Source organism: Halosegnis longus, assembly GCF_009663395.1.
In the GTDB taxonomy this organism is placed as follows: domain Archaea; phylum Halobacteriota; class Halobacteria; order Halobacteriales; family Haloarculaceae; genus Halosegnis; species Halosegnis longus.
Map to the genome: position 1 here is coordinate 823,462 of NZ_QKNW01000001.1, position 111,870 is coordinate 935,331.

A 111,870-nucleotide genomic window follows, 5' to 3' on the forward strand; every position below is an offset into this window, starting at 1 on the left:
AAAATCGAAGCCAGCAGAGCAAAAACAGCAATCCTAGACAGCGAACTCGAACAGGTCGTCGCCGACGTGGTGGAGCGACTCGACCACTTTCCCGCTGTCGCCGACCATCTCGGAGCCGTCGACCTGCGCGCGGCCGATAGCGAGCACCTTCCCGTGGCTCTCCTCGGCAATCGCGACCAAATCGCCCGCTTCGATATCGGAGTCGGCCTCGACGATGCCGGGACGCATCACGTCAGCGCCGTCCGAGACGAACGAGATTGCGCCGGCGTCGACGGTGACGACGCGATTCTCGGGCGCGAACTCCTGTGCGCCGTTGACCGTCAGCGACGGCTCCCCATCGAAGAAGACGACGTACGGTTCGCCGTCGACGAGGACGACACGCTGGTCGGAGTCGTCGAACGTCACGTCCTCGAAGCTGTCGCCGTCGATTTCGACGCCGAACGTCGCCCGAACCGTCTCGACGATGTCGTCGATTTCGTCGCCGCGCAGATGGTGGCGCGATTTGACCTCCATATCTCGGAGTACGCCGGTGGGCGAATAAATCCGTCCATGCCCGGTACGCACTTGCCGGCGGGCGCGGTAGCCGGCCCATGGAGACGGTCGCTGTCGTCACGGCGTTTCTGCGAAATCGCGGCGAGGTGCTGCTCCTCGAACGCTCCGACCGAGTCGGGTCGTACACCGGGCAGTGGGGAGCCGTCGCCGGCCACGCCGAGGGCGACCCCGACCGACTCGTCCGCGTCGAAATCGCCGAGGAGACCGGATTAGACGACGCCGTCGAGTTGGTCCGGCGGGGGGAGCCGTTCACCGTCACCGACGCCGACCGCGAAACCGAGTGGCGCGTCCACCCGTACCTGTTCGACTGCGAGCGCCGGGACGTGACACCGAACGAGGAGACGAGCCGGTGGGAGTGGGTGCCGCCGACGGCCATCCGCGAGCGCGAGACGGTGCCGGACCTCTGGCGCTCCTACGACCGGGTGCGCCCGAGCGTCGCGACCGTCGCCGACGACGAGACGCACGGCGCGGCGTATCTCTCCGTACGCGCACTCGACGTGTTGCGCGACGAGGCCGCCCTCGCGAACACGGGCGAAGCGGTCGCGACCGTCGCCCGAGACCTGCTCGATGCCCGGGCGTCGATGCACGCTGTCTCGAACCGCATCAATCGGGTGATGATAGACGCCGAGACACCGGAATCGGTGAAACGTGAGGCAATCTCGGCCATCGAGCGCGCAGCGACCGCCGACGAGCGCGCCGCGCGGAAGGCGGCAGCCCGGCTCACCGCACCCGTGGCGACGCTCTCGCGGTCGGGAACCGTCGCACAGGCGCTCACGGAGGCCGACCCCGACCGACTCGTCGTCTTCGAATCCCGCCCCGGCGGCGAGGGGGTCGATGTCGCAGAGCGGTTCGCGACCGGGACGGACGTGACGCTCGCACCCGATGCGGCGATGGCCGACGTACTCGACCGTGTCGGCGTCGAGTCCGTCATCGTCGGCGCAGACACCGTACTGCCGGACGGTCGGGTCGTGAACAAGGTCGGTACGCGCCCGCTCGCGGCCGTCGCGAACCGTGCCGGCGTTCCGGTCGTCGTCGCCACCGCGACGGCGAAGATTGCACCCGAGGGGGCGACGACCGTCGGCCGCGAACCGCGCGACGACTGTTACGACGGCGACGTCCCGCTGTCAGTCGAGTGTCCCACGTTCGAACCGACGCCCGCAGACCACATCGACCACCTCGTGACCGAGGACGGACGGCTCGGCGAGGAGCACGTCCGAGACAGAGCACGCGAACACGCGACCGCCGCGGCGTGGTGCGACCGGTAGTCAGGGCGTCCGGAAGACCCGAATCGTGTCTCGCGAGGTCGGCTCGCGGAGCAGTTGGGCACAGTCGCGCTCGCCGAACACCTGCTTCCAGTTGCGGTGATACAGCGGGAATTCGCCGTCGACAAAGCTGGTCTCCGACTCGCCGCGACCCCGCGTCGGACTGTTCCCCTCGTTCTCGGCGGTGATGATGAGGTCACCGCTGACACGCACCACCTCGTCGAACACCCACGTGTCCTCGGGGTGGATGTGTTGGAGCGTCTCGACGGAGTACACCACGTCGAAGGCGTCCGTCTCGTAGTCGGGGAGGATATCCTCGATTGCCCCGGCGTGGAAGGTGCCGAGGTCCGCGAGCGCGGGGTACTCCTCGTCCATCACGTCGAAGGAGTCCTCGTTGATGTCGATACCGGTCAGGTGCTCGTAGCCGTGCTCGCGGAGGGTTTCGAGGTGGCGGCCGGAGCCACAGCCGAGTTCGAGAATGCGCGCGTCGGCGTCGGCGTAGTGCTCGAAGACGTCGAGCAGCGTCTCGCTCACCTGATTCGGTCCGAGGTCGGCGTAGTACTGCGGGGAGTAGCGGCCCGACCGACCGGCCCAGTCGTCGCGTACCTCATCAGGGTCCATACAACCGATACACGCTTAGCTCGTAAATGTCGTGCGACCCGCGCTCACGGCGACTCCTCCTCGCAGTCGAACGCCCGGTCGAACTGCGTCGTCGCTGTCTCGTAGGTCTCGCTTGCCGCTGATTCGTCGCCCGCGAGCGCCGACTCGCCCGCTGTCCGGAGTGTCTCCGCCGACTCGACGAATCCCCGAGCGCGACACGCCACAGTGTCGAGCCACGAGGAAAACAGCGACACGTCGCGGTCGAGCGCCGTCGGAACGGCCGTGGCGGCGGTGTCGAACTTCTCGCGGGCGATGCGCGCCAGCCGGACACTCCGCTCGTACTCGTCGGCCTCGAAGGCAGTCTGTGCCTGCACGAGCGCGCCGAACCCGTCGAGGTGGTGTATCAGCCCGCGAGCGCCGGGTTCCCACCGGTACACCAGCGTCGACACGTACGTCTGTTCGGCCTGTTCGTCCATGATTGAGAACCCGTCGACATCGGCTTCGATGCCGTCGTTCGCGAACTGCTGGAGGAGTTGGCTCGCCGCCACGCGCTCCTGTGACATGCTCGCCAAATCCTCCTGTGCCCCCGTGTAGAACTCGTAGGCGTCCATAACCTGAGCCGACATGTGCGCGTCGATGCCGCGATACAGCCGCGAGAACCCCTCCGCGATTGCCGTGTACTCCTGATACTTCGTGTTCGTGTACTCGCCGACCGAGAGGAGGAGTTCGACGTGCGCCTGCTGGCGCTCTGTGCCCTCGCCGCGCACCGGAACGAGCGTATCCCGCACGACCGTGAGCGGGTCGTACACGTCCGCTCGCTTGTGACCCGCGTATCCGCGGAACCCGGTGTCTTTGTCCATCGCGAGGTCGCCGTCGTCGACGACCCGTAACGACTGGACCGCCTCGAACGCCGTCGCCGCCTCCGGCCGGGCCGTCTCCAGTGCGGCCGTCACCTCCGGATTCGCGGGCGTCGGCGTTGCCGTTGGTTCGGGCGTCGGAGTGGCCGTCGGCGTCGCGGTCTCCGTTCGCGTCTCGGTCGATTCGTCGCTGCTGTTACAGCCGGCGAGTGCGCCGGCGAGGGCTGTACCACACGCTGTGAGGATGGTTCGTCGGTTCATCGTTGGGGGGTTACTGCGTCGGTGTCTGTCGGTCAACGTCGTACTTCGAAAGCTCCGCCGTCCAGTATATTCGCGGCTCGTCGGTGACGTACACGCCGATTCCCTCCTCCGTGTTGTGCTCCTTGAGAAGCGCTCTACGGTGAGAGGGAGAGTCAAGCCACCAATCAACTGCCATCTGAGCCAACGTTTCCAGCGAGTAGTCGAATTCTGGGGAGATCAGTGAGTACAGATTCTCGTAGACGACGGTCGAGTTGTACCCGTACTTCTGGAGCCGGCTGACGTGTAACTCACCGTTCTGATTCTCGTGACCGAAGAAGTCGTGGTTCGCCATATCCCGTGAGTGGAGTCTAGCAATGTCAGCCAACTCCGAATCGTACGAGAGTGGTTCACGGGAGTGTGCGATTCGTGCCCGGTTCGTCGCCTCGTGAGTGAGCTGCTCTAGCTTCTGAGTGTCGGAAACGATTGGGTGATGAGTGGCGTCATACTCCGGAATCGTCTGCACGTCGCCTGAGTTACCCCAAGTCGTGTGTTCATCCATTTCGGTGCTACCAAACCGGTTTGAACAGCCAGCGAAGGCGCTTGCAGTCAAACCGCTGCATACCTGGAGTAACCGTCGCCGATTCATGCAGATGTACCGGCTGTGCATTGTTTACTCATAAATCTTTCAGAATAAATTGGATTGGAATAAACAGAGTAGTAGCGGTTGTTATCCTTCACTCACGGTGTCATCGGTGGTCGCTCCATGGTAGGTGGCCAGTGGACTATTCTGAAGTACGTCATTACGCCGGTTCTGTACAGACTGGCTCGGTTGCGTGTCGTTCGTACCGCTGTCTTGTTGAGTTGACTCGTCGGACTGCGCTGTCGTTTCCGAGACCAAGCTATCGGTATCACTAATTTGGTCGTTCTGGACGGCTGAGACTCTGCCACCTGCTGCCTCGATAACACGATTGTCTGCTTGGTCGGTGGTAACTGCCTCAGTGATGCCGTCAGCAGCATCCACTGTGGGGTTGGTATCATCGGCTGGTGTGGCAGTGCCCTCTCCCACACCGGATGGTTCGCTTGTGTTTGGATTTTCCCCGTAGCGAGCAGCCATCGCCGTACCGTTTATTTCCTCGTCGCTACCGACTCTGACGAACACCGTCACTTGGTCGTGATTGCCGGGGCTAAGTCCATCCTCAATTCGAGGGTTTCGCAGTGTCTTGTGCTTATTCAGTGCGATATTGCTCCCTTCTTTGAGACTTGGATTACGTGCGGCTTTTGCTTCGGCGACGAGCTGTTTTGCTGTCGCTCCGCTCACTTGTGTCTCCAGTACGTAGCTGTCGGACCCTGTAGCTATATCGGCTACCCTATCGCCCATTGCTAGGACTCCAGAGACAGCGTAGTTGAGTTGTGCATTTTCCAAGCTTGGAGTATCATCTCGTACACTGATTTTGTCGTCGTCTGCGCCGGCAGTAGCAGTTATTTCACCTGAACCAGAGAGGATGAGGACTTCGTTCCCTTCCCCATCACCGACCTCATCTGTAGTCTGTTTGCTATCCGTACACGACATCGTAGTAATCCGAACAGACCGATACGTCTCCGCGCCGTGGTTATCAGTCGCGGTATAAGTCGCGGAGCTGACACCTGGCGAGTCGAGGCGTATCGGCATCTGTCTGTCCCACTCTCCGGTCGCGGTATCGCCCTCCTCGGTGACGATGGTCGGATTCAGCCGCACCGTCTCGCCGACGCAGCCGGTGACGGCGGGCGGGAGTTCGATTTGCGGGTCGCGGTTGGCGTCGCTAATCTCGACCACCTTCGTCGCGGTCGCCGTCTGACCGGCGGTGTCGGTGACGGTGAGCGAGATACGCCGGGTCTCGCCGGGTGCGTCGGCGAACGTGTGGGTCGCCGTGGATTGGTCGTAGCTGTACGCGCCGTGCCACGAGTAGTCGGCGATACCCTCGTCGTCGACCGCGTTGGCCTCGAACGTCGCCTTGCTGCCGGGTGCGACCGTGTTCGGCCCGGAGATGGAGACGGCGGGTGGCCGGTCGGTGTCCGTCGCACTGCCAGACCACGTATCGCCAGCGGAGGGGTGTGTCGACTGCGGTGGCTGTGTCTGCTGTGTCGCCGGAGTACCGGCGGTCGTCGTGGGGTCGGGGGTCGTCACGGGCTCGGGAGCCGTCGGCGCGTCGGTACCCGGCGACGATTCGTCGGTCGGACCCGCGCTGTCGAGCGAGACCGCGGGGAGGTCCCTCGCGCGGACCTGCTTGTCGAGGACGACCGACTCGGTGTCGGTGTCGACGACCCGGACGCGGACGATGTCGCCCTCTTGGATGTGATTTTCCGCGAGGTGGACGGTGAGCGCCTCGCCGTTTTGCCACACTGCGGGCGAGCCGCGCGTCGTCGTGCCGCTGAGTCCCTCGACGATGCTGCTTGCACGCACCGGCGAGTCGTCGCCGTCGTCGAACTCTAAGAACGGCAGTCGGTCGAGGACGTGAGCAGGTGGGCCGTCGTCGGTTGTCTCGTCGGCCTCGGCCGTCTCCGTCTCACGCTCCCCGGACGCCTCGGAATCGGCGTCGTCGGACGCCTCGTCGTCGTCAGGGTCGGCCGCGGCGATGCTCGCTTGGTCTGGCGGCCCGCGGGCCGGCGCGCTGGTGAGCCCGCGCTCGACGGCGTCGACGCTGTCGTCGAATGTGGCCGTCGTCTCCGTCTCGGTGACGACCGTCGTCTTCGGCACCATCCGGTAGTGGCTGATGAGCCGTTCGGTCGTCGTCCCGGTGCGAATCCGCTGCTCGACGACGCCGTACGTCGGTCGCTGGACAGTCACGGTCGTCTCGCCGACCGCCTCGTCGCTGGCGAGCGACCACTCCTCGCCCGGCTGTCGCGGGGCGAGTTTCGTCTGCGTCTGCTCAACTGACTCGACTCGGACCGGCGCGTCGCTGACCCGCTGCCACTCGTCGCCGGGAGCCTCGGCGGCGAGCGTCGTCTCGGTGCGCGTGCGGTCGACGCGAGAGACGACGGCCGCGCTCTTGCGCGTCCATCCGGGCGCGGGCGGGTCGGTCGCGACCTCGCTGTCGGTGCGTTCGACCGTCGTGTAATCGAAGGCGCGAGATGACGCTTTTTGCCAGCCGTCGCCGGTCGGCTCGCTCGTCGACAGCGTCTGTTCGGTCGTGCGGTCGACGCGTTCGTAGCGGTAGAACGCCTCGGTGTCGTAGTCGGCCCGCCACTGCCACTCGTAGGTTGGCTGGCGGACGGTCTCGTACACCGGGACGCGCTCGTACTCGTAGACGGGTTCACGGACCGTCTCGCAGGTGCGCCCGCGGGCGAACCCCCACGGCGACGGCGAACACTCCTCGCGGGTCTCGTAGCCGACGTGGACGCGTTCACGCTCCATGTCGACGAGTCGCCGCTCCGTCTCGGTTCCCGTCCGGACCCGTTCTCGCGTCTGGCCTTTGTACACCGAGTCGGTGTGGAGGACGCCGCTGGCACGCGACCACGCCGGTCCGGGCGACTCCCAGTCGACAGTCGTGTCGCGGTCGGTCGTGGTTCGCTCCCACCGGTAGCGCGGCACCCGTTCGGTCCACGTGTGGTGCCAGCGGTACTGGGGCACCTGTTCGGTCACCGTGCGATTCCAGCGGTGTATCGCTCGGTCGGTCGCGACCGTGCGGTTCCACCGGTAGGTCGGGAGCGTCTGTTCGACGGGTTCGGTGCCGGTCTGGACGCGCTTCCGGACGGTGTCGTAGACGGGTCTGGTGACCGTCTCGTACACCGGTTCGGGTTCGAGCCCGTTGGTGACCGTTCGGGTCGTCGTCTCGGTCGTGGTTTCGCTTCGCTTGATGGCCGCTCCGGCGTCTGTGACGGTGAATCCGCGCTTGTCGGAGTTGGGGAACGTGACCCGGACCGTCGTGGCGTCGAGATCGAGGTCAGACCCGATGACGGGGACGACCCGGAGTTGGTTCTGGGAGACGACATCGACGCTGGCGCGCTCGATGTTCGTCTCCGCGTCGGTCTGTTCGTCCATTCGTGTCGAGAGACCCGCGTAGACGACGCCGCTCATCACCACCATCAGCGCGACGGCGACGATCATCCCGGTCGTGGACGCGGAGGCCTGCTCGTCTGTTGTGAACATTGGGGGGTTGGGGAGTGGTCGGTCGGTAGTCAGTGCGTGCGTCGGGACGGGCATCGCGTCACGGCCCTCGTCGGGGGATTATCGCGAGGGCGGGGACGCTCACGGTAGGTCGACATCGCTCACCTCCTCGTCGGCGATGGCGTCGAGCAACGTCTCGACGGCCTGGTCGCGGTCGAGTCGAGGGTCGTCCTCGTCGAGGACGGACTCGAGAACGGCACGCTGGCGCGTCGTCTCCTCGGCGAGTGCGGCGACGAGCCGTTCGAGTCTGGCGAGTCGCTGTTCGCGGGTGCGCTCCAGTCGGTCGACGCGGCTGCGGAGCGCGCGAAACGCCGGGTCGGAGTCGTGAGTATCGTGTGGTGACATGGGGTGGCTGTCTCGTGTTCGTATTTAAGTCTCAGTCGTGGGTGTTCTGGACGCGAATCTCGAAGACGACGACCCGCGGGTCGTCGTCCCCGCCGCTGGCGTCGGGGAGCGTGACCCGGACGCGTTCGGTCTGCTCGCTCGCCTCGTCAGTCGGACGGGTGATTTCTGGAGCGGTGTACTCGAACGTGACCGTCCCGTCGCCGGCCGAGAGCCGGTCGCGGCTGGTCGCGCCGCCGGCGAGTCGGCCGTCGGTCTCGACGCTGGCCGTCACCGGCACGTCCGGCTGTGGGTTCGCGTAGCCGTCGGCGACTCGCGCGGTGAGGGTCGTGGTCGTTTCCTCGGCGACGACGGGCGTCCGGTCGTCGGTCGCGAGATACGCCGGTTCCGGCTCGCTGTCGTCTGGGAAGCCGGGCTGGTGGCCGGTTCGCCAGCCGACCTTCGCCATGTCGAGCCGGTAGCTGACGCCCGTCTCCAGCGAGACGGTGAGCGTGCCGTCGGTCTTCTCGATGCCGGTGACGTAGCGTCCGTCGCCGTCGTAGGCAGGCGCGGCGGGCGTCGTCTCCTCGTCGAGTTCGGCGGCGAGGAGCTCCCGCCACCGTCGCTCGGAGAGCGTCGTCTCGAATCGCACCCGAATCGGGGTCGCGTCCGTCGACTGCTCGACCCGAATCGCGCGGTCGGCCGCCGAGAGCCGCTCGGTGCGGAGCGTGAGCGGCTTCGTCTGACCGGTCGCGATGTCGCCGGTCGTCCAGACGAGATTCAGGTTCCGGCCGTCGACGACCTCGCCGCCCGCGATTGGTTCGGCGTGGTCGCCGTACTCCTCTGTGAGGACGCCCTGCGCGAGCCGCGTCGTCGGCGCGTCGTACTGGTGGTAGCCGGGCGTGTATTCGAGCGCGGTCGTCTCCCCCGCGATGGGGTCGCCGGCGAAGTGGTCGGCTGCGCTGGGGTTGGTGGCCGTCGCGCCCGTGACGGTGAGCCGGCCGGCGTCCTCCGTGTCGAGGGTCCCGTACGGTCCGGGCGGCTGGGCGAGAATCAGGTAGGTCGGGTAGCTGTCGCCCATCCGGAGGACGCTGGCCTGGCCGCCCGCGCCGTCGGCGACGACGCCCCGGTCGGCCTGTATCTCCTGCATGTCGGCGAGGACGGTGCTGGAGTGGCGCAGTTCCGTCTCGGACTGAACTTGGGGAGCCAGCGACACCTGCGCGACCAACAGGAGACTGAACAGGCTCCCGATGGCGAGTATCAGCCCGATTTGGGTCGCCTGTGCGCGCGTCGCGTCGGCGAGAGAGGGGCTCGGTGGTGTGCTGTCAGTGCTGCTGTCGTGTGGTGGTGTGTCGGTCATGGTCAGACGAAACAGAAGACGACGGTCGCGAGCAGTAGCTGTGGCAGTGCGAGTTTCAGCCCCGAGAGCGCGCTGTCGTAGGCGATTTGGCCCGAGACGAGCCCCGTTGCCAGCGCCTGCAAGAGTGCGCCGTGGAACAGGACGACCCGGAAGGCGTCGATGTCGATGTTCGTGCCGAAGGTGGTCGCCCCGAGTTCGCTGGCCTGCGAGGCGGCCTCGACCATCGGCGGGAGGTAAAACTCGATGACGCCGACCGCGACGACGAGATACAGCAGAAACCCCATCACGCCGATGACGAGTTGGTTGCGCGTCTCGTCGCGCCGGCGCGTCTCCAGCCGGTAGGCGTTGCGCACGTCGTCGGCGACGACCGTGAGGACGGTCCGCACGCGCCCGCTGGCGGCGTTCGCCTCCGCGAGCAGGTGGACGACGCGGGTGAGCCGCTCGTTGCGCACGCGGTTCGACATCCGCCGGAGCGCGTCGCCGAGGACGACGTTGTAGTTCAGCGCGTGGTCGACGCGCCGGAACTCGCCGGCCAGATACCCCTCCGAGGTTTCGCCGACCAGCCCGATGTTTTGCGCGAGCGTCATCCCCGTCTTGGAGGTGCTGGCGAGCTTTCGTACCACGTCCGGGAGCTCGCGGTTGACGCGCTGGCGGTGGCGATACTGCTGTTCGTGGAAGTACGCGAGCGGCACGAGCACACCGAACAGCGGGACGACGACGGACAGGAGCGTCGTCGCAATCGGGGCGGCGAGGAAGCCGGCCGGCGTCGGCACCGAGACTCCCGCGAGCGCGAGCACGCCGACGTACAGGAGCGCGACGGGAGCCGAGATGGCGAGCGAGACGACCGGTCGCCGGCGCACGAGGTCGATTGGCGCACGGAGCGTCCGAACCGTAGACTGTCGACGCAGTGCGGCCCGCAGTCCCTCGATACCGCTCGCTTCGGCCGTCGAGAGGGCGTCGGTGTGGCCGCTGGTCCGACTCGGCGCGCGGTCGGTCGTCTCCCCGTCAAGCCGGGCCGCGAGTTCGGCGACGGAGACGCGGTCGTCGTCCACCGGAAGGGTGGGGGAGGTGCCGAGGTCGTCCGGAGACACCGTGTCGATGAGGACGATGAACCCGACCGCGACGGTCGGGACGAGCACGTAGACGACCAACTGGAGCCGCGCCATCCCCGACCCCGAGATGGCGACCATGATGGTGAGCGTGATGAGCAGAAAGAGCGGGAAGGCGACGCCCGCAATCATGTACAGCTGCGCGTACATGCCGACGGTGTCGACCATACGGTCGTTGGCCCGGAGCCGGCGCTCCTGATACTCCTCGGCCTTGCTCCGGAGGAACGGCGTCACGTCACCCCCCGTGTCGATGATACCGATCATGTCGTCGAGCAGTTCCGCGAGTTCGGTCGACGGGGTCGATTCGCGGGCGCTCCGGAGCGCCGCCCGCAGGTCGGACCCGAAGAAATCCATGTCGTTCGTGACCGCCTGGAAGGCGACGGCCACCTCGCCGTAGGTGTCCTCCGTCTCCGCGAGCCGGCGCACGATGGCCGGAAACGGGAGGTCGCCCTGCGAGAGCGCAAACATGTAGGTGACCGCCTGCGGGAGCAGATAGTCGATGGCGCGCTCGCGCTGATACGCTGCGAATTTGGGCGCGTAGTAGAGCGTGACGCCGACCGGCACCGCAAACAGCAGGGCGACCGACAGTGTGACGAACCCCATCGCGATGGGCACCGCCAGCAGGTCGACGACGGGCGCGAGCGGACCGAGCGGGACCGCGAGGCCCAGCGTCGAGAACACGCCGAGCTGTCGAAACAAGAGTGCAAACAGCAGGCCGACGACCGTACCGACGGCGAGGGTGAGCAGCGTCCAGAGTGTCGTACGAGCGAGATACCGGTCGTACGTCTCCTCGTAGCGCGCCTGATTCACGACCCGACGGTACGGCTCGAACCGGTCGCGGCGGTCGCGAAACCACCCGGCGAACCGCCGGTAGGCGAAGCGGTCGAGCCGGCTTCTGTCGGCATCGGAAGCGACCCGTTCGCGGATCTCGACGACGGCGTCGGCGACCCGGTTCAGGAGTTCGGTCCGTCGCTCCGTCTCGGCGTCCACCTCGAAGGCGGCGTCGTCGGCGCTACTCGCCACCGTCGTCACCCGCCTCGATGTGGTGGAGCGTCTCGGCGTCGAGCGCGCCGGCGCGCACCTGCTCGATGACGCGGTCGGGCGAGCGCTCGAAGGCGCGCACCGCCGCGGAGACGGCCTCGTAGCCGCTGATGTCCTCGGCGACGAGGTACGCGAGCAGTTCGCGCCGGCGGTCGGTCCGGTCGTCGATCGCCGGCTGTTCCTGCCGGAGAGTCGCCATGTGTGCCGACCGGTTCACCTGCTCGATGGTGTCGTCCGGCTCGCTCCACTCGAAGACGGTGCGGGTCTTGAGCCGCCCGCCCTCGATGTCGAGTACTTCGGCGATTTCGGTGTTTCGCCGCTCGCTCTCGGAGCCGACCTGCGCCTGAAAGCAGAGAAAGCCCAGCTCCGAGATGAGTTCCTTCTCGACGCCCATCCGCGGGCCTTGCAACCGATTCAGGACGGCCTCGACGCGGTCGGCGTGGAACGTCGAGTAGGTCGTGTGGCCCGTCGACATCGCCTCGAACATGTCGCGGGCCTCCTCGCCTCTGACCTCGCCGACGAGGATATACTCCGGCCGTTGGCGGAGCGCTCCCCGCAGGAGGTCGAACATGTCGATGCCCGTCTCGTCGGCGTCGCCGGTCATCGGCTCGCGGGTGAGCGAGGCGACCCAGTTCTCCTGTGGAATCTGGAGTTCGCGGGTGTCCTCGATGGAGACGACCTTCGACTTCGGGGGCAGAAACATCGAGAGTGCGTTGAGCGCGGTCGTCTTGCCGGAGGCGGTTCCGCCGGCGACGATGCCCGAGAGGCCGGCGTCGATACAGGTCCACAGGTACGCGAGCTGGTCGACGGTGAACGTGCCGAGTTGCACCAAGTCGACCGGCGTGAACGGCACCTCGCGGAACTTCCGGATGGTGAAGTTCTCGCCCCGGGGCGCGACCTCATCGAGCGTGAGCTGGATGCGCGAGCCGTCGGGGAGGGCCGTCCCCTGCATCGGCTTCGCCGTCGAGATATCCTTTCCCGAGCGCTGGGCGAGCGTCTTGATGAACGAGCGGAGTTCGCCCGCCTCGTACTCGATGTTCGTCGCGAGGTCCTCGTAGTCGCGGTGGTAGACGAAGACGGGACTCTCCGGCGCGTTACACGACACCTCCTCCAGCCGGGGGTCGGACATCAGCGGGTCCACCTTCCCGAAGTGGACGAGGTTCCGCCTGAGATAGTAGCAAATCTGCTGGAACGACGGCTCGGGCACGTCCAGTCCGGGGAGTTCGTCGATGACGCGGCGGGCCTGTCGTTCGAGCATCGCCTCGCGTTCGTGGTCGTCTTCGCCGGGGGCGACGCGGTGGACGAGATGCTCCCGGAGTTCGCGTTCGAGTTCGCGGTAGACGTAGTGTTCGTGCTCGTCGAGGTCCGGCTCGACGACGTGGTAGCTGTACTCGTCGGTTCGCGTATCGCGAAGGACGACGGCGAAGGCAAAGGGACGGACGAGCCAGTAGCGCTCGGTGATTTCGACGGCGCTGTCGGTCTCCGCCCCGAGTTCCGTGCGCATCGGCACGAGGAGATTCCGGGTCCGTTCGTCGGGTATCGGCTCGCCACTGCGGTCGCCGTCGGCGGAATCGAGCGGCAGGTCGGGCCTGCCGGGGGGTGTCGGCCTGCTCGATTCGCTCGGTTCGCTCATGATGATAGCCGGTTCCACCCCACACATTAATATCTGTTGTTAGTAGCTGGAATTAAGTTACAGGCTCCACGTTTTTATCCGAATCCGGTGTAGGCCCGGTATGGCTCGCGACGCGTTCCGGACCGGCGTACACAGCCTCGACAGAGCACTCGGCGGCGGCGTCCCGCCGGGGTCGGTCGCGGTCGCGCTCGGCGACGCGGCGAGTGCGGTCGAACTGCTCGGCTACCGGGCGGCCGTGGCGACCGAACGCGACACCCGCTATCTGACGACGATGCGGACGCCCGCGACGGTGCGGGAAGCCATCGGCGACGCCGCCGGCGCCGGCCGGACGCTGGGTGACCTCGCCCCGGCCCACTCCGGGACGGTCGATATCCGACAGGTCGGCGTCACCGGACAGTTGGCCGGCGGCGTACAGCCCTCGCTGGGCGAGCACGACGCCGTCGTCGTCGATTCGTTTCGCGACGTGCTCGCGACCGACGGCTGGCGCGACGCGTTCGCCGAGATTCGCGACCACGTCCACGAGCGCGACGGGCTGGCGCTGCTCGTGCTCGATGTCGACCCCGACGAGACGTTCGCCCGCCCGGTCCGGCAGGTGTGTCGGGCGGCCGACGCCGTCTTCGAGTACCGCGCCGACCGCGCGACGGAGGACACCCTGACGGCGCGGAAGGTGCGCGGACTCGCGGCCGCGGAGCCGGTCTTGCCCGTCACCGTCTCGCTCGAGGTCGGTCGCACCCTCCGCCACGACCCCGACCGCGGCCACCAGTAGGGTGTCACCGTCGCCGCGGTGCCGGCGTGTGTGCAGTGTGGACGATGCGGGCGACGAGCAGTCCGCCGAACAGCCCCGCGACCGCGAACAGACTCCCGGTCGTGAGGAGCGCGACCACCAGCGTCGCCAGCCACGCGTCGGGAGCCGTGACGCCGGCGGCGACGAGTCGCGTCGCGACGTAGCCGGTCGTCGCGCCGAAGCCGACGACGAGCGTCGTCCCGGCGAGTGAGGGACGCACGTCAGACCACGCCCGGCGGGTGACCGTCGGTCACCGCGCGCCACACCGCGAGCGCGACGACCAGCGTCAGCGCCGTCGTTCCGAGGACGAGCAGTCCGACGAGGGTGGCGAGCACCGATCGCCCGCCGGCGACGTACTCGTACAACAGCACGACCGAGCGATACAACACCACGGCGGGGGGAGCCGTGAACGCGCCGACGCCTGCGACGCCACCGGCGAGACGCCACAGGCGAGTGAGTAGGGGGAACATCTGATATCGTACCGGGGTGGGAACGCGACTCCGGTGTCGGCGATTCGACCCGGCGAATAAATATCTGTCTTTTCGGCCTGGAATTTTCCCGCGGCGAGAGGGAGGAGAGCAGCGGAGACGACCCAGTGGACGGACTTTTGCCCGCGCACGTCTCAGAGGCTGGTGGTGGCGGTGACGACAGTTACCCCCTCCGAGCCCCGTGTGACGAGGCCTTTCCTCCGAGCCACCATCTCCCGGAAGATCTACACCACTCGCCCGTGACCGACGGGTGTGAGCCGCTGGCGCAACGCCGTCCGGGCCGAACTCCTCCGCTACCGGACGAGCACCGACCGGACGCGCGTGACCCGCCAGACGCTGCTTCGCCAGTCACTCGACACGCTCAGCGAGCGGTTTCCCGACGCAACCACGCCGGAACAGACGCTGAGCCGCACGCTACAGGAGCTTCGCGACCGCGAGGAAATCGCCTTCGCTGACGACGGTGTCTACGAGATTCAGGAGCTTGCGCCGCCGTTCGACGCCGGGGAGACCTACACCCGCGCTCGTATCCACGACCACTACGGCGGGAAGCGGCAGGCCGGAATCGCACCGTCGGCGTCGTACCCGTTCGTCTTCCTGTTTTACGGCGCGGGTGACGGCTACGGCTACGAGGATGGCTTCGACGGCGACACGTTCGTCTACACCGGGGAGGGCCGCACCGGCGACATGGAACTGACGCACGGAAACAGAGCGATTCGTGACCACGCGAGCGACGGCCGTGACCTGTATCTGTTCGAGATGGCCGACGCCGGCGAGGTGAGCTTCGTCGGCGAGTACGCGTACGTCGACCACTTCAGACAGGAACTGCCGGACGCGACGGGCGACCGCCGGAGCGCGCTCCGATTCGAGTTGGAACCGGTCGCGACAGACCGCGACGCCGAGCCGACGCCGGACCTCGGCGACGAGCAGCTCGAACGGCTGTACGAGGAAGCGACCGGGAGCAACACGGGAGACAACGACGGGAACGGGCAGACAAAAGCGACCACCACGACGTACAGCCGGTCGGCGGCGGTCCGGTCGTTCATCCGGGCGTACGCCGACGGCGTCTGTGAAGGCTGTGGCGAGCCAGCACCGTTCCGTGCCGGTGACGGCGAGCCGTATCTCGAAGTCCACCACCTCCACCGACGCGCCGACGGCGGGGCCGATGACCCGAGTAACGTCGTCGCGCTGTGTCCGAACTGCCACCGGCGACGCCACTACGGGCGTGACGGCGACAGCTTCAACGAGGAGCTTATCGCGTACGCGGAGTCGCGACCGTTCTGATTACAGCACCTGCCGCGAGCAGGAGCCACAGAAGTTCTGCGTCTTCTGGTCTACCTCGCGCACGGTGGGAGAGAAGCTCATGACGCATTTCTTCTCGTCGCAGTGTTCGAGTCCGAGGGTGTGACCGATTTCGTGGACCACCTCTTTGCGGACGCGGTCGGTGAACACCTCTTCGGGGGATTTGGTCGCGCTGCCGCCGTCGGAGGCGGTCTGGAGGCGATTGGTGGAGATGACGCTGCCGTTGCCGGAGAGGTACGCCAGCCCGAAGACGTAGTTGCGACGGCGGTAGTAGAGGTCCTGTGTCGTGATGGCGATGTTCTTCGTGCCGGAGCCGACCCGCGCTGCGAGTTCGATGAACTCCTCGGCCCGGTACTGATTGCGGGCCTCGTCGAAGGCAGATTCGGGGAGGGGTTGGCGGTCGTGGAGCGTCACCTCGGCGTCGTAGACGGCGCGAAGCCCGGAGGAGGCCTCCCGCTTCACCACGGGGGGAACGTCCCCGACCGGCACGATGTCGACGTGCATACGAAACAGTTAGACCACATCGGAGGTAAGGTTTCCGCCATGTCCGACCCCCGACTCGCTGACGCGCTCGCAACCGACGCGAGCCGGGCGGTCGAGGTCGGTATCGGCAACCGCACCGACGTTGCCGCCGCAGTCGCCGCCGAGGCGGTGGCGGTGACCGCGACGGACGTGGTTGCACGGACCGTCCCCGACGGGGTGGCGTTCGTCCGCGACGACGTGACCGACCCCGACCCGTCGGTGTACGCCGACGCCGACATCGTCTACGCGCTGAACTGCCCGCCGGAGCTACAGCGCCCGCTCGTGACCGTCGCACGGGCGGCGGGCGCGCGGTGGGCGTTCACCACGCTGGGCGGCGACCCGGCGCTCGTCGACGCGCGGCCGAAAACGCTGCCGCATGAGACGCTATTTATCCCTCCCGACCCGAACGGTCGGATATGATAGATGCGGACGCGGTCGTGCTCGATATCGACGGTGTGCTCGTCGACGTGGCTGACTCCTACCGGCGCGCAATCGTCGAGTCCGTCGAGCGAGTGTACGGGGACACCATCGGCCGCGACGCCATCCAGCCGTTCAAAGACGCCGGCGGCTTCAACAACGACTGGGAGCTGACCTACGCGGTCGCGCTGTACGTGTTGGCGCGCGACGCCGGCTTCCCGCTCTCGGTGGAGACGTTCACCGAAAAAATCGCCGCCTCCGGCGGCGGGCTTGCCGGCGCGGAGACCGTCGTCGCCGACCACCTCGACCCCCACTCGCGAGAGGCGGTGTACGCCGACTGGGACCGCGACCGCCTCCGCGACGTGTTCCAGGAGCTGTATCTCGGGAGCGACCGCTATCGCGAGCTCGAAGGCGGCGACCCGACGCTCGACACGCCGGGGTACATCCACGACGAGCCGACCATCCTCACCGCCGAGACGCGCGCGGCCCTGACCGACGCGTACGACGTGGGCGTCGTTACCGGACGGCCGGCCGCGGAGGCCGACATCGCACTCGACCGCGTCGGCCTCGACCTCCCCGACGAACACCGGTTCACGATGGACGACCCCGCGCCGGGCAAGCCCGACCCGACCGCGCTCACCACGTTGGCGGAGCGGTTCGACGCCGAGACGATCGTCTTCGTCGGCGACACCCTCGACGATATCGAGACGGCCACGAGCGCCGACGCGACCGACGACCGCACCTACCACGGTATCGGCGTGTTGACCGGCGGGCTCACGGGCGAGTCGGGCCGCGAGAAGTACGAACGGGCCGGGGCGAGTGCCGTCATCGACTCCGTGAACGACCTCCCCGGGGCGCTTTCGGGCGAGGTCAGCCGGTCTCACAACGCTTAGGCGCGCGCCACCGTGAATGGGGGTATGCGAATCGCACTGCTCGGCGGCACCGGCGACATCGGGAAGGGACTCGCGCTCCGGTGGGGCCACGACACCGACCACGACATCATTCTCGGCTCGCGCGACCCCGAAAAGGCGCGTGCGGCCGCAGACGAGTATCAGGAGACGCTCGCGGACCACGGCGTCGAGACCAAGATCACGGGATTCGTCAACGAGATGGCGGCCGACCGCGCCGACGTGGCCGTGCTCGCCGTCCCGGCCTACCACCTCACCGACACGGTCGAGGCGGTCGCCGACAAGCTCGACGACACGGTGCTCGTCACGCCGGCCGTCGGGATGAAGCGCGACGACGACGGCTTCCACTACAATCCGCCGCCGGCCGGCTCCGTCTCCGCGCTCGCGGCCGACGCCGCCCCCGAGGGCGTCCCCGTCGTCGGCGCGTTCCACAACCTCGCCGCGGCCGGACTCACCGACCTCGACACCGAGTTCGACTGGGACACCCCGGTCTTCGGTGACGACGACAGCGCGAAGGCGACGGTGATGGAGCTTGCAGCCGAAATCGAGGGGCTGCGGCCGCTCGACGTGGGCGGGTTGGCGAACGCCTCGGAGGTCGAGGCGCTCACCCCGCTGCTCATCAACCTCGCGAGCGAGAACGAGGAGCTCCACGACCTCGGCGTGAAGTTCTGGTAGGATGGCCCGGCGACCGACCGCACGCGTCGGTGCGGGCCGGGTCGCCGCGCTGTTCGTCCCGCTTGCGGTCGTCGCGTGGCTCTCGGGACTCCCGTTCGTCTTCCCGAGTCTCGGCCCGTCGGCGTACGTGCTCGCGGTCAGTCCCGACGCCGACACTAGTCGGCCGGCACGCGTCTTCGGCGGCCATCTCATCGGACTCGCCGCCGGACTCGCCGCCTATCACCTGCTCGCGCCGGGACTCGTGCTCACGACACAGCCGGCCGCCGGGTCGCTCGCGAGCGGGCGACTCGCCGCGAGTGCCTTCCTCGCCGTCGTCGGCACGACCGCCGGGATGGTGGCGAGCGAGTATCGTCACGCGCCGGCGTGTGCGACGACGCTCATCGTGGCGCTCGGACTCCTGACGACGGCGCGTGAGGCGGTCGTCGTCGTGCTCGCCGTCGGTGTGCTGTTGGCGACCGACGCCGGGCTCAGGCGAATCGCTCGTCGGCGACGGCGCTGACCGGGACCCGTTCGTCGGCCAGTCCGATATCGACCGCGAACTCGGCGAGGTCGGCGTACATTCCGGTCGCCTGCGAGAAGTCGGCGGTGAACCGCTCGACCGTATCTCGCGCGATCGCATCGAGTAGCTCGGGGTCGTCCTCGCGCACCTCGGGATTTCGCTCGAAGAACGTCTCGATGGCGGTCTCCGGTTCGTCGCGGGTCGTCTCCACGCCGCGGCGGGTCGCCCGGAGGAATCCCTCGACGCGGTCGGGTGCGGTGTCGAGCGTTTCATCACTCGCTGTCAGGATGAGTCGGCTGAAGTCGGGAAGCCCGTAGTCGTCTAGCTCCCACAGCGCGGTGTCGAAGTCGCGGTGGCGGCTCTCCACCACCTCGAAGTTGTGGAAGGCGAGGAAGGCGATGTCGGCGTCGTCCTCGATGAGCGCGTCGGTGTGGTAGAAGCCGCGGTCCACCGGTTCGATATCGTCGGCAGAGTGGTCACCGCCGGCGTGTCGTATCATCGCCGCGACCATCCGCCGCCCCTCCGGTTCGGGTGCGCCGGGGTAGTTCAGTCGCACGCCGTCGGGGAGGTCGGCCGGCGTCTCCCACCCCCGATTCGTGGGGTACTGAATGCCGCCGGGCGTGTCGAGAAACTCCGCGATACCCTGCACCGGGACGCCGGCCGCGCGCTCGGGAATCAGGTGTATCGGCTCCGTGATGGCGAAGTCCAGTTCGCCGGCGGCCAACATCTCCAGCGTCTCGTAATGTTCCGGCGGCTCCCACACCTCCAGTTCGAGGCCTTCGTCGGCGTAGTAGCCGCGCTCGTCGGCCACGTAGAAGGGGATGTGGTCGGGGTTCAGAAACCACTCCAGTCCGAGCGTGACGCTGTCCATATGGACGCTACGGCGCAGCCCGATGTATAACTAACGAATACCACTGCGTGTTATCTGTCGTACGGGAGCTCGAACTCGTAGCCGACGGCCTCGACCGCGGCGTCGAGCACCTCCTCGACGCCCTCGTCGGTCTCGACGCTCATGTAGTGGTCGGCGTCCATCTCGCGGGACTCGTCGCTCTTGTTGCAGACGGTGAGGACGGGGATATCGCCGTCAGCGTCGGCAAACAGCTCCTCGATTTCATCGCGCAGTTCCAACTGCGAGGAGAGCGGATAGCCGCAGTTGCCGCTCGCGTCGGCGATGAAGAGGACGGCGTCGGCCAGGTGGACGAGCGCGCTGACGGCCTGTGACTCGATGGCGTTGCGCTCCTCGGCTGGCCGGTCGAGCACGCCCGGCGTATCGACGAGCTGGTAGCGGATGCGGTCGCGCTCGAAGTGGCCGACCCGGAGCTGGCGGGTCGTGAACGGGTACGTCGCCACCTCGTTCGACGCGCGGGTGACGCGGTTGACGAACGACGACTTCCCGACGTTGGGGTAGCCGGCGACGACGATTGTCGGCTCGTCCGGGCGGATGTCCGGGAGCGTACGGAGTTCCTCGCGCGCGTCGGCAATCGCGAGCAGGTCGTCCTCGACGGATTCGGTCACGTCGGCGTAGCGGGCGAAGGCCTGCTTGCGGAGCTTGCGGGCGGTGTCGGGGTCGGCGTTGCGGATGCGGCCGTGGTACTCTTGTTTGATGTTCTCGACCTGTCGAGAGGCCCACATTACCTCGTTGAGGTGTTGGCGGAGCGCGTCCACGTCGAGGTCCTCGCGCGCGACGATGGCGTCCGCGAGGTCACGGTAAAAGGGGTCCACGAGGTCGAAGTCCGGCCACGAGGTGACGACGTTGCCGAGATTGTCCGAGAGGATGTTGCCCGCGGTCTGGAGCATCGACTCCTGGGCTTCGATGCCGTGTTTGGCGTTGCCCGCGCGTGCGGCCCGGGAGAACGCCTTGTCGATGAGCTCCTCCGACCGTGGGGTGGTGGGGAGCGACTCGAAGATAGTCATTACCCACTCTTCCCTATCGACGCGTAAAACACGTTCGTTGGGGCCTCAGCCCGTGTGTGTCGCGTTCACAGCGCGAGCGTGGCGAGGTTTTTGTTCCGGGCGACCCAACGACGGGTATGGCAGAAATCGACGCCGGCGACCTGCTTCCGAACGAGCGCGTGATGGATGCGGTCGCGGACGGCGAAATCACGCAGTTGACCCGCGGGGCCGGGACCCGCTACGCCGACGAAGGAGACAGCTTCGTCGTGGACGGCGACAGCTTCACCGTCGTCGAAATCGAGGAGCGCAAGCTCGGCGACATGACCGACGGCGACGCCGAGCGCGAGGGATCGCCGTCGCTGTCGGCGTACAAGTCGCGGATGAAACGCGCCCATCCCGGCGGCTTCGAGTGGGACGACGACGCGGACGTGCTCACCTACCGGTTCGAGCGGGCGGAGTAGCTACCGCCGTTCCAGTTCCTCGAGCAGGTCGTCCAAATCGAGCTCCTGCATCGACAGCAGGACGAGCAGGTGGTAGACGAGGTCGGCAGATTCGGCCGCGAGCTCCTCGCCGTCGTCGTCCTTGGCGGCGAGAATCGTCTCCGTCGTCTCCTCGCCCAACTTTTCCAGGACGTAGTTCTTCCCCTTCTCGTGTGTGAACAGCCGGGTCGTGTAGGAGTCCTCTGGCAGTTCTGCTTTGCGCGATTCGATGAGGTCAAACAGCTCGCGGAGGGTGTCGTCGGTCATTCGGTGACCTCACGAATGTCCCGCAGGTCGGTGAACGCATCGGTCCCGCGCTTGCCGGCGTCGAAGACGGCGTCGGCGACGGTGATTGGTGCGCCGGTCCGGGCCGCGAGCGCGAGCGAGTCGGAGGGGCGCGCGTCGAGCGTCACCGAGCCGCGGGGGGTCGCCAACCGGAGTTCGGCGATGTAGGTTCCGTCTTCGAGTCCCGTTATCTCGACGGCGTCGACGCGACCGCCGAGTTCCTCGACGGCGTCCAGCAGGAGGTCGTGAGTGAACGGTCGGGGGGTGTCCTCGGCGTCGAGGCCCCGACGAATCGCCAGCGCCTCCTCGAAGCCGACGAAGATGGGGAGCACGTCGGTCGTCTCGGCGACGCCGACGAGGACGACCGGCACCTGCCCGGAGGGCGTGTCCGCGACGTGTACGCCGTCGATAGCTGCGTCCATACCCGAGAAAGGAGCGCTGGCGGGAAGTGGTTACCCCTCGGTGAAGAAGGCGACTTCGTGGATGCGGGCGTCATCGGTGAGTTCCGGGTGGAACGCCGTCGCGACAATCGGCCCGTCTCGGACGGCGACGATGCGGTCGTCCCACTCAGCGAGCACCGACACGTCGGAACCGACGGAGTCGATTGCCGGCGCGCGGATGAAGACGGCCGGAAACGGGGAGTCGAGCCCCGTCACGTCGAGCGGGGTCTGGAAGGAGTCGGCCTGCCGGCCGAAGGCGTTGCGGTTGACGGTCACGTCGAGCAGGCCGAGGGTGGCGACGCGGTCGTCCTTCGCGTCGGCCGCGAGGACGATAAGCCCGGCACACGTCGCGAGCACCGGTTTGTCGGCGGCGACGTGGTCGCGAATCTCGTCGTCGATACCTTCCTCGGCGAGGAGCGTGGAGATGGTCGTCGACTCGCCGCCCGGAATCAACAGGAGGTCACAGTCGGGGACGATACCGGCCTCCCGAATCGTCACCACCTCGACGGCGCGGTCGTGGCGGGCGGCGGCCTGCTCGATGGCGGCGGCGTGTTCCGACACGTCGCCTTGGACGGCGATAACGCCGGCTGTGAGGGTCATGTCGGTGGTAGGAACGACGGCGAGAAAAGCGCGCGGGTCGTTACGCGAGCGCGTTCAGGACGATGACGAGGACCCCGAAGAGGAGCCCGAACATGACGACCGTCTGGGGGGCAATCGTCGGCGTGTTGCGGTCTTCGCTGTCGAAGTACCGGACGAGTCCCGCAGACGACATCAGGCCGCCGGAGTTTTGGCCACTGCTCATACGCTATACTCCGAGCGCAGGAACCTAAGCGTTGTGTCACGGGCCGACGCCGCCCGCCGCGAAAGGCTTTACATCGCGGCTCGTCTACGCCTGATAGGCATGAGTGTCAATCTGAAGGACTTCTACGCGGACTGGTGTGGTCCGTGTAAGACCCAGGACCCGATTCTCGAAGAGATCTCCGAGGATTACCCGGAGGTCGGCTTCGAGAAGGTGAACGTCGACGAGGACCAGGAGACCGCAAACGAGTATCAGGTCCGTTCGCTCCCGACGCTCGTCATCGAGAACGACGACGGCATCGTCGAGCGGTTCGTCGGCGTCACCCAGCGCGACGACATCGAGAGCGCCCTGCAGAAGGCGGGCGCGTAACCCGGTCGCTTTTCTCTTCGCTGCGCGTACCGACGGTATGGACGGCGAACTCACGCCCACAGAGCTATCTGAACTGCGCGACAGCGAGGACCCGCGCATCATCGACATCCGGTCGCCCGTCGCCTTCGACCGGAGCCACATCCCCGGCAGCGAGAACATCCCGTTCCCGGAGCTGTCGGGCCGCATCGAGGAGCTAAACGGCACCGACCGCATCGTCACCGTCTGCCCGCACGGCAAGTCCTCGGTACAGGCCGCCCGGCTCATCGACTCCTACGAGGGAGCCACGGGCCGCGTGGAGTCGCTCGAATCCGGGCTGACCGGCTGGGAGCAGGAAGGCTACGAACTGGAGTCGTCCGGGCCGAGCGACGAGGGACCGAGCGCGGACCCGCCGTTTTAATCGGCGCCGTCGCTGGCCGAGTCGAGAAGACGAACGACGAAGAGAGTGTTAGGCGACGTTGAAGCCCTTGTCGCGGAGGAAGTCCTCCACACGGCCGGTGTGGTTCCCCTGGAGTTCGATCTGCCCGTCCTCGACGGTCCCTCCACAGGCGAACTTGGATTTGAGGTCCGACGAGAGCGAGTCGACGTCCACGTCCTTCGGGTCGAACCCTTCGATAATCGTTACCTCCTTCCCGTAGCGGCGCTCGTCAATGCGGATTGTGATCTCTTGGGACTCCTTGGCGACGTCCTCGCAGACGCAGAGTTCCTGGGGCAATCCACACGTCGAGCAGACTTCCGACATTACGCAAAGACCTACAGAGCGGCGCTATTAAACACTGTCGGGAGCGGGAATCAGGAGCCCACCACCACGTCTGCCAACTCGACCGCGTCGTCGGCGTCTGTCTCGCTCGCGGTCTCCGCGTACATCGCTCGCTCGTACACGCGTGCGAGCCGCTGGAACGGCTCGTCGCCGACGGCGGCGGCGTACTGACGGACGGTCTCGTCCGGGCGGCGCGTCCGCGTGCGGGCTTCGAGCGCGTACTCGGCGCGCGCGTAGGCGCGCTCGACATCTTCCAGCGGGGACTTGCGCGGCTGATACCGGAGCCACACGGCCCGGTAGGCGAGTTCGTCGACGCCGGCGAGCCGGAGCGCGGCGACCCCGCCGGCGAGCGCGACGGCCGCGAGTGCGGCCTGCTCGCGCGTGACCGACCCGGCCACGCCGCTCGGGGCCGGCGTCGGTGTGGTGGGCGCGGTCTCCGGGAGTCCCGGCGGTGCCGCGCCGCTGCGCTGTGGAATCGGCGTCGCCGTTCCGTCGCCAGACGACGCCGAGGGGTCGGGAGTCGGCGTCGGGGTCGGCGTCGGCGACCACTCACCCGGTCCCGTCTCGTTGGTGTCGACGTCGTCCTCGTCGGTGAGCCGCGCCTGCCGGAGTCGCTCCTGTTCGTTGAGCCGGCGGGGACCGGCCGGCGTCGGGTCGAACTGTTGCCAGCCGTAGCCGGGGAAGTACACCTCGACCCACGCGTGGGCGTCGAAGCCGCGCACGACCCACGACGACTCCCCGACTCGCTCGCCCGGCGTGTAGCCGACGGTGAACCGGGCGGGAATCCCCTGCGTCCGGAGCATCGCAATCATCGTCGTCGCGAAGTAGGTGCAGTAGCCGGCGTCCATCTCGAAGAGGAACTGGTCGGCGATGTCGCCGCTCGGCCGGTCCACGTCGAGCGAGTAGTCGCGGTTCGATTCGAGCCACGCCTCGACCCGGCTGGCGGCGTCGTAGGCGCTTGCGGCGTCGCCGACGATGTCGGCGGTGCGGTCGGCCACCCGCGAGGGGAAATCCCCCGGTAAGGCGAGATACCGCTGTTGGATGCCGTCCGGATACCGGTCGGGAGCGGCCCGGAGGTCGTCGGGCGTCGCCTGCGAGCGAGCCGAGGTGACGGTGTACGACTCGTCCTCGCGGAGCGAACGCGTGGGCGCGAGGCTGCCGTCCTGATACGCGTCGACGCTTGCGGGAACGTCGATATCGACGGGTTTCCACAGCGCCGGGAGCCGACCGATCTGGCCGGCGAGCGTGAACTCCTGTTGGACGCTCGTCGTCGGGCCGGGTGGCGTCGCGGGGCTGTCGTACGGCTCCGTCTCCCCGGTGCGAATCCAGCCGCGCCCGGAGTAGCGGTCGAAGGAGAGCGCACGCCAGTAGCCGACCTGCTCGCTTTCGACCTGAAACCGGACCGTCGGCGAGAGCGAAATCGACCCCTGAATCTGGAGGGATTCGCTGTCGGCGAGCAGATTCGCCTCCGTCGTGGTCGTGCCGCCGCCGAGCCCGCCGAGCCCGTCGCCGCCGACGCCGGCCCGCTCGCTCGGCACCACGTCGAGGACGGAGGCACCGACGACCGCGCCCCCCAGGCCGACGAGCACGGACCGCCGGCTCGCGTCGACGGCCGTCGGCGTCGTCTCGACGGTGCCGAAGCCGGCCGCGGCGGCCACGCCGACCACGCCGAGCAGCGTCGTCGTCGTGCCGGCGTCGCCGGTCAACACGAGCAGCCCGAGCGTGGCTCCGGCGACGGTCGCGCCGGCCACGTAGCGGCGACGCACCGCGAGATACCACGCGAACATCGTCGGTGCGGGCACCAGCGTCAGCGCCCAGATGTCCGCGTTGATGATGCGGAGAATCGACATCCCGGTGAGCAGCGACACCGTGTCGCCGACGAACGGTCCCAGGTTCTCGCCGAGCGCGGCGGTCGCGGGGAGGGAGGCGAGATACTGTTGGGTGCCGGCGGCGACGAGCGCGAGGAAGCAGGCGAGCGCCCACCGCGGCCGGACGAATCTGGCGAGCACCGTGCCGCCGGCGAGCGAGAGGGCCGCCAACGCCGGGACCGACCCGGAGCCGTCGGCCACGACGACGATACGGTCGAGCACGGCGAGATACGTCAGTATCGCGAGCAGGACCCCGCCGGTCGCGAGCACTCTGTCGGGGCGGTCGATCTGGAACAGCGCCCGCACCCGGCCGTCGGGGAGTCGCCCGCGGGGGCGTTCGCGACCGCTCATGCGTTTGCCCCCGTGAGTTCCGCAAAGCGGAACGACTCGTCGGCGATGGTGACGGTCGTCTCGTCCGTCGTCGCGTCGATGTGAACGTCTCCCTCGTCGGCCGGCTGCCCGGGACCGGCCCGGGCGAGCAGCGCCAGCATATCGGTGCGGGCCGTCGGTCCCCGGCGCTGTGGAGTCCGGCCGTTGGGCGCGACTAGCCCGACCGTGAGCCCGCGGTCGAGCAGGTGGACGGCGACGCTCGCCGCCGCGGTCGCCATCGCGTCCGCGCTGTCGGCGTCACTCGCCGCGACGACCGTAATCCCGCCCTCGTCGGGCGCGGCGTACTCCGTGACGACGAGCTCGCCCGGTTCCCGTTTGGCCGACGACGGCCAGTGGACGTTCCGGAGCGGGTCGCCGGGGACGTACTCGCGCAGGGAGGAGAACGCGTCGCGTTCTGGCGAGCCGGCCTCGTCCACCAGCCCGGCGAATCGCCGCGATGGAGCAAGCGGCTCGACGGCGGGATACACGAGCAGGTCCGTCGGGTCGCCGCGCTCGCCCGTCCGGGAGACGAGCCCGAACACGTCGGTCTCGGTCGTCGTCGCCGGGCCGAGACGGCCGACGCCCCGCTCCGTGAGTTCGACCCGGTAGCCGTCGGGGCGATCCTCGCGGTGCACGAGCCGCTCGCCGACGCTGTCGGTGACTGACACCGGCCCGGCGCTTTCGGTTCGCAGGGAGACATCCCGCGTCTCGCCGGGGAAGCCGGGCGTCGGCTGTGACCGCGTGACGGTGGGCGGCGCGCGCCGGCGGAGCGAGAGCCACCCGTAGCCGACGGCCACGAGCGCCGGCACCACGACCGCGTTCAGCGACCGCGGCCCCGCCGTCAGCCCGGCCCACAACGCGACGACGACGAGCGCGAGCGTCGCGTAGCCACGCCGCGTCGGTCTCATCGCTCGACGGGGACCGCCTCGAGTGCCGACGCCACCACGTCTTCGGGGTCGCCCTCGCCCCGCCCCACGCGAATCCGGTGGGTGAACACGGGTCGCGTCTCCTGTTGGATGTCGTCGGGGAGGACGTAGTCGCGGTCGTTCAAGACGGCGCGTCCCTGTGCGGCCTGCAACAGCGCGACCGACCCCCGGGGCGAGACGCCGAGCTGGGCGTTCTCGCGCGTGTAGCCCGCCAGCCGCGTGACGTAGTCGCGCACCGCCTCGCTCACCGTCACCTCGGCGGTGGCGGTTTGGGCGGCGACGAGGTCGCCGGTCGTCGCGACCGGCTCCAGCGTCTCAATCGGGTGTTCGCCGACGACGCGGCCCAGGATCTCCGTCTCGTCGGCGGGGTCGGGGTAGCCGAGCGAGAGCTTCATTGCGAACCGGTCGAGTTCGGCGGCCGGAAGCTCGTAGGTGCGGTCCCGCTCCACGCTGTTTTGGGTCGCGACGACGAAGAACGGCTCCGGCAGCTCCCGGGTCGTCCCGTCGGCCGTCACCTGTCGCTCCTCCATCGCTTCGAGCAGCGCGGCCTGCGTCTTCGGGGGCGCGCGATTGATCTCGTCGCCGAGGACGACGTTCGCGAACACCGGGCCGGGCCGGAACTCGAACGTCTGGTCGGCTTGGTCGAAGACGTTGACGCCGGTGATATCCGCCGGCAGCAGGTCCGGCGTGAACTGGACGCGCTTGAACTCACACTCGAAGGAGGTGGCGACCGCACGCGCGAGCATCGTCTTCCCGACGCCCGGTACGTCTTCCAGCAGGACGTGGCCGCGACCGAGCAGCGCGACGACGAGATGTTCGATGCTGTCCTCGTTTCCGACGATGACCTCTCCGATGTTGTCGATGACGCGGCGAGCCGTCTCGCCAGCCGTCGCGGTTGTGTGCTGGCTCATCGTGGCTCGACCATGCGGAGGGATGGCATTAGCCGAAGGGTGGAGCCGCTGTACCGTAAGTTTGGTCCTGGGATAAATATCAAAAGGCACGAGCCGGTTGACAGGTGGACAGCGATTCAGACGACGGGAAAACATAAGCCGGACACGGACGGCAAGAAGGTATGACCGAGCCGACGCTCTCTGATTTCGAAGACGATACTGCGATTTTCAAGGCAACGGGACCACCAGATCACTGGCTCACGACGCTCAACACCGGTATCTGGGGATTCGCGTCCGACAATGAGAGCAGTTGGGAACGAGTCTCTGCCGGGGATTTGATTCTGTTTCACTCGACCGGGTCCGATACGCACGACGGAAACTGGGACTCTGGAATCATCGGCTACGGTATCGCAGGGACAAAGCGAACCAAGGAGTATCCGCTGTGGCGCTCAGAAGTTGAGGCAGGCGAGAACGCATTCCCGTATATCGTGGAGCTGACAGCGACACACTGGCGGGGGAACATTGGTGGGGTCTCTGGAGCAGAAATTGGGGAGAAATCTCACGAACAGATACACAACGATATCGAATCGCTACTGCAGAATCGACTAACTTTGGGCGAAATCGAAGAAGAGACGGGGAGCAGATTCCCCGTGATGGGTTCGTTCAGTTCACCAAGCGACGGTCAACAGCATCTACGCCTGCTTCAATCGGAGCCGCTCACGACTGTTCGATACCGAAACCGGGATGTCGAACAGGCGGAATCGGCCGACGAACCGGAGACTGCGAGCCAATCATTCGACCACCTTCGAAAGCGGGAGGGAATCACTCTTGACGGAGACGCACTCTTTGATGATCTCTATTTCGACCCAGACGAACGACGACGGATACAGAGTGCGGTTGAGTCAGCAGTCCAGTCAGGGAAGCATGTCATCTTCACCGGTCCACCCGGAACTGGAAAGACAGAGTTGGCCGAGAACACGTGTAAGGCGTTGCTCCACAACGACCAGTACACCGACTACCAGATATCGACTGCGACGGCCGATTGGTCTACGTTCGATACCGTCGGCGGATATATGCCACGTGACGAAGCGGGAGGCTCGCTCGATTTCGTTCCGGGGCAGGTGTTGGAGCGACTTCCGAACGGCGACCACGCGCGAAACGAACTACTCGTCATCGATGAGATAAACCGAGCAGACATCGACAAGGCGTTCGGACAGTTGTTTACTGTGTTGTCCGGGCAGCCGGTGCAGTTGCCGTTCCAGCAAGCGGGGTCGGAGGTGGAGATTCTTCCGGCGGACCGAGTTGACTGGAGCAGTCAGCCCGCATCTCACGAGTATGTCGTTCCCGAGTCGTGGCGACTACTGGCGACGATGAACAGCTACGATAAGACCTCGTTGTACGAGATGAGCTACGCGTTTATGCGACGGTTTACTTTTATCCGTGTCGGCCCTCCGTCCGGGGACTTAGAACAAGCAATCAGCAAGTACGTCGAACTCTGGGGTATCGAGACCACGGAGCCGGATGAGGCCGCAGTCGCAACGGTGTGGCGAACGATGAACAGCCATGACCGGGCGATTGGACCAGCCGTTGTGAAGGATATGTTGGAGATGATGAGCGCGATGGAGCCAGCAACTATAGAGGAGAAGACAACACAGGCCGTCGCGAGCTATGTTCTTCCGCAGCTAGAGGGGATACCGCAGCGGAAAGAAATCGTTCAACAGCTATTCGAGACACGGGTCGATGAATCGGTGCTTCGACAGGTCGCGTCTGAAGTGCTTCAGGTTCCTCTCGAATGAATCGCCAAGAGCTTCTCGACAAACTGACGCAGGACGTACTCGGCTATGTGATGCACGGTCACCTCTCCGATGACGTACTGATCGAGCCACTCAAACCAGAGGGACTGGCTGACCGATTTGACGATTATCAAACGCTAATCGACCTTCATTTCGTTCTCCGTGATGACGTAGTGGCGTTCGTCCGTGAGCTACCTCAGCGACTTCGGCAGTTAGAGACTTCGACGGAGAGTAGGACGAGAACATCTCGCGGGACTGTTCGAGGGCGAGTAAACTGGTCACAGACAGCGCGTGTTCGGAGTACGCAGAGTCCGGGCGACCGTTCGCTGTTCGTCTGTGATACTCGGACCGAGACCTACGACACCGATGAGAACATCGTCCTCAAGCGATTGCTCGCAACGGTGTATCAGGCCGTAGAGAACGCACAAGAGTATCTCGACAGCGAGTATGAGTGGGTGAACGAAGCGTGGCGTGGCGAGGAGGAACTCCTCTTAGAGCTTCAGAAGATTATGGAACGAAACGTCCACGTCAGACGGATACGAGAGCCGGAGCAGTACGAACCGACAGACCGGATGCTAGTAAGCAGCGAGAACTCCCGACAGCCGGTGTACCGGGAGGCCGCAGGGCTCGTTCGAGAGTACCGGGCAATTCATCGAGGAGAGTCGACCGCAGTTCGAAATCTCCTCGAACAGACAGCAATCACGCCAGACGACGAGGAGACACTGCTCGAATTGTACGTGCTGTTTCGGTTCATCGCGACTATCGAAGACCTCCACGGAGGAGAGTTCACAGTCTCGACAATCGAGTCCGGTCGACAGGAAATTGCGCGACTCTCGGGGCCAAAGGAGATTGTGCTGTATCACGACACCTCGGGAGGAGACCGTGGCCTCTCGTTTCGCTCTGTACCCGAAGAGAAGTCCGACAAGGAGCTATCGCGGACGGAAGCAGTTCAGCGGGCGGCACAGCGTGTCGCTCGCGACTACTTCGGACAGCAGTTCCAGAACCACACCGGACGGCCGGACGTAATCGTTCTCGAGGTTATCGATGAAGACGCTGGAAGCTACGAGTATTTCATCACCGAAGTGAAAAACTCGACACGAGTCGACACGATTCGAGGCGGAATCAAAGAGACGCTGGAGTATCTCGCATTCCTCAGACAAGACGGCGAGTACGTGAATGGAAGCAAGTCAGGCGGCAGCTTCTTCGGTGACGGTTCGAACGGTCTGCTCGTCGTACAGGATATGCCGGAACGTGAGACACAGCCGTTCAGCGAGCAGGATGGTATCGGAATCCTACAGGTCGGAAAACTAGACGAGCAGTTGGAGTCCGTGCTTGCAGATGTCGTGTGATGTGGCCTGTGCTACTCCGACGACGCCGACACGCAGTCCTCGCTCGCGGGGTTTGGAGCCACTCGCGCCGGGACCATCAAGCGGCCGATGGACATTAATGAGTAGTTCTTTGCCATAGGGAACGGGAATATCGAGGACGTGCGCGACGGCATCGAACGCTACGAGCAGGCGACGGAACGCGCAGCGGAGTTGGACGAGAAAATCGAGCGCACCGACGACCTCATCGACGAACTGGTGTATGACCTCTACGGGCTGACCGACGAGGAAATCGAGATCGTCGAGCAGGCGGTCGGAGAGTAACCCACGGCATCCGCTCGCGGAGCGAGCGGTTCACCGCGCCGAAGGCGCGGCTGCGTTGCGGTTTTTGGAGCAGATTTTTGCAAGGAGTGGTGCCCACAGGCGCGGCGAAGCCGCGCCGAGGACACCCGACGCAGCAAAAAGGTGCGCTAGAAGAACTTGAACAGGTCGTCGCGTTTCGCCTCGTGGAGGTGGTGGCGAACGGCCTGATTCAGCGCGTCGATGTTCCCCGTCTTCGCGGTAATCGGGGCGATCGTCTCGCCCTCCCACTGTTTCCACGGCGGGAACAGGCCGAAGCGGTCACAGATCTCGTTGAGCCGCTCGTCGCGGTCGTCCACCTTGTCCATCTTGTTGACCGCGAGCACGACCGGAATCCCGAGTTCGCGACAGAAGCCGAACATCTCGACGGTGTGTGGAATCTCGTCGGGGCCGGAGTGGCGGTCGATGATGTCGACGGCGGCCTTCCCGTCGAGGACGATGACGCCACAGAGAATCTTGTCGGCGTTTTCTTCCAGATACTGGACGATGTGGGTCTTGATGTCGTCCTGTACGTCGTCGGGGACGCCGGCCATGAAGCCGAAGCCCGGGAGGTCCGAGATGACGAAGTCCTCGCTGGTCCAGTCGTAGTGGTTGGGCTGGCGGGTGACGCCCGGCTTCTGGCCGGTGTCGAACGTGTGGCCCGTGATTTCGCGCATCAGGGTGGATTTCCCGACGTTGGAGCGACCGATGAGGACGACCTCGGCGTCGCGGTCGGGGCGAGAGTCGAACATACCCGCCGTAGCGGGGCGACGGGGATAACGCTCGTGGAGTGGCACGGGGAGAGGCGGCTTTTTATCCACGCGCCGTGAGTCGTGAGCGTGCGACTCGTCCAGGTAACGATTCCGGCGGGCAAACGCGACGCGCTGTTGTCGGTCCTTGACGACGAGGGAATCGACTACGTCGTGACCGACGAGGCCAGCGGGCGCGAGTACGTCGGCGTCGTCTACTTCCCGATTCCGACGGCAGCAGTCGAGCCGGTGCTCGAATCGCTGCGCGAGGTCGGCATCGACGACCAAGCGTACACCGTCGTCCTGACGGCCGAGACCGTCGTCTCCCGGAAGTTCGACCAGCTGAAGGAGAAGTACGAGGAAGACAAGGGGAGCGACGACCGCATCGCGCGCGAGGAACTCCAAGCCCGGGCCGAAGACCTCGCATCCTCGCTGCCGACGTACGTCGTGATGACGGTCGTCTCGGCGGTCATCGCGACGGCCGGCCTGTTGCTCGATTCGCCCGCGACCGTCGTCGGGTCGATGGTCATCGCGCCGCTCATCGGGCCGGCGATGGCCGCCGCCGTCGGGAGCGTCGTCGACGACGACGAACTGTTCGCGCGCGGGGTCCGGATGCAGGCGCTCGGGGTGACACTCGCCGTCGTCGCCGCCGGCGCGTTCGCCGCGCTCGTGAATCTCTTAAACCTCGTGCCGGCCTCGCTCGACCCCGCGACCATCGGACAGGTTCGCGAGCGATTGAACCCGGATTTCCTCTCGCTGGCCGTCGCGCTCGGGTCGGGGATCGCCGGAGCCGTCTCCTTGACGACGGGCGTCTCCTCCGCGCTCGTGGGCGTGATGATTGCCGTCGCGCTGGTGCCGCCGGCCGCGACCGTCGGTATCGGCATCGCCTACGGCAGCCCCGTGATGGCTGTCTCCTCGGGCGTGTTGGTCGTCGTGAATCTGCTCTCCATCAATCTGGCCGCGCTCGGCGTGTTGTGGTACGCGGGCTACCGACCGGCCGGGCTGTTCCGCGAGGACGACGCCCGCGCCGCGACCATCCGCCGGGTCGCCGCGCTCGTCGGCGTCATCCTCCTCCTGTCGGCGTTCCTCGGCGGCGTCACCTACGACACCTACCAGACGTCCGCCGTCGAGTCGGATATCGAGGGCGAGGTCGCCGGACTGTTCGCCGCCGACGGCGCGTATCCGGAGCTGACGGCCTTCGAGACGGTCGTGAGCTTCGAGCCGCGCGACCCCGTCTTCCTTCTCCACGACGCCTCGTCAGTCGTCGTCACGGTCGGGGTCCCACCCGGCGCGGAGACGACGGGGTTGACGGCCGCCATCGAGCGGGAAGTGTCAGCCGTCGTCGGCTCGGACACCGAGATAGAGGTGCGCTACGTCTCCTACGAACGGGCGTAGCTCAAATCCGTCTTTGAGTTATCAGCGCGGTTATCTAATCCGGTAGCCTACTGCGAGTCGTGCGCCAACAGACGCTCACCGTCGTCGCCGTCGCGGTTGCCGTCCTCCTCGCCGGGGCCGGCCTCGCCGCGGCCGTCACGACCAACGACCAGCCCGCACAGCCTGCGACCCAACAGTCGAGCGACACGCCGACCGTCACCGTCACCGGCGTCGGTGACGCGGAGACCGCCGCCGACCGCGCCGTCGTCGCCGTCACCGTCGAAGCCACCGCCGACAGCGCGAGCGAGGTTCGCGAGGCGCTCGCGACAGACGCCGAGGGGATGCGCGATGCCCTCGCCGATGCGGGTATCGACGCCGACCAGCTCCGCACGGCCCGCTACGACATCTCGCGCAACTACGAGAGCCGCGAGAACCCCGACGCGCCCGCCTACCGCGGCCAGCACAGCTTCGAGATTCGCCTGACTGACACCGACGCCGTCGGCACCGCCATCGACGCCGCGGTCGACGGTGGCGCGAGCTACGTCGAGAACGTCCGCTTCACCCTCTCGGAGGAGGCGCGACAGGAGCTTCGCACGCAGGCGCTCGCCGAGGCGATGGAGACGGCCCGCGGTGAGGCCGAGACGCTCGCCGACAACGGCGACCTCGAACTCACCGGCACGGCCGAGGTCTCGACCACGACCGACTACCGCCGTCCCGTCGCCTACGCGGCTGACGCCGGCGGTGCCGGCACAGCCACCAGCATCGACGCCGGTCCCGTGAGCGTCTCCGTCACCGTGCAGGTCACCTACGACGCCCAGAACGTTTAGGCTGTTTTTTGATAGCTGCGTTTTCTGGCACTTCGGCTGATTTTGTGGTTTTCGGCGTTGGAATCGCTACCACGGTTCTGATTGCTTGGCTTCGGGACCAGCACCGCGCTGTTTGGTGTGGCTTCGACAGCACCGCAACCACTCTGGTTGCTTGGTCTCGGGGAAACCGCACCGCGACCGCACGCTCGCGTGTCGCTTCGCTCCCGCTCGCTGGTCCGTGGCCTCCGGCCACTTTCCCAACCTTTCCCCACACCGCACCCGCTCACTTCGTTCGCGGTGCGGTAGGCCACCGCCACGGTTGCCCAGTCAACCGATGCGGTGCGGTGGCGTGGGCCGGCGCGCCTCGTGCGCGCCCGTCGTCGCGAGGGATGAGTGACCGTAGGGAGCGAATCGGCTGGGGAGGCTCGTGGGCGGTGCAGTCGCGGTGGGTGGGACTGAAAGGGGCGGGCGTGTCGCGCTTGCGTGGTCGGCTCCGTGACCACTATCGGGAGCGAGCGAAGCGAGCGACCGATATGTCACGGGGAGACCGCGACACGCCCGGGGCTTTCAAGCCGGTCTTACCGACGGAGCTGTAGCCAGCAAGCGACACGCCCGGGGCTTTCAAGCCGGTCACAACAGAGCGATACCCAGACGACACGCCCGGGGCTTTCAAGCCGTCAGTAACAGGAACGCAGGCAGAGAAACAAAGTCAAAATCAAACGCCAGCGTAATCCTACAAGTCGTACAGGTCGGAGAACTTCGCGTCGGCGTACTCGATGAACGCGTCAGCCGAGAACTCCTCGCCGGTCGCGCGTTTCACGAGTTCGTTCGTGGTGTAGCGCGCCCCGTGCTGGTGGACCTCCTCGGTGAGCCACTCGTGGAGCGCGTCGAACTCCCCGTCCGCGAGCTGTGAATCCAACCCCTCGATGTCGGACTCGGCGGCGTCGAACAGCTGCGCCGCGAGCACGGAGCCGAGCGAGTAGGTCGGGAAGTAGCCGAAGGAGCCGTGTGCCCAGTGGATATCCTGCAGACACCCCTCGGCGTCGGTGTCGGGCGTGACGCCCAGATACTCCTCCATCTTCGCGTTCCACACCTCGGGCACGTCGGCCACGTCGAGCTCGCCCGACAGGAGGTCGCGCTCGATTTCGAACCGGAGGATGATGTGCATGTGGTAGGTGAGCTCGTCGGCCTCGACGCGAATCAGATTGTCCGGATACACCTGATTGGCCGCCTCGTAGAGTTCCTGTCCCGAGATGTCCGCCCCGAGGTCGTCGTTCACGAGGTCGACGTAGTTCGAGAGGAACGACGCCGAGCGACCGACGTGGTTCTCCCAGAGCCGAGACTGCGATTCGTGGACCGTCAGCCCGCGATTCTGTCCGAGCGGGGTGCCGTACTCCTCGCGGGGCAGGCCGAGGGTGTAGGTGGCGTGACCGAACTCGTGGATGACCGAACCGATGGAGCCGACGGGGTCCTCGTTGTCGAAACGGGTCGTCACGCGGGCGTCGAACTGCGTCCCCGACGAGAACGGGTGCGGGGCGGTGTCGAGTCGACCGTGGTCGTCGGGGTAGCCGAGGTACTCGAGCGTCGACTCCGCGAGCGAAAACTGGTCGTCGTCGGAGTAGGTGCCGTCGAAGGGGGTCGCGAGGTCGGCGTCGGCCTCGTTCAAGTCGTCGATGAGCGGACGGAGGGCGTCGCGAAGCTGTTCGAGCACGTCCTCCGCAACGGAGAGGTCGAGCCACGGCTCGTAGTCGGCGAACAACACCTCGTAGGTGTCGGCCTCGGGGTCGATGTGGTTTGCGTACTCGCGCTTGAGTTCGAGCAGCGTCTCGACCTGGGGCGCGAACGTCTCCCAGTCGTCCTCGGCTTTGGCCTCCTTCCAGATGGGGAGGGCGTTCGATGTCTCCTCGGAGATGCGCTCGACGAGGGATTTCGGGACCTTCGCGGCGCGGTCGAACTCGCGGCGAATCTCGCGGACGACGGCCGCCTGCTCGTCGGAGAGCGCGGCATCCTCGGCGGCGTTGAGGTCGGCTTCGAACTCGTCGCTCGTCAGGATGTCGTGGCGGGCACCCGAGAGCGCGGAGGTCTGCTTCGAGCGGGCAGGCGTGCCGCCTTCCGGCATCACGACCTCCTGGTCCCACGAGAGGACGCCCGCGGCGTCGCCGATGTAGGTGGCGCGTTTGTACCGTTCGAGGAGGGAGTCGTACGCGTCGGGGCTGTCGTCGGCTGACATACCTGACTCGTGGCGTGCGACGGTTAGAAAGCCGGCGGTTCACAGTCCCGCCCGAACGTGGGCACAAACCGGCGACAGGACGCTTTTCTTCCCCCCGGACCGAGTCAGGGTATGCACTTCGACCAGCGGGAACAGACCGCCCTCCGCGAGGCCGGTCTCGACACCGACGACCTGCGGGCCGCCGCCGAGCGGGTGGGCGAGCTCGTCGCCGAGACCGCAGCCGACCTCGAAGCGTTCGTCGCCGACCACGACACCCTCTACTCCGACATGGACCTCGCCCACTCGGGCGACGGACCGGCCGAACACGCCGTCGAGTATCTCGACACCTACACCCACGGCGGCGACCTCCACGGCTGGCTCCGGTTCGAGACGTGGGGAGCCACCGTCACCGACGGGCGCGTGCTGACCGACGAGACGGTCGAGTTGACGCTGGAGGGTCGCCACGGCCGGACCCGGTTCGCGACCACGCCCGACGCGCTATGAGCGTCCGGATTCGCGGCATCTACACCACCGCGCTCACACGCCTGTTCGACGACGTGGTGCAGGCGTCGCCGCCGATTCGGGACCGGTTCGACGAGTCGTTCCCCGTCGCCCCCGCCGACCTCGCGGTGTGGACGACCAACGACCGACAGGGAGTCACCCTCTCCGGGGACCCCGCCACCGTCGCCGACGCCCACGAGCGACTGGCCGGCATCTCGCGTGACACCCTCGCGTGGACCGACCCGCTCCCGAAGGACGGCGTCTTCGCCGGCGAAGTGACCGAGACCCTCGGCGGCGGAGCCGTGGTCGATGTCGGCGACGGCGAGGGGTATCTCCCCTACGGCGAGACGGACGACCACGTCGAGACGGGGGATACGGTGCGCGTGCAGGTCCGGCGACCGAAGCCGCCGTGGACCGACCGCCGCGCGCGACTGTCGACCCGTATCGAGGTGTCGGGCGAACTCGTCCGCCTCGTCCGCGGGGAGTCGCGGGAGTCGGCCGGCGCGGCGACGCTCGAAGACCTGCTCCCGCCCGATGTACCGGACGGCTGGCGACCGAAGTGGGGTCGCGACGAGGAGGAGGCCGCGATGGACGCACTCGGCGCTGCGCTCGATTCGGCGACCGACCGCGCCGAACGGTTCGACGACCTGCCGACGCGGGGCGAGCCAGACGCGCCAACCGCGCTGGCGACCCCGCTTTCGACGAGCCACGTCTGGTTCGGACGCGAGGGACGGTTCGAACTCGACGCGCTCCGGCGGGAGGTCACGCGAACGATGCCCGGCCACCACCGCGTGAAGGCGGGCGCGTCCGACGCCAGCGCGGCCGTCGACTTCGCGGAGGCGCTGGGCGCGTTCGACGCCGACGAGTTCCCCTTCGCCGTCGTCGCCAGACAGTTCGGCCCACAGGAGGGCGACCGACTCGGCATCGACCACGGGAAACCCTCCGGTGCGTGTTTCACCCTCGGAAAAGGAGAGGTGACGAGCGTCGAAGCCGACGGCTCGCTCACGCTCGAACGCGAGATGTCACCCGGCGGAACGTACGACGCGCTCGGCGTCGACCGGCAGGCCGGCGACGTGGCCGTCACGAAGTTCGAGGAGGGACGCTGGTGGTATCCGACCGTCTACCGTGGCGAGGACGGGACGCGACGGGGAACCTACGTCAACGTCTGTACCCCCGTCGAGCTGTTTCCGAACGCCGCGCGCTACGTCGATCTCCACGTCGACGTGGTGAAGGGACCCGACGGCGAAGTGCGGCGGGTTGACGACGACGAACTCGACGCGGCGGTCGCGGCCGGCCACGTCTCCGAGCCGCTGGCCGAGAAGGCCCGGTCGGTCGCGTCGAAGCTGGAACGCGCGCTCTGAATCAGTCTCGTACGGCGCTACGTGCGACCATCTCGTGTGTTCCCTGCGACCGTTCTAAGCCCGGTCGTCTATCTCGACGTGTTGGACGACGAGACGAGTGGGACGAGCGCTGCTTCTACCTCGTCGGCGTCGTAGGGTTTGCGCTGGCCGCCGTCGGCGCGAGCGGTCGTCGTGGACGTCTCGTCTGTCGGCAGTCTCGGAACCATCGGCTCGATTGTGTCTCGGCGCATCTACTCTGTAGAGGAGCCGGAGGGTAATAAGTATAATGAATGTTCATAATACATGCGAGGCGCTACCCAGTCCAGAGCTGACTCCGACTGCGCAGTCGCGTACACGAGTCGTGGGGTTGAGGGTCGCCCCCGTACACATATCTTCGGGGCGCGTGTCGCGTCCGTATGGACCTGCTTCCCGACCTCGACGGCCGCGTCGCGCTCGTCACCGGTGCCGCCCGCGGGCTGGGCCGCGAGTTCGCGCTCGCGCTGGCCGACTGCGGCGCGGACGTCGCCGTCCACTACAACACCAGCGGCGAGGCCGCCCGCGAGACCGCCGCCGAGGTTCGCGAGCTCGGCGTCGACGCGCAGGCGTTCTCCGCCGACGTGACCGACCCGACGCTCGTGGACGACCTCTTCGGCGCAATCGAGGAGGAACTCGACACCGTGAACGTGCTCGTCAACAACGTCGGCGACTTCGAACCCATCCACTGGGAGACCGTGGAGTGGTCGCGTTGGCGGGAGGTGACCGCGACCAACTACGAGGCGACCGTACTCTGTTCGCGGCGCGCGCTCGCACCCATGCGCGAGGCCGGCTGGGGGCGCATCATCAATATCGGCTACGCGTCCGCCGACAAGGGACTCGTCTCGCCGAAGAACTTCCCGTACTTCGTCGCCAAGACCGGCGTGTTGATGTTCACCCGGATGCTCGCGGCCGACACGCAGGCGGACAATATTACTGTTAATGCCGTCTCGCCGTACGTCATCGAGAGCTCCGACGAGTTCCCCGAGGAGGCTCCCCGCGGCCGGTGGGCCACCTACGACGACCTCATCGCCCCGACGCTGTTCTTCTGTTCTGACGCCGCCAGCTATCTCTCCGGTGAGAACATTGAGGTCGACGGCGGCTGGCTTCCCGAGACGGTCTAACTTCGAGGTATTACACGCGGGTAATACTCTTGTGAGTCGAGTTCGTACGCGCGGTATGTCCAAGGTGACGAGCAAGGGGCAGGTGACGATTCCCAAGCCCGTCCGCGACCGACTCGGTATCGAGGCCGGCGACGAGGTGGTTTTCGAGGAGACGGACGACGGCTACGTGCTCCGCAAGCGCGTCACCGAGAACCCCTTCGAGAAGTGGCGCGGCGCAGCCGACACCGACGCGACCGTGTCCGAACGGATGACAGAACTGCGTGGCGAGCGGTGAGGACGGCTATCGACACGAGTGCGCTGCTCGCACTTCTGTACCCCGACGATGCCCACAACGAACGGGCGAGTCGCCTGCTCGGCGAGGCCGTCGCGGAGGGGTCGGTCGTCGTCACCGGCACCGTCGAGACGGAGCTGGCGGCGGACCCGACGTTCGAGACGCGCGCAGACCTCAACGCGTTCCTCTCGGACACCGGAATACAGACGGTGACGCCCGCACCCGAGACGCGATTTCTCGCCGGCGAGCGGTTCCGCACGTACATCGACCGTCGCGGCCCCGAGTTACAGTGTCCGGCCTGCGGCCACGAGGCGACCTACGACTGCCCGGAGTGTGGCCGGGAGATTCGGTCGCGACAGCGACTCGCCGCCGACTTCACCATCGGCGCACACGCCGAACGCGAGGCCGACCGACTGCTCACCTTCGACGCCGGCGTCTACGAGACGTACTTCGAGGTCGAGATACAGACCGTCGCCGAGTGATTACTCGTCCTCAACGGACGCGAGCGCGACGCCGATGGAGACGCCGGTCCCCATCCCGATGGCGATACCGACGGCGATGTCATCGAGTGCGACCCCGAGTGCGGTGCCGAATCCCGCGCCGACGGCGACACCGAGGGCGAGCCGCTCGGGGTGGGGGAGTTCCTCGTCGGCGTCCGCGTCGCCCATCAGTTGTTCTGAATCGCGTCGATGACCATCGCGGCGGCGACGACCGGCTCCTTCGGCACGTCGCTCGTGTCGTCGAGGTCGATGGTGTAGGTGTCCCGCAGCGAGAACTTCCCGTGGATGCTGCCGACGTGGTCGCCGTCGGCGTCGGTGATTTCGTACTTGTGGGGGATGAGATAGCCGAAGGGGAGGAAGTTCCGCGCGAGCGTGATAGCGGCCCCGCGGGAGTCGATTTTCGCGAGCGCGCGCTCGGAGTCGGCGTCGCGAATCGTCCACGTGTCCTGAAACATCGAGTAGTCGTTGTCGAGGACGGCGAGGTCCTCGCCGGTCTGGCTGTCCGTGAGCATGTAGTCGCCGGCCACGTCGAGGATGCCGCCGGCCTTGACGGAGAACACGTCGTTCCCGTCGCCGTCGACGAACGGGAACTCCTCTTTCAGCTTGAACATCTTCTGTTTCCCGCGGAGGACGACGTTGCCGGCCGAGTCCGTCGCCTTGTACTTGTTGCGGATGAGACTCTGCACGACGGTGTACGAGGAGTCGGTCAGTTCGATGCCGCTGATGTCGTAGGAGGACATGGGCGTGTCATCTCACCGAGGGGGAAAAAGCGCTCGCCAGCCGCGTCTGACGCGTGACCGACAGGGTTTCCGTGCGCGCGTCCCTCGATTCGCGTAATGAGTAAAGACCACATCGAGGTCCGTGGGGCCGAAGAACACAACCTCAAGGACATCGATATCGAGATTCCCCGCGACTCCTTTACCGTCGTCACGGGCTTGTCGGGGTCGGGCAAGTCCTCGCTCGCCTTCGAGACGGTGTACGCCGAGGGCCAGCGCCGCTACATCGAATCGCTGTCCGCGTACGCGCGCAACTTCCTCGGCCAGATGGACAAACCGCAGGTCGAGAACGTCGAGGGACTCTCACCCGCGATCTCCATCGATCAAAAGAACGCCGCGAACAATCCGCGCTCGACGGTCGGGACCGTCACCGAACTCCACGACTATCTCCGCCTGCTGTACGCCCGCATCGGCAATCCGCACTGTCCAGAGTGCGGCCGGCCCGTCGGCGAGCAGTCGGCCCAGAACATGGTGTCGCGACTGCTCGAACTCCCCGAGGGGACGCGCGCGAAGATTGCCGCGCCCATCGTGCGCGACCAGAAAGGAGCCTTCGAGGACCGGTTCGACGACCTCGTGAGCGAGGGGTACGCCCGCGTCGAGGTCGACGGCGAGGCGTACGACCTGACGACCGAACGCCCCGAGTTGGACGAGAACTACAACCACACCGTCGATATCGTCGTCGACCGCGTGAAAATATCAGAGGAGGCGCGTTCGCGCATCACGGACTCCGTCGAAACGGCGCTCGATGAGGCCGACGGCGCGCTGAAAGCGATTCTCCCCGACGCGCCCGAGGACACCGACCTGGGCCGCGAGACGCGCTCGACGGGCGACTTGGCCGGCGAGGGCGACGACCGACTCGTCGTCACCTTCTCGGAGGACCTCGCCTGCACCCACTGCGGCATCGACCTGCCCGAACTGGAGACGCGGTCGTTCTCGTTCAACAGTCCCCACGGCGCGTGTCCAGAGTGTGAGGGCATCGGCGAATCCAAGAGCGTGGACGAGCGGCTCGTCGTGCAGGACCCGTCGAAGCCACTGAAGGACGTGTTCGAGCCGTGGTCGTACAATCGGAAGTACTACCAGCGACAGATCGACAACGTCGCGGACCACTTCGGCGTGAGCGTCGAGACGCCGTTCGAGGAACTGGACGAGGAGATACAAGAGCAGTTCCTCTACGGGACTGATGAGATTGTAGAGTTCTCGTGGCGCACGAAGAACGGCGTGCGCGAAAAGTCCGAGAAGTTCGAGGGCGTGATGGGGAACCTCTCGCGGCGACACGTCGAGACGGACTCCGACCGCGCGCGCGACCACATCGAGGAGTACATGGCGACGACGACCTGTCCGGCCTGTGACGGCACCCGACTCCGGCCGGAATCGCGGGCCGTGCTCGTCAACGGCACCGACATCACCGAAATCAACGAGCTCTCCATCGGCGACGCGCTCGAGTACTTCGAGGGGCTGGAAGCGGAGTTGACGGACCGCGACCGCAAAATCGCCGAGGAGATCTGCAAGGAGATTCGCGCCCGACTCGGCTTCATGGAGGAGGTCGGGCTCGAATACCTGACGCTCGACCGCGAGGCCGCCACCCTCTCGGGCGGGGAGAGCCAGCGCATCCGGCTGGCGACGCAGGTCGGCTCCGGCCTCGTCGGCGTGCTCTACGTGCTGGATGAACCCTCGATTGGGCTCCACCAGCGCGACAACGACAAACTGCTCGACACGCTCGAGGGGCTGCGCGACTTGGGGAACACGCTCATCGTGGTCGAACACGACGAGGAGACGATGTGGCGGGCGGACAACGTCATCGACATGGGTCCCGGGCCGGGGAAGCGAGGGGGCGAAATCGTCGCCCACGGCGACGTGTCGGATATCATGGCCGAGGACGACTCCGTCACCGGCGAGTACCTCTCCGGCGAGCGGGGGATTCCCGTGCCCGAGGAGCGTCGCGAGGCCGACGGCCACCTGACGATTCGGGGCGCGCGCCAGCACAACCTCGCCGACCTCAACGTGGAGCTTCCGCTCGGCTGTTTCACCGCGATTACGGGCGTCTCCGGCTCTGGCAAGTCGACGCTGCTGCACGAGATTCTGTACAAGGGGCTTCGCAAGCGGATGAACGACAGCGACGTGAACCCGGGCGAACACGACGACATCGAGGGAATCGACCAGATTCGGGGCGTCCGGCTCATCGACCAGTCGCCGATTGGCCGCACCCCGCGCTCGAACCCCGCGACCTACACCGGGGTCTTCGACCACATCCGCGAGCTGTTCGCCGAGACGAAGCTGGCGAAACAGCGCGGCTACGAGAAGGGCCGGTTCTCGTTCAACGTCAAGGGCGGCCGGTGTGAGGCCTGTGGCGGGCAGGGCACCGTGAAAATCGACATGAACTTCCTTTCCGATGTGCACGTCCCCTGCGAGGAGTGCGACGGCGCGCGCTACAACGACGAGACCCTCGACGTGACCTACAAGGGCGAGACCATCTCGGACGTGCTCGACATGGAGGTGGACGAAGCCTACGACTTCTTCGAGTCCCACAGCGGGCTTCGCCGGCGGCTCCAACTCCTGAAGGACGTTGGCCTCGGCTACATGCGACTGGGCCAGCCGTCGACGACGCTCTCGGGCGGGGAAGCCCAGCGCGTGAAGTTGGCCGAAGAACTCGGCAAACAGGACAAAGGCGAGACGCTGTATCTGCTGGACGAGCCGACGACGGGGCTCCATTCCGCCGACGAGCGCAAGCTCATCGAGGTGCTCCAGCGGCTGACCGACGACGGCAACACCGTCGCGGTCGTGGAACACGAGCTCGATCTGGTCAAGAACGCCGACCACATCATCGACCTCGGGCCGGAGGGTGGCGAACACGGCGGCGACCTCGTCGCCGAAGGGACGCCCGAGGCGGTCGCCGAGAACGACGACTCCCACACGGGACGGTATCTGCGCGATTTGCTCCCGACCGTCGACCTCGACGGCCCGCGTTCTGACAGTCGCCGCCACGAACTGAAGGAAGCAGAGACGCCGGCGGCGGAGTAGTCGACCCGACTGTGAACGCACGGGTCGGCAGAGTAGTCAGCCCGACCGCGGACGTGCGGGCTGGCAGAGTAGTCGACTCGACTGTGAACGCTCGAAGTCGCCGAATTTCGGCTCGTGAGCCGACCAACGGTCTTAATGGGCTATCGGGCGACAGTGAGTTGTGAACCGATACGCCGTAGCGGCAGTTTTCCTCGCAGTCGCGCTCGCCGGCTGTGGCGGCCTGATGGGCGATGCGTCCACGGGACCGATTGCCGACGGGTACAACGAGACGGGCGTCGAGAACGTCTCCGTCGCCATCCAGACCCACGCGGAGGCGGTCGCGTCGAGCCGGTACAGCTACGAGCAGACGGTCGAGACGAGCGGGACGACCGGGAGCTTCGAGATACACAGCGGGTCGTCGGGGACGCTAGCGACCCAGAGTTCATCCAACGGCGCGAGCCGGTCGGTGTGGCGTGACGCCGACAGCGCGGAGGTGCGCACCCAGCGCGGCGAGCAGGCGACCTACAGCGCGCTCGCGGGTAACGTCTCCGTCGCCCTCTCGAACTCGCGGACCGGGAGCACCCTCCGCGCGGCAGAGCAGTTCCCGCGCACGATTCTCCAGCAGGTCGCGTTCGACGCGGCCGGCGGGACGGAGTGGAACGGCGTCAGCGTGCGCGAGTACGAGGCGACCGGCTTCCGCGTCGCCGGCGTCAACGGCACCGTCGACGGCCGGATGCTCGTCGACGCCGAGGGCCGCGTCCGCCACATCGACATGGACCTGACCCAACAGACGCAGGGACAGGAGCTGGCGGTGGATATCGAGACGAGCCTGACCGAGGTCGGCTCCGCCACCGCGAGCGAACCGGACTGGACCGGCGATGCCCCCTCCGTTTCGGTCGTCAACGAGGGCGGTGTCCTCGAAGTGACCAACACCGGGAGCGCGAGCATCAACGCGACGTTCGCGGGACTGGAGGCGGGACTCGATAGCCCGCTCGCTCCCGACGAGACGATGTACGTCGCCCCGGGGAACAACACCGTCAGCGTGAGCCGCGAGCGACCCGACTCCGTCGAGTATAACTGGCCGCGCCCGGAGATTGCGCTCCGCTTCGGCACGGACCGCACGGTGACGATCGGCGCGTACTTCAGCCCGGAGTACGCCGACGAGCCGGTGACGCTGGGCGCGTAGCGTCGGCTGGATAACTTAAGTTGGATGCCGTCGTTTTCTCGCGTATGAGCACGGCTGTCGATGACGAGACGATTCTCGAGGTGTTGCGGTCGAACAGCGCGCCACAGATGACGACCACCGAGGTCGCGAACCACCTGCCGGTGACGCGCGGGACGACCCGGACCCGGCTCCAGCGACTCGTCGACGACGACCTCATCAACCGCGAGACGGAGGGGAACAACGTCGTCTGGTGGCTCCCCGAGCGCGGCGAGGAACGCGAGGCGTGGGAGCCAGACGCCGAAGAGGAGGCGTCCGAACCGGAGGAAACAGACGCCGAGGAGGAACCGGAAGTCGAGGAGGGAGAAGAAGCCGAAGAAGAGCCTGAGGAAGAAGAAGAAGCCGAAGAAGAAGAGTCCGAGGCCGAGGAAACAGAGGGCGAAGCGGCCGAGGATGCGGAGACCGAGGACGGCGAAAGCGAGGACGGCGACGAGACCGAAATCGCGGTGACGGCGACCGAGCAGTCGAAGTCCGAGAGCGAGGAGGGAACCGAAGTCGAGGTCGAGGCGGTCGAGTCGGAGCCGGACGTCGAGACGCCCGACGAGGCGACCGAGACGCGAACCGCCGCGGAGCGCGAGGAGGCGGCCGAACTCTCCGACGACGACGAGGGGCTGCGCGTGCTGGCCGGCGTGGCGGTCGGGCTCGTGGCCGTCATCCTGCTGCGCCGGCTGCTGGGCGACGACGAGGAGTAGGGCGCGACTGAAAGGCATTTACTCGCGCTCGCGAACAGGGCGTATGCACGATTTTATCGTCGTGGGTGCCGGCCCCGCCGGCTCGCGGTTCGCTCGGAGCGCGAGCGAGCGCGGCCACGACGTGCTCGTCTTCGAACAGGGAGCGATTGGCGAGCCGTTGGCCTGTTCGGGCCACGTGTCGCTGGACGTGTGGGAGTACGTCCCCGACGGCGCACGCGAGGAGCTGTTCCAAAACGAGATTCGAGGGGCGCGGTTCCACCTCGGCGGGCCGGAGTCGCGAGCGTATCCGTTCTACCGCGACGGCGCGATCTCGAACGCGGTCGACCGCGTCGGGCTCGACCGCGCGCTCGCGGGGGCAGCGAGCGATGCAGGCGCGGACGTACGCGACGGCCACACCGTCACGGCCGTCGACGAGGGTCGCGAGTCGGTGACTGTGACGGTACGCGGGCCGAATGGGACCGAGACCCACGAGACGCGGCTGGTCGTCGGCGCGGACGGGCCGCGCTCGCGCGTCCGCGAGCAGTGTTCGATTCCCGAGCCGGACGAGTTCCTCCACGGCGTGCTCGGCTTCGACCCCGAGCCGGACCACGAGGCGTTCGTCGACGTTCACCTGACCGTCCCCGGCTTCTTCGCGTGGCACATCCCGCGGGGCGAGGACGGCGTCGAGTACGGGCTGGCGGTGTCACCGGGCGATGACCTCAACGCCCGGTTCGACCGGCTCGTATCGGGGTACGACGCGACCATCGACCGCCGGTGTTCCGGGCTGATTCCCGTCGGACCCGCCTCCCGGACCATCGGTCGCCGGTCGCTGCTCGTCGGTGACGCCGCCGGCCAGACGAAACCGTTCACCGGCGGCGGCATCCTCTACGGGATGCGCAGCGCCGACCACGCCGCCCGCACCGTCGACCCGACCGACCCGACGACCCTCTCCGAGTACGAGTCGGCGTGGCGCGAGGAGCTGCGCGCCGAGATTCGACTCGGTCACGCCATTCGGGCCGGCTACTCGGTGCCAGCGCCGCTCCAGCGGCTCGGTCTCCGGGCTTTCTCCGGGGAAATCGGCGTCCACATGGACGAGCCGTCGAGTCTCTTCTCCCGCGAGCAGCTGCGTGCGATGTTGTGACGCGAGCACAGAAAGCCTATCACGGACTCCCGACTCGCCAAGCGTATGTCTGAGGAACTGGTCGCAGCGAGCGACGCGCCAGTCACCCCCGACCGCATCGCCGAGGACCTCCGCGCGCTGGGCGTCGAGACCGACGACACGCTGTTCGTCCACTCGTCGCTCTCCGCGCTCGGGTGGGTGCCCGGCCGGGCGCAGGGTGCAGTCGAGGGGGTTCGCCGTGCCGTGTCCGAGGGGACCATCGTCGTGCCGACCCACTCGACCGACCTCTCCGACCCGAGCGGGTGGGAGAATCCGCCCGTCCCGGAGTCGTGGTACGGGCCGATTCGGGATGCTACCCCCGCGTATCGGCCCGACGCGACGCCGACACGCGGGATGGGCGCGATTGCTGACTGTCTGCGGAGCTACGACGACGCCGTCCGGAGCGGGCACCCGCTCTACTCCGTCGCCGCGCTCGGCCCGGACGCCGACCGAATCGTCGCCGATCACCCGCTCGAAGACGGGATGGGCCCGGAGTCACCGCTCGCAACCGTGCGCGACCTCGGCGGAAAGGTGCTGATGGTCGGCTGCGACTGGGGGCGCAACACCTCGCTCCATCTCGCGGAACACCTCGCCGACATCGACGCCGGTCGCGTCGAGGCCGGCGCACCGATGCTCGTCGACGGGAGTCAGGAGTGGGTCACGTTCACCGAACCCGACTACGACGACAGCGACTTCGCTGCCTGCGGGGAGGCGTTCGTGGAGGCACGACCCGAGGACGCTGCGACGGGAACGGTCGGCAACGCCGACGCCGTGCTGTTCGACCAGCCGGCGCTGCTCGAGTTCGCGACCGAGTGGCTCGAAGCGAACCGTTAGAGTCCGACGCCGAGACCGAGCGTCTCCAGTCCGAGGAGGAGGCCGACGACGACGCTGGCGAGCCCGGCGACGAGCCGGAGGGGGCGCAGTCGCCCGACCGCGTGGCCGACACCCCACGAGGCGAGGCCCATCCCGACGACGGTCGCGACCGAGAAGCCGGCGAGGAAGCCAGCGCCCGCGAGAGAGCTCCCCGCCGCGGCGGCGAGCGCGACCACGACACCGCCGCTGCCGGCGAAGCCGTGGACGATACCGACGAGGAAGGAGGCCTCGTCCGTGTGGTCGTGGTCGAAGAGCCGCGAGCCGATTGGCGGCCGGTCGAGCAGGACGCGCACGCCCAGCAGGACGAGCAGGGCGGCGACGGCGAACTCGACGACGCGGTTCGCGAGTGCCGGCAGTTCGACCCCGAGCGCGAGAAACAGGCCGCCGAGCGCGAGGACCGGGAGACAGTGGCCGACACCCCACGCGAGGCCGGCGGTCACGGGGCGGTCGTCGTCCTCGACGAGGGTGGCGACGGCGGCGACGTGGTCGGCCTCGAACGTGTGGCGCACGCCGAACAGCCCACCGACGAGGAAGGGGAGTTCGAGCATACCCCGACCACTCTCCCGCCGCCGAAAGCGCTGTCTATTCGGGCGAAACACCGAACAGCCGGCCCCCCAAATTCCCGGTATGGACGCACTCGTGTTGTGTGGCGGCGAGGGGACGCGGCTCGACGCCGGCGAGAAGCCGCTGTACGAGGTGGCCGGCGAGCCGATGGTCGGGCGCGTGCTCGACGCGCTCGACGGTTCGGGCGTCGACACCGTCTATGCTGCCGTCACGCCACAGACACCCGACACCCGCACGTACGTTCGCGACCGCGCGACCGTCATCGACACCGCTGGCGAGGGGTACGTCGCCGACCTGACGCGCGCACTCGAAACGGTGGGGACGCCCGCCGTCACCGCCGTCGCCGACCTGCCCTTACTCACTGCTGAACACGTCGACAGCCTGTTGAATCGTGAGCGCTCGACGAGCGTCTGCGTGCCGACGCGACTCCAGCGCGCACTCGACGTGCGTCCCGACCGGACGCAGACGGTCGCGGGCGAGGAGCTGTCGCCCTCGGGGCTGAATCTGGTCGGCGACGGCGAGGATGAAATCGACCGCCGGTGGGACGCCCGGCTGGCCGTGAACGTGAACTACGCGAGCGACGCGACCGTCGCGGAGCGGCTCTGCTGATGGACCCCGACAGCGTCGATTCGGTCGACCGGGTCCCCCACGGCTCCAGCGACGACCCCGACGTGCTCGACTTCTCGGCCAACATCAACACCCGCGTGCCCGACGGGGCGCGCACGGCCTACGACGCCGCCTTCGCCGAGTCGCGCTCGTATCCGCCCGACGACTACTCCGAGTTCCGGGCCGCGGCCGCAGCGTACGTCGATTGTGACCCCGAGCAGGTCGTCCCGACGGCCGGCGGGTTGGCCGCGCTCCGGCTCGCGGTTGCGACCGCGATACGACCGGGCGAGTCGGCGCTCGTCCCGTATCCGAGCTTCGGGGAGTACGCCCGCGAAGTCGAGCTACAGGGCGGGGAGCCGTCGCTGGTCCCCCACGACGACCTGCTCGACAGCGACCCCGAACCCCACGCCCTCGCTGTCGTCTGTAACCCGAACAATCCGACCGGCGACAGCTACGACCCCGCCCGGCTCCGGGAGTTCGCTGCCCGCTGTCGAGAGAGCGACACCCTGCTCGTCGCCGACGAGGCGTTTCTCGGCTTCACCGACGAGCCGTCGCTCGCGGGCGAGCCGGGCGTGGTCGTCGCGCGCTCGCTGACGAAGCTGTTCGGCTTTCCCGGACTCAGGGCCGGCTTTGCCGTCGACGGACGGGAATCGGAGCGACTGGAAACTGCCCGGCGCGCGTGGTCGCTCGGCTGGCCCGCCGCCCGCGTCGGGACCGTCTCGATGCGCGAGACGGCGTTCATCCGGGCAACGCGCGAGCGCGTGGCCCGGGAACGCGCCTTCCTCGAACGCGCACTCGCCACGGAGTTCACCGTCGCGCCGAGTGACTCGCCGTTCCTGCTCGTGGCGGTCCCCGACCACGAACGGCTCGTCGAGCGGGCGCGAGAATCGGGCGTCGTCGTTCGCGACGCCACCACCTTCCGGGGGCTGGACTCACACATGCGCGTGGCGGTGCGCGAACGTGGCGAGAACGAACGACTGCTCGCCGCACTTGGGGTCGATGTACCGGAGTGACCGCCGGGCAGGCGTCTGTCGACTTCACGGTCCGGCGACGCGGTGGCTGTCGGCCGGCTTCGACGGCGGCTACGCCGAGGGAACGAGCGCGTACAACGTCACCGTCCCGGAGGGGTTCGACCGGACCGACCTCGCGACCTACGCCCGCGAGCGCCGCCGCGAAGCCGAGTTCGACGACGGCCCGACTCTGCTGACCGGGGTGGAACAGCAGCACGCGAGGGGGACGCGACTCGACTCCGTCACGGCGGTCGCGACGGCCGGCGTCTCGAACCCCGCGGGGTTACCGATGGACCCCGACGGCGAGCCGGCGGAGCCGAACGCCGGGGATACGCCACCGAATCCTGGGACCGTGAATGTCCTGCTGGCGACGACACGCCGACTCCCCGATGGTGCGCTCGCGAGTCTGCTCGCGCTCGTCGCCGAGACGAAGGCCGCCACGCTGCTCCACGAGACGGGGGTTCCGGGGACGACCTCCGACGCCGTCATCGTCGGGAGCGCGCGCGACGGCGACCCGGCGCAGTTCGCAGGAAGTGCGACCGCGGTGGGCCGGGCGGCCCGTGCTTGTGTGCGCGAGGCGGTGCGCGAGAGTCTCGCCTCGCGGTACGCCGACACGGCGCTCCCGAAGTCGGTCGCTGATGCGGAGTACGGCGTCGAGACGACGGTCCGGGCCGCGGTGTTCGATCCGAGCGATACGCCGAAGTAGACCGGTGTCGTTCTGCGAGTGTGCCCGTTACGTTCGATCTGTTCGGTACGCTCGTCGACGCGGCCCGACCGGCAGACCCCGCGGCGGCCGTCGGACGCGAACTCCGCGAGCGTGGCGTCGCGGTCCCCGACGACTGGGCCGACGCTTACGCCGAACCACACGTCGACGCGCCCGAGGGTGCCGAGGTGCCACTGCACGCCCACGTCGCCCGCGCGCTCGACTCGCGGGGCGTCTCGGCCCCGGACAACGCCGCCCGCCGCGCTGTCACCGCCGCCTTCGAACCCGACGTGACAGCCCGCGAGGGTGCGCGTGCGGCCGTCGAGCGCGCCCGCGAGCGCGGTCCCGTCGGCCTGCTCTCGAACTGTTCTGTCCCCGAACTCGCCCGCCGGAGTCTCCTGTCGGCCGACCTCCGCTGGGCGACCGAGGACCGCGACCCACTGTTCGACGTGGTCGCGACGAGTCTCTCCTGCGGCTGGCGAAAGCCCGACAGTCGCGCCTTCGAGGCGGTCGCACGCCAACTCGACTGTGACGTGAACGAGCTAACCCACGTCGGTGACAGCGACGCCGACGCCGGCATCGAGGCGGTCGGCGGCCGGTTCATCGACGTGCGCGAGACGCCGCTGGAGGCGCTGTTCCGATGAGCGTCGCCGCCGCGGGCGCGGTCGTGCTCGCCGCCTTCCTCGACCGACTGGTCGGCGAGCCACCGAACCGCGTCCACCCGGTCGCGCTCCTCGGGCGGGCGATTTCACCCCTCGACCGGGAGTGGAACAGCCCCTTCGAGATGGGCGTCTCCATCGCCGTCGTGCTCCCGGTGCTCGTCGGCGCGGGCGTCGGAGCAGTCGTCGCCGTGCTGGTCCCGGTGTCGGTACCGGCCGCGGCGGTGGTGGCCGGACTCGCGCTCTTCTCGGCGACGAGTCTCCGGATGCTGTTGGACGAAGCGCGCGCCGTCGAGCGCCTGCTCGGAGAGGACATCGACGCGGCGCGCGACCGGCTTCGGTCGCTGGCCGGGCGCGACAGCAGCGACCTCGACGCGAGTGAGATTCGCTCTGCTGCCATCGAGAGCATCGCCGAGAACCTCGCCGACGGGCTGGTCGCACCCGTACTCGCGTTCGGCCTTGGGGCGCTCGTCTCTCTGCCCGTGGCGGCCGGCGCGGCCGCGTTCGTCAAGACGGTCAACACGCTCGACTCGATGCTCGGCTACCCGGACAAGCGCCACGGGACGGCGAGCGCCCGCCTCGACGACATCGTGATGTGGCTCCCGGCGCGGCTGTCGGCGCTGGCACTCGCGGTCGCTGCCGTCGACCCCGAGACGCCGTGGCGCGCCCGCGGCTGGGTCGACCGCGTCTCCTCGCCCAACTCCGGCTGGCCGATGGGGACCGTCGCCTCGGCGCTCGCCGTTCGACTCGAAAAGCCGGGGGCCTACGTCCTCAACGACGTGGCCCGGCCGCCCGAATCGGGGGACGTGGACCGAGGGATTCGGCTCGTCGCGCGGGCCGGCTGGCTCACGTGGGGACTTGCCGCGCTCCTGCTCGCGTACGCGGGGTGGCTCTGATGGGCGCACTCGGTGGCGCAGTCGGCTTCCTCACCCGAATTCCGGTCAGCGCCGACGGGGACGACTGGGACGCCTTCGCTCGCGCGCCGTGGACCTTCCCGGTCGTCGGCTGGCTCGTCGGCGGGCTGGCGGCGCTCGCGCTCCTGTTTCCGCCGACACTCGTTCCGTTCGCGTATCTGGTCGCGCTCGTTCTCCTGACCGGCGTGAACCACGTCGACGGGCTGGCCGACCTCGGCGATGCGATGGTGGTCCACGGGGACAGCGAGCGGCGACGCGCCGTGTTGAAAGACAGCGAGGTCGGCGTCGGTGCAGTGCTCGCGCTCGGGGTCGCACTCGTCGGACTGGCCGTCGCCGGGCTGGGACTGGCTCGGCTCCCGCTCCGGGTCGGGGTCGCGCTCGTCGTCGCGAGCGAGGTCGGCGCGAAGCTGGCGATGGCGACACTCGTCTGCACCGGGCGGGCGAGCCACGAAGGGTTCGCGAGCGCGTTCACGGAGCAGTGTGAACCCGAGGATATGCTTGGACCGCTCGTCGTCGCGGTGCCGGCAGTCGGTCTCGCCGCGTTCGGCGGATTCGCAATGTCGGCCGCGCTCGTCGCGCCGCTCGCGGTCGCGTGGTGGCTCCGCCGGTGGGCGACGGAGAATCTCGGCGGCGTCAACGGTGACGTGTTCGGCGCGACGAACGAACTCGGGCGACTGGCCGGAGTGTATGCCGGTCTGCTGCTCGTTTAGAGAGTCTTCTCGTCGCGCACGGCGTCGGCGTCGATATCGCTCGCGGCGTCGATACCCGCAAGCCCCATCGTGAGGTCGAGCTGCGAGAGCGTGTTTCTGAGCACCTGCTCGACGCCGTCCTGGCCGGAGTGAGCGAGTCCGTAGACGAACGGGCGACCCAACATCACGGAGTCGGCCCCGAGCGCGAGGGCTTTGAACGCGTGTTCGCCGCGGCGAATCCCCGAGTCGAACAGCACCGTCGTCTCGTCGCCGACTTCCTCGACGATGTCCGGGAGCGCCTCGATGGCGGAGATGGAGCCGTCGATCTGTCTGCCGCCGTGGGTGGAGACCTGCACGCCGGCCGCGCCCGCCTCGACCGCCTTGCGGGCGTCGTCGGGGTGGAGGATTCCCTTGATGATGACCGGGAGGTCGGTGCGCTCGAAGACGAACTCCAGGTCGTCCCACGTGAGCGAGGCGTCGCCGAAGACGGAGAGGAAGCGGTCGACGGCGGCCTCCGGATTCTCCTCGGGCGGCTCGTCGAGCGATTCGCGGAAGGCCGGGTCCGAGAAGTAGTTGCCCATCCCCTCGCCGTCGAGGAACGGGTAGTACCCCTTCGAGAGGAGCCGTTCGCGCCAGCCGAGCGTCGGCGCGTCGACGGTGAGCACGATCGCCTCGTAGCCGGCTTCCTCGGCGCGGTCGAGGAACGACGCCGCCACGTCGCGGTCTGCAGACCAGTAGTACTGGAACCACTTCGGCGTGTCACCGAGGGCGTCTGCCACCTCCTCCATCGACCGGGTGGACAGCGACGAGAGCACGAAGGGCACGTCGAGGTCGGCGGCCGCGCGCGCGGTCGCGAGTTCGCCCTCCTCGTGGACGAGTCCCTGCACTCCGAGCGGAGTAATCATCAGCGGGTAGGCGTGTTCCTCGCCGAGAACGTCCACCGAGAGGTCGCGGTCGGCGACGCCACGCAGCATTCGGGGGACGATGCGCCAGCGCGAGAACTCCTTGTTGCGCTCGAACGTCTCCTCCGTGCCGGCCCCGCCGTGGATGTACGCCTGCGCCTGCCACGACATCCGTTCGGTGGCCTCCTCGCGGAGCGTCTCGAAGGAGACGGGAAAGTCGGGCGTCTCGCCGTCGAACATCCCGCGTCGGTACACCTCGCGAATCTGCTTCACGCCGAACTGCTCGCCGTGGGTGTCGTCGTCTGACATACAGGGGGTGGCGGGGCCGGCGGCATAACTCTACGGCTCGACCGAACGAAACGGGAAGGAGCGTGAGAGGCCGTGGACGACCTCCGTTCGCGGCTGAATCCGGCCGCCGTATAGCTGTTTCGTCGCGTCCGACGCCCGTTTGCCGCCCGTCTGCGCTGCGTCGGACGCTCAGTACTCGGTGCCGCGGCGCGCCCGGATTCCGGCGTCGAACGGGTGAGCCACCTTCCGGACGTTGGAGACGAGGTCGGCGGTCCCGTCGAGATACTCCGGCGACGAGTGCGAGCCGGTGAGGACGAGTTCGAGATTCGCCGGCTTCGACGCCACGAACTCGACGACGGCGTCCGACGAGACGAGGTCGCGGTCGACGGCGTACAGCAGTTCGTCCACGATGAGCATGTGGACCCCCTCGTCCGCGGCCCCGTCCGGGTCGAAGTGCGTCGTGAGGTCGGCGTCGTGACACCCATCGACGACCTCGCGGGCGCGCTCGAAGCCGGCGGCCGCCTCCTGTTCGTGGTCGCGGTCGTCGCTCCCGTCGTTGAGCGCGTGCCAGCCGTAGTGGCCGAGGTTCTCGTAGCTGTAGCCGGGGAGGGCGGCGATGGCGTTGTACTCGCCGCGGGTCGCTTCGACGCTGTCTGCACCACCCTTCATGAGCTGGAGCAGGTGGACGCGGTAGCCGTGACCGGCCGCGCGCATCCCCATCCCGATGGCGGCGGTCGTCTTCCCCTTCCCGTCGCCCCACCACGCCTGGGTGCAGCCGAACTCCTCGGGGGCGCTCGGCTCGATTGGCTCCGCGGTCGGTTTCTCTCCACCGCCCGGTGTCCGGTCGTACATACCGGCGAGAGGAGTGTCACCACGAAAGTCGTGTCGTCACTCGACGAACTCGACGCCGGTGAACTCGAAGCGCGCGCCGCCCGACTCGCTGTCCGTGAGCGACACCGCCCAGTCGTGCGCCTCGGCGATGGAGCGAACGATGGCGAGCCCGAAGCCGGTGCCGTCGCCGCCGGAGTGGCCGAACTCGAACACCTGGTCGCGCTCGTCGGCCGGCACGCCCGGTCCGTCGTCGGCGACGTAGAAGCCGGTCGGGAGGGGGCCGACGGTCACGGTCGGCCGGTCGCCGTGTTCGACGGCGTTGCGAAAGAGGTTCTCGAACAGCTGTGAGAGCCGCTCGGGGTCGGCGCGGATGGTCGGCGTCGCCTCGATAGCCAGCGTGGCGTCGCCGGGGACGCTTCCCCACGCCGCGTGTACGACCGAGTCGAGGTCGACGGCCTCGGGTTCGCCGACGCTCTGGCCGTGGCGAGCGAGCGACAACAGCCCGCTGACGAGCCGCTCCATCCGGTCGAGCGCGGCAATCGACTTCTCGAACTGCTCGGGTTCGCCGGTCTCGCGCGCGAGTTCGAGCCGACCGCGGGCGACGTTCAGCGGGTTCCGCAGGTCGTGGCTCACGACGGCGGCGAACTCGTCGAGCCGTTCGTTCTGGCGTTCGAGTTCGCGCTCGCGGCGCTTCTGTTCCGTGATGTCGGTGTAGACGGCGAAGCCGCGGGTCGACTCGGAGCCGATCTCGTACGGGACGACGTGGAGCAGGAAATCGCGCGGCCCCTCGCTGGTGAGCCGGCGCACCTCGCCGTGGAAGCTCTCGCCGGCCCGGATGTTGGCGTTGTACTGCTCGGCGTCGTGGCGGTTCGACTCGGGGATGATATGCTTGTCGAGCGACTCGTCGAGCACCAGCTCGCGGTCGTAGCCGAACACCGACTCGAAGGCCGGATTCACGTCGCGGGCGATCGGCTCGTCACCCTCGAACTCGACGTACACCGCCGGGTCGGGGACGTTCTCGAACAGCGCGGCGAACCGGTCGCGCTCGGCCGCGAGCACGTTCGCGAGCGTCCGGTCGGAGTCACCGAGCCCGTCCGGGTCGGTGATACCGATACTGAGCACGCCGTACGAGCCGAGCGGGACGTAGTAGCTCCCCTCGAGCGGGAGGTCGTCGGGGTCGTCGCCGTCGAAGTACACCGACTCACCGCTGCGGAACGCCCGCGCGACGGACCGGTCGGCGTCGACCGCGACGGGGCCACGCTCGCCCAGCCGGTCGACGACACTCTGTGGCGTGCTCGCCGGGACGAGGTGGTCCTCCTCGCGGAGCCGAACCATCGAAATCTCGTGACCGAGCACGTCGCCCGCCGCGTCGACGACCCGGTCTGCAATCGTCTCGGGGTCGCTTGCGGCAAACAGCTGTCTGGTCGTGTCGTGGAGCCCGTGGAGCCGCTGGTCGCGACGGTGGCGGTCGGTCACGTCGCGCAACACGCCGACCGTCCCGCGGAACTCACCCTCGGGAGCCGGCAGCAGCGCGACGTGGTTCTCGACGTATCGCTGCTCGCCGTGTTTCGTCTGGACGGACATCTCGTAGGTGACGGTGTCGGCACCGTCGAGCAGTTCCCGAATCTTCTCTTGTCCCCGGCGGACGTCCGTCTCGTCCATCAGCACCGAGACGTGTTCACCGACGAGTTCCTCCCGCTCGTAGCCGGAGAGTTCGACCGCGGCGTCGTTGATGGCGAGGAAGGTCCCGTCCTCGCCCATCACGTAGACGAAGTCGCCGAGCGTGTCGAACAGCTGTCGGTACTGCTGTTCGGGGGCCATCGCAACCGACCCGTCCAGCCGGTCGGGAAGCGACGCCGGCGGACACTCGTCGCTGAGAACGTAGTCGTCGGCACCGGCAGCAAACAGCTCACTCGCGAAGGAGGCGTCGCCCTCGTCGGCGTAGACGACGACCGACACGTTCTGTCGACACAACGAGAGCGTTTCCTCGGGTGAGATGGTCGACCCGACGACGAGCGCGGCCGCACCGGGCAGCCGCTCGCGAGCATCGGCCGGCGTGGCAACTGTCTCCACCGTGTAGCCGGCGGCCGACAGCGCGTCTCCAACTGCCCCGTCACACGTCTGACCGAGGCAGATCACCCGGGCTGTCACACCGTACTGTGGAACCCAGCCGTATTTAAAAGGTGCGTCAAGTCGGCTGAACGCCCGGGCATGGTCCGTAGCTCGTGGATGCTTCGCCGCCGCACCGTCGTGCAGGATGTCGGTATGGGCGTAGAGTTCTGTTGGGGACGCTGTCGATTTCTTCCTGTTCCAAACTCGAATCGCCGGCGTGCATCGCTTTGACAGCGAACGTAGTCGCAGAAAGAACACTCGACGCCACCGTCAGGATGACCCCGACGACAGGAAAGACCGCCCTCCAGCCCACTGTACGCTGTTACTTCTTCGAGAGTATAGAAGGGCCAGCGGTGTCAGAACGCGAAATATCAGTTTCAGCTACGGAAACCGCCCGACGGCGAAGGGGGCCGTTAGGTAGCCCGTTCGACTCTAAATTTTCCGGGGTCGATTGACCGCCGAAATCGCAAGACGGCGTTGGAACTGTCGGATGCTCTGATACGGCGTGAGAAGCAGTCCGCCCTCCCCGATTTGAACGGGGGACAAGTCGATCTACAGTCGACTGCTCTACCAGTCTGAGCTAAGGGCGGGCGTACCAGAATCCAGTCGGGTGTCGGACTTAACGGTTATCATCGGACACTGCACGACGGCTGACAGACACGAGTGAGACGGCTGTCAGACACGCGGGAAGATTGAAATACTGCGCCACACAAGCAGAGACGACTGATGAGTAAGATAACGTTCCGGGCGGACGACGATCTCGTCCGACAGCTCGACGAGTTCGACGCCTCGAAGAGCGAGGTGATGCGCGAGGCGCTGCGCGAGTACCTCGACGAGCCCGGAACGTCGGACACGGAAGCGAGCGCGGAGTCGGGAACGGTCGATGCGATGTTGGCAGACCGCATCGACACGCTCATCGAGGAGCGACTCGGTGGCGTCCGACGCTCCCCACAGGACGTAAACGTCAATATCACGCTCGAAGGGGCCGCAAACGCCGTCGAGACCGAGGCGTCGACGGACGGTGAGACGCGTAAGACAGCAGAGCCGTCGGACGCAAACGCGCCGGAATCGGAGCCGGAGACGTGCAAACAGTGTGGCGACGAACTGCCGCCGTCTGCCGTTTACTGCGCCAACTGCGGGGAGAAAGCCACCCACCGCGTCTTCTGTGAGTGTGGCGACGAGCTCCGCTCGGACTGGGCGTTCTGTCCGGCCTGTGGCCGTCGGACGACCGCAGCCGACGTGCTGAACGACTCGTAAGACACCGTAATCACGCGTTTCGTGGCCGTATACGACGCTTTGACACCGTTGTCTTACGACCCGTGCAAACGTTTATAACCCCACAGTCTGTGCATACGGTTGCGTAAGACGGTCGTCTTACAGAACGGACGGGGTCGGACGTACCCCGGCGCTATCGGGCGTTTCCGGGCTGTAAACGTGTTGCGGGTGTGCACCGCACGCCGTCTTACTCAGGGAATACAACAATGGAGCGTGTGACACTACGAATTCCGGAACAGCAGATCGCCGGCGTCGAACAGATGGTCGATACGGGAGAGTTCCCGAATCGCAGCGAAGCGATTCGCTCGGCCGTCCGTGAGATGCTGAATGAACAGGAAGACCACGAGGACGAGACGCGCCCGTGGGCGAAGGTCTGATGCAGGACCTCGTCAACTCCGCGCTGGAGAACGCAGAAGCGGAAAACCGCGACCTCTCGGAGGCCGGCGACGACGTCGACGGCTTCGGTGACCCGCGGATCGCCATCATCGGCTGTGGTGGTGCGGGCAACAACACCGTCAACCGACTGTACAACATCGGCGTCGACGGTGCCGACACCATCGCCGTCAACACGGACAAACAGCACCTACAGATGATCGAAGCCGACACCAAGATTCTGGTCGGCAAGTCCCTCACCGAGGGGCTCGGTGCTGGCGGTGAGCCGTCCGTCGGTGCCCGCGCCACGGAGATGGCACAGGGCACCATCAAGGAGGTCCTCGGCGACGCGGACCTCGTCTTCGTCACCGCCGGCATGGGTGGCGGGACCGGAACCGGTGCCGCGCCGGTCGTCTCGAAGATCGCCAAAGAGCAGGGCGCCATCGTCGTGGGCATGGTCTCGACGCCGTTCAACGTCGAGCGCGCCCGCACGGTGAAAGCCGAGGAGGGACTGGAGAAGCTCCGCAACGAAGCGGACTCGATCATCGTCCTCGACAACAACCGCCTGCTGGATTACGTGCCGAACCTTCCCATCGGGAAGGCGTTCTCGGTGATGGACCAGATCATCGCCGAGACGGTGAAGGGCATCTCGGAGACGATTACCCAGCCGTCGCTCATCAACCTCGACTACGCCGATATGACCTCTATCATGGGACAAGGCGGGGTCGCGGTCATGCTCGTCGGCGAGACGCAGGACAAGAACAAGACGCAGGAAGTGGTGAAAGACGCGATGAACCACCCGCTGCTGGACGTGGATTACCGCGGCGCGACGGGCGGGCTCGTCCACATCACCGGCGGTCCGGACCTCACGCTCAAAGAGGCCGAGGGCATCGCCCAGAACATCACCGAGCGACTCGAGGCCAACGCGAACGTCATCTGGGGCGCGCGCATCGAGGACGAGTACAAGGGGAAAGTGCGCGTCATGGCCATCATGACGGGCGTCCAGTCGGCCCAGATTCTCGGCCCGTCGACACAAAAGCAGGCCGACGCCTCGCGTGAAGCCATCGACGCCGACGTCGACGGCATCAACGAAGTCGACTCGGACTCCTCGCGGGCGGCGGAGTCGTCCAGCTCGGAGTTCGGCACCGGCCACACTGACGGCGGCGAATCGCCGACCGAGACGAACAACGGTCTCGACGTTATCCGATAGGTCAGATTTCGTATCTGATTTTTTGCTCTGCTGTGTTGTGGTTTGAGCTGTAGCTATACCACTATCTGTTCTGATATATCTTCGATAGCCGGTACGGTACACTGCGTATTACAGACGGCTGACGCGCGTATGACGCACGACAGCCACAGGACAGACGCTACCGCGCGGGAACCTCGCCGTCGACCGCCTCCACGAGGTAGCACTTGCGACACACGTCGCGGTCGGTCGGCGCGCCACAGCGGTCACACTCCCCGAGGTCGTCGACGCCGTCGCGCAGCGAGTCGGCCGCGGTCTCGGCGAGCTGTTCGTAGCCGGCCATGATGGAGTGGCGCGTCCCCGGATGGTTCGATTCGAGCTTGAGAAGCAGTTCCTGAATCTCGCCGCGGTACGCCTCGCTGGCGTGGGGGCACTCGGTGATGTGGGCGGGGAGGTTCTCGACGTGCGCGTAGAGCGCGACCTCCTTTTCGGGCACGTCACGCAGCGGCTTCGCCCGCGGGACGAACGTCTCCTGGGTCTCGCGGTCGTCGAAGCCGCCGAGCGAAGCGTCGAAGTGTTTCGCAATCTGGCGGGGGTTCCCTTCGAGGAAGTTCATCAGGGCGGTCTGGGCCTCGTCGTCGAGGTTGTGACCCGTCAGCAGTTTGTCCGCGCCGAGGTCGTCGGCGTACCGTTCGAGGATGTCCCGGCGGAATACGCCACAGTACGCGCAGGGGGCCATCCCCTCGGGGTCGTCCTCGGCTACGTCGTCCATCTGGACGCCGAACTCATCCTCGTAGGTAACGAGTTCGTGGCGAAGGTCGAGGTCGTCGGCGAGTTCGACGCAGGCGTCGACGCTCTCGTCGCGGTACCCCTCGATACCCTCGTGGATAGTGAGTCCGATAAGTTCGATACGCGGGTCCTGCTCGAAGGTGTCGTGGAGAATCTTCGTGAGGACGACGCTGTCTTTCCCCCCGGAGAGACCGATAACCCACGTGTCGGGGTCCTCGGGCGTGGCGTCGTCGGGGACGACCCCGTCCTCGCGGATGCGCTTTCGGACGCGCTTCTCGACCGACTGGGTGAAACACCCCTCACAGAGATGCAGACCAGAGTAGGCGAGATGCGTGACCGCGTCCGTCCCGCACTTGTCGCAGTCCATACGCAGGATTCGTCGCGAGCCGATTACGGCTTTCGCTCACCTGCCAACGCCTCCGGCCCGGAGTCGAGCGCCGCCCGCACCGTCTCGATGTGGTCGCCGCGACACCGCGAGGCGAACAGTTCGTGTCCCCCGTCGTAGGCGACCCGGTGGGATTCGGGGACGCGTTCCTCGATTGCGCCCGCGCTGACGACCGCGTCGGTCGGCGTGTAGAACACGCTCGCGCGCTCGGTGTCGAACGGCGGGAGCCGCTGTTGGGCGCGGTGTGCCTCTCGCAGGAACGTCGGCGCGGCCCGCTTCGGATTCTCCGCGTACCGCTCGTCGGTCGTCAGCTCCCCGAGCAGGTCCTGCTCGATGCCCGCCGGGAGAATGGGCGTCGCAATCGGCAGTCGCATCGCCAGCGAGACGATTGGATTGTCGAGGTCATCGTGAAAGCCCCACCACGGGCTACAGTGGACGGCGGTCTCGTAGTCGTCGAGGAACGCGCCGATGAGACCGCCCGTCGAGTGGGTGAGCAGTCGGTACTCGTCGAGTCCGTTCGTCACCGCCCGCACCGGGTCGAGATACTCCGCGTCGAAGTCACGTATCGTAATCGGAAGCTGGAAGCCGTGAATCGTGTACTCCTCGAACTGGTCGGTGAGCCACTCCACGCCGGGGTGTTCGAACCGGTTCCCCCACCCGAGCACGAGCACGAGGTCGTCGTCGCCGTCGCCGAAGGTCGCGGTGCGCATACCCCGAGTACGGCAGGTCGTCGCTTGTATCCTCGGGCGCAAGCGGTTTGTCCGACACCCTCCACCTCCGAGTATGACAGACGTGACCGCCGGCATCGACCGCGAGCGGGCCGTCGCGACCATCGAGCGCATGCTCGAGCGCGCGAGCGACCCGCTGCCCGTACCGCTGCGTGAAATCTGGGTCGCCGGCGACGTCGTCGTCGGACTCGACCCCGTCCCGCGCGTCGACATCTACCTCACCAAGGACCTGCTGTTCAAGGACAGCCCCGAGCGCGAAGCCGAGTTCGAAGACGAGTACGGCGTCGCGGGCGTCGGCAAGAGCGTCCGGGCCGAGTGGGCCGACGACCACCCGGACCTGCTTCGCGCCGACGAGTCGGGGTACGTCGACCCCGCGGCCTGTCTCGTCGCACATCTACTACCCGACACCGACGACCTCCCGATTCGCGTGACGGTCTCGAACACCGGCTTCGAGCGCGCCGTCCCGAAGCGCCTCGGGAAGTTCGACGACGGCGACGACACGCTCCCACTGGACCCGCGGGCCGCCCTGCTGTGGGCCGACGAAGGCGACGGCGGAACGGTCAGTTCGTCTGCACTCGAAAAGCTCCGCGACAACGAGTTCGTCTTCGCCACGCTGGAGCAGGCGCTCGCGATGGTGGACGAAGACGCCGATACGGAGGCCGCGGCCGACGCAATCGGGACGTTCGATACCGACGGGCGAACAATCGAAAGCGACGTGGTGTGAGTACCGGGAGCGCGTCGGTGCTATTCGGTCTCGCGCCGTTCGCTCCCGCTCTGGTTCTGTTCAGCCTCGCTACGCTCGGCTGAACTACTCTTCGAAGATGAACGTCCCGTCCGTCTGGATGCGCTCGCCGTCCACCTCGATGAACGAGTCCTCGCTCATGTCGACAATCATGTCGGTGTGGACGGCCGAGTCGTTGCGCTCGTTCTCTTCGCTGACGGTGTCCTCGTAGGCCATCCCGATGGCCATGTGGACGGTGTCGCCCATCTTCTCGTCGAACAGCATGTTGTACGTGAACTCGTCGATGTCGCGGTTCATCCCGATGCCGAGTTCGCCGAGCCGCTTGGCTCCCTCGTCGGTTTCGAGCAGCGAGGTGAGCATCTCCTCGTTCTTCTCGGCGTCGTGTTCGACTACCTCGCCGTCTTCGAAGACGAGTCGAGCACCGAGCACCTCGCGGCCGTGGACCATCACGGGCTTGTCGAACAGCACCTCGCCCTCGACGCTGTCGGCGATGGGCGCGGTGAACACCTCGCCGCCCGGCATGTTGTGTTTCCCGCAGTCGTTTTTCACGATGTTGCCCTCGATGGACATGCGCACGTCCGTCGTCTCGCCCGACTTGATGTGCACCTCGTCGGCGTCTTCGAGGATGTCGACCAGCTGCGACTGGTACTCCTCGACGGCGTCCCAGTCCTTGTTGACGGCGCTCCAGACGAACTCCTCGTAGGCTTCCGTCGACATTTCCGCCTTCTGTGCGCCCGACGGCGTCGGGAACTGCGTCCCGTTCCACCGCTTTTCGAGATACTCCTGCTGGATTGGCTTGTTCTCCGCCGACTGCTTCTGTCGAATCTCCGGGGGAACGTCGCTCTGTTCGGACATGTTCTGTTGGCCCCGGATGGAAATCATCGCGTCGGCGGCCTCGATTGGGGCCAGCGCCATCTCGTTGAGTTCGATGTCGTCCTCGTCGACGGCGCGCATGTAGGCGCGACTCGCGCGTGAGGACCCCATCGAGACGGAGGTGGTGGCACCGCGTTCGGCACACAGTTCGTTGACCGCGACGATGAGGTCCTCTGCGGCCGGTTGCCCGCGGATGAGAACGTTATCGCCCTGCTGGATATCGGTACTGTGGTCAACGAGCACCTCGGCGTGCTCGCGGATACGTGGGTCCATACCCTTCCTTGTGGGGGTAGACAGTTAGTTTTCCGCAGAAACCGGTTTCTGTTCGGATTCTTATACGTCGCCGACGGCGACGTGGAATGGAATCGTCTCCCGACGCTCGTACTCGCCGGCCTGCGTCTGTTCGAGTGCCGTGCGGCCCATCTCGCGCCACGCCGCGCGCAGGCGGTCGAGCGCGTCGGCGTCGCCGGCGAGGTCGCCCCGCTGGGTGTGAATCGCGTCGCCGCGCGCCTTCCGGCCCACGGCTTCGAGGTCGGCCTCAGAGTACGGCGGTTCGACCGTCTGTGTCTGGTCGCGACGGGCCGTCTCGACGTTCGCGAATCCGGCCTCCTCGAACAGGTCGACGAGTCGGTTTCCGAGGGTTACGTCGGTGTCGACGCCGGCGATGTAGCGGTCGCGCGCCTCCCCCGCCAGTCGCGACTCGCTCGCGACGGTGGACTCGACGGTGACGGCTTCGTTGTCGGGTTCGACGGCCGCGACCGACTCGCTCGCGACGCGGGCAAACTCACCGAGCGCGCGCTCGGGGTCGGGGAGGTTGATGAGCAGCGCCTGACAGACGACGATGTCGAAGCTGTCGTCCGGGAACGGGAGCTGGTAGGCGTCGGCGCGCACCCCCGGCACGGCTCGGGGGAGATGCGCCAGCAGGTCGGCGTCGCGGTCCGCGCCGACGATGCGGGCGTCCGTCTCTTCTCGGAGGGCCGCCGCGAGTTCGCCGGTCCCGCAGCCGACGTCGAGCACGGAGTCGCGGCTGGCGAGTCGGAGAGGCGCGAGGGCGGTCCGGTCGTCCCACATCCCCTCGCGCGTGCGGTCGAGATACTCGGCGGAAAAGCGGCGCACACCGCGCGTTCGACGCGGTTGGAAAAAACGGCGTCGGCTCTCGCTCTACGCGTCGAGTTCCGTCCCACACTCGGGACAGACGAGCACCATCCCGTCGTCGCCGAACTGCATCTGCATGTTGTCGCTGTCGCCCTCGGGACACGGCTGCGGGAGCCGCACGTCTCCGCTCTCGCGGGGGGCACCGAGCGCGATGACGGCCGCCTCGCCGTCGCCGGTGTTCTCGCTGGTCTGGTACTTGCCGGGGGCAAACCGGATGGCCTCCTCGGCCTCGAGCACGACCGACTCGTCGCCGTCGTAGCCGACGGTGAAGGTCACCTCGCCCTCGATGACGTAGAAAATCTCCTCTTGGTCCATGTGGGTGTGCAGCCCGCCGGACAGCCCCTCGCCGGGGTCGACTCGGTAGTGATTGATTGCGAGACCGCTCGCGTCGAGGGCGTCGGTCAGCCCGCGTCGGTCTGCCGCCCCCATCCCGCCCGATTCCACGTCTGCCACGGAGACTTTCTCCATACTCTCCGCTCGGGAGCCAGCCTCAAAAGGGTCGGCTCGCCGGCTTACCCCTGATACAACTCGCGGACTCGCTCGCGGTTCCCGTCGGTCACCGCTCGCTGGCCCGTCCGGTCACTCCGTGTGGAGTTCGCGAACTCGCTCGATGTTCCACGCGAAGGATTTCCCGTCTTCCGTCGGGGTTTCGAGCGCCATCGGCACGCCGAGGTCGGCGGCGGTGTTGATGAACGCGCGCATCCCCTCGACGCCGATTTCGCCCTCGCCGATGTGGGCGTGTTCGTCCTTGTTGGTGCCGCAGGCGTGTTTCGAGTCGTTGAGGTGGACGTAGGAGAGCCGGTCGAGTCCGACGACGTCGTCGAACTCGGCGAACGTCGCCTCGACGCCCTCGGCGGTCGAGAGGTCGTAGCCCGCGGCGAAGACGTGGGCCGTGTCGAGACAGAACTCGATATCCTCGCTCGTCTCGTCGGCGACGGTCGCGAGATGCTCGAACTGCCCGCCGAGTTTGGTGCCCGACCCCGCGTCGGACTCGATGAGCACCGTCACGTCTTCGGGCACGTCGAGGTCATCGAGCACGGAGCCGGCGTTCGCCAGCCCGCCCTCCACGCCCGCGCCGGTGTGTGCCCCGAGGTGGACGTTGACGTACGGGATGTCGAGGCGGTCGGCCACGTCGACCTCCTCCTGCATCGACGCCAGTGATTTCCGGCGGAGGTCGTCTTTCGGCGTGCAGAGATTGACGAGATACGAGGTGTGGATGACCCACGGGCGCACGTCGTTTTCCGCCGCGAGGTCGCGAAACTGCGCGGCGGCCTCGTCGTCGATGCTCGGCGACTGCCACACCTGCGGGGAGTGGGAGAAGATCTGCCCGCAGTTGCCACCGTAGTCGAGTTGCTGGTGGACGGCGTTCGCCGGCCCGTCGTACGGTCCCGCGCTCTTCGCGATTGAGGTGTGTGCCCCGATGCGGATGTCGGCTTCGCTCATGGTCGTGGTCGGGTGTCGGACACGAAAAGTGGTCTTGTTTGGTCGCTGTTTACCGTTATTTTGACACCGTTCTCGCTGTTTGGCACAGGGGAGGACACGGTGCTGTTTGCTCGGCTTTCGACAGCAACAGCACCACTCTCGTTGCTTGGCCCCCGAGGAAACCGCACTGGTAGATTTAGCTTCAACAACACCGCAACCACTCTCGTTGCTTGGCTTCGGGGAAGCAGCACCGCACCAACCTTTCCCCACACCGCACACGCGCCAGAGGCGCGGTGCGGTAGGCCACCGCCTTGGTTGCCCAATCAAGCGATGCGGTGCGTTGGCGTGAGCCGGCGCGCCTCGTGCGTGCCCGTCGTCGCGAGGGACGAGCGAACGCAGTGAGCGAGTCGGCTGGGGAGGCTCGTGGGCGGTGCGGTCGGTGGGACTGAAAGGGGCGGGCGTGTCGCGCGTGTTCGGTCGGCTCCGTGACCCCTCTCGACGCGAACGCAGTGAGCGGAGAGATGTCACGGGGAGACCGCGACACGCCCGGGGCTTTCCGGCTGGTCACAACAAGAAAACCAAATTCAACGATAGACACCTCAAAACATCAGAACCAATCTACGCCGTAGGGTCGTCACGAGACCGCGTCCACGCCTCCGACCCATACTTCTCGCGAGCACGTTGTTCGGCAAACCGGACCTCGTCGTCCGACCACGCGCCCGCCTCGGCACCGGCCCACTCGGCGAGCGCATCCTCCAGTGCGGTCACCACATCCGCGCGCGACAGCTCCGGGCGAAGCTCTTTGAGACTCGTCACACGGCCCTCGAACTCGGCGGGCGACACCGCTTCGCTGAAACACCCCAGATGGCGCTCGGGGTCGCTCGCGAAGGAAATCGAGCCGTGTTGGATGACGGCGTCCTTCCGGCGATACTGGGCGTTGCCCGACAGCTTCCGGCCGTCGCCGGCGACGATATCGTGGGCCGGGTGGAGCGCGCGGAGATAACAGGCCGGCTCGTGGACGGCGGGCTGCTCCTCGTCGGCAAAGTGGGCGTCGACGCCGAGCGCGTCGAAGGCATCGAAGAGGGGCTGACAGAACCGCTCGTACGTTTCCATCAGGTCGCCCGGAACCTCGTCTGCGGGAGCGATAATCGAGTAGGAGATGTCGCCGTAGGTGTCGTGGTAGATACCGCCGCCGCCGGTGTTGCGCCGAATCACGTCGATGCCCGCCCGCTCGCAGGCGGCCCAGTCGACGCTCTCGGGAGCCTGGCGATAGCCGAGCGAGAGAGTGCTCGGTTCCCACTGGTACAGCCGGACGGTTCGGGGACCACCGGACGCGGCGGTTCGAGCGGCGGCCTCGTCGTAGGCCATCGCCTCACCGCCCGGCAGCGTTTGCTCGCGGAGCAGTCGCCACGCGTCGCTCATTCGACGAAGGTCTGGTCGTGGAGGCGGTCGGTGACCTCATCGAGCAGCGTCTGCAGGTGGACCGTGTCCTCGCGGTTGTAGGAGATGAGCGTCTCCAGCGAGCCGTCCTGGCCGCGCTCGTGTTCGCGCCACAGTCGGACGGCGTCGCGCCCGGAGATGTCGGGCCGGTCGCGCTCGATACCCACCTCCGGTTCGATGGCTTTCAGCCCGCCGGACAGCCCCACCTTCTTCGCGGCGTACATCGCGTCGATGTGGGGCGTGTCGATGTCGAGGTCGAACGACTCTTCGAGGAACGGTACGTCGAATGAGGCTCCGTTGAACGTGACGAGCAGGGAGCCGTCCAACTGCTCGCGGAGGTTCCCGGCCGTGAGGTCGTCCCCGCGGACGAGGGTCGTGGTGTCGCCGTCCCGGTGGAACGAGACCGTCGTTACGTCGTCGCGTTCGGGGGAGAGCCCGGTCGTCTCGATATCGAAGAAGACGGTGTCATCACGGAAGTTCTCGTAACAGCGCCACAGCTCGCTCGACGGGAATCGCTCGCCGAAAAAGCGGCTGTCCTCGCGGTCGAGGCGGTCGCGGGCGGTGTCGATGAACGCCTCGATTCGCTCGCCGGTGGTCGGGCCGACGTGGCTGGGGTCGAAGCTGTCCCAGTCGGTAGCCCCCGCCTTCCAGAGCTTTCGTTCCGTGGTCTCCCCGACGCCGCTGACGGGGATGAAGCTGTTCTCGATGCGCATACCGGCAGTACCCGTCCACCGGCTAACGTGTTTCGCTCGCCGCGGGGGCCAGTCGCCAGCCGACGAGTCCACAGACGGCAACACCGGACGAATCTGCCGACGGCGGCACTCGCGTCGAGACGGCTCACGGCGGCAGCGTCGTCGGCCTCGCACACGGCTCCACGGTCTCGGTGCTCGCGTCCGTCGTCTGCGTGAACCGCCCGGTGTAGCCGAGGATCTCGCCGGCGAGCGGGTTCGACACCTCTGCACGCACACGAAAGCGGTCCTCGTCGGGGAGAAATCGGTCGCGCACCTCGACGCTTGCTGCCATCGGTCCGGCGAGCGGGAGATACCGGCCGCCGGCACGGAGCCACTGCTTGCCCCCCTCAACGACGAGTTCGCCCCCCTCGACGCGGGGGTGGAGTTCGCTCACGATGTGGCCATCGCGTCCGAGGAAGTCGAACAGGCGGTCGCGCGACTCGTCGTAGACGGTCAGGGAGTCGAACCGCCGACGCTTCGAGTCGAAGGTGAACGCGCGCTGGGTGATGAGCGCCTCCCGACCCGCCACCTCGACACCGGCCGTCGTCACGGTGAACGGAATCGCCGCGCCCTGTTCCGGAAACAGCAGATTCCAGCGGGGCATCACGTACAGTCCGGGGAGAACGAGCGTGCCACGAGTAATATCCATCTCGCCGCGGCCGACACAGACGCGGTCGTCGGTAGAATCGAGCGCGTAGCGGTCGCGCACGCGCTCGTGGAGCCGGTCGGTCTCGTCGCCGAGTTTCGCCGCGTACACACCCATGGTCGTCGATTTCGAGCGAGCGAGCAATGAGCATTGGGGGCTACGACACCGAGGAGCTCGACGCCCGTCCGATGAGATAGACGGCGGCGGCCCCGAACGCGAGGTCGAGAACGGTTAGGATGGCGAGTGCGGGAACGAGCGTGTTCCAGACGCCGGTGAACTGCGTCACCTCGATGACGGTCATGGTGTCGCGACCAAGCATCACTGCCCGCGCGGCGTCGATGCCGTAGGTGACGGGGTTGTACTTCGCGACGGTCTGAACCCATCCCGGCAGCGCGTCGAGGGGGAGAAACCCGGTCGACAAGAAGAGGAGGGGAAACTGCATCACGTTGGAGGCGATAATGGTCGACTCCTGGTCGCGGGTGACGAGCGCAATCACGTTCGACAGCCCCATGAACCACAGCGAGAAGACGACGCCGATACCGATGATGGCGAGGGCACTCGGAATGCCACCAGCGATGGAGGCCCCCAATAGCGTTCCGAGCACGAGGATGATACCGACCTGCACGGCGATACGCAGCAGTTCGGCGGTCGCCTTCCCGAGGAAGACACCGCCGCGGTGCATCGGGCTGGCGAGAATCTTCTCGAAGATACCCTCCTCGATATCCTCGACCAAGCCGATACCGGAGGTGACGGCCGCGGCAAGTGCCACCTGAATTGCGATGGCCGGGACGAGATACGTCTCGTAGGTGATACTGCCGCCACCACGGTTGATTGCGCCCGTCGCCACCCCGCCGAACACCTGCGTGAACAGGACGAGGAAGATGATCGGCTGGGCGAGCGAGACGACGAGCACGAACGGATTGCGCACCGCCTTCAGATTCCAGCGCTTGAAGTTCACCCACACGTCCCACAGGAAGCCGTTGCTCATTGAGCCGCCTCCGTGAGCCCGTCCTCGTCGTCGGTGACGGCGAGGAACACGTCATCAAGCGAGGGAGCGCGGACGTTGAAGCCGGTGACGGCCACGTCACCGTCGCGCAGTGCGACGAGCAGGTCCGGCCCGCGCTCGCGGGCGGTGCGGGCCGTGACAGCCACCCCGTCGTCGGTTCGCTCGACGGTGGCGTCGGCCGTGAAAAACTCCCGTGCGATATCGAGCGCGCGGTCGGTGTCGGTCTCGTCGGCGAGGTCGATATCGAGCCGTTCACCGCCGACGCGGGATTTCAGTTCATCTGGCGAGCCAGTCTCGACAATCTGTCCGTCGAGGATGAGCGAGAGCCGGTCACACAGGTAATCCGCTTCCTCCAGATACTGCGTCGTCAGGAAGACGGTCGTCCCGCGGTCGTTGATGCGCTGGAAATACTCCCACAGGCGGTTTCGCGCCTTCGGGTCCAGCCCGGTCGTCGGCTCGTCGAGAAAGACGAGCGGCGGCTCGTGAACGAGGGCGGTCGCGGCGTCGAGTCGTGTCTTCATCCCGCCGGAGAAGCCGTCAGCGGTCTTGTCAGCAACGTCGGCGAGGTCGACCAAATCGAGCAGGCTGTCGATTCGTTCCTCGCGTTCGCTGCCGGTGACACCGTACGCCTCGCAGGCGAACTTGATGTTCTCGCGGGCGGTGAGGTCGGTGTCGATTGCCGTCTCCTGTGCCATGTAGCCGACCGACTGACGGACGGACCGCCCCTCAGTCTGGGTGTCGTAGCCGTTGACGGTGACGCTGCCGGCCGTCGGTGTCAACAGCGTCACCAGCGTCTTGATTGTCGTCGTCTTACCCGCGCCGTTGGCTCCGAGAAAGCCGAAGAACTCCCCTTCGGGTATCTGGAGGTCAACGCCACGGACGGCCTCGGTTCCGTCGCCGTAGGTCACCTCGACGCCGCGCGCGTCGATGGCGAGTCCGCTGGTCGCTGTCATCAGACCCCTTTCGGCTGCCACCCGGAAAAACAGGCGAGTGAGCCGACCTGAATCGACTTCAGTTTTCGTAGTCGAGTTCGTACTCCATCGCCCACTGGTGGAAGTGACCGAAGGCGGGAAACAGCGCCTCGGCGCGGTCGGTCGGGCGATACTCCACGCGTGGCGGCATCTCGTCGTACGACTGCCGGTCGAGCAACCCGCGGTCGACCAGTTCACTCAGCCGCTGTGAGAGCGTGTTCGGCGAGATGTCGAGCCGAGATTCGATATCGGAGAATCGCAACGGACCGTCGGCGAAGGCGAACTCGCGCAACAGCGCCATCGTGTGGGCCTTCCCGAGTAAGTCGAGCAGCGACGAGACCCGCTGTTCGACCCGGTCGCGTTCGGCCGCCGACAGCGACGCCCGACGCTCCAGCGCGCGCTCGCGGTCCTGTGTGTCCATACCGCGAGGTGTCGACGGCCACCCCTGAAGCTTGTGGCCCGCAAGCCGGCGCGACAGCCCCATTACTCCTACACTTCGAAGTTAGGAGTATATGTTCTCTCGCCGCCAGGAGTGTATATGAACCTCGCAGTGTTCGGCGCGACGGGACGAACAGGAGAGCCGCTGGTGGCACAGGCACTCGACCGCGGTCACGAGGTGACGGCGTTCGCACGCGACCCGGCGGATATCACCCACGAGGACGACCGGCTGACCGTCGTGGCCGGTGACGCCTACGAGGGGACAAACGTCGGGGAAGCGGTCGCCGGGACCGACGCCGTGGTGAGCGTCCTCGGGCAGGGGACAGAGAGTCCGGACGACCTGCTCACCGCCGCTGGCGACCACATCCTCGAGGCGATGGCCGATGCCGGCGTCGAGCGGTTCGTCACGCTGGTCGGGGCCGGCGTCCGGGAGCCGGGCGAGTCGGTGAGTTTCGGCGGGCGGGTGATGGGCGGGCTGTTGAAGCTCGTTGCGACGGAGGTGTTGGCCGACGCCGAGCGCCACGTCGACCACGTGAAGGCCAGCGACACCGACTGGACCGTCGTCCGTGCGCCCCGACTCACCGACGGTGCGTACACCGGCAACATCGACCACGGAACCGACCTCGAACTCGGACTCCGGGACGCAGCCACCCGGGCGAACGTGGCCGCGTTCATGCTCGACTGCGCCGAGGGTGACGACTACCTGCACGAACTCCCGAAGGTGACCGACCGGTGACGGTGCTCGTGACGGGCGCGACCGGAACCGTTGGGTCGGCCGTCGTCACGGAGCTCGTCCCGACCGAGTTGCCGGTCCGGGCAGGCGTTCGAGACCCGACGGCGACCGGCCTCAGCGTCGAGACCGTCGCCTTCGACTACACGAAGCCGGAGACGTGGGGGGATGCACTCGACGGCGTCGAGGCCGTCTTCCTCATGTTTCCGCCGGGCGTCGCGCCGAGTCGCGTCACCGACTTCGCCGACGCGGCGGTCCGGACTGGCGTCGAGCGACTCGTCTTCCTCTCCGTGCTCGGCGCCGGCAAGCTCCCCGTACTCCCACACCGGCGAATCGAGCGCCACCTCGAACGACTCGACACCGAGACCGCCGCGCTCCGGGCGGCGTACTTCATGCAGAACCTCAGCGGTATCCACAGCCCCGAGATACGCGAGAAGAGCGAGCTGTTCGTCCCGGCGGGCGAGGGGCGACTCGGATTCGTCGACGCGCGCGACGTGGGGGCAGTCGCGGCTCGACTCCTCAGCGGTGAACGCTGACTCGACGGGCCGGCGGTGACGCTCACCGGACCGACGGCGCTCAGTTTCGCGGAGGCGGCGACGGTGTTCAGTGCGGAACTCGACCGCGAAATAACGTATCCGGATCCATCGCGTCGCGCCTTTGTCCGCCGAATGCGCGACCGCGGGCTATCCTCAGGATTCATCCTGTTCATGCTCGCGGAGTATCAGGCCACTCGGTTCGGGCTGACCGCACGGACAACGGACACAGTTGCGGCCCTGCTCGACCGTGAGCCACGAACGCTGGCGCAGTTCGTCGCGGAGTACCGCGAGCAGTTCCGCCCGTAGCTTGGAAGTTGAGACTACAGTGGGTTTAGCGAGGCTGTGATGCGTGAATTTGACCGATGCGATCGTAGAAACTACCTCAGATCACTCTCCAAGCGGCCATTCTTGTCACACTTCCGATCGTATGGGTGGATATTCGAGACTTCCAATAGTGTAGCCACTCAGACGGCGCGCTAACCCAGACAGAGTGCCTATCTACCCGATTCCAGTCTCCTTCTTCAGCAGCGTCAGCGTATTGTCGGCCGTCACGATCGGCGAATGTTCATATTCACCGGTCAACTCAACCTGCACCAACAAATCGACTGCTCGCCAAATCGAGTACAGCAGACACGCAAACGCGAAATAAAAGAATCGAAGGCCGAAATTCTTCGACGTCGTGGCGGCCATGAATCGCTTTATCGATCTGTAGCCACTCTCGATTTCCCACCTGTAGCCGTACTCGGTGAGGTGGCCACTGGCCCCATTCGTCATGAACACCGAATATTGCCGGTGATCCTCGTGCTCAGAGTCTTTTTTCCGGCGGTAGATCAGCGTCGTCTCGTGCCACTCGTTCTTCCCAAGATGGAGTTTGCGGTCGGTCTCGTACCGGTCTTGATCGCGCTGGAGCAATCGTTTTGCCTGGGCTTTCTCGCTAGTCTGCATCCGCTTCGGCACGACGTAGGAGAGCCCACGTCGGCTGACCATCTCCAGAACGTGTTGACTATCGAACTCCCGGTCCATCAGGACGTTATCGACGTGAACGAGCTCTTCAGCCGAATCCAGCAAGTCCTCGACGATCTCCTTTCGTGACTCACCTTTCCGTACCGGGCGGGCATCAAGGACGAGTGGGACAGCGTTGCCGACTAGCTGGACCGTTGCCCACTGGTAGGCGTACTCGTCGCTCTTCTCCTTCGTTCCGATTATCTCGTCCTCGCGGCCGGTGCGGTCACCGGTAAAGGGGTCGTCCTCGGTGATGTCGATCGCGACGATTCCGGCTCGAAAGAACTGCTCTGTCTCCGAAACTTCGTTTAGGAGCCGAGTGATGGCCTGCTGGTACATCGCTCGCACCTGTTCAATCGAGAAATCGCGAATCTGCTCACGATGGGCGTGACCCAACGGTGTCCGCTCTCGAGTTGACTCGTAGGTGAAGCTACGAGCGCCCTCGTTAGCAGCCAGCCGCTCGCGAAGCCCCAGATACGTCTGTAAGCCCCAGTAGGCGTTCTCGTGGATCTCGCAGCCGTCCCCACGATCCAGCGAAAATGCCGGGAAGACGACGCGGCTGACGTGGTCGGTAATCTTCTCTGCCTGCTCCAACGTAGTCTGATCGTCCGGGTCTGACTCACCAGACTCGCTCCCGGGGTATCGGAGCGTTCGTGCCGGTTCACGCGGAGTCTCGACACCCGCATTCTGGGCTTTGACGAGGATCGTTCGAGCCGCCGTCATGACTGTCTCCTTGAGGTCAGCGGTAAACCGCTCGTGCCAGCTTCGCCACAGTGTCGACTGGTCCGGGATCGTCCCGAAACCCAGTTGCTCGCAGAGGTCAGGACGATTCCCGAGATAGTCGACGAGTGCTGTTTCGTGCTCCCACCCGTGGAGTTCTTTCAGTACGAACACCCGGAAGAGAGTGGCCATTTGGTAGCCTGTCGGCCCCGCATATCGGTCGTGGGCGCTGAACCGGAAGTAGGCTACCGGGAGAACACAGACGAACTCCTCGATGGATTCGTGGCTCTCGTGATCGAACCACGTCTCTGAGACTGTCCGGATATCAGATTCCAGTCCAGCGAGAGACGTTCGATCGTACAGTGGTGTCGAATTGTACGCCGGCCACTCACTATATTGTCGTTGGGCGATCCGTCGAAACACAGTCCGACAGGACTGACTGGTGTAGGGCATCAGTCTATAGAAAGTAGAACGAACTCAAAACGCGTGTTACATTTAATTAAACGGGGGTGGGGGGTGGGGTGGGTGTGCCTCTGACGCTTCGCTGGATACCAGTTTGAGAGGTATCCGGTTCGATTATTATTGAGGAAGAATATAATTCTGAACCCAATAGATATACCTGATCAATATTGTCAACGTCTAAGTATTGGCCTTACTATCTATAATCCGGCTTTGAGGGGTGAACGGGGCTATGTATATTGTAACTCGTGGATTGTCTCTGCTAATAGGTGCCAATACTCTATCCAGTTTTAATCCGTGAATTGCCGCAGGGTTAAGCCATCCTCCTATACCGTTTATAAATGAGGGTTTGGAGCTTCATTGCAGAAATTAAAGCAGAGAAAGCAGCATAGCAAATGATATAATTAACACAATTGAAACATATAATAATAAACCGACAAACTCGATCAATCTCATATCCAAATGAGTACCATATTATGAAGCGACACAGCGCTCCATACGATCAAAACTGAAAGGTATGCTACATTGCTCCACAGATCGATATTATGTCTCGATTGTGCGACCCAGGGAAGCAGGAATTCACCAAGAAAGAATAATAACACTAGTGACACCGACGAGAGAAAGAATAGGCCGGGGATGATTCCGAGAGTCTCAATAATAAGTACGACAATCGGATTGGCTTCTCGCAGTCCGATGCTCAGCCCATAGTACGTGAGACTCGCATCTATAGCTCGTACGAAGACCAATCCGATGAGCAGCGGATATTTACTTTCTGCGAGTACTTCGATACTGCTGCTGGTAGCACAATTAGTGGATGCCACGGCTCCTCGCACCATATCAGAATTGCTCTACAGGTTGGGATCCGATACGCTGGTCTCTGACCAGCATATCGATCTGATAATCTGTTTCGAGACGCTGAAGTGTCGTATCAGCTTCCTCCTCCAACTCCCGTATTCTCTGGAGGAGATCGCCGTATCGATCGTCCTGTTCCAGCTCTGTTTTGTCAAGGTTCGCTTCTAACGTGGCTTTCCTCGCGGTGAGTGAGAGAAGCTCTGTGAGTGAATCTTCGTATGTTAGAATCAGCTCTGCAGCTTCCACAGCTCGAAGAAGCTTTGTCCGGTCGATTGGTTTGAGAAGATAGTCATCCACATCGATGGACGCTAGGTCTTCCGTTGGCTGAACAGCTGTTACCATAATCACCTGCTGGGCATCGCCGCCTTCACGAATTGATTGTAGCACTTCCGTGCCAGAGAGGCCCGGCATTCGACGATCTAAAACGACAATATCAATCGGTTCCTCAGCGAAGATTTCCAGTGCATCTTCCCCGGAATAGGCTACATGAACCTCGAACTGCTCCTGTAGCCAAATGCCGAACAAGTCAGCGAGATTCTCTTCGTCTTCGACGATCAGAACGGTACTGGAATGGGTCATCTATTATCACTCACGCATCTCGTTCGACGATGACACGCACCGTTGATGCGTACATGACCGTCACAAGTGCGTCCTGAAAGAGAAACTCCACAGAGGGCATATGACTGGTCTCCTCGACTGTACGAGTTTTGAACAAGCCATCTAATTTGTCTGCATCAACAAATTCGGACACCGGAGGTGATCTACTGAGTTCCGGCCAGTCTTCGACAGCTTCCATAAGTGTCTCAATGACCGCATCCGAAACACGGACAGGTCTGTCAAATTCACGCACTATTTGGGAATCTGTACTCCATCCCGTAGGTTCTGACTCTCGGTGCGGAGCGCTTTCGGCCATACAGGATATGTCTTATTCTATGATGAAACCTCTTCTACCCTCTAATATCGGGGTGCCAGATTTAATGCCTATATGGAAAGGCCGACTATTTGGAGCCAGTTTTCCGAATGTCGACAAGCAGGACAGCCCGAGTACTGTAGAACGTGATACTGAGGCAGGTCACGGCTCGGTTGAATCCTGATAGAGAGTTGTCAGCAGATTAGACTCCGCAGCTCGAAGATGCTGGTTGAACGTTGACTGTGCGATATCGAGAGTCTTGGCAATCGATGTCGAATCTGCATCCCGCGGCCAATTAAAATATCCTGCGTAGAGCGCCGTCTGTAAGACTTCTTCTTGCCGGGCGGTAAGAGCTCCATCAAGACGTGCTGAGAGAGAGGTATTAGTTTCTCCTCGCTCACTATCCAGTTTGGATAACAGGGTGAGATCGCTGTAGTCTTCCCGGAGTGAACTCAGATATTCCCCGACGTCAACGGTGAATGGCACGGTTACTGAAACCACGATCTCGTTGGACTCGGAAGCGTTTGTGATTTGATTTATCGCAACTCCTTGGTCGGTCAGTTTCTCGCAAAAGCTGCTGTTCCGCACCGGGACTTTACAGTAGATACCATTTCGAGAGTCGCTCAAAATGACCGTCTCTGGATCGAAACCAGCGGCTTCGAACGCCTCGGGGGTCACGTTTTCACCGGTCACTCGCGCGAACAGGAGGTGATCTGGACACTCAGTCACTACATTCAACACTTCGAAATCCGTCTCCATATCCGAAACAAGAGTTGCAAGGCCAGTATCGTCCTCGAACTGAATTTCGAGAATTGTGCCCCCACCGGATAGAAGCGCCGCCTTTTGCCGGAGTGCTGATATCCCGTGACCTATTATTTGACCGAGCTCTGTGAGGGCTGTCACCTCTTCTTCAGCGAAGGCGTTTGGCAGTTTGGAGTGGACTTCTAATACGCCAAGGATCGAAGCCTCGCTCTGTAGTGGTACAGCCACAATCGAGTTGGTGCCATTTTTCAGTGCGTCTTGTTCCCACTCCGTTTCGGAGCGAGCGGTCATTAAGTCGCTCTCCACCACTGAATCTTCAATCCTGTATGCCCGTTCAGCAGGTGGCAATTTAGAGTTACTCCGTTGGGTATTGTCATCTGCTGAACCGTCGTCCGCTCCCACGTTTTGATATTGGAGCGACTCCGTTTTGGCTCTGACCTCGATCGTATTCGTATTAATATCTTTTTTGCCGATCCAGGCCCCACTAACCAGATCCAGGTGAGCTAGAGCATTACAGACCTCTTGCTCCAGTTCTTCTCGTGTATTTGTACTGATAACCGTGGCACTTATCGACCGTATCAGTGTGTTAATGCGATCCAGTCGTGTCAGCTGTTCGTTTTGCTCGTTTAACCGCTGGTCGCGTTCCCGAAGGGCCGCTTCTTGTGCTGTTCGTTCGAATGCGCTTGCTGCGTTCGCTGCTAACGTCTTTGCCAATTTGTTCTTTCTTGAGGAAATCTCTGGCGTCGTGGTCATCCCCAGCAAAAGAACCCCCTCTGCTTCTAGTGAGTAGAGTCGCCACGACGAGAACTCCTCTGTCAACCACTGGCTTGACTGGGAATCTGCAACGTTTTCCTCGTCGGGGGCCAACTGTTCCGTTCGAGTCACATAGGTCGTCCAGACTGGTGTGTCTCCTTCGGAGATGGTGGGAAGGTCGATTTCAGTAACATCTTCGGTAGATGCGTGCGCTAGTGGGACCAAGCGCCCCGTGTGCTCTTCTCGTGTATATATCGCGGCAAACTCGAATCCGAGTTCACTGACTGCGGCAGTCGCCACGGTTTCGCCGATGCTACGTTCCGAGTCGGCTGTCATTAGATCGCGAGAAACCGCATGCAGATCCTCAAGCTGTTGTTCATACGCGTACCTCTCTGTAATATTGTGGTAGTGTTCAATCCGCCCGCCTGCATAAAGACCAGTTTTGATCGGCCCGCTCCAGTACTCCAACCACTGCTGCTCTTTCGAAGCCGTCTCAGGGATTCGGACGATGGCTTCGACTTCGGAATGCATATTCTCTAGAGAATGAGTTACGAGGTCAGACAGTGTTTGCTCACCTGAGGGATATTCGTTGTACGATTCAGAAGCAATGCGACTGTAGTCAGACCCTTGGATATCGTCTCTATCAACGCCGAGTAATTCTTCCGTAGTTTCGTTTGCCCACACCACCTGTCCGTCGCGATTAACTACAACGATCCCTTCCTCTGATGTGTCCAGGACGTCTTCAGTGAGGGACTGGTACTGCTGTTGTTCCCTGCGCTCTGCTGCTGTTCGTTGCAGGCGCTCAATAGCCACTCGAAAATCCCTGTCTGGCAGGTTCTGGAGATACCGTTCGACCTTATCCTCGAGTTCTGTGAGTTGGTCCGTGAGTGCCTGGTATTTCGGGCTCGTTTCGAGGGTATCTGTGTCCATGACGGCTTCCAAGGTCGATTGGCGTTCTATCAGCGAGAACAGCTCTTGCAGATCTTCGTTGTACTCGGCACGAGTGAGCATCTGGGAGATAACGTCTTCGAGGTCGTCAGCTTCAACGGGCTTTTCGAGATACGCATCGAATCCCATTTTGACGATATCGAAGTCCGGTGTCACCGCAGAGACGATAACCACCTGGCAGTTCGACTCATATTGTCTGAGTCGCGTGAGAACCTCTCCGCCGGATAACCCGGGCATCATCCGATCCAGAAGAACGATATCGACAGTCGCATCGAACGCTTCCAAGGCTTCTTCGCCAGAGTACACAGTTTCGACAACATAGCGGTCTGCGAGCCACTCTGCATACAGCTCAGCCAAACTCTGGTCATCCTCGACGACCAGGATTTTTGTGTTTCCGTTTTGGGTCATAGTTTACGACACGATACCCGGTTTTTGTGAGTCCTCTTGAGCCGGTTGGGTGGGGACTTCCAGTGTGATCTCACTTCCATCGCCCGAGGTGTCGACTGAAATCGATCCCCCAGCACGAGTCACCAGTGCCCGCACCATCCACAATCCGAGTCCCTGCCCGTGACTTAGCGGCGTTTCTTCCCCAGTTTCGAGGAGATTTTTCTCCATATCTGGGAGTCCAGGCCCAGTATCGGAGACACAAATCTCTACCCACCGTTCATCGGCTTGCGAGACACTGATCTGTACGGATGGATGCTCAGTATCGTTCGCTGTGATGGCGTTCTCAACGAGCTCAGAAATCGCCTTCTCAAGGTCACTCGGTATTTGTGATTCTATATTGTGGTCGGCTGTGATAGTGATATTCGCATTAGCATGCTCGTCTTCTTTTTTGGCTTGAATATCCTCAGCTATTTGCTGAGCACTCTGGTGGGAAGCGAGAGCGCTCTCGCTCGTGAGTATATTCTGGAGCTCTTGGGTCTTGTTTGCCATTCTTTCCCACTTGTCGAGAGTGTCTCGGATCGTCGCAGCGTGCTGTTCACGAGTGTCTGTCTCTGTGTCCGACGCAAGCAGATCGACATACCCTCCCAGTTTCGTCAGATCATTTCGGATATTGTGCCGCATAATCCGGTGTAAGACCTGGACGTGTTGCCGACGCTGCTCCTGAGCTGTAATATCTCGTGCCTCGAATACTAGGAAGCTAAGCTCCCCGTGCTGGCTTGAGATCGGCTTGACCGAGAAGTCGAAGCTGGCGAGTCCACCAACGCCTTCTCCTTCCACGTTGAACCGAACGAATGAACCCGAAGATGCTTGAGTAACTGCCTGTCTGATTTGAGTTTGTACTTCAGACGAATGCGCGAACAGAGGGCACTCCCAGAGTGGTGTGCCTCTGCTTTCCTCCACACGTATGCCGCCGAACTCCATGAAGGGGTCGTTTAGCTCGAGGATTTCACCACTCTGGGTCATCAGGCCCGTCAATTGGAACGTTTGATTGAATACGGATTCGAATTTTTTCGTTTGTTCTCTTATATTACTGATGTCACGCATATATAACAGAAACCCGCCAATTGCTTCATCGTCAAAGAGATTCCGTCCACGTGCCTCTACGGTAACCCACTCGTCATCCGCATCCATTGCTTGGAACTCTAGCTGAACGCTTGCATCGGAATCCTCCAGGGCGGGGAAAAACGCTTCCATTACACGTTCCCTATCCTCAGGATGGATAATATCAAAGACGCTCTCTTGATTTAGCTGAGTTGGACCATATCCAAGTACCCGTTCAGCAGAGCCACTAAGATAGGTGAAACACCCGTCGCGATCTAAGATAGACACGACGTCGACTGATTCCTCAACGAACCGCTCTGTTCTACGCCGCTGTTGACGCTGGTTCGTAAGATCTCTGATGACTATCCCGTATCCCAGGAACACTCCATCTTCAGTTTGAAGAGGGACGTATGAGACCTCTGCAGGGAACGAAGATCCATCCTGACGGACTCGCTGTCCTTCGTGAGTACTTTCTCCTGCGAGTGATGCCTGTTTTAATAACCGATCAGCAATCCCACGTTTTTGATCCTGTTCAGGGTGTAACTCTGCTGCTGGCATACCAATTGCAGCTTCTTCGTCATATCCAAAGATGTCGGCTGCACCATCGTTCCAGCTGTCGATCTGTCCATCGTCATCGAGAAGGACAAAGGCGTATTCTTCGAGACTTTCCGAGAGGATCTCGAATCGCTTCCGCTCCTGTTGAATCTGCCGAATCCGTCGTTTTTGATCCGTTATGTCCGTGGCAATCGCGACAAGCCTCTCTCCAGTTTCGTCATCGGGTATCAGAACAGCATCTGTGTGTATCCATCGCGTTTGTTCGTTGGCATCAGTAACTCTAAAATCCTCAGACAAGTCGTTGATCTCGCCGACTCGTTCTAGTGAATCACGAACACGATCTCTATCTTCCGGCGCGACAATCTGTACGAACTCTTCATACTTGTCCGGATCATGGCCAAGTAAATCGACAAGCGTGTCGTCGAATGATATCTGATCCGTCTCAAGACTCCACTCTGCAATACCAGTGTCCGTTCCAGAAAGAACCAATTCGAGTTTCCGGTTCTGTTCTGCCAGGCTCCGAGTCCGTTGCCTCCGACCTGTTACGTCCTGCTGTATGCCAATAAACTTCGAAAGCGTACCATCTACATCAGTGACTGGCGTGACAGACAATCGATTCCAGTATTCACTCCCGTCTTTTCGGTAGTTTTTCAATTCTACTGTTACCGGTTCACCGGCCGCAATCGCCTCTCGAAGCTTCGATAGTTCTTCAGGGTCTGTCTCGGGTCCCTGGAGGAAACGTGGATTACGGCCTAAGGCGTCGTCCTCTTCGTAGCCAGTAATGTCGGTGAATCCTTTATTTACGTACTCGATCGGGTTGTCCTCTCGCTGTGGGTCGGTGATCATGACCCCAACATTCGAGGAGTCAATCGCTTGTTCCTTGAGTTCGAGTTCGCGCTTCCGTTCTCGTTGTGCAGTCTGATCGCGCACAGTACAAACGAGGGGGCCATCATCGATGATGGTCAGAGAGAGATCAGCCGGGAATGTGGTCCCATCCGGTCGGGATCCGGTTACCTTACCCCGCCAGTGGCCCTCCGACTCAAGAACAGGGAAGGCTTCCGACTCAAGACGCTCTACCTCATCTTCGTCATAGAGCATCCGCCATGAGTTGCCGAGGAGTTGGTCAGTATCATCGAATCCATACATACCCACGTGTGTCTCGTCGATGTAGGTGTATTCTCCATCCTCGAGAATAGCGAAGCCGTCTTTCGCATCCTCGACAGCCTGCTGGAACGTCTCTAATTCGCGACGGCGCTGCTCACGGGGTGTGATATCCCGACTGGAAATAACGAGCGATTCGACGCCTGATTCCCCTATAACGGGACGGATGGTCCCGGTAAAGAACTGAATCTCTCCCTCCGGTGTTGGGTATTTGGATTGGAAACTGACGTACTCACCTGACGCCGCTCGATCGATCCAGTCTTTTAGATCGTCCTGTAGAGTCTGAGAGTGTGACCACCACTCTCCCTCCCAAATCGGTTCCCCCAAAAGCTCATCTTTAGCGTGCGAAACGTATTCCAGAGCTGTTTCATTCACATCGATCACTTCACCAGTGGTTTCCAGTAATCCGACCAGCATCTCAGGATCTTCGAACACCGACTCGAAACGCTGCTCATTCTCCCGAAGTTCCGCTTGACGCCGATATTTTTCAGACACGTCACGGACAACACAGACGATTCGATCGTCTTCCAAGCGTGTCAGCGATAGTTCGGTCGGGAATTCTTCCTTGCCTTCTGGAGATGCAGTTACAGTGCCTCTCCACTCTCCATCAGATCGGAGCGCTGAAAGCGCCTCATCCTCTATGCGCTTGATTTCAACGGCATCAGTATACAAATCACGCCAAGTCTGCCCCAGTAACTCATCTTGGTCCTCGAACCCGTACATTTCGGCATGCGTTTGATCAACGTACGTGTACTCCTCGTTCTCCAGAATAGCAATCCCATCACTCGCGTTCTCGATAGCCGACTTAAACGACTCTAGGCGACGCCGGCGTTCCCGCTGTTCCGTCACATCTCTCGCAACGGTATGCATATAGGCCGCCCCATCGCGCTCGATCCGACGGTTCGAGAACTCGACATCAACTTTACTATTGTCGCTCCGAAGTAGTTTCGCTTCAGTGGTTGCTGGTTCGCCGGCTAAAATTTGGTCGTGGTAATCCTGATAGGCATGTAAGTCGACCTCTTCGTGAAGATCGGGAATACGCATCGAGAGGAGTTCCGCTCGCTCATAGCCAGTTAACTGGCAAGCAGCCTGATTCACTTGGACGAAGTTCGCATCTGAATCACTAATGAAAATGGCATCGTTGGAGCCTTCAAACAACGTGTGTGTCCAATCACGCTCGGCCTGTAGCTCCTCGACGTATCGGATTCGTGAAATTGCGTCTTCGAGATTCGAGGCGACGAGTTTCGCCAGTTCTGCGTCTTTCTGAGTAAAGGCATCCACTTCAGTAGCTCCGACACTCAAGACGCCGAAGTCCGAGATTGGCACGAGAATTTCGCTCCGAATCGGGGTGTCTGAATTATACGTGCCGTCGGCCTCGTGGACATCGTCGAACACTTCCGGACGGTTCTGTCTGTACACACGTCCGGCGAGAGAATCAACTGGAAGGATAGGTGCATCGCCAATCACCTCTTGTGCCTCGGTTGATTCGGCGATTGGGCGGAGTTCGTTTCCCTCTTCATTGTACTCCCAGATCGCCGAAAGAGGCGCATCAAAATTGAGATCCAACATTCGGACAGCAACGACAGAGACGTCCTCGATAGAACCAGCTTGATTCAGTTCCGAAGACAACTCGAGAAGTCCTGCGGGGGTATGGTCCGTGTACGCGTCTCCATCGCTCATACATCCGATGTTGTTGTTCCGCTGTATTATGTTTTCGCTTGGAGAACCATTTCATATCGGCCCCAATAGAATTGGTTCGATAAATATAGGGTACAGCTATTCAGCCTTGAGAATCAATCGTGGTAACAAGATGTCGACGGAAGCAGTTGCGGTACTCGGGCGGAAATACAGCGTAGATATACTGCGGGCGGCAAGGGAACCGCGATCAGTCAGCTGGCTGAGTCAAGAGCTAGATATTCCGATTGCCACTTGTTACAGACGTGTGAAGGAACTCTCTGAGAATATGTATTTAGAAGAGGTCACTGCGGACGAGAGCAGGGACAGAACACAGTACTGTCGAACGGCGGATAGTATTGAACTCAACCTTGCATCTGACGTATTGCTTAGCGGCTCTCGATCTTGGGAAACTCGAGAAGTACCAAGGGATACAATACCGTTAGATTCCGTTACGCTTGATGAGTTCTCCCAGACGATTGATATTGTCGAAGACTACTTCGGGAGTTTGATCGACGATGTTGCTGTTCATGCATCCATTTCACGCCGGCAACTTGTGGCGGTGCTGGCACGCGCCCAGCTCTCGGGTCACCAACTCGACACCGAGGGACTGACCGATAACGGCGACATCGTCCACCAGTCGAACGATGAGACACTCTTTTGGCTTGACGGTGATTTCTGGACGGAGCTGGGCGGGCTCCACTACTTGAGCCCAGACGAGGGACGAGCTGCCAGAGAAGTTCATCGCCGACTCATCGAGGCGGTCGCCGGAGACGTCGCCGACTACAACCGCGAGCGCGATCCGTTTATTCTCATCACGCAAACTCCTGGGTGTTGATATCGTTTTATTTGCTCCGTTCAATATCCAGGTCTATTGTGAGCTTCGGCCGCTACCGACCGTAGTATGTCGGACAGAAGAAGTCCTCGGTCGGGTATCATCGTTCTCGCTTCTTGACGGGTTGATTGGCGTTACTTGGGGAAGCGTCGGACTCACTGTTTGAAAAAAGCCCCTCCGTGCGGCTTGACCAAATTCGAGTCGTGTCTGTCGAGAACTGAATCCATTCGGTGGCTGGCAGTCTCGACGACGCGACAATGGGCGAAATCGACGACGCGCTCAAGTTAAGTCACGGGTTCGGCTGATCGAGAGACCCTGTACAAAGAAATCAGTGTCAGATCCGTATGCATTGAGACGACCAGTCTCAACTTCAGGAATAGTCGGTTGTGACCAGAGACGCAGAATCGGCAACGAAAAGCTTCGAGCGCTACGCTACGGAGCTATACGACCAGCACGTCGTCGCGCAGTTCGTACTCCATCTCGCGGGCGACGCGGTCGCGAATCTCGGAGCCGAACGCGCGCTCGACGAGATAGAACCCGGCGTCGAGTCCGGAGGTGACGCCTGCCGCGGAGACGACACCGTCGTCGACGACGCGCGCGTCCGCGACCTCCACCCCCGAGGCGGCGAGGTCATCGCGCGCGACGGCGTGGGTGGTTCCTTTCTCCCGGAAGAGACCGGCTTTCGCCGCCAACATCGCCCCGGTGCAGACGGTCGCGACGTTCGTCGCCTCGGGAAGTGCGGCGAGCCGGTCGGGAATCCGGCCGTCGTCGTACTCCGCGCGCACGCCCGGCCCGGGGTCGCTCCACCCGCCGCCGGGAACGACGAGCAAGTCCGGCTCACCGAGTTCGCCGTCGCTTCCGGCCCGGAGCCCGTGGCTCGCGGTGACGAAGTCGCGGGCGTCGAGCGTGACCATCCGGACCGAGCCCTCCTCGTCGGCGTATTCGAGCGCGTTCGCCAACACCTCGTAGGGACCGACCGCGTCGAGTTCGTCGAACCCGTCGTACAGCAGTATCTCTACGTCCATGCCGGCGGTTCGCGGGGTGCGCGATTCAACCTTGCGGCGGGTCGATACACCACCGGGAGACGAAAATCAGGTGACGCCGCCGGATCGGGCCTCGAACTCCTCGTGGGCGCGGGTCTCGTAGACCCCACGGAGCGTCTCGATTACGTCGAGCACGTCTTCGAAGCCGGTGTACAGCGGGGCCGGCGCGACGCGAATCACGTTCGGCGGGCGGAAGTCGACGACCACGTCGCGGGCTTTGAGCGCCTCGGTGAGCCGGTACGCCTCGGGGTGCTCGATGGCGACGTGACCGCCGCGACGGGAAGCCGCGCGAGGTGAGCCGACGGCGAACGAGTTGGGGAGCGTCCCGACGAGGTCGACGAGGTAGTCGGTGAGCGCGACGGATTTCTCGCGAATCCGGTCGATACCGGCCTCCAACGTCACGTCGAGCGCGCCGTCGAGCGGTGCAGCGGCGAGAATCGGTATCGTGCCGATTTGGAACCGGCCCGCACCCGCAGCGGGGGTGAACTCGTGGCGCATCTCGAACTGCGTCTCCTTCTCGTGGCCCCACCAGCCCGCGAGCGCGGGATGCAGGTCGGCGTTCGATTCGTGGCAAAACAGCCCGGCTATCGCCCCGGGACCGGCGTTCAGATACTTGTAGTGACACCAGACGGCGAAATCGACGCCGCGGTCGTGCAGCGAGTGCGGGACGACGCCCGCAGAGTGGGCCAAGTCGAAGCCGGCGTACGCGCCGTGTTCGTGCGCGAGGTCGGTCAGCCGCTCGATATCGAGCAGCTGCCCGGACCGGTAGAAGACGCTCGGGAGAAAGAGCACGTCCACGTCGTTCTCACGGAGGGCACGCTCGACGGCGTCGGGGGTAATCGTTCTGCCGTCGTCGGATTCGACGACCGTGAGGTGAGCGTCGGGGTCGAGCCCGCGCTGGCGGAGCTGGGCGCGGATGGCGTAGTGGTCGGTCGGGAAATCGAGGTCGTTGACGAGAACGGTCCCCGGGTTCGCAGCGTTGGCCGCGCTCCCGTCGTTCGCAGCGTCGTAGAAGGTCGCGATGAGCGTGTGGATATTCGCCGTCGTGGAGCCACAGACCGCGACCTCACGGTCGCGCGCGCCGACGAGCGGGGCGAGTTTCTCGCCGAGTCGCTCGCCGTAGTGGAACCAGTCGGGGTCGGCGTCGGTCCACCCTTCGACCGCGTGCTCGCGCCACTGCTCGACGGCGCGGTCTAAACTCGCCTCGGCGTCCGTCGACAGCGCGCCGAGGGAGTTGCCGTCCATGTACGTCCCCGGTACGTCGAACCGCTCCCGGAACGACGCGAGCGGGTCGGCGTCGTCGGCGGCAGTCGCCGCCACGCGGCGCGCGTTCGGGCCGGCATCGACCGATGGCGTCTCCATACCACCGTGTTCGTGTGCGAGTACAGGGGTCTTTCGGACGCACGGAGTAAATCGTATGTTGCGATATAGAATCGGCGTTTCGACTACTTGCGTAGCGACGGTTCCACGTCTGAGGACAGCTGTCGAGTGGGAAATGTCTGATAAGTGCCATGGGCTTTGAGTTGTTCCGGCTTTATAACGCCGATATGGCCCTCCGACGGCGGATGCTCCTCCTCGGTTCGACCGGCGTACTCACCATGCTTGCCGGCTGTAGTGGTGTTTCGTCTGTACTCGACTCGACCGGTGAGTCGCCGCCACACTGGGTGACGGTGTATCTCGGCGACCGTGAGGAGACACACGACGTGACGGTTACGGTGCGTGATAGCGACGACGAGACGCTGTTCGAGCAGTCGTACCAGCTCTCGGACGGGAACGAGGCCGACGAGGACGCCACCTTTCCCGCGTCGACGGGCCCCGAGACGGTGGTGGTCACCGTGGACGGGACGCGGTTCGAACGCGACTGGCCGGGATTCGAGACGGAACAGCTCCCGTGTGACGGGCCGAACACGTCGGGTATCGAGGTGTACATCGAGAACACCGACGGCCGCCCCGGGATTCGAATCGAACCGGATTGTCAGTCGGTGGGTGAGTCACGGTAACGTCACGTACCCCGAAGCTTGAGGGGCGCGCCGGCCGACACTGTTGCATGAGCGAACCGCTGGACAGCGACCTCGCGACGATTGTCGACGCCTTCGCGGCGACCGGCGTCCCCGACTGGCACACCCTCACGGTCGAGAGCGCGCGCGAGTTGGAAGACGACGTGTTCGCCCCCGACCGAGAGACGACGGTCAGATACACGCGCGATGTCGAAATCGACGGTCCCCACGGCTCGGTTCCGATACGCGCCGTTCGGCCGGCCGTCAGCGGTGAACTCCCGACGGTCGTCCTCTACCACGGCGGACTGTGGGCGCTCGGCTCGCTGGACTCCGTCGAGGATATCTGCCGAGAGATCGCGGTCCGGGCGCCGGCCGTCGTGGTGGCGGTCGATTACCGGCTCGCGCCCGAACACCCGTTTCCGGCGGGCCTGGACGACTGTATCGCCGCGTACGCGTGGGCGCGTGACAACGCCGACGCCTTCGGGGGCGACCGCACCCGCGTGAGCGTCGCGGGGACGAGCGCCGGGGCGAACCTCGCCACCGGCGTCGCCCGCTTCTGTCGCGACGGCGATATCCCGACGCCGGACCGCCAGACCCTGCTGTATCCGATGGTCGACGACGACCGGACGCGCGAGTCCTACACGGAAAACGAGTCGGGGCCGCTGCTCTCACGGGACGCAATCGAACACTTCTGGGAGGCGTATCTCCGCTCGCCGGTCGACCGCGCGAACCCCTACGTCGCGCCGCTCCGCGGCGACCAGTCGGGACTACCGACGACGACCGTCGTCACCGCCGGTCACGACCCCCTCCGCGACGAGGGAGTCGCGTACGCGGAAACGCTCGAAACAGCAGGAGTCGAGACGGACCACCACCACTACCCGTCGATGTGTCACGGCTTCCTCTCGCTGACGGACGGGGTCGCGGTCGCGGACGAGGCGATGGACGCGGTCGCCGACCGTATCGTCGATTAAATCGCGGCGAGCCCGCCGTCAACGACGTGGACCTCGCCGGTGACGTAGCCCGCGGCGTCGCTCGCCAGATACACGGCGGTGCCGGCGATCTCCTCGGGGTCGGCGAACCTATCTGCCGGAATCCCGTCGAGCAGCTCCTCGCGAATCTCGTCGTTCCCCCGGACGCCCTCGGTGAACTCCGTGATGACGTAGCCGGGCGCGAGGCAGTTGACCCGAACTTCGGGCGCCCAGTCGGCCGCGAGCGTCTTCGTCATCCCCGCAATCGCGTGTTTCGAGGCGGTATAGGGAGCCTGTGACGGCAATCCGACGACGCTCCCGACGCTGCCGATGTTGGTGACGGAGCCTTCGCCGTCGCGGTCGGTGACGCGAGTCGCGAACTCGCGGGTACACCGGAAGGTGCCCGTCGCGTTCACGTCCATGATATGCTCCCACGTCTCGGTGTCGAGGTCGGTCGCGTCTCCGAAGAAGGGGTTCGTCCCCGCGTTGTTGACGAGCGTGTCGACGGGACCGAACTCGCGTTCTGCCGTGTCGAAGACGCGTTCGATGTCGGCTTCGTCGGTCACGTCACCGACACAGGCGACGGCGTCTCCGCCGGCGTCGTGGATGCGGTCGACGGTCGCGTCGAGGGCGTCCTCGCTGCGGGCGACCGGGACGACGGCCGCGCCGGCGTCCGCCATCGCGACGGCGATCGCCTCGCCGATACCGCGGCTCCCGCCCGTGACGACCGCGACCGACCCGTCCAGTGAGAACATATCGAGTGTCATGGTCGAACGTGCGCCGGGGACCCCAAGACTGTTTCCTCGGTGAGGGAGCCGACAGCGCAGCTTCGTTCGCACCGGACGCCGATTCTGTATCGCCACATGCGATTTATGACTCGCGGCGTGCCACGAGTGGCTTTTGCGTCTCCGGCGGGTAGCAGGCCGCATGGTCCAGAACGTCGCTCCGCTGATGGCGGAGTTGGAGCCGGAGGATTTCTATCTGCTCTCCGGGCTCGAACAGGGGATGCGGTTCTCGCGGTGGGTCGCACGCGGGAAGATTGCGGAGTTCTCGCGGCTCGACGGCGAGGAGATGGAGTACCGGCTCGACCGGTGTGAACAGCGCGAGCTCATCGAGCGCAAAACGATCCAATACACCGGCTTCCGGCTCACCTTCGAGGGGTACGACGCGCTCGCGCTTCGCACCTTCTCCGAGCGGGAGACCATCGAGGGGGTCGGTGCACCACTCGGCGTCGGCAAGGAGTCGGACGTGTACGAAGCGCGTTCCTACAAGCCGCTGGCGTTGAAGTTCCACCGCGAGGGGTACACCAACTTCCGCGAGGTGAACCGCGAGCGCGAGTACACGGCCGACAACAACCACATCTCGTGGTTCTACACCGCGCGAAAGGCGGCCGAACGCGAACACGAGGCGCTCCGGGCGGTCTATCCGGAAGTGTCGGTCCCCCAGCCCGTGGGCCAGAGCCGCCACGCGCTCGTGATGGAGAAACTCGACGGCGTGGAGCTGTCGAAGGCGAAGCTCAACCCCGAACAGGCCGTCGGCGTCCTCGATTTGATTTTAGACGAGATGGCCGAAGCCTACCGACAGGGGTACGTCCACGCCGACATGTCCGAGTACAACGTCTTCGTCGCCAGCGACGGCGTGACGGTGTTCGACTGGCCACAGGCCGTGCCGACCGACCACGAGAACGCCGGAGAGTTCCTCGAACGCGACTGTGACAACATCGTCGGCTACTTCCAGCGGAAGTATCCGAGCGAACTGCCCGAAATCGACACCGAACGCCTCGCTGCAACGCTTCGCGACGGTAGCTTCGACGGAATTCGACTGCTCGCGTAACTGAGCCGCCGTTTTTGTCCCAATCCCGTGTCGCGTCGGCAGCCGTCGTATTCGTAGTGATAAACTACATGCCGCGATATCAAATTCGGCCTATCGGTCAAATCGGCGGGCGGAACAAGAGGCCCGAAACAGGCAGAGATATTCGTGTTTCCAGAGTCACACCGTTCTCTACTTTGGAATCCAAATCGTACCGGTCGCACAGCGGCGTAAATCATCTGCCGAGGTCAGACGCAGCGAGAGAAACACGGACTGGAGGGCAGTACGGACACACTGTTCAGCGAAGCGAGTGACGTGTCGGTTTGGATTCGTAGCTGTGTACTCGTGAGTCGTGAGGATTCGAAAGGGGAAACCCGGTAAATACGGAGTGCGTAGAAGTAGGTAATGAGTCAACGCACGAGCCACATCAGTATCCGAGGGATGAGCTGTGCGAACTGCTCGCAAACCGTCGGGGAGGCCGTCGGCTCGCTCGACGGCGTGACAGAGGCAGATGTCAACTACGCCACCGACGAGGGGACCGTGACGTACGACCCCGAGCGCACCTCGTTGAGCGAGATATTCGGCGCAATCAAGGACGCCGGCTACACGCCGGTGACCGAATCGACCACGATCGCAATTACCGACATGTCGTGTGCGAACTGCTCGGAGACGGTGCAGGAGACACTCGAAGCGACGGCCGGCGTCGTCGCTGCCGAGGTGAACTACGCGACGGACGAGGCGCAAGTGACGTACAATCCGGCCGAGGTGGACGTGGCGGCGTTTTACGATGCCATCGAGCGAGCCGGCTACAGTCCCGTCCGCGAGGAGGAAGCGGACGGAGAGTCGGACGGCGACGCCCGCGAGACAGCCAGACAGGAAGAGATGAACCGACAGCTTCGATTGACCCTGTTTGGCGCGGTGTTGTCGCTTCCCCTGCTCGTGTTCATGACCGACCACCTGCTGGGGGTGGGTCTCGTCGGCGACGAGGTGGTCGGCGTGTCGACGGGGTGGGTCGCGTTCGCGCTCGCGACGCCCGTCCAACTCGTGCTCGGGCGACCGTTCTACGAGAACGCCTACCGGGCGCTCGTGCGCAATCGCCGCGCGAACATGGACGTACTCATCGCGTTGGGCTCCTCGACGGCGTACGTCTACTCGGTCGCGGTCCTGCTCGACGTGGTTGCCGGCGAGGTGTACTTCGACACCGCCGCGTTCATCCTCGTGTTCATCACGCTGGGTAACTATCTGGAGGCGCGCTCGAAGGGACAGGCCGGCGAGGCCCTCCGGAAGCTACTGGAGATGGAGGCCGACACCGCGACCCTGCTGGAGGACGACGGCACCGAGCGAGAGGTGCCACTCGACGAGGTCGAGGTCGGCGACCGGCTGAAGGTCCGCCCCGGCGAGCAGATTCCGACCGACGGCGTCGTGACGGAGGGACAGAGTGCGGTCGACGAGTCGATGGTGACCGGCGAGTCCGTTCCCGTCGAGAAGTCCGCCGGCGACGAGGTGGTCGGCTCTACGATTAACGAAAACGGCGTGCTCGTCGTCGAGGCGACGAAGGTCGGCAGCGACACCGCCCTCCAGCAGATCGTCCAGACGGTGAAGGAGGCACAGTCACGCCAGCCCGACATCCAGAACCTCGCCGACCGCATCTCGGCGTACTTCGTCCCGGCGGTCATCGCGAACGCTCTGCTGTGGGGGGTGGTGTGGTTCCTGTTCCCCGAGACGCTGGCAGGGTTCGTCGACGCGCTCCCGCTGTGGGGGCTCGTCGCGGGCGGGCCGGCAGTGGCGGGCGGGACGATTTCGGTCTTCGAGTTCGCCGTCGTCGTGTTCGCGTCGGCGGTCCTCATCGCCTGCCCCTGTGCGCTCGGGCTAGCGACGCCCGCCGCCACGATGGTCGGGACGACGCTCGGTGCACAAAACGGCGTCCTGTTCAAAGGCGGTGACGTGCTCGAACGGACGAAGGACGTAGACACCGTCGTCTTCGACAAGACGGGGACGCTCACGACCGGCGAGATGGAGCTGACCGACGTGGTCGCCCTCGGTGCCGAAGACGACGGGACCGCGGCCGACGGCGGCCAACTCACCGCGCGCGAGCGACTCGACGAGGGCGACGTGCTCCGGCTCGCAGCGAGTGCCGAACGCGGGAGCGAACACCCCCTCGCCCGTGCGATTGTCGACGGCGCGACGGCCCGCGGACTGGACGTGACCGACCCGGAGGCGTTCGAGAACGTCCCCGGACAGGGGGTCGTGGCGACCGTCGACGGCGAGGAGGTGCTCGTCGGCAACCGGACGCTCCTGCGCGAGAACGACATCGACCCGGAGCCGGCCTTGGAGACGATGGAGCGACTGGAGCGTGCGGGGAAGACGGCGATGGTAGTCGCTCACGCCGGGGAGGCCGTGGGCGTCGTCGCGAACGCCGACACGGTGAAAGGAAGCGCAGAGAGTGCCGTGAGCCAGCTTCGCGAGCGCGGTATCGAAGTGAATCTGCTCACCGGCGACAACGAACGCACCGCACGCGCGGTCGCCGAGCAGGTCGGCATCGACCCCGAGAACGTCCGGGCCGAGGTGCTCCCCGAAGACAAGTCCGACGCCGTCGAGGCGATTCAGGCCGAGGGCGAGCGTGCGATGATGGTGGGAGACGGGGTGAACGACGCGCCGGCGCTCGCGGTCGCGTACGTCGGCACGGCGCTCGGGAGCGGGACGGACGTGGCCATCGAGGCCGCCGACGTGACCCTGATGCGCGACGACCCGGTCGACGTGGTGAAGGCCGTCCGCATCTCCGAGGCGACGCTCGCGAAGATCAAGCAGAACCTCGTGTGGGCGCTCGGCTACAACACGGCGATGATTCCGCTGGCTTCCCTCGGGCTGCTCCAGCCGGTGCTCGCGGCTGGCGCGATGGCGATTTCGAGCGTCTCCGTGCTGTCGAATAGCCTGCTGTTCAGACGGTACACGCCCGACCACGACTACAAACTGCTCGGTCGGCTTCGGTGAGCAAAGAAAGGAGGAAGCTGCCGGCGCGGTCTACCGGCCGCGGTCCTTACCCTTGCCCTTGCTCGCTGCCTTCACGAGCGCTTCGAGGTCGAGGTGGCCCGAGCCGTGGTAGAGTTCGCCCTCGGCTTCCTGTGAGGCGGTGTCGCGGATGAGCTGTTCGACCTCCTCGACGCTGGCGTCGGGGTCGAGCGAGCGCACGAGCGCGACGGCTCCCGAGACCTGCGGGGCGGCCATCGAAGTGCCGGCCTTCCAGCCGTAGCTCGACACGACGTTTCCGTCGGCGTCGACCGTGTTGACGGTCGAGTAGACGAGGTCGTTGTAGGCGTCGGGGTTCGACGCAATCGCCTGTAGGTCGGCGTTGCCGCCGGCCGCGCTCACGTCGACGGCGCTGCCGTAGTTCGTGTAGAAGGCCGGCTCCGTCGTCGGCTCCTCGAGACGGTTGCCGCGGAGCCACTGCTCTTCGTTGTCTGACTTCTTGCCGCCCCAGCCGACGCCGATTGGCCCGGTCGCGCTAACGCCGAAGACGCCCTCCGCCTCGGTCGGGAGACTGAGGACTTCACCGCGCTCGGGGTCGACGCGGTCCATGTTCAGGCTGTCGTTGCCGGCGGAGTTGACGACGACCGTCCCCTGCTCGCGGGCGTAGCTGGCGACCAGTTCTGCGATCCGGAGTTCGGCGCGCAGCGACGGCAGTTCCTCCGGGAACACGTACGGGAACGGGAAGCCGACGCTGTAGTTGATGGCGTCGCAGTCGTTCTCTGCCGCCTTCACCCACGCGGCGTAGCCGTCGCCCTGGTATCCTTCCATTCCGGAGAACATCCGGTAGGCGATGATTTCCGTGTCGGGGGCGGTACCGAGCACGCCGCCGCCGGGACCGTCGTTGCTGTTCGTCGCGGCGATGGTGCCGGCGACGTGGGTGCCGTGACTGCCAGCACCGTTCGGGCGGAAGTCGTACGGGTCGCCCGTGACGTTCTCCGAGAGGTCGGCGTTGACGACGTCTTCGAGGTCCGGGTGGCCGTCGTAGACACCGCTGTCGACGACCGCGACGCGAGTCCCCTCGCCGGTCGCGGTGTCGTGGACGACCTTCCCGTTGCCGGGTTTGTCGGTGAGGTTGTTGCTGAGATTCTGGGCGCGTTTGTCCCACTGGAACTCGGAGTTCGACGGGGCACCGTCGTGGTTGTGGCTCGCCGACCGCTCGTCGACGCTCGGCCCGTCCTGCGACTCGACTGCACCGGTCGTATCATCGCTCAGGTCGATTTTGATGTCCGGGACGGTCGCCCCAGGACCGCCGACACGCTCCTGGTCGCCGCGTGCTACCAGTACGTCCGCTTGTGAGAGGTCGTGGATAATCTCTACGTCGTCGGGGACCTCGCTCCGGGAGACCTCGGTGAGATTAATGAAGAATCGTGCGTTCTCGCCGGTACTTGCGCTCACGTTCCCCGCGAGCGTGAGTCCGCCGAGCGTTGCACCTGCCGTCTTCAGCATCGACCGTCTGGTATGTCGAACCATACAACGGCGTATAAATCGCGATTGATAAATATTGGCATTTTATTTTGTTGCAGAAATACCAATTTATTTTTGCGCTAACCTATCACTCGGCGCTGGCGTGGTCCAACGTGTTTAGGGTCGGTGGGGGCAAACGGTCGGATGGCAGAGGGAGTCCGGCCACCGCCTTACCGGGAGTAGGACCCCGGTGGCGAGGAAAGTCCCCCCACCGACCGGGCAGGCGACTGGACACACGTCCAGAGCGGGAGACCGCTGGCACTGGAACAGCAACGACACGTCCACTCCGGAGTGATGATGCGCGCGACCCGACCCGCGAGGGAAGGAAGCTAACCCGCAGAACGCCGATGGAGTGGGAGCGATGGAACGGCGAATCCTCGCCGGTGCAAGCCCGTCGTTCATTGGTAGCCCGGCGACCGCGACGGGTGCTCAGCCGAATGCCGGACCGAACAGAAGGGGGCTTACTCCCCTCAGCCGCACCTTTTTGCACGACGAGTCTTCGGCTCGTCGGCAAAAATCTGCACCGCGAGACGCTTCGCGTCTCGCCAGCTCTCGTTCGCTACACTCACGAGAACATCAAAAAGACATGTCGCCCCTCCCGTTGGTCGGGGCTCGGTCCTGCGGCTCGCGTCGCTCGCTGCAGTGAACCGCTCGCTCGTTCCTCGCTCGCGGATGCTGGCGTGAGAGGGTGATTCTATTCTGCTCTGAATCCGACCCGTTCAGCATCCCGCGCACACCGTTCAGTCGCAGCGTCGATATCGAACTCGCGGACGATGTCGCCGTCCTCGATGAGCGGTTCGAGGAGGGATTCGCCGTTGTCGGGGGCGGGCGCGTCTGCCGGCTGGACGACGTGGTCGCCGTCGACGCGGTAGACGGATTTCGCGCCCGTTAGCTTCCCGCGCTTGGCTGCGCCCTCGCCGTCGCGCTCCACGATATCGAGTCCGAAATCCGTCGGCGGCGTGTCGGAGATGGCCGAACCGACGCCGAAGCCGTCGACGTACGGCCGGAGCTGACGGACCGTCTCGGCGGTGATACCGCCGGAGACGAAGATGTCCACGTCTTCGAAGCCGGCATCGTCGAGCGTCCACCGCACCTCCCGGACGATGTGCTCGAAGTCGCCGCGCCGGGAGCCGGTGGTGTCGAGTCGGACGCCGTCGAGGTTCTCGACCGCGCGGGCTGCCCGGACCGCCTCCTCCGTCTCGTCGGCGTAGGTGTCGGTGAGCGCGATACGGGGCACGTCCTCGGGGGCGTGCTCGTCGAACGCCTGCCACGCCTGCTCCTGCTTGCCGCGGCCGAAGGCGATGACGAGCGCGTGGGGCATCGTCCCGCTGGGCTCTCGGTCGAGTACGTCGCCCGCGCCGACGTGTGAGAAGCCGTCCATCCCGCCGACGAGGGCGCTGCGTTCGAGCGCGGCGGCCGTCGATGGGTGAACGTGGCGCGCACCAAACGAGAGGGCAGTCCGGTCGCGGGCGGCGGTCGCAATCTCTCTCGCGCCCGTCGCCCACGCGCTCGCAGGCGAGAGGAAGCCCAGCAGCGACGTTTCGAGTTCGGCGAACTCCAGGTAGTTCCCTTCGATGCGCATCACCGGACCGCCGTCGAACAGCTGGCCTTCTCGGAGGGCGTAGGCGTCGAGGTCGTGGCCGGCGAGCAGGTGGGCGGCGTCCTCAATGCCAGCGAACACCTCGAACTCGCCGGTCGGGAACTGGTCTGCGGTTACCTCACACACGACGTGCGGGTCGCGGCCTGCGCCCTCGAGCGCCTCGCGGGTGCGCTGGAAGTAGGCGTCCGTCGCCCGGCCGCTCGCGATGGCGTCGGGCGAGACGATATCGAACATACCGGACGGTTGATCGGCCCGGCGAAAAGTCTACTCGTGAACGTCCGGCAGGTCGCCGGTCGTCGGCGCGTTCACGATGGTGACGGTGTCACCCTCGACGGTGACGCGGAAGGCGTCGGCGTACGGTCCGTCGTCGATAGTGTACACCGCACCGGACTGCTGGCTGCCGCCCCAGTAGGCGAGCAGGTCGGCGTAGGCGTCGGCGAACTCCTGGGCGTCCTGTCGGCTATCCCAGACGGACTTCCAGACGTACGCCGACTCGTTGTCCTTCTGGTAGATGTGCATGCGGTCGCCGTCCCAGCCGCGCACCGGCGCAGCGGTGTATTTGAACGGCGGCTGGACGATGTTCCCCTCAGCGTCGATGTTCAACAGCTCCTGTGGCTGAAGTACGGGCTGGTTTCCGGTGTCGGCGTACAGCGTGTACCCGAACATGGCTGTCATCGCCGACTGGCCGAGTCGGGCCGTCGGGTTTCGCTCCGGCGGGTCGACCCGCTCCCAGCCGTTCGTGGTCCGGTCGCGTAAGCTCACGTCGGTCGGCGGGTCCGGGTCGATGGCGTACTTCTCGGGGGTGGCGACCTGTTCGGTCGAGGCCGGCAGGTCGTCGTACATCTGGTTGATGCGGTCCCAGCCGCCACGCTCCTGGTAGAACTCGATGAAGGCCGGTCCCTCGTCGTACGGGAAGTAGTTCATGATGTAGATGCCCAGGTGGATGTCGCCGCCGGAGCCGGAGCCGGACTGCGGGGCGGAGAGACACTGCCACTCGTCGCCACAGCGGTCCATGTAGCGCTCCTCGGTGAGACTCGCGTCGCCCTCGATGAGCCCGTTCTGTGCGTTGGACTGCTCGCGAGAGCTTGCGGTGATAGAGGTGAGATCGAACTGCTGGTCTTGGAGGGCGTGGGTGAGTTCGTGGCCGAGGGTGCGCTCGCCGGGGAGGTCTGCCGTCTCGCCGCCGTAGATGACGACGATGCGGTCGTTGCGCGGGGTGTAGAAGCCGGCGACCGAGGAGCCACGGTTCGACTGCTGGACGGCGAGGGAGTCGCGGTCCTCGCCGACGAGGAACAGCGCCTCGAACTTCGCGTTATCGAAGGTCGTGAAGGCCGCAGACCGGTTGCCGCCGCCGGCGTACTGGCTGTCTTGGTACTCCTCGCGGGACATCAGCTCGACGGGCACCGTCGCGTTGAACTCCATCTCGCGGACGACCTCGACGCGAGCCATCGCGCGGGCGACGATGCGCTCGCGTTCGGCCTCGCTGAGTCCGTCGCTGCGGTCGACGCTGATGGTCTCGTTGGCCCAGTAGCCGTTCTCCCACCCGAGCACGTCGGTTTCGGGGTCGGGGAGGTCGGTGACGGGTTCGGCGGTCGCGGTCTGGTTCGCCGACGGCGTCGGCGTCGCAGTCTCCGGTGCGGGGGTCGGCGTCGTCCCGTCGGTCGGCGTCGGGGTCGAGCCGCTGTAGCCGACGCTACAGCCGGCGAGGGCGACGAGAACGACGAGGAGGACGGTCGAACGTGCTCGCATACCGCATACTCGGCCCCCACGACAAAAAACGGCGGTGTCCACGGGGTGATACTTTTCGGCGTCGCCGCCGTTCGTCCGGTATGGCGATGTTCGACCCGGCGACGACGGCGCTCGTCGTCGTCGACATGCAACGCGACTTCTGTCACCCGGACGGGGCGCTGTACGCCCCCGGCAGCGAGACGGCAATCGAGCCGTGTGCCGATCTCGCGCACGCGGCCCACGACGCCGGTGCGCGCGTCGTCTACACGCGCGACGTCCACCCGCCCGACCAGTTCGACGGAACCCACAGCTACGACGAGTTCGACCGCTGGGGGGAACACGTCCTCGAAGGCTCGTGGGGAGCCGAGCTGTGTGACGACCTCCCCGTCGAGGACGGCGACCACGTCGTGGAAAAACACACGTACGACGCCTTCCACGAGACGGAACTCGACGGCTGGCTCTCGGCGCGGGGCATCGACACGCTGCTCATCTGTGGGACGCTCGCGAACGTCTGCGTGCTCCACACGGCCGCGAGCGCCGGGCTGCGCGACTACCGAGTCGTCCTCGCCGAGGATGCGATCGGCGCAATCGAGGAGGAACACCACGAGTACGCGACCGACCACGTCGAGTGGCTGGTGGGCGAGCGCACGACCACCGACGAGGTCGCCTTCGCGTGAGTATCCGACCCGTCCGGGAAGGGGACCGCGACGAGATACTCGCGCTCCACCGCGCTGCCATCCGGTCTGCCGGCTCCGACCCCGACGACGTGCCCGGCAACGAGGACCTCGACACGCCGGTCGCCGCCTACCGTGGCGTGGGCGGCGAACTGCTCGTGCTCGAAGCGGAGGGCGACATCGTCGCGATGGGCGGGTACAAGCCCCGCGACTCCGGCGTCGAACTGCTCCGGATGGCCGTCGCCCCCGACGCACAGGGCGAGGGGTACGGCTCACGCATCATCGAGGCGCTGGAAGCCCACGCCCGCGAGGCGGGCTACGAGCACGTCGAGTTGGAGACGACGGCGCGACAGGAGCAAGCGATGGGGTTCTACCCGAGCCACGGCTACCACGAAGCCGGGCGACGACAGGACGGCGAGTACGAGGTCGTCCGGTTCGAGAAGTCGCTCTAGGCGCGAAAGAGCCGGTAGGCCCCGGTCGCGAGCGCGACGGGCGTCGTCTCGCCGTCGTGTTCACTTTCGAGGAGAATCTCGCTCACCCCGACCGTCTTGCCCGCGCGGGTCACCTCGGCGGTCGCGGTGAGGTCGCCGCGGGCGGCCTCCAGATAGTTGACGCTGAGATTGATCGTGGCCATGCCGGCGGTGAGCGGGTTGTCGAGTTCGCCGCGGAGCGCCATCCCGCCGGCCGTGTCGGTGAGCGTGGCGGCGACCCCGCCCTGAATCGGGTGGCGGGTGTCGTCTTCGGCCCCGGTCCACGGGACGTTCGTCAGCTTTCGGTCGTACGGAATCGCCATGACGGCGCGACCGCGTTCGAGTTCCTCGACCGTGACGCCGAGCCACGAGAGAAACTCGTGGTGGGTGTCGATGTACTCCTGGAGCGCGTCGGCCGAGCCGTCTGGAAGTTCGTCCACGACGAGCAAAAGAGCGAGCGCGGCTTGTAGCCTACGCTGGGACGCTGCGGTCGAGCCCGGCGATGTGAGCCGCGAGGTCGGTCGTCGTGACGATGCCGATGAGTCCGGCGTCGTCGTCCACGACGGGCAGGTGGTGGACGCCGGACTCGACCATCAGGTCGGCGGCGTCGGCGACGCTGGCCTGGGCGGAGATGGTGACCGGCGTGTCGGACATGTACGCCGAAACTGGCGTCTGGTCTTTCGGCTCTTGGCCCGCGACGATGTGGACGAAGTCCGTCCGGGTGAGAATCCCGGCGAGTTGGTTGTCGTCCTCGACGACGAGCACCGACCCCACCTCGGAGTCGATCATCAGCTTCGCCGCCTGCTCGACGAGCGTGTCGGGCGTGACCGTCTTGAGGTCGGTCGACATGAGCCGCGCGACAAAGATATCGTCCATGATAATTGAGTACACATGGCAGGCTATAAACTTAGCGGCGGTGGCAGTCACTGACGCGGATGGCGAGTGGCAAGCGCGGCGACGGCGTCGCGGGCGTACCCCTCGGGGACGTAGACGAAGGGAATAGTGCGTTCGAACTCGCGGCCGCCGTAGAGACCGTGGTCCGCGACGGACTGGACCCGACCGCGGTGAGCGAGCGGGATGTCCCGCAGTTCGCCGGGTTCGTACTCGGGCACGTAGGAGTGTTCGACCCACACCTCGTGGTCCGGGAGGTCGAGGTCGTCGGCCAGCGCCGCTTCGAGGCGGTCGTCGTTGTCGATGAGCCACCGGGCGTACGCGTCGGGGTCGACGCCGTCGGGCACAGCGTCCCCGAATCCGAGCCGGTGTTTCCAGCACGACTCCGCGAAGTCGCGAGAGCGATACCGGTCGTAGAGGTCACCGAACGCCTCGCTCGGCGGGTCGGCGGCCGCCTCGCGGAACCGTTCGAGCAGCCAGAAGTCGTCGACGCCAGAGAGGACGGCGTCGGCGGTGATGAGGTCCTCGCGGGCGGCGAGTTCATCCAGCAGTCGCTGGAACAGCATGTTCGCGTACACCGACTTGTGGTGTTGGGTGACCCACTGGTACAGGGAGACGCGCCCCTCCAGATAGTTGCCGATGGCCGAGAGTGCCCCCTCCGCGAGCGCGAGGCCGGCTTTCGGGTGGGCGGTGTAGGCGCTCGTCATCCGGTCGGTGTCGATATCCAGCACGTCCGCGCCGGTCATGTGGTCGTCTCTGACCATGTAGTCGAGCCGGTCCACGTCGACGGGCGAGTGGAGAATCTCGGGGCCGACGCCGTACTGCCACGCCGCGCCGGTCTCGTAGGCGAGACTCCAGCCGAGCACGTAGCCGGCCACCTCGGTCGGCGAGACGCCGAGCGCATCCAGCGCGTCGTCGTACACCTCCAGGATGTGGACACACGAGAGCAGTTCGTGGGGGGCAGCGCGCTCGATGGGTTTCGGCCAGCCGTTCACGTCGGGCGCGACGGCCCGAAACCGGGCGACGAAGCCCGTCTCGGCGAGTCGGTCCCGGAGCGCATCCACGTCGAGGTGGCGCTCGCCGAGATGTGACAGCGGCGGGTGACCGATGTCGTGGAGCAGACTCGCGCACGCGAGCGTCTGTTCGATTTCGTCCAACTCGGCGGTCGTCGCGCCGTCGGTGAAGTACGACTGCCCGCGGAGATTGGTGAACACCTCGCTGGCGAGGTGGTAGACGCCGAGCGAGTGTTCAAACCGGGTGTGTGTCGCCCCGGGGTAGACGAGATGGGTGGCCGAGAGCTGGCGGACACGGCGGAGCCGCTGGAACTCCGGCGTGTCGACCAGTCGCTCGACCAGCGGCTCGGCCAGCTCGATGTAGCCGTGGACGGGGTCTTTGATGCGGCGCGTGCTCATTTCCAAGGGAAACACGGGGGCCGCCGGAGACGGTTTCGGTTCAGAACGGGTAGGTGACTTCGGTTTCAGCCTCCGAGAGCGTCCACAGCCGGGTGGCCAGCGTCTCGTCGTACGAGCGGTCGGTCGACTCCTGCGGCTCGGGGGCACCGCGCATCTGGCCGAAGCCGCTCGGGCCGATGTACTGCCCCCCTTCGGCGTCGCGGTCGGTCGCCGCGTAGAGGGTGGGCAGCGCACCGTCGGCGGCCGACTGTGCGATGACGCGATTGATGACGCCCATGACGACGCGCATCGGGAGGGAGGTCGCCGCGCCGCTTTGCAGATTCGTCGCGGCGAAGCCGGGGTGACAGGCCAGGCTCGTCACGTCGCTGCGGCGGTCGAGTTCGTACGCGAACAGGAGGTTCGCGAGCTTCGACTGGCCGTAGGCTTCCCAGCGGTCGTAGCCCGCGCGCGAGTGTGGGTCGTCGAAGTCGATGTCACCGTTCTCGTGGGCGCGCGAGGAGACGGTGACGACGCGGTCGCGTATCTGGTCGACCAACAGACCGGTGAGCGCGAAGTGGCCGAGATGGTTCACGCCGAACTGCATCTCGAAGCCGTCGTCGGTTTCGGCGCGGGGAATCGCCATCACGCCGGCGTTGTTGACGAGCACGTCTATCGGACCGTCGAGCCGGTGGGCGAAGTCACGGACCGAGTCGAGATTCGCCAAGTCGAGCGGCTCGACCCGAAGGCTCGCGCCGGGGATTTCCTCGCGAATCTCGTCTCGGGCGGTCTCCCCGCGGTCGAGCGAGCGACAGGCCATCACGACCGTGCCGCCGGCGCGGGCGAGTTCGCGCGCCGCCTCCTTGCCGATGCCGCTGTTCGCACCGGTGATCACGAATCGGCGGTCGCTCTGGTCGGGAATATCGTCCGTGCTCCAAGTCATACCGGACGGAGGGTCGCCGCGAGCAAAAGCGCTCGCTCCAGACCGGACGACACAAGCGTCGGCTCTCCCCACGACGGGTATGACGCGACTCGTACTTGCGGCCGGGACGACCGAGACCGCGGCCATCGAGGGACTGAGTGCGGCGGGGACGGACGGCGACCTGCTCGTCCACACGCCGAGTGCCGACGCCGAGATACTGGAGTACGGAAAGCCGGTGCGCGCGCCGGTGACGCCCGTCTCGCCGGCCGGCTGTCCGACGCCGGCGGTCGTGACCCGCGCCGTGCGCGAACGGCTCGACCTGCCGCTGACGGTCGTTGACGCCGGCCTCGCGAAGCCGACGGCTGCCGGCACCGTCACCGTCGGCGCGACGCCGGGTCGCGACATCCGCGAGGAGGAACCGGTCCCGACGGCCTACGGCGTATGGGAAGCGGCCCGGCAGTTCGGGCGCGCGCTCGACGAGGACCTGCTGCTCGCCGAGACGGTTCCCGGCGGGACGACGACCGCGCTCGGGGTGTTGACGGCGCTCGGTGAGACGGACGCGACCGGCGTCTCCTCGTCGCTCGCGGCGAACCCGCTCGACCTGAAACGGGAGGTGGTGGCGGCGGGACTGGACGCCAGCGACCTCAACGCCGGCTCGTGTGCGGGCCAGCCGCGACGCGCCGTCCGTCGGATGGGCGACCCGACGGCCGCGGTGCTGGGCGGACTGACCGTCGGCGCGCTGGAGACGGACACGCCGGTGACGCTGGCCGGCGGGACGCAGTTGCTCGCCGTCGCCGCGCTGGCTCGCCACGCCGACGCCGACGGCCGGCTCTCCCTCGCCACCACCTCCTTCATCGACGCCGACCCGAACGTGGACCTGTCTGCCGCCGCCGACGCCTTCGAGTTGGACGTGACCGTCACCGACCCCGGCTTCGATGAGAGCCACGTCGCCTTCGAGCGATACCTCGCCGGCGAGGCGAAGGAGGGTGTCGGGATGGGCGGTGCGCTCGCGGTGGCCGACGCTGCCGGCGTCCCAATGGCCGACGTGCGCGACGGCGTTATCTCGACCTACGAGCGGCTCCTCGGATAGCGAACAGCCGGCTGGGTACGCGCGACGCTACGCCGGGCTCCCGTCTCGGGCGTCGCGGGCGACTCGTTACATGGGGTCGCTGGCCTCGGCTTCTGATTTGAACCTTCGTGCAGTTGTTGTGTCTTCAGCGTCAGAGCCGTCAACTGAAGCCGACGCGATGTTGACACGCCTCTATTTGATGTTGCCAGCACCGCGACCGCTCGCTAGCCCGCGGCCTCCGGCCGCTCTCCCAACCCTCCCCCGGACCGCACACGCTCGCACGGCGAGCGGTGCGGTAGGCCACCGCAACGGTTGCCTGTGCGGTTGGCGTGGTCCGAGCGCGCCCTGTGCGCGAGAGTCAGCGCGAGGGATGAGCGACCGCAGGGAGCGAATCGGCTGGGGAGGCTCGTGGGCTGTGCCATCGGGTAGGACTGAAACGGGCGGGCGTGTCGCGCTTGCGTGGTTGACTCCGTGACCACTACCGGGAGAGCGACGCGCTCCCAGGCAGCCGGCGGTGGAACCGCCGGCACGCCCGCGACACGCCCGGGGTTTTCGATCCCGAAATGACAGAGCAGTCAGAGCAATCAGAGCCAGCAAACGAGACACCACACTCACATAAACAGACTCACGACCGAGCCACGACAGCCACGGCCGCAACGCCTCCAACCACGAGCGCGAACCAGTAGCTCATCACGCGATACACGAGCGCAATCGAGAGCGCGACAGCGTTCGACACCGGCGTGAGCGCGACCAACAGCGCGACGAGCGCGAGTTCGACGCCGCCCGTCCCGCCCGGCGACGGGGTCAGGCCGGCGAGCGTCGAGGCCGGAACGACGAACAGCACGAGCAGCGGGTCGATACCCGGGACAGCAAGCGTCTTGCCCGCGAAGTACAGCGGCAGGGCGAAGAACACCCAGCCGGCGTACGCGAAGACGACCGCGACGACGAGCGCGCGGCGGTCCTGTGCAATCCGGCCGAACGACTCGTACAGCTCGTCGATGCGGCGGGCGACCCCGTCGACGGAGAGCCGGCTCGTGATTCGAGTCACGGGCCGGACGAGTCTGAGCACGCCACCTCGGACGCGCTCGCGATATCGCCACGCCAGCCCGACGAGGACGGGAACGCCGACGGCCATCGCGAGTAGCCCCCACGCGAGTGACTGGGCCGCACCCGGGAGCGACGACTGTGCGAGCAGGACCGAGAGCCCGATAGCCGAGAAGGAGAAGAACGGGAGCAGATTCAGCAGGTCGGCGGTGACGACCGACGCGAGCGACTCCTCGTAGCTGGCCTCGGTGTCGCGCGAGAGCACGTACGCGATGAACGGCTCGCCGCCCGCCTGCCCGAGCGGGGTGACGTAGTTGGCGAACGTGGCGGCGAAGTAGGTCCCCACGAGCTTGCGGAAGGGCACGTCGATGCCGGCGACACGGAGCACGACGTGCCACGCCTTCCCCCAGAGGACGAGACAGACCGTGGTGGAGAGACAGCCGACGGCGAGCCACCGGAGGTCAGCGCCCGCGAGCGTGTCAACGACCTCGTCCAGTCCGAACTGGGAGGCGACGACGTAGAGGACGATGCCGGCGACGGCGAAGCCCGCGAGAATCTTCCAGCCCGTCTCGCGGTCGACCGGGAGCGAGCGGTCCACTACTCCAGGTAGCCGAGGTCCTGCAGGCGGTCCTTCGCGGTGCCGTCCATCTCCCCGAGCACGTCGGCGTCGGGGTCGTAGTCGTCGTCCCACGTCTCCCCGACGCGCGTCTCGAACTCGCGCAGCGTCGCCTCGATTTCCTCGACGACCTCGTCGGGGTCGTCGATGCGGTCGTCCCGCTCCTCGGGGTCGGTGTCGATGCGGTAGGCCTCGTCGGTGATGCGCTCGTTGCGGATGTACTTTCCATCGACCCGGCGAGCCGCCCGCATCCGGGAGTAGTAGCGCGACTCCTCGTCGAGGGTGATGCCGGCCTCCTCGGCCTTCGTCTCCAGCTGCTTGAGTTCGACCACCGGGCGGTGGTACTCGACGAAGGCGTACTCGCCGTCGGCGAAGTCGCGGTAGTCGGCCGACAACAGCGAACGGGTCGAATCCAGGGGTTCACCGCGACCGGCCGAGACGCCGGTGAAGTCGAGCACCGTGTGATAGAGGTCCTGCATCTCGACCTGCGTGTCGTCGCGTCTCCCTTCCTCGCCGGGGGTCTTGACCACGAGCGGGACGTTGACGAGCGGGTCGTAGATGCCGAACTCGTGGCCGTACAGTCCGTGTTCCCCGTGGAGTTCCCCGTGGTCGGCACACACGACGACGAGCGTGTCCTCCCACTGGTCGGTCTCCTTGAGATGCGAGAAGAGGCGGTCGAGTTCCGCGTCCATGTGGCGAATCTCGGCGTCGTAGAGCCCGCGGATGTCCTCGAACTCCGACTCGGAGATGTCGCGGGCACCGGAGTTGTACTCCTTCGAGTTCTGACACACCTCGGTGGCGTCGACGCCGGGGGCGAACTGCTGGGCGTACTCCTCGGGCGGGTAGACAGGGAGGTGGGCGTCCATCAGATTGACGAACGTGAACCACTCGTCGGCGTCGTCGGTGAAGTCGATGGCGTTGTCGATGACCTCCGGCGTCTTGGAGTCGGCCCCCTCCGCGCCGGCGAAGTACTCGTGGATGTCGTTGCCGACCTCGACGAGTTTGTTGGCGACGCTGCGGAGCGTGTCGTTGTCGTTGACCTTCTGCCAGAGGTCCGCGAGCGTCCCCGAGAGGAACTCGCCGGGCATCACCTCGAAGAAGTTGTCCTGCTCGTCGAAGCCCGCGGTCAGCCGGGTGTAGGGCGTAATCCACGCGTTCGAGGAGTAACACGCGGTGTCGTACCCCGCCGACTGGAGCGCCTCCGCGAGCGTGCCGATTGACTCGTCGAGATACGGCTGCTCCTGGCTCGCGCCGTGTTGACTCGGGTACAGGCCGGTGAACATGGAGGCGTGGACGGGGAGGGTCCACGGGGCGGGCGAGACGGCCTGCTCGTAGACGGTCGCCTCCGCGGCGAGCGACTCGAGCGTCGGCGTCGTCTCACGGTCGTAGCCGTACGGGGTGAGATGGTCCTTCCGGACGGTGTCCAGCACGACGAAGAGGACGTTGTCCGCGTCTGTCATACCCGTCTCGTGTCCTGTGACGCGAATAAACCTCGTGGTCTCCCGCTGCCGGCAAGCGTTGCCGTAACTGAGAGTTATACGAGTCTTGAAGAATATGCATACTGTACATGAACACGCTCGGTTTTGATACGCGAGCGCTCCACGCCGGCGACGAGGGCGACCCGGCGACCGGGGCGGCGTCGCTCCCGATTCACCAGACCACCTCCTACGAGTTCGAGAGCGCCGAGCAGGCCGCCGAACTGTACGCGCTCGAACGCGACGACCACATGTACTCGCGCATTTCGAACCCGACGACGGGTGTCTTGGAGCGCCGGCTCGCCTCCCTCCACGGCGGGACGGGAGCCTGCGCCACCGCCTCGGGGATGGCCGCCTTCGACGCCGCCACGCTCGTGCTCGCGGAATCGGGCGACAACGTCGTCTCCGCCTCCTCGATTTACGGAGGTACCCATGCTTATCTGAGCCACACCGCCGCGCGCCGGGGTATCGAAGCCCGGTTCGTGGACACGCTCGATCCCGACGCCTACGCCGAGGCGATTGACGAGAACACGGCGTACGTCCACCTCGAAACCATCGGCAATCCGTCGCTCGTGACACCGCCAATCGAGGAGATCGCCGCGGTCGCGCACGACCACGACGTGCCGCTGTTCGTCGACAACACGTTCGCGACGCCGGCGCTGTGTCGCCCGCTCGAACACGGGGCCGACCTCATCTGGGAGTCCACGACGAAGTGGATTCACGGCTCGGGCACGACCGTCGGGGGGATTCTCGTCGACGGGGGGGAGTTCGACTGGCACGCCGGCGACTACCCCGAGGTGACCGCAAACACCGCGTTCGACGGGCTGGACTTCACCGAGCGGTACGGCGACCGGGCCTTCGAGTACGCCGTCCGCCAGCGCAGCCTCCGGTCGCTGGGCGACCAGCAGTCGCCGTTCGACGCGTGGTCCACCTTACAGGGCGTCCAGACGCTCGGGCTTCGGATGGAGCGCCACTGCGAGAACGCGCTCGCCGTCGCCGAGTATCTCGACGACAACGACGACGTGGCGTGGGTGAACTATCCTGGTCTCGACGACCACGAGACCCACGACCTCGCGACCGAGTATCTCGACGGCTACGGCGGGATGGTCACCTTCGGACTCGAAGACGGCTACGAGGGCGGCACCCGCGTCTGTGAGTCGGTCGAGGTGGCGACGTTCCTCGCCAACATCGGCGACTCGCGCACGCTCGTCATCCACCCGGCGAGCACGACCCACGCCCAACTCTCCGAGGGAGAACAGCGCGCCTCCGGCGTCACGCCCGACCTGCTCCGGCTCTCGGTCGGTATCGAGAACAGCGAGGACATCATCGCCGACCTGGAGGCGGCGATATGAGCGACACCGTCTCGCTGGGCGAGTTCGAGTTCGACTGCGGGGAGTCGATTCCCGACCTCACGGTCGCGTACGAGACGTACGGCGAGTTCACGGGCGACAACGCCGTCCTCGTCTGTCACGCCCTCACCGGCTCCCAACACGTCGCCGGTCGCCGCCGGCGCGGTGACACGGCCGGCCAGGCCGCCGCGTGGTGGGACGACATCGTCGGTCCGGGGAAGGCCGTCGACACGAACGACTACTTCGTCGTCTGTGCGAACGTCCCCGGCTCCTGTTACGGCTCCTCCGGCCCGCCGTCGGAGGGACCGGACGGGGAGCCGTGGGGGACGCGGTTTCCGGCCGTCACGGTCGGCGACTGGACGCGCGCCCAGCGGCTCCTGCTCGATGAGCTCGGGGTGCCGAATCTCCACGCCGTCGTCGGCGGCTCCGTCGGCGGGATGAACGCCCTCGACTGGGCGAAACGCCACCCCGACCACGTGGATAGAGTGTTGGCCGTCGCGACGGGCGCGCGGCTCGACGCGCAGTGTCTCGCCATCGAGTCCATCGCGCGCCGCGCCATCACGACCGACCCCGACTGGCAGGGCGGCGACTACTACGGCGACGGTCCGGACCCGGTACAAGGACTGGCGCTCGCGCGCCAGCTCGGCCACGTGATGTATCTCTCCAAGTCGTCGATGGCCAAGAAGTTCGGTCGCCGCTCGGCCGGGATGGACGCCGCCCGCGACGCCTTCGAACTCGACCCCGCGGCCGGCTTCTTCCCGTACCGCGAGGTGGAGTCGTATCTCGACTACAACGGCGAGCGGTTCGCCGAGCGGTTCGACGCGAACGCCTACCTGTACCTGACTCGTGCGATGGACAGCTACGACCTCGCGGGCGGCTACGAGTCGGACAGCGACGCGCTCGCGGCCTTCGATGGTGAGGCGCTCGTCGTCTCGTTCACCGGCGACTGGCACTTCACGACCGAACAGGGTGAGGAGCTGGCCGAGGCGTTCCGCGCCACCGGCACTCGGAGCGCCCACCACGTCGTCGAATCCGACCACGGCCACGACGCGTTCCTCGTGGAGCCGGAACACGTCGGCCCGCCGCTGGGCGATTTCCTCGATTCAGGTGTCAGGGGCCATGCCGTCTCGGACACGGTCGAGCGCGACGAGGGCGACGACTTCGCGCCCGTCCACACGAGTCTCTTCTCCAGTTAAGCGCCGAACGGCGAGTCCAGCGGGTCCGGCCGCTGGAGCGAGAGCATATCCATCGCGGTCCGAGCGAACCCACGCAGCCGCGCCACGTCACACTCGTCGTACTCGCGTGCTTCGGTGTCCATCACACAGAACATCCCGAGCGACTCGCCGCCGGGAGCCCGGAGCGGGACGCCGAGATACGAGCGCAACCCGAGCTCCCGTAGCTCGCCGATGCTGGCAAAGCGGGGGTCGGCAAGCAGGTCCGTGACGGCGAGGTGTGACTCCTCGTGGAGCCCGTGGGTACAGACGGAGTTCGCGCGGTCGATACAGCCAACATCGAGCCCGCTCGCGCCGAGCAACTGCTGTTCGCGGTCGGTGATGACGCTGACGAACGAGACCGGGGCATCGAGCACGTCGGCTGCCAACCCCGTGAGCCGGTCGAACGGGAGACTGGCCGCCGTCGGGATGTCGTACCCGTCGACCGCGGTGAGGCGGTCGGTCTCGCGCTCGGCGTTGGGCGTGGGCGATCGCTCCTCGATGGCCGCGGCGAGTTCGTCGGCGAGCGCGGCCGGTGAAACCTCCTCGGCGTCGTAGCGGTCGGTAAGCAGCGTCTCGTGGGCGGTCGTGTCGGCGGCGTCACCATCGGCCGCGTACACGAACAGCGGGAGCCACGGTGCGACGAACCCGACGGTCGTCACGAGGTCGGCGGCAGCGCCGTCGGCGACCGTCGCTCCCACGACGACCGCGTCGACCCTCTGTGCGGCGAGTCGCTCGCGGGCCGCCCGGAGCGACGCCGCCGTGACCGGCGAAAGCCGTCGAGTTGCCTCCAACTCCTCGGAGACGGCCGTTCGCTGGCCAGCATCGGCGTCCGCATAGAGGATGATACTGGACATAGATTTAACAGGAAACGATATTCGGCAATAAGCGTTTCTGCCACTCCGACCCATGGGTCGGATACTCAAGTAGCAGTAGCCGTATCCGGGCGTATGGACGCCGACGTCGTGGATTACTCTCTGCTCGCGGGGGTGGGTATCGCGCTCGCGACGGGACTCGTCGGGCTGGTCTCACGCCCCGGCGACGCGTGGCTGTTTCTCCTCCACGGCGGGGTCGGCGTCACGCTCGTGGGCTTTCTCGGCGTGAAGCTGTGGCGGGTCCGCGCCCGCGTCCGGGCCGGCGTGCGCGCCCGATCCGGTCGCGTCGCCGTCTCGATACTGCTGACCCTGCTTGCCGTCGCCGCGCTCGCGACCGGTATTGCGTGGGTGTTCGGGGCGAGTCTGTCGGGCGCGTTCACCCTCCTGTTCGTCCACGCCGTGCTCGGGGTGGCGACGACGGTCGTGCTCGTCGGCCATCTTCGCGACCGGCTCCGGATTCCGTCGCGGGCGAGTCTCCGCGACCGCAGACAGACGCTGTCGTGGCTCGGGATGGTGACGCTGGGCGCGGCCGCGTATCGCGCGACCGACGTGCTCGGAACCGCACGCCGGTACACCGGGTCGCGCGAACGGGGGTCCGACAGCGGAAACGACTTCCCCGTGACGGCGTGGGTCGCAGACGACCCCGAGCCACTCGACCCGGAGGCGTGGACGCTGTCGGTGACGGGCGCGGTCGAGACGGAACAGGAGTTTGAGCGAGGGGACCTCGCGTTCGACACCCAACAGCGCGCGCTCCTCGACTGCACGAGCGGCTGGTACTCCGAACACGACTGGCGCGGGCTGTCCGTCGGCGAACTACTCGATACTGCTGGCCCGACGGACGGGGCCTCGTGGGTGCAGTTTCGCTCGGTGACGGGGTACCGGTGGTCGCTCCCGCTGGACGAGGCGCGCGACGCCCTGCTCGCGACGCACGTCGACGGCGAGCCGTTGCGCCACGGCCACGGGCGGCCGATGCGGCTGGTCGCACCCGGACGCCGCGGCTTCCAGTGGGTGAAGTGGGTGACGGAGGTGCGGGTGTGGCGACGCCGCGACTACTCGGAGTGGGTCGCGATCCAGGTGTCGGGCCTCTAGACGGGTTCGCCGCCTTCCGTCGAGGGGATGACGTGGTCGATGTACTGGTCGACCGACGGCTCGCGCACGTCGACCCGCACGTCGATGACGCCGAGTTCGCCCGGCGAGCCGACGGCGAAGTTGACGACCCCCTCGAAGGCGGCGGCCTTCTTCAAGCGGAACGAAAAGCCCTCCTCGTCCACCTCGAAGGCGTTGCGCGCGGTGTCCAGGATCTCCTGTTCGTGGAGGAGTTCGGAGAAGTGCGCGAGGTCGTGTGTCTCGGCGACGAGGCGGCCGTCCTCCCACGTTACGTCGGCGTCGGGGAAGACGGTGCGGACGGCCCGCTCGACGCGGTCTGGCAGCTCGGTCTCGTTGACGGGGGTCTCGGCCCGTACGTCGACGGCGAATATCATTGGAGTATCTCCTCGACCTGGTCGTGAAACTGTGCGAGCGAGCCGTCGTTTTCGATGTGGCGGTCGGCCTGCTCGATCGCCTCGCCCAGCCCGAAGCCG

At 65.5% G+C, this 111,870-nt stretch carries 112 protein-coding genes, 1 tRNA gene, 1 other RNA gene and 2 pseudogenes (1 of these 116 only partly in view); 51 read left to right on the plus strand and 65 right to left on the minus strand.

Annotation, left to right across the window (positions count from 1 at the left end; genetic code table 11):
- Window positions 1-33: 33 nt before the first annotated feature.
- Window positions 34-513 (minus strand): RNA-binding protein, encoded by a 480-nt coding sequence (locus tag DM818_RS04600; protein ID WP_075937892.1) that lies wholly within the window; start codon window positions 511-513, stop codon window positions 34-36.
- 77 nt (window positions 514-590) lie between these two features.
- Between DM818_RS04600 and DM818_RS04605 the strand changes: the two genes are divergently transcribed.
- Window positions 591-1,817, plus strand: coding sequence for an NUDIX domain-containing protein (locus DM818_RS04605; RefSeq protein ID WP_123123742.1), 1,227 nt, complete (start codon window positions 591-593; stop codon window positions 1,815-1,817).
- Here DM818_RS04605 and DM818_RS04610 read toward each other — a convergent pair whose 3' ends face one another.
- The 8 genes from DM818_RS04610 to DM818_RS04645 all read right to left on the minus strand — a co-directional run bounded on the left by DM818_RS04610 (window position 1,818) and on the right by DM818_RS04645 (window position 13,119).
- Complete coding sequence (locus DM818_RS04610; RefSeq protein WP_075937890.1) at window positions 1,818-2,435, minus strand: class I SAM-dependent methyltransferase; 618 nt, start codon at window positions 2,433-2,435, stop codon at window positions 1,818-1,820.
- 44 nt (window positions 2,436-2,479) lie between these two features.
- The gene (locus tag DM818_RS04615; RefSeq protein ID WP_075937889.1) at window positions 2,480-3,532 is read right to left on the minus strand and encodes a hypothetical protein; all 1,053 of its coding nucleotides are present in this window, start codon (window positions 3,530-3,532) and stop codon (window positions 2,480-2,482) included.
- A 10-nt stretch (window positions 3,533-3,542) separates the two neighbouring features.
- Window positions 3,543-4,070, minus strand: a complete 528-nt coding sequence (locus tag DM818_RS04620; RefSeq protein ID WP_158601409.1) for a CAP domain-containing protein — start codon at window positions 4,068-4,070, stop codon at window positions 3,543-3,545.
- 168 nt (window positions 4,071-4,238) lie between these two features.
- Entirely contained in the window at window positions 4,239-7,637 is a 3,399-nt protein-coding gene (locus DM818_RS04625; RefSeq protein WP_123123741.1) for a PKD domain-containing protein, read from the minus strand.
- A gap of 99 nt (window positions 7,638-7,736) precedes the next feature.
- Window positions 7,737-8,000, minus strand: coding sequence for a hypothetical protein (locus tag DM818_RS04630; protein ID WP_075937886.1), 264 nt, complete (start codon window positions 7,998-8,000; stop codon window positions 7,737-7,739).
- 31 nt (window positions 8,001-8,031) lie between these two features.
- Window positions 8,032-9,336 carry a hypothetical protein gene (locus tag DM818_RS04635; RefSeq protein WP_123123740.1) on the minus strand — a complete coding sequence of 435 codons (1,305 nt, stop codon included), beginning with the start codon at window positions 9,334-9,336 and terminating at the stop codon, window positions 8,032-8,034.
- A gap of 2 nt (window positions 9,337-9,338) precedes the next feature.
- Window positions 9,339-11,468, minus strand: coding sequence for a type II secretion system F family protein (locus DM818_RS04640; RefSeq protein ID WP_148040761.1), 2,130 nt, complete (start codon window positions 11,466-11,468; stop codon window positions 9,339-9,341).
- The gene (locus tag DM818_RS04645; protein WP_172977286.1) at window positions 11,458-13,119 is read right to left on the minus strand and encodes a type II/IV secretion system ATPase subunit; all 1,662 of its coding nucleotides are present in this window, start codon (window positions 13,117-13,119) and stop codon (window positions 11,458-11,460) included. Before DM818_RS04645 ends, DM818_RS04640 begins: the two co-directional genes overlap by 11 nt.
- Window positions 13,120-13,219: 100 nt before the next feature.
- Between DM818_RS04645 and DM818_RS04650 the strand changes: the two genes are divergently transcribed.
- The gene (locus tag DM818_RS04650; RefSeq protein WP_153952370.1) at window positions 13,220-13,885 is read left to right on the plus strand and encodes a DUF7125 family protein; all 666 of its coding nucleotides are present in this window, start codon (window positions 13,220-13,222) and stop codon (window positions 13,883-13,885) included.
- Window positions 13,886-13,889: 4 nt separating this feature from the next.
- Here the strand turns inward: DM818_RS04650 and DM818_RS04655 are convergent, their stop codons facing one another.
- On the minus strand, window positions 13,890-14,123 hold the full coding sequence (locus DM818_RS04655) for a hypothetical protein (protein WP_075937881.1): 234 nt from the start codon (window positions 14,121-14,123) through the stop codon (window positions 13,890-13,892).
- Between the two features lies 1 nt (window position 14,124).
- A complete protein-coding gene (locus tag DM818_RS04660; RefSeq protein ID WP_075937880.1) occupies window positions 14,125-14,373 on the minus strand; it encodes a hypothetical protein in 249 nt (82 codons plus the stop codon).
- A gap of 270 nt (window positions 14,374-14,643) precedes the next feature.
- Between DM818_RS04660 and DM818_RS04665 the strand changes: the two genes are divergently transcribed.
- A complete protein-coding gene (locus DM818_RS04665; RefSeq protein ID WP_079988925.1) occupies window positions 14,644-15,672 on the plus strand; it encodes an HNH endonuclease signature motif containing protein in 1,029 nt (342 codons plus the stop codon).
- Here the strand turns inward: DM818_RS04665 and DM818_RS04670 are convergent, their stop codons facing one another.
- On the minus strand, window positions 15,673-16,194 hold the full coding sequence (locus DM818_RS04670; RefSeq protein WP_075937879.1) for an archaemetzincin family Zn-dependent metalloprotease: 522 nt from the start codon (window positions 16,192-16,194) through the stop codon (window positions 15,673-15,675).
- A 39-nt stretch (window positions 16,195-16,233) separates the two neighbouring features.
- Here DM818_RS04670 and DM818_RS04675 point away from each other — a divergent pair, with 39 nt between their 5' ends.
- Genes DM818_RS04675 through DM818_RS04690 form a run of 4 tightly spaced genes read left to right on the plus strand, consistent with a single transcriptional unit; the run spans window position 16,234 to window position 18,711 of the window.
- Entirely contained in the window at window positions 16,234-16,632 is a 399-nt protein-coding gene (locus tag DM818_RS04675) for a UPF0146 family protein (RefSeq protein ID WP_153952371.1), read from the plus strand.
- Entirely contained in the window at window positions 16,632-17,522 is an 891-nt protein-coding gene (locus tag DM818_RS04680) for a TIGR01548 family HAD-type hydrolase (protein WP_143823830.1), read from the plus strand. Before DM818_RS04675 ends, DM818_RS04680 begins: the two co-directional genes overlap by 1 nt.
- Window positions 17,523-17,546: 24 nt before the next feature.
- Window positions 17,547-18,212: an NADPH-dependent F420 reductase gene (gene npdG / locus DM818_RS04685; RefSeq protein ID WP_153952372.1), complete on the plus strand. Its 666-nt coding sequence runs from the start codon at window positions 17,547-17,549 to the stop codon at window positions 18,210-18,212.
- 1 nt (window position 18,213) lies between these two features.
- Window positions 18,214-18,711 carry an HPP family protein gene (locus DM818_RS04690; protein WP_153952373.1) on the plus strand — a complete coding sequence of 166 codons (498 nt, stop codon included), beginning with the start codon at window positions 18,214-18,216 and terminating at the stop codon, window positions 18,709-18,711.
- Here DM818_RS04690 and DM818_RS04695 read toward each other — a convergent pair.
- Together DM818_RS04695 and DM818_RS04700 are read right to left on the minus strand one after the other, a co-directional pair.
- Window positions 18,680-19,582 carry an ABC transporter substrate-binding protein gene (locus DM818_RS04695; protein ID WP_153952374.1) on the minus strand — a complete coding sequence of 301 codons (903 nt, stop codon included), beginning with the start codon at window positions 19,580-19,582 and terminating at the stop codon, window positions 18,680-18,682. The two genes, DM818_RS04690 and DM818_RS04695, sit on opposite strands and share 32 nt — an antisense overlap.
- A 50-nt stretch (window positions 19,583-19,632) precedes the next feature.
- Window positions 19,633-20,625: an NOG1 family protein gene (locus tag DM818_RS04700; RefSeq protein ID WP_153952375.1), complete on the minus strand. Its 993-nt coding sequence runs from the start codon at window positions 20,623-20,625 to the stop codon at window positions 19,633-19,635.
- Between the two features lie 116 nt (window positions 20,626-20,741).
- On the opposite strand from DM818_RS04700, the gene DM818_RS04705 reads away from it, so the two are divergent.
- Window positions 20,742-21,065: a hypothetical protein gene (locus tag DM818_RS04705; RefSeq protein WP_075937872.1), complete on the plus strand. Its 324-nt coding sequence runs from the start codon at window positions 20,742-20,744 to the stop codon at window positions 21,063-21,065.
- Here DM818_RS04705 and hisE read toward each other — a convergent pair whose 3' ends face one another.
- Genes hisE through DM818_RS04725 form a run of 4 tightly spaced genes read right to left on the minus strand, consistent with a single transcriptional unit; the run spans window position 21,066 to window position 22,610 of the window.
- Window positions 21,066-21,350: a phosphoribosyl-ATP diphosphatase gene (gene hisE / locus DM818_RS04710; RefSeq protein WP_075937871.1), complete on the minus strand. Its 285-nt coding sequence runs from the start codon at window positions 21,348-21,350 to the stop codon at window positions 21,066-21,068.
- The gene (locus DM818_RS04715) at window positions 21,347-21,790 is read right to left on the minus strand and encodes a bifunctional nuclease family protein (RefSeq protein WP_075937870.1); all 444 of its coding nucleotides are present in this window, start codon (window positions 21,788-21,790) and stop codon (window positions 21,347-21,349) included. The genes hisE and DM818_RS04715 overlap by 4 nt, the downstream gene beginning before the upstream one ends.
- Window positions 21,791-21,820: 30 nt before the next feature.
- On the minus strand, window positions 21,821-22,408 hold the full coding sequence (gene pdxT, locus DM818_RS04720) for a pyridoxal 5'-phosphate synthase glutaminase subunit PdxT (protein WP_153952376.1): 588 nt from the start codon (window positions 22,406-22,408) through the stop codon (window positions 21,821-21,823).
- 40 nt (window positions 22,409-22,448) lie between these two features.
- The gene (locus DM818_RS04725; protein WP_075937868.1) at window positions 22,449-22,610 is read right to left on the minus strand and encodes a preprotein translocase subunit Sec61beta; all 162 of its coding nucleotides are present in this window, start codon (window positions 22,608-22,610) and stop codon (window positions 22,449-22,451) included.
- 99 nt (window positions 22,611-22,709) lie between these two features.
- Here DM818_RS04725 and DM818_RS04730 point away from each other — a divergent pair, with 99 nt between their 5' ends.
- Together DM818_RS04730 and DM818_RS04735 are read left to right on the plus strand one after the other, a co-directional pair.
- Entirely contained in the window at window positions 22,710-22,976 is a 267-nt protein-coding gene (locus DM818_RS04730) for a thioredoxin family protein (protein ID WP_075937867.1), read from the plus strand.
- A 37-nt stretch (window positions 22,977-23,013) separates the two neighbouring features.
- Window positions 23,014-23,373, plus strand: a complete 360-nt coding sequence (locus DM818_RS04735) for a rhodanese-like domain-containing protein (protein WP_075937866.1) — start codon at window positions 23,014-23,016, stop codon at window positions 23,371-23,373.
- A 48-nt stretch (window positions 23,374-23,421) separates the two neighbouring features.
- Here the strand turns inward: DM818_RS04735 and yciH are convergent, their stop codons facing one another.
- The 4 genes from yciH to DM818_RS04755 are packed head-to-tail and all read right to left on the minus strand — an operon-like array spanning window position 23,422 to window position 27,807.
- Window positions 23,422-23,715, minus strand: coding sequence for a stress response translation initiation inhibitor YciH (yciH, locus tag DM818_RS04740; RefSeq protein WP_075937865.1), 294 nt, complete (start codon window positions 23,713-23,715; stop codon window positions 23,422-23,424).
- Window positions 23,716-23,765: 50 nt separating this feature from the next.
- A complete protein-coding gene (locus DM818_RS04745; RefSeq protein ID WP_153952377.1) occupies window positions 23,766-25,952 on the minus strand; it encodes a DUF3488 and transglutaminase-like domain-containing protein in 2,187 nt (728 codons plus the stop codon).
- Window positions 25,949-26,878, minus strand: coding sequence for a DUF58 domain-containing protein (locus tag DM818_RS04750; protein ID WP_153952378.1), 930 nt, complete (start codon window positions 26,876-26,878; stop codon window positions 25,949-25,951). Before DM818_RS04750 ends, DM818_RS04745 begins: the two co-directional genes overlap by 4 nt.
- Window positions 26,875-27,807, minus strand: coding sequence for an AAA family ATPase (locus DM818_RS04755; protein ID WP_075937862.1), 933 nt, complete (start codon window positions 27,805-27,807; stop codon window positions 26,875-26,877). The genes DM818_RS04750 and DM818_RS04755 overlap by 4 nt, the downstream gene beginning before the upstream one ends.
- A 161-nt stretch (window positions 27,808-27,968) precedes the next feature.
- On the opposite strand from DM818_RS04755, the gene DM818_RS04760 reads away from it, so the two are divergent.
- From DM818_RS04760 to DM818_RS04770, 3 genes and pseudogenes are all read left to right on the plus strand, one after another.
- Entirely contained in the window at window positions 27,969-29,582 is a 1,614-nt protein-coding gene (locus DM818_RS04760; RefSeq protein WP_075937861.1) for an AAA family ATPase, read from the plus strand.
- A 398-nt stretch (window positions 29,583-29,980) separates the two neighbouring features.
- Window positions 29,981-30,928 (plus strand): hypothetical protein, encoded by a 948-nt coding sequence (locus tag DM818_RS04765; RefSeq protein ID WP_235907912.1) that lies wholly within the window; start codon window positions 29,981-29,983, stop codon window positions 30,926-30,928.
- Window positions 30,929-31,057: 129 nt separating this feature from the next.
- Window positions 31,058-31,228 (plus strand): annotated as a pseudogene (locus tag DM818_RS04770) (restriction endonuclease); the annotation flags it as partial.
- A 146-nt stretch (window positions 31,229-31,374) separates the two neighbouring features.
- Here the strand turns inward: DM818_RS04770 and engB are convergent.
- Entirely contained in the window at window positions 31,375-31,995 is a 621-nt protein-coding gene (gene engB, locus DM818_RS04775) for a GTP-binding protein EngB (protein ID WP_123123728.1), read from the minus strand.
- A gap of 87 nt (window positions 31,996-32,082) precedes the next feature.
- Between engB and DM818_RS04780 the strand changes: the two genes are divergently transcribed.
- Entirely contained in the window at window positions 32,083-33,387 is a 1,305-nt protein-coding gene (locus DM818_RS04780) for a TIGR00341 family protein (protein WP_075937857.1), read from the plus strand.
- Between the two features lie 59 nt (window positions 33,388-33,446).
- Complete coding sequence (locus tag DM818_RS04785; RefSeq protein ID WP_075937856.1) at window positions 33,447-34,193, plus strand: SIMPL domain-containing protein; 747 nt, start codon at window positions 33,447-33,449, stop codon at window positions 34,191-34,193.
- Window positions 34,194-34,905: 712 nt separating this feature from the next.
- On the opposite strand, the gene DM818_RS04790 is transcribed toward DM818_RS04785, so the two are convergent.
- The gene (locus DM818_RS04790; RefSeq protein WP_075937855.1) at window positions 34,906-36,402 is read right to left on the minus strand and encodes a carboxypeptidase M32; all 1,497 of its coding nucleotides are present in this window, start codon (window positions 36,400-36,402) and stop codon (window positions 34,906-34,908) included.
- A 111-nt stretch (window positions 36,403-36,513) separates the two neighbouring features.
- On the opposite strand from DM818_RS04790, the gene DM818_RS04795 reads away from it, so the two are divergent.
- Together DM818_RS04795 and DM818_RS04800 are read left to right on the plus strand one after the other, a co-directional pair.
- Complete coding sequence (locus tag DM818_RS04795; protein WP_153952380.1) at window positions 36,514-36,885, plus strand: DUF7532 family protein; 372 nt, start codon at window positions 36,514-36,516, stop codon at window positions 36,883-36,885.
- Entirely contained in the window at window positions 36,882-38,243 is a 1,362-nt protein-coding gene (locus DM818_RS04800) for a DUF402 domain-containing protein (protein WP_153952381.1), read from the plus strand. Before DM818_RS04795 ends, DM818_RS04800 begins: the two co-directional genes overlap by 4 nt.
- A 68-nt stretch (window positions 38,244-38,311) precedes the next feature.
- On the opposite strand, the gene DM818_RS14900 is transcribed toward DM818_RS04800, so the two are convergent.
- Entirely contained in the window at window positions 38,312-38,473 is a 162-nt protein-coding gene (locus DM818_RS14900; RefSeq protein ID WP_172977287.1) for a hypothetical protein, read from the minus strand.
- A 165-nt stretch (window positions 38,474-38,638) separates the two neighbouring features.
- Here DM818_RS14900 and DM818_RS04805 point away from each other — a divergent pair, with 165 nt between their 5' ends.
- Genes DM818_RS04805 through DM818_RS04815 form a run of 3 tightly spaced genes read left to right on the plus strand, consistent with a single transcriptional unit; the run spans window position 38,639 to window position 40,132 of the window.
- Window positions 38,639-39,379 (plus strand): SDR family NAD(P)-dependent oxidoreductase, encoded by a 741-nt coding sequence (locus tag DM818_RS04805; protein ID WP_123123723.1) that lies wholly within the window; start codon window positions 38,639-38,641, stop codon window positions 39,377-39,379.
- Between the two features lie 55 nt (window positions 39,380-39,434).
- A complete protein-coding gene (locus DM818_RS04810) occupies window positions 39,435-39,653 on the plus strand; it encodes an AbrB/MazE/SpoVT family DNA-binding domain-containing protein (RefSeq protein WP_075937851.1) in 219 nt (72 codons plus the stop codon).
- Window positions 39,650-40,132, plus strand: a complete 483-nt coding sequence (locus DM818_RS04815) for a hypothetical protein (RefSeq protein WP_079988923.1) — start codon at window positions 39,650-39,652, stop codon at window positions 40,130-40,132. Before DM818_RS04810 ends, DM818_RS04815 begins: the two co-directional genes overlap by 4 nt.
- Here the strand turns inward: DM818_RS04815 and DM818_RS04820 are convergent, their stop codons facing one another.
- Window positions 40,133-40,318, minus strand: a complete 186-nt coding sequence (locus DM818_RS04820) for a hypothetical protein (protein ID WP_075937850.1) — start codon at window positions 40,316-40,318, stop codon at window positions 40,133-40,135.
- The gene (locus tag DM818_RS04825; protein ID WP_075937849.1) at window positions 40,318-40,890 is read right to left on the minus strand and encodes an LURP-one-related/scramblase family protein; all 573 of its coding nucleotides are present in this window, start codon (window positions 40,888-40,890) and stop codon (window positions 40,318-40,320) included. Before DM818_RS04825 ends, DM818_RS04820 begins: the two co-directional genes overlap by 1 nt.
- Window positions 40,891-40,986: 96 nt before the next feature.
- Between DM818_RS04825 and uvrA the strand changes: the two genes are divergently transcribed.
- The 5 genes from uvrA (at window position 40,987) to DM818_RS04850 (ending at window position 47,809) form a co-directional block, all read left to right on the plus strand.
- A complete protein-coding gene (uvrA, locus tag DM818_RS04830; protein WP_075937848.1) occupies window positions 40,987-43,944 on the plus strand; it encodes an excinuclease ABC subunit UvrA in 2,958 nt (985 codons plus the stop codon).
- Window positions 43,945-44,104: 160 nt separating this feature from the next.
- The gene (locus DM818_RS04835) at window positions 44,105-45,109 is read left to right on the plus strand and encodes a hypothetical protein (RefSeq protein WP_143823812.1); all 1,005 of its coding nucleotides are present in this window, start codon (window positions 44,105-44,107) and stop codon (window positions 45,107-45,109) included.
- A 44-nt stretch (window positions 45,110-45,153) separates the two neighbouring features.
- Window positions 45,154-45,837, plus strand: coding sequence for a winged helix-turn-helix domain-containing protein (locus DM818_RS04840; protein ID WP_075937846.1), 684 nt, complete (start codon window positions 45,154-45,156; stop codon window positions 45,835-45,837).
- Between the two features lie 43 nt (window positions 45,838-45,880).
- The gene (locus tag DM818_RS04845) at window positions 45,881-46,957 is read left to right on the plus strand and encodes a geranylgeranyl reductase family protein (RefSeq protein ID WP_153952382.1); all 1,077 of its coding nucleotides are present in this window, start codon (window positions 45,881-45,883) and stop codon (window positions 46,955-46,957) included.
- A gap of 45 nt (window positions 46,958-47,002) precedes the next feature.
- Complete coding sequence (locus DM818_RS04850; protein WP_123123721.1) at window positions 47,003-47,809, plus strand: aminoglycoside N(3)-acetyltransferase; 807 nt, start codon at window positions 47,003-47,005, stop codon at window positions 47,807-47,809.
- On the opposite strand, the gene DM818_RS04855 is transcribed toward DM818_RS04850, so the two are convergent.
- Window positions 47,806-48,396, minus strand: a complete 591-nt coding sequence (locus DM818_RS04855) for a high-affinity nickel-transporter protein (RefSeq protein WP_123123720.1) — start codon at window positions 48,394-48,396, stop codon at window positions 47,806-47,808. The two genes, DM818_RS04850 and DM818_RS04855, sit on opposite strands and share 4 nt — an antisense overlap.
- A gap of 79 nt (window positions 48,397-48,475) precedes the next feature.
- Between DM818_RS04855 and DM818_RS04860 the strand changes: the two genes are divergently transcribed.
- Genes DM818_RS04860 through cobS form a run of 6 tightly spaced genes read left to right on the plus strand, consistent with a single transcriptional unit; the run spans window position 48,476 to window position 53,014 of the window.
- The gene (locus DM818_RS04860; protein ID WP_075937842.1) at window positions 48,476-49,021 is read left to right on the plus strand and encodes an NTP transferase domain-containing protein; all 546 of its coding nucleotides are present in this window, start codon (window positions 48,476-48,478) and stop codon (window positions 49,019-49,021) included.
- The gene (locus DM818_RS04865; protein WP_075937841.1) at window positions 49,021-50,031 is read left to right on the plus strand and encodes a threonine-phosphate decarboxylase; all 1,011 of its coding nucleotides are present in this window, start codon (window positions 49,021-49,023) and stop codon (window positions 50,029-50,031) included. The genes DM818_RS04860 and DM818_RS04865 overlap by 1 nt, the downstream gene beginning before the upstream one ends.
- Window positions 50,018-50,734, plus strand: a complete 717-nt coding sequence (locus DM818_RS04870; protein WP_075937840.1) for an adenosylcobinamide amidohydrolase — start codon at window positions 50,018-50,020, stop codon at window positions 50,732-50,734. The genes DM818_RS04865 and DM818_RS04870 overlap by 14 nt, the downstream gene beginning before the upstream one ends.
- A gap of 20 nt (window positions 50,735-50,754) precedes the next feature.
- Window positions 50,755-51,375: an HAD family hydrolase gene (locus tag DM818_RS04875; protein ID WP_075937839.1), complete on the plus strand. Its 621-nt coding sequence runs from the start codon at window positions 50,755-50,757 to the stop codon at window positions 51,373-51,375.
- Window positions 51,372-52,286, plus strand: coding sequence for an adenosylcobinamide-phosphate synthase CbiB (cbiB, locus tag DM818_RS04880; RefSeq protein ID WP_075937838.1), 915 nt, complete (start codon window positions 51,372-51,374; stop codon window positions 52,284-52,286). The genes DM818_RS04875 and cbiB overlap by 4 nt, the downstream gene beginning before the upstream one ends.
- Window positions 52,286-53,014 (plus strand): adenosylcobinamide-GDP ribazoletransferase, encoded by a 729-nt coding sequence (cobS, locus tag DM818_RS04885; protein WP_075937837.1) that lies wholly within the window; start codon window positions 52,286-52,288, stop codon window positions 53,012-53,014. Before cbiB ends, cobS begins: the two co-directional genes overlap by 1 nt.
- Here the strand turns inward: cobS and DM818_RS04890 are convergent.
- From DM818_RS04890 to DM818_RS04905, 4 genes are all read right to left on the minus strand, one after another.
- On the minus strand, window positions 53,011-54,204 hold the full coding sequence (locus tag DM818_RS04890) for a lactate 2-monooxygenase (protein ID WP_075937836.1): 1,194 nt from the start codon (window positions 54,202-54,204) through the stop codon (window positions 53,011-53,013). The genes cobS and DM818_RS04890 overlap by 4 nt on opposite strands.
- A gap of 168 nt (window positions 54,205-54,372) precedes the next feature.
- Entirely contained in the window at window positions 54,373-55,035 is a 663-nt protein-coding gene (locus DM818_RS04895) for a cob(I)yrinic acid a,c-diamide adenosyltransferase (RefSeq protein WP_123123718.1), read from the minus strand.
- Window positions 55,036-55,071: 36 nt separating this feature from the next.
- Window positions 55,072-57,165 carry a sensor histidine kinase gene (locus DM818_RS04900; protein ID WP_153952383.1) on the minus strand — a complete coding sequence of 698 codons (2,094 nt, stop codon included), beginning with the start codon at window positions 57,163-57,165 and terminating at the stop codon, window positions 55,072-55,074.
- A gap of 477 nt (window positions 57,166-57,642) precedes the next feature.
- Window positions 57,643-57,716 (minus strand) — tRNA-Tyr (locus tag DM818_RS04905).
- 136 nt (window positions 57,717-57,852) lie between these two features.
- On the opposite strand from DM818_RS04905, the gene DM818_RS04910 reads away from it, so the two are divergent.
- The 3 genes from DM818_RS04910 (at window position 57,853) to ftsZ (ending at window position 59,983) form a co-directional block, all read left to right on the plus strand.
- Window positions 57,853-58,383 carry a double zinc ribbon domain-containing protein gene (locus DM818_RS04910; RefSeq protein ID WP_075937830.1) on the plus strand — a complete coding sequence of 177 codons (531 nt, stop codon included), beginning with the start codon at window positions 57,853-57,855 and terminating at the stop codon, window positions 58,381-58,383.
- 224 nt (window positions 58,384-58,607) lie between these two features.
- Window positions 58,608-58,778 carry a ribbon-helix-helix domain-containing protein gene (locus tag DM818_RS04915; RefSeq protein ID WP_075937829.1) on the plus strand — a complete coding sequence of 57 codons (171 nt, stop codon included), beginning with the start codon at window positions 58,608-58,610 and terminating at the stop codon, window positions 58,776-58,778.
- Window positions 58,778-59,983 (plus strand): cell division protein FtsZ, encoded by a 1,206-nt coding sequence (gene ftsZ, locus DM818_RS04920; RefSeq protein ID WP_075937828.1) that lies wholly within the window; start codon window positions 58,778-58,780, stop codon window positions 59,981-59,983. Before DM818_RS04915 ends, ftsZ begins: the two co-directional genes overlap by 1 nt.
- A gap of 157 nt (window positions 59,984-60,140) precedes the next feature.
- Here ftsZ and ncsA read toward each other — a convergent pair whose 3' ends face one another.
- On the minus strand, window positions 60,141-61,115 hold the full coding sequence (gene ncsA / locus DM818_RS04925; protein WP_153952384.1) for a tRNA 2-thiolation protein NcsA: 975 nt from the start codon (window positions 61,113-61,115) through the stop codon (window positions 60,141-60,143).
- A 23-nt stretch (window positions 61,116-61,138) separates the two neighbouring features.
- Window positions 61,139-61,843, minus strand: a complete 705-nt coding sequence (locus DM818_RS04930; RefSeq protein ID WP_075937826.1) for a hypothetical protein — start codon at window positions 61,841-61,843, stop codon at window positions 61,139-61,141.
- Window positions 61,844-61,916: 73 nt separating this feature from the next.
- On the opposite strand from DM818_RS04930, the gene DM818_RS04935 reads away from it, so the two are divergent.
- Complete coding sequence (locus tag DM818_RS04935; RefSeq protein ID WP_075937825.1) at window positions 61,917-62,585, plus strand: DUF7095 family protein; 669 nt, start codon at window positions 61,917-61,919, stop codon at window positions 62,583-62,585.
- 84 nt (window positions 62,586-62,669) lie between these two features.
- On the opposite strand, the gene DM818_RS04940 is transcribed toward DM818_RS04935, so the two are convergent.
- The 10 genes from DM818_RS04940 to DM818_RS04985 form a co-directional block, all read right to left on the minus strand.
- On the minus strand, window positions 62,670-63,749 hold the full coding sequence (locus tag DM818_RS04940; protein WP_075937824.1) for an aminopeptidase: 1,080 nt from the start codon (window positions 63,747-63,749) through the stop codon (window positions 62,670-62,672).
- A 60-nt stretch (window positions 63,750-63,809) separates the two neighbouring features.
- Window positions 63,810-64,592 (minus strand): class I SAM-dependent methyltransferase, encoded by a 783-nt coding sequence (locus DM818_RS04945; protein ID WP_153952385.1) that lies wholly within the window; start codon window positions 64,590-64,592, stop codon window positions 63,810-63,812.
- A gap of 45 nt (window positions 64,593-64,637) precedes the next feature.
- On the minus strand, window positions 64,638-65,099 hold the full coding sequence (locus DM818_RS04950) for a cupin domain-containing protein (RefSeq protein WP_075937822.1): 462 nt from the start codon (window positions 65,097-65,099) through the stop codon (window positions 64,638-64,640).
- A gap of 111 nt (window positions 65,100-65,210) precedes the next feature.
- The gene (locus DM818_RS04955; RefSeq protein ID WP_075937821.1) at window positions 65,211-66,074 is read right to left on the minus strand and encodes a deoxyribonuclease IV; all 864 of its coding nucleotides are present in this window, start codon (window positions 66,072-66,074) and stop codon (window positions 65,211-65,213) included.
- 597 nt (window positions 66,075-66,671) lie between these two features.
- On the minus strand, window positions 66,672-67,475 hold the full coding sequence (locus DM818_RS04960) for a lipoate--protein ligase family protein (protein WP_075937820.1): 804 nt from the start codon (window positions 67,473-67,475) through the stop codon (window positions 66,672-66,674).
- Window positions 67,472-68,206, minus strand: a complete 735-nt coding sequence (locus DM818_RS04965; RefSeq protein WP_075937819.1) for a ribonuclease H-like domain-containing protein — start codon at window positions 68,204-68,206, stop codon at window positions 67,472-67,474. The genes DM818_RS04960 and DM818_RS04965 overlap by 4 nt, the downstream gene beginning before the upstream one ends.
- Window positions 68,207-68,330: 124 nt before the next feature.
- Entirely contained in the window at window positions 68,331-68,987 is a 657-nt protein-coding gene (locus tag DM818_RS04970; protein ID WP_075937818.1) for a DUF4166 domain-containing protein, read from the minus strand.
- Between the two features lie 40 nt (window positions 68,988-69,027).
- On the minus strand, window positions 69,028-69,858 hold the full coding sequence (locus DM818_RS04975; protein ID WP_075937817.1) for an ABC transporter permease: 831 nt from the start codon (window positions 69,856-69,858) through the stop codon (window positions 69,028-69,030).
- Window positions 69,855-70,829, minus strand: a complete 975-nt coding sequence (locus tag DM818_RS04980; protein ID WP_123123709.1) for an ABC transporter ATP-binding protein — start codon at window positions 70,827-70,829, stop codon at window positions 69,855-69,857. The genes DM818_RS04975 and DM818_RS04980 overlap by 4 nt, the downstream gene beginning before the upstream one ends.
- 58 nt (window positions 70,830-70,887) lie before the next feature.
- Complete coding sequence (locus tag DM818_RS04985; protein WP_075937816.1) at window positions 70,888-71,268, minus strand: winged helix-turn-helix transcriptional regulator; 381 nt, start codon at window positions 71,266-71,268, stop codon at window positions 70,888-70,890.
- A gap of 117 nt (window positions 71,269-71,385) precedes the next feature.
- Here DM818_RS04985 and DM818_RS04990 point away from each other — a divergent pair, with 117 nt between their 5' ends.
- From DM818_RS04990 to DM818_RS15055, 3 genes are read left to right on the plus strand one after another with little or no spacing between them, the layout of a single operon-like run.
- Window positions 71,386-72,021 carry an NAD(P)-dependent oxidoreductase gene (locus tag DM818_RS04990; protein WP_075937815.1) on the plus strand — a complete coding sequence of 212 codons (636 nt, stop codon included), beginning with the start codon at window positions 71,386-71,388 and terminating at the stop codon, window positions 72,019-72,021.
- Window positions 72,018-72,551 (plus strand): SDR family oxidoreductase, encoded by a 534-nt coding sequence (locus DM818_RS15050; protein ID WP_197738602.1) that lies wholly within the window; start codon window positions 72,018-72,020, stop codon window positions 72,549-72,551. The genes DM818_RS04990 and DM818_RS15050 overlap by 4 nt, the downstream gene beginning before the upstream one ends.
- 15 nt (window positions 72,552-72,566) lie before the next feature.
- Window positions 72,567-72,857: a hypothetical protein gene (locus DM818_RS15055; protein ID WP_197738603.1), complete on the plus strand. Its 291-nt coding sequence runs from the start codon at window positions 72,567-72,569 to the stop codon at window positions 72,855-72,857.
- 192 nt (window positions 72,858-73,049) lie between these two features.
- Here DM818_RS15055 and DM818_RS05000 read toward each other — a convergent pair whose 3' ends face one another.
- The 6 genes from DM818_RS05000 to DM818_RS05015 form a co-directional block, all read right to left on the minus strand.
- Window positions 73,050-74,726, minus strand: coding sequence for a transposase (locus DM818_RS05000; RefSeq protein WP_075937813.1), 1,677 nt, complete (start codon window positions 74,724-74,726; stop codon window positions 73,050-73,052).
- A gap of 458 nt (window positions 74,727-75,184) precedes the next feature.
- Window positions 75,185-75,568: a DUF5658 family protein gene (locus DM818_RS15350; RefSeq protein ID WP_394329544.1), complete on the minus strand. Its 384-nt coding sequence runs from the start codon at window positions 75,566-75,568 to the stop codon at window positions 75,185-75,187.
- Window position 75,569: 1 nt separating this feature from the next.
- The gene (locus DM818_RS05005; RefSeq protein WP_075937812.1) at window positions 75,570-76,163 is read right to left on the minus strand and encodes a response regulator; all 594 of its coding nucleotides are present in this window, start codon (window positions 76,161-76,163) and stop codon (window positions 75,570-75,572) included.
- A gap of 10 nt (window positions 76,164-76,173) precedes the next feature.
- Window positions 76,174-76,497 carry a HalOD1 output domain-containing protein gene (locus DM818_RS15355; RefSeq protein WP_159436340.1) on the minus strand — a complete coding sequence of 108 codons (324 nt, stop codon included), beginning with the start codon at window positions 76,495-76,497 and terminating at the stop codon, window positions 76,174-76,176.
- Window positions 76,498-76,656: 159 nt separating this feature from the next.
- Window positions 76,657-79,365, minus strand: a complete 2,709-nt coding sequence (locus DM818_RS05010; RefSeq protein WP_075937810.1) for a response regulator — start codon at window positions 79,363-79,365, stop codon at window positions 76,657-76,659.
- A 3-nt stretch (window positions 79,366-79,368) separates the two neighbouring features.
- On the minus strand, window positions 79,369-83,841 hold the full coding sequence (locus DM818_RS05015) for a PAS domain S-box protein (protein ID WP_153952386.1): 4,473 nt from the start codon (window positions 83,839-83,841) through the stop codon (window positions 79,369-79,371).
- 430 nt (window positions 83,842-84,271) lie between these two features.
- On the opposite strand from DM818_RS05015, the gene DM818_RS05020 reads away from it, so the two are divergent.
- Both DM818_RS05020 and DM818_RS15360 read left to right on the plus strand, forming a co-directional pair.
- Window positions 84,272-84,673: a hypothetical protein gene (locus tag DM818_RS05020; RefSeq protein WP_075938451.1), complete on the plus strand. Its 402-nt coding sequence runs from the start codon at window positions 84,272-84,274 to the stop codon at window positions 84,671-84,673.
- Between the two features lie 131 nt (window positions 84,674-84,804).
- Window positions 84,805-84,975, plus strand: a pseudogene (locus DM818_RS15360) (type II toxin-antitoxin system PemK/MazF family toxin); the annotation flags it as partial.
- Between the two features lie 135 nt (window positions 84,976-85,110).
- Here the strand turns inward: DM818_RS15360 and DM818_RS05030 are convergent.
- Both DM818_RS05030 and kynU read right to left on the minus strand, forming a co-directional pair.
- Window positions 85,111-85,695: a DJ-1/PfpI family protein gene (locus DM818_RS05030; protein WP_075937808.1), complete on the minus strand. Its 585-nt coding sequence runs from the start codon at window positions 85,693-85,695 to the stop codon at window positions 85,111-85,113.
- Between the two features lie 66 nt (window positions 85,696-85,761).
- Complete coding sequence (gene kynU, locus DM818_RS05035; protein ID WP_075937807.1) at window positions 85,762-87,075, minus strand: kynureninase; 1,314 nt, start codon at window positions 87,073-87,075, stop codon at window positions 85,762-85,764.
- 185 nt (window positions 87,076-87,260) lie between these two features.
- Here kynU and DM818_RS05040 point away from each other — a divergent pair, with 185 nt between their 5' ends.
- Complete coding sequence (locus DM818_RS05040) at window positions 87,261-87,713, plus strand: hypothetical protein (protein WP_197738605.1); 453 nt, start codon at window positions 87,261-87,263, stop codon at window positions 87,711-87,713.
- A gap of 47 nt (window positions 87,714-87,760) precedes the next feature.
- Window positions 87,761-88,681 carry an alpha/beta hydrolase gene (locus DM818_RS05045; RefSeq protein WP_075937806.1) on the plus strand — a complete coding sequence of 307 codons (921 nt, stop codon included), beginning with the start codon at window positions 87,761-87,763 and terminating at the stop codon, window positions 88,679-88,681.
- Here DM818_RS05045 and DM818_RS05050 read toward each other — a convergent pair.
- Window positions 88,678-89,445, minus strand: a complete 768-nt coding sequence (locus tag DM818_RS05050) for an SDR family NAD(P)-dependent oxidoreductase (RefSeq protein ID WP_075937805.1) — start codon at window positions 89,443-89,445, stop codon at window positions 88,678-88,680. The two genes, DM818_RS05045 and DM818_RS05050, sit on opposite strands and share 4 nt — an antisense overlap.
- Before the next feature lie 160 nt (window positions 89,446-89,605).
- On the opposite strand from DM818_RS05050, the gene DM818_RS05055 reads away from it, so the two are divergent.
- Entirely contained in the window at window positions 89,606-90,511 is a 906-nt protein-coding gene (locus DM818_RS05055) for a serine/threonine-protein kinase RIO2 (protein ID WP_075937804.1), read from the plus strand.
- 381 nt (window positions 90,512-90,892) lie between these two features.
- The gene (locus tag DM818_RS05060; RefSeq protein WP_153952387.1) at window positions 90,893-93,478 is read left to right on the plus strand and encodes a heavy metal translocating P-type ATPase; all 2,586 of its coding nucleotides are present in this window, start codon (window positions 90,893-90,895) and stop codon (window positions 93,476-93,478) included.
- Between the two features lie 30 nt (window positions 93,479-93,508).
- Here the strand turns inward: DM818_RS05060 and DM818_RS05065 are convergent, their stop codons facing one another.
- The gene (locus DM818_RS05065; RefSeq protein WP_153952388.1) at window positions 93,509-94,984 is read right to left on the minus strand and encodes a S8 family peptidase; all 1,476 of its coding nucleotides are present in this window, start codon (window positions 94,982-94,984) and stop codon (window positions 93,509-93,511) included.
- A gap of 140 nt (window positions 94,985-95,124) precedes the next feature.
- On the opposite strand from DM818_RS05065, the gene rnpB reads away from it, so the two are divergent.
- Window positions 95,125-95,454, plus strand: an RNA gene (gene rnpB / locus DM818_RS05070) — RNase P RNA component.
- 218 nt (window positions 95,455-95,672) lie between these two features.
- Here rnpB and DM818_RS05075 read toward each other — a convergent pair.
- Both DM818_RS05075 and DM818_RS05080 read right to left on the minus strand, forming a co-directional pair.
- Window positions 95,673-96,812 (minus strand): nicotinate phosphoribosyltransferase, encoded by a 1,140-nt coding sequence (locus DM818_RS05075; RefSeq protein ID WP_075937802.1) that lies wholly within the window; start codon window positions 96,810-96,812, stop codon window positions 95,673-95,675.
- A gap of 30 nt (window positions 96,813-96,842) precedes the next feature.
- Window positions 96,843-98,327: an Hvo_1808 family surface protein gene (locus tag DM818_RS05080; protein ID WP_075937801.1), complete on the minus strand. Its 1,485-nt coding sequence runs from the start codon at window positions 98,325-98,327 to the stop codon at window positions 96,843-96,845.
- An 80-nt stretch (window positions 98,328-98,407) separates the two neighbouring features.
- On the opposite strand from DM818_RS05080, the gene DM818_RS05085 reads away from it, so the two are divergent.
- Together DM818_RS05085 and DM818_RS05090 are read left to right on the plus strand one after the other, a co-directional pair.
- A complete protein-coding gene (locus DM818_RS05085) occupies window positions 98,408-98,983 on the plus strand; it encodes a cysteine hydrolase family protein (protein WP_075937800.1) in 576 nt (191 codons plus the stop codon).
- A complete protein-coding gene (locus DM818_RS05090; RefSeq protein ID WP_172977288.1) occupies window positions 98,980-99,432 on the plus strand; it encodes a GNAT family N-acetyltransferase in 453 nt (150 codons plus the stop codon). The genes DM818_RS05085 and DM818_RS05090 overlap by 4 nt, the downstream gene beginning before the upstream one ends.
- Here DM818_RS05090 and DM818_RS05095 read toward each other — a convergent pair.
- From DM818_RS05095 to DM818_RS05110, 4 genes are read right to left on the minus strand one after another with little or no spacing between them, the layout of a single operon-like run.
- The gene (locus DM818_RS05095) at window positions 99,429-99,890 is read right to left on the minus strand and encodes a PaaI family thioesterase (RefSeq protein ID WP_197738606.1); all 462 of its coding nucleotides are present in this window, start codon (window positions 99,888-99,890) and stop codon (window positions 99,429-99,431) included. The two genes, DM818_RS05090 and DM818_RS05095, sit on opposite strands and share 4 nt — an antisense overlap.
- Before the next feature lie 31 nt (window positions 99,891-99,921).
- Entirely contained in the window at window positions 99,922-100,326 is a 405-nt protein-coding gene (locus DM818_RS05100; RefSeq protein ID WP_075937797.1) for a CBS domain-containing protein, read from the minus strand.
- 47 nt (window positions 100,327-100,373) lie between these two features.
- A complete protein-coding gene (locus DM818_RS05105) occupies window positions 100,374-101,753 on the minus strand; it encodes an HD domain-containing protein (RefSeq protein ID WP_075937796.1) in 1,380 nt (459 codons plus the stop codon).
- A gap of 40 nt (window positions 101,754-101,793) precedes the next feature.
- Window positions 101,794-102,672 (minus strand): oxidoreductase, encoded by an 879-nt coding sequence (locus DM818_RS05110; RefSeq protein WP_075937795.1) that lies wholly within the window; start codon window positions 102,670-102,672, stop codon window positions 101,794-101,796.
- Window positions 102,673-102,751: 79 nt separating this feature from the next.
- Between DM818_RS05110 and DM818_RS05115 the strand changes: the two genes are divergently transcribed.
- Window positions 102,752-103,741 (plus strand): nicotinate-nucleotide--dimethylbenzimidazole phosphoribosyltransferase, encoded by a 990-nt coding sequence (locus DM818_RS05115; protein ID WP_153952391.1) that lies wholly within the window; start codon window positions 102,752-102,754, stop codon window positions 103,739-103,741.
- A gap of 604 nt (window positions 103,742-104,345) precedes the next feature.
- Here DM818_RS05115 and DM818_RS05120 read toward each other — a convergent pair.
- Both DM818_RS05120 and DM818_RS05125 read right to left on the minus strand, forming a co-directional pair.
- Window positions 104,346-105,362 (minus strand): lysylphosphatidylglycerol synthase transmembrane domain-containing protein, encoded by a 1,017-nt coding sequence (locus DM818_RS05120; protein ID WP_153952392.1) that lies wholly within the window; start codon window positions 105,360-105,362, stop codon window positions 104,346-104,348.
- Entirely contained in the window at window positions 105,362-106,840 is a 1,479-nt protein-coding gene (locus tag DM818_RS05125; RefSeq protein WP_153952393.1) for a sulfatase, read from the minus strand. Before DM818_RS05125 ends, DM818_RS05120 begins: the two co-directional genes overlap by 1 nt.
- Before the next feature lie 107 nt (window positions 106,841-106,947).
- On the opposite strand from DM818_RS05125, the gene DM818_RS05130 reads away from it, so the two are divergent.
- Both DM818_RS05130 and metX read left to right on the plus strand, forming a co-directional pair.
- Window positions 106,948-108,207: an O-acetylhomoserine aminocarboxypropyltransferase/cysteine synthase family protein gene (locus DM818_RS05130; protein ID WP_153952394.1), complete on the plus strand. Its 1,260-nt coding sequence runs from the start codon at window positions 106,948-106,950 to the stop codon at window positions 108,205-108,207.
- Window positions 108,204-109,400, plus strand: coding sequence for a homoserine O-acetyltransferase MetX (gene metX / locus DM818_RS05135; protein WP_075937790.1), 1,197 nt, complete (start codon window positions 108,204-108,206; stop codon window positions 109,398-109,400). Before DM818_RS05130 ends, metX begins: the two co-directional genes overlap by 4 nt.
- Here metX and DM818_RS05140 read toward each other — a convergent pair.
- Window positions 109,397-110,272, minus strand: coding sequence for a GAF domain-containing protein (locus DM818_RS05140; protein WP_172977289.1), 876 nt, complete (start codon window positions 110,270-110,272; stop codon window positions 109,397-109,399). The genes metX and DM818_RS05140 overlap by 4 nt on opposite strands.
- 93 nt (window positions 110,273-110,365) lie before the next feature.
- Between DM818_RS05140 and DM818_RS05145 the strand changes: the two genes are divergently transcribed.
- Window positions 110,366-111,379 carry a molybdopterin-dependent oxidoreductase gene (locus DM818_RS05145; RefSeq protein WP_153952396.1) on the plus strand — a complete coding sequence of 338 codons (1,014 nt, stop codon included), beginning with the start codon at window positions 110,366-110,368 and terminating at the stop codon, window positions 111,377-111,379.
- Here the strand turns inward: DM818_RS05145 and DM818_RS05150 are convergent.
- Together DM818_RS05150 and DM818_RS05155 are read right to left on the minus strand one after the other, a co-directional pair.
- Entirely contained in the window at window positions 111,376-111,771 is a 396-nt protein-coding gene (locus DM818_RS05150) for an RNA-binding domain-containing protein (RefSeq protein WP_075937787.1), read from the minus strand. The two genes, DM818_RS05145 and DM818_RS05150, sit on opposite strands and share 4 nt — an antisense overlap.
- Window positions 111,768-111,870: the 3' end of an AAA family ATPase gene (locus DM818_RS05155; RefSeq protein ID WP_075937786.1), read on the minus strand. 428 nt of this gene lie beyond the right edge of the window; only the last 103 of its 531 coding nucleotides appear in the window; its start codon lies off the right edge, out of view; its stop codon occupies window positions 111,768-111,770. Before DM818_RS05155 ends, DM818_RS05150 begins: the two co-directional genes overlap by 4 nt.

Coding starts and splice junctions, on each gene's coding strand:
- ftsZ (WP_075937828.1), top strand. CDS start 58,778: ATGCAGGACCTCGTCAACTCCGCGCTGGAGAACGCAGAAGCGGAAAAC.
- DM818_RS04955 (WP_075937821.1), bottom strand. CDS start 66,074: ATGAGCGAAGCCGACATCCGCATCGGGGCACACACCTCAATCGCGAAG.
- cbiB (WP_075937838.1), top strand. CDS start 51,372: ATGAGCGTCGCCGCCGCGGGCGCGGTCGTGCTCGCCGCCTTCCTCGAC.
- DM818_RS04850 (WP_123123721.1), top strand. CDS start 47,003: ATGTCTGAGGAACTGGTCGCAGCGAGCGACGCGCCAGTCACCCCCGAC.
- DM818_RS05065 (WP_153952388.1), bottom strand. CDS start 94,984: ATGGTTCGACATACCAGACGGTCGATGCTGAAGACGGCAGGTGCAACG.
- DM818_RS04750 (WP_153952378.1), bottom strand. CDS start 26,878: ATGAGACCGACGCGGCGTGGCTACGCGACGCTCGCGCTCGTCGTCGTC.
- DM818_RS04610 (WP_075937890.1), bottom strand. CDS start 2,435: ATGGACCCTGATGAGGTACGCGACGACTGGGCCGGTCGGTCGGGCCGC.
- DM818_RS04910 (WP_075937830.1), top strand. CDS start 57,853: ATGAGTAAGATAACGTTCCGGGCGGACGACGATCTCGTCCGACAGCTC.
- DM818_RS04950 (WP_075937822.1), bottom strand. CDS start 65,099: ATGGAGAAAGTCTCCGTGGCAGACGTGGAATCGGGCGGGATGGGGGCG.
- engB (WP_123123728.1), bottom strand. CDS start 31,995: ATGTTCGACTCTCGCCCCGACCGCGACGCCGAGGTCGTCCTCATCGGT.
- DM818_RS04970 (WP_075937818.1), bottom strand. CDS start 68,987: ATGGGTGTGTACGCGGCGAAACTCGGCGACGAGACCGACCGGCTCCAC.
- DM818_RS04645 (WP_172977286.1), bottom strand. CDS start 13,119: ATGAGCGAACCGAGCGAATCGAGCAGGCCGACACCCCCCGGCAGGCCC.
- cobS (WP_075937837.1), top strand. CDS start 52,286: ATGGGCGCACTCGGTGGCGCAGTCGGCTTCCTCACCCGAATTCCGGTC.
- DM818_RS04745 (WP_153952377.1), bottom strand. CDS start 25,952: ATGAGCGGTCGCGAACGCCCCCGCGGGCGACTCCCCGACGGCCGGGTG.
- DM818_RS04725 (WP_075937868.1), bottom strand. CDS start 22,610: ATGAGCAGTGGCCAAAACTCCGGCGGCCTGATGTCGTCTGCGGGACTC.
- metX (WP_075937790.1), top strand. CDS start 108,204: ATGAGCGACACCGTCTCGCTGGGCGAGTTCGAGTTCGACTGCGGGGAG.
- uvrA (WP_075937848.1), top strand. CDS start 40,987: ATGAGTAAAGACCACATCGAGGTCCGTGGGGCCGAAGAACACAACCTC.
- DM818_RS04615 (WP_075937889.1), bottom strand. CDS start 3,532: ATGAACCGACGAACCATCCTCACAGCGTGTGGTACAGCCCTCGCCGGC.
- DM818_RS04870 (WP_075937840.1), top strand. CDS start 50,018: ATGTACCGGAGTGACCGCCGGGCAGGCGTCTGTCGACTTCACGGTCCG.
- DM818_RS04630 (WP_075937886.1), bottom strand. CDS start 8,000: ATGTCACCACACGATACTCACGACTCCGACCCGGCGTTTCGCGCGCTC.
- DM818_RS04855 (WP_123123720.1), bottom strand. CDS start 48,396: ATGCTCGAACTCCCCTTCCTCGTCGGTGGGCTGTTCGGCGTGCGCCAC.
- DM818_RS04625 (WP_123123741.1), bottom strand. CDS start 7,637: ATGTTCACAACAGACGAGCAGGCCTCCGCGTCCACGACCGGGATGATC.
- DM818_RS04860 (WP_075937842.1), top strand. CDS start 48,476: ATGGACGCACTCGTGTTGTGTGGCGGCGAGGGGACGCGGCTCGACGCC.
- DM818_RS04825 (WP_075937849.1), bottom strand. CDS start 40,890: ATGTCCTCCTACGACATCAGCGGCATCGAACTGACCGACTCCTCGTAC.
- DM818_RS05010 (WP_075937810.1), bottom strand. CDS start 79,365: ATGACCCAAAACGGAAACACAAAAATCCTGGTCGTCGAGGATGACCAG.
- DM818_RS04620 (WP_158601409.1), bottom strand. CDS start 4,070: ATGGATGAACACACGACTTGGGGTAACTCAGGCGACGTGCAGACGATT.
- hisE (WP_075937871.1), bottom strand. CDS start 21,350: ATGACCGACGACACCCTCCGCGAGCTGTTTGACCTCATCGAATCGCGC.
- DM818_RS04755 (WP_075937862.1), bottom strand. CDS start 27,807: ATGAGCCAGCACACAACCGCGACGGCTGGCGAGACGGCTCGCCGCGTC.
- DM818_RS04840 (WP_075937846.1), top strand. CDS start 45,154: ATGAGCACGGCTGTCGATGACGAGACGATTCTCGAGGTGTTGCGGTCG.
- DM818_RS05075 (WP_075937802.1), bottom strand. CDS start 96,812: ATGTTCGATATCGTCTCGCCCGACGCCATCGCGAGCGGCCGGGCGACG.
- DM818_RS04810 (WP_075937851.1), top strand. CDS start 39,435: ATGTCCAAGGTGACGAGCAAGGGGCAGGTGACGATTCCCAAGCCCGTC.
- DM818_RS04660 (WP_075937880.1), bottom strand. CDS start 14,373: ATGTTCCCCCTACTCACTCGCCTGTGGCGTCTCGCCGGTGGCGTCGCA.
- DM818_RS04635 (WP_123123740.1), bottom strand. CDS start 9,336: ATGACCGACACACCACCACACGACAGCAGCACTGACAGCACACCACCG.
- DM818_RS14900 (WP_172977287.1), bottom strand. CDS start 38,473: ATGCGCCGAGACACAATCGAGCCGATGGTTCCGAGACTGCCGACAGAC.
- DM818_RS05100 (WP_075937797.1), bottom strand. CDS start 100,326: ATGGACGATATCTTTGTCGCGCGGCTCATGTCGACCGACCTCAAGACG.
- DM818_RS04960 (WP_075937820.1), bottom strand. CDS start 67,475: ATGAGCGACGCGTGGCGACTGCTCCGCGAGCAAACGCTGCCGGGCGGT.
- DM818_RS05080 (WP_075937801.1), bottom strand. CDS start 98,327: ATGCGAGCACGTTCGACCGTCCTCCTCGTCGTTCTCGTCGCCCTCGCC.
- DM818_RS04675 (WP_153952371.1), top strand. CDS start 16,234: ATGTCCGACCCCCGACTCGCTGACGCGCTCGCAACCGACGCGAGCCGG.
- DM818_RS04820 (WP_075937850.1), bottom strand. CDS start 40,318: ATGGGCGACGCGGACGCCGACGAGGAACTCCCCCACCCCGAGCGGCTC.
- DM818_RS04795 (WP_153952380.1), top strand. CDS start 36,514: ATGCACTTCGACCAGCGGGAACAGACCGCCCTCCGCGAGGCCGGTCTC.
- DM818_RS04790 (WP_075937855.1), bottom strand. CDS start 36,402: ATGTCAGCCGACGACAGCCCCGACGCGTACGACTCCCTCCTCGAACGG.
- DM818_RS04980 (WP_123123709.1), bottom strand. CDS start 70,829: ATGACAGCGACCAGCGGACTCGCCATCGACGCGCGCGGCGTCGAGGTG.
- DM818_RS04715 (WP_075937870.1), bottom strand. CDS start 21,790: ATGGACGCAGCTATCGACGGCGTACACGTCGCGGACACGCCCTCCGGG.
- DM818_RS04930 (WP_075937826.1), bottom strand. CDS start 61,843: ATGCGCACCGCGACCTTCGGCGACGGCGACGACGACCTCGTGCTCGTG.
- DM818_RS04805 (WP_123123723.1), top strand. CDS start 38,639: ATGGACCTGCTTCCCGACCTCGACGGCCGCGTCGCGCTCGTCACCGGT.
- DM818_RS04915 (WP_075937829.1), top strand. CDS start 58,608: ATGGAGCGTGTGACACTACGAATTCCGGAACAGCAGATCGCCGGCGTC.
- DM818_RS04730 (WP_075937867.1), top strand. CDS start 22,710: ATGAGTGTCAATCTGAAGGACTTCTACGCGGACTGGTGTGGTCCGTGT.
- DM818_RS05040 (WP_197738605.1), top strand. CDS start 87,261: ATGGCCCTCCGACGGCGGATGCTCCTCCTCGGTTCGACCGGCGTACTC.
- DM818_RS04670 (WP_075937879.1), bottom strand. CDS start 16,194: ATGCACGTCGACATCGTGCCGGTCGGGGACGTTCCCCCCGTGGTGAAG.
- DM818_RS05055 (WP_075937804.1), top strand. CDS start 89,606: ATGGTCCAGAACGTCGCTCCGCTGATGGCGGAGTTGGAGCCGGAGGAT.
- DM818_RS04865 (WP_075937841.1), top strand. CDS start 49,021: ATGGACCCCGACAGCGTCGATTCGGTCGACCGGGTCCCCCACGGCTCC.
- DM818_RS04700 (WP_153952375.1), bottom strand. CDS start 20,625: ATGACTATCTTCGAGTCGCTCCCCACCACCCCACGGTCGGAGGAGCTC.
- DM818_RS04940 (WP_075937824.1), bottom strand. CDS start 63,749: ATGGACCCACGTATCCGCGAGCACGCCGAGGTGCTCGTTGACCACAGT.
- DM818_RS04650 (WP_153952370.1), top strand. CDS start 13,220: ATGGCTCGCGACGCGTTCCGGACCGGCGTACACAGCCTCGACAGAGCA.
- yciH (WP_075937865.1), bottom strand. CDS start 23,715: ATGTCGGAAGTCTGCTCGACGTGTGGATTGCCCCAGGAACTCTGCGTC.
- DM818_RS04760 (WP_075937861.1), top strand. CDS start 27,969: ATGACCGAGCCGACGCTCTCTGATTTCGAAGACGATACTGCGATTTTC.
- DM818_RS05000 (WP_075937813.1), bottom strand. CDS start 74,726: ATGCCCTACACCAGTCAGTCCTGTCGGACTGTGTTTCGACGGATCGCC.
- DM818_RS04705 (WP_075937872.1), top strand. CDS start 20,742: ATGGCAGAAATCGACGCCGGCGACCTGCTTCCGAACGAGCGCGTGATG.
- DM818_RS04935 (WP_075937825.1), top strand. CDS start 61,917: ATGACAGACGTGACCGCCGGCATCGACCGCGAGCGGGCCGTCGCGACC.
- DM818_RS05005 (WP_075937812.1), bottom strand. CDS start 76,163: ATGACCCATTCCAGTACCGTTCTGATCGTCGAAGACGAAGAGAATCTC.
- DM818_RS05110 (WP_075937795.1), bottom strand. CDS start 102,672: ATGACTTGGAGCACGGACGATATTCCCGACCAGAGCGACCGCCGATTC.
- DM818_RS04845 (WP_153952382.1), top strand. CDS start 45,881: ATGCACGATTTTATCGTCGTGGGTGCCGGCCCCGCCGGCTCGCGGTTC.
- DM818_RS05125 (WP_153952393.1), bottom strand. CDS start 106,840: ATGACAGACGCGGACAACGTCCTCTTCGTCGTGCTGGACACCGTCCGG.
- DM818_RS05060 (WP_153952387.1), top strand. CDS start 90,893: ATGAGTCAACGCACGAGCCACATCAGTATCCGAGGGATGAGCTGTGCG.
- DM818_RS04895 (WP_123123718.1), bottom strand. CDS start 55,035: ATGTACGACCGGACACCGGGCGGTGGAGAGAAACCGACCGCGGAGCCA.
- pdxT (WP_153952376.1), bottom strand. CDS start 22,408: ATGACCCTCACAGCCGGCGTTATCGCCGTCCAAGGCGACGTGTCGGAA.
- DM818_RS04605 (WP_123123742.1), top strand. CDS start 591: ATGGAGACGGTCGCTGTCGTCACGGCGTTTCTGCGAAATCGCGGCGAG.
- DM818_RS15355 (WP_159436340.1), bottom strand. CDS start 76,497: ATGGCCGAAAGCGCTCCGCACCGAGAGTCAGAACCTACGGGATGGAGT.
- DM818_RS05140 (WP_172977289.1), bottom strand. CDS start 110,272: ATGTCCAGTATCATCCTCTATGCGGACGCCGATGCTGGCCAGCGAACG.
- DM818_RS04990 (WP_075937815.1), top strand. CDS start 71,386: ATGAACCTCGCAGTGTTCGGCGCGACGGGACGAACAGGAGAGCCGCTG.
- DM818_RS05130 (WP_153952394.1), top strand. CDS start 106,948: ATGAACACGCTCGGTTTTGATACGCGAGCGCTCCACGCCGGCGACGAG.
- DM818_RS04800 (WP_153952381.1), top strand. CDS start 36,882: ATGAGCGTCCGGATTCGCGGCATCTACACCACCGCGCTCACACGCCTG.
- DM818_RS05015 (WP_153952386.1), bottom strand. CDS start 83,841: ATGAGCGATGGAGACGCGTACACGGACCATACCCCCGCAGGACTTCTC.
- DM818_RS05045 (WP_075937806.1), top strand. CDS start 87,761: ATGAGCGAACCGCTGGACAGCGACCTCGCGACGATTGTCGACGCCTTC.
- ncsA (WP_153952384.1), bottom strand. CDS start 61,115: ATGGACTGCGACAAGTGCGGGACGGACGCGGTCACGCATCTCGCCTAC.
- DM818_RS04965 (WP_075937819.1), bottom strand. CDS start 68,206: ATGCGCATCGAGAACAGCTTCATCCCCGTCAGCGGCGTCGGGGAGACC.
- npdG (WP_153952372.1), top strand. CDS start 17,547: ATGCGAATCGCACTGCTCGGCGGCACCGGCGACATCGGGAAGGGACTC.
- DM818_RS04985 (WP_075937816.1), bottom strand. CDS start 71,268: ATGGACACACAGGACCGCGAGCGCGCGCTGGAGCGTCGGGCGTCGCTG.
- DM818_RS04735 (WP_075937866.1), top strand. CDS start 23,014: ATGGACGGCGAACTCACGCCCACAGAGCTATCTGAACTGCGCGACAGC.
- DM818_RS05150 (WP_075937787.1), bottom strand. CDS start 111,771: ATGATATTCGCCGTCGACGTACGGGCCGAGACCCCCGTCAACGAGACC.
- DM818_RS04695 (WP_153952374.1), bottom strand. CDS start 19,582: ATGGACAGCGTCACGCTCGGACTGGAGTGGTTTCTGAACCCCGACCAC.
- DM818_RS05085 (WP_075937800.1), top strand. CDS start 98,408: ATGGCGATGTTCGACCCGGCGACGACGGCGCTCGTCGTCGTCGACATG.
- kynU (WP_075937807.1), bottom strand. CDS start 87,075: ATGGAGACGCCATCGGTCGATGCCGGCCCGAACGCGCGCCGCGTGGCG.
- DM818_RS04890 (WP_075937836.1), bottom strand. CDS start 54,204: ATGTCAGACGACGACACCCACGGCGAGCAGTTCGGCGTGAAGCAGATT.
- DM818_RS04690 (WP_153952373.1), top strand. CDS start 18,214: ATGGCCCGGCGACCGACCGCACGCGTCGGTGCGGGCCGGGTCGCCGCG.
- DM818_RS04600 (WP_075937892.1), bottom strand. CDS start 513: ATGGAGGTCAAATCGCGCCACCATCTGCGCGGCGACGAAATCGACGAC.
- DM818_RS05145 (WP_153952396.1), top strand. CDS start 110,366: ATGGACGCCGACGTCGTGGATTACTCTCTGCTCGCGGGGGTGGGTATC.
- DM818_RS05050 (WP_075937805.1), bottom strand. CDS start 89,445: ATGACACTCGATATGTTCTCACTGGACGGGTCGGTCGCGGTCGTCACG.
- DM818_RS04975 (WP_075937817.1), bottom strand. CDS start 69,858: ATGAGCAACGGCTTCCTGTGGGACGTGTGGGTGAACTTCAAGCGCTGG.
- DM818_RS15350 (WP_394329544.1), bottom strand. CDS start 75,568: ATGGTGCGAGGAGCCGTGGCATCCACTAATTGTGCTACCAGCAGCAGT.
- DM818_RS05030 (WP_075937808.1), bottom strand. CDS start 85,695: ATGGACGTAGAGATACTGCTGTACGACGGGTTCGACGAACTCGACGCG.
- DM818_RS05105 (WP_075937796.1), bottom strand. CDS start 101,753: ATGAGCACGCGCCGCATCAAAGACCCCGTCCACGGCTACATCGAGCTG.
- DM818_RS05115 (WP_153952391.1), top strand. CDS start 102,752: ATGACGCGACTCGTACTTGCGGCCGGGACGACCGAGACCGCGGCCATC.